The 109,760-nt window shown below is 70.0% G+C and carries 116 protein-coding genes, 3 tRNA genes and 2 pseudogenes (2 of these 121 only partly in view); 79 read left to right on the forward strand and 42 right to left on the reverse strand.

Translation table 11 applies throughout. The features are described from left to right. The 3 genes from cofC to ABQ271_RS03005 all read left to right on the forward strand — a co-directional run. Positions 1-344 carry the 3' portion of a 2-phospho-L-lactate guanylyltransferase gene (gene cofC / locus ABQ271_RS02995; RefSeq protein WP_349310060.1) on the forward strand. It extends 256 nt beyond the left edge of the window, so the window shows 344 of its 600 coding nt (coding positions 257-600); the start codon falls outside the window, past its left edge; it ends in the stop codon at positions 342-344. A 4-nt stretch (positions 345-348) separates the two neighbouring features. Beyond that, on the forward strand, positions 349-1,179 hold the full coding sequence (locus ABQ271_RS03000; RefSeq protein WP_349310061.1) for an aldo/keto reductase: 831 nt from the start codon (positions 349-351) through the stop codon (positions 1,177-1,179). 76 nt (positions 1,180-1,255) lie between these two features. After that, the gene (locus tag ABQ271_RS03005) at positions 1,256-1,834 is read left to right on the forward strand and encodes a hypothetical protein (RefSeq protein ID WP_349310062.1); all 579 of its coding nucleotides are present in this window, start codon (positions 1,256-1,258) and stop codon (positions 1,832-1,834) included. 40 nt (positions 1,835-1,874) lie between these two features. Here ABQ271_RS03005 and ABQ271_RS03010 read toward each other — a convergent pair whose 3' ends face one another. The 3 genes from ABQ271_RS03010 to ABQ271_RS03020 all read right to left on the reverse strand — a co-directional run bounded on the left by ABQ271_RS03010 (position 1,875) and on the right by ABQ271_RS03020 (position 4,969). Continuing rightward, entirely contained in the window at positions 1,875-3,044 is a 1,170-nt protein-coding gene (locus tag ABQ271_RS03010; protein WP_349310063.1) for an RtcB family protein, read from the reverse strand. 320 nt (positions 3,045-3,364) lie between these two features. Beyond that, positions 3,365-4,159 (reverse strand): aspartyl protease family protein, encoded by a 795-nt coding sequence (locus ABQ271_RS03015; RefSeq protein WP_349310064.1) that lies wholly within the window; start codon positions 4,157-4,159, stop codon positions 3,365-3,367. 21 nt (positions 4,160-4,180) lie between these two features. Beyond that, a complete protein-coding gene (locus ABQ271_RS03020; protein ID WP_349310065.1) occupies positions 4,181-4,969 on the reverse strand; it encodes a siderophore-interacting protein in 789 nt (262 codons plus the stop codon). A 108-nt stretch (positions 4,970-5,077) separates the two neighbouring features. On the opposite strand from ABQ271_RS03020, the gene ABQ271_RS03025 reads away from it, so the two are divergent. The 8 genes and pseudogenes from ABQ271_RS03025 to ABQ271_RS03060 all read left to right on the forward strand — a co-directional run bounded on the left by ABQ271_RS03025 (position 5,078) and on the right by ABQ271_RS03060 (position 9,744). Next, the gene (locus ABQ271_RS03025) at positions 5,078-6,061 is read left to right on the forward strand and encodes an ABC transporter substrate-binding protein (protein WP_349310066.1); all 984 of its coding nucleotides are present in this window, start codon (positions 5,078-5,080) and stop codon (positions 6,059-6,061) included. Continuing rightward, positions 6,061-7,053 carry an iron chelate uptake ABC transporter family permease subunit gene (locus tag ABQ271_RS03030; protein WP_349310067.1) on the forward strand — a complete coding sequence of 331 codons (993 nt, stop codon included), beginning with the start codon at positions 6,061-6,063 and terminating at the stop codon, positions 7,051-7,053. Before ABQ271_RS03025 ends, ABQ271_RS03030 begins: the two co-directional genes overlap by 1 nt. Further along, positions 7,046-8,059 carry an iron chelate uptake ABC transporter family permease subunit gene (locus ABQ271_RS03035; RefSeq protein ID WP_349310068.1) on the forward strand — a complete coding sequence of 338 codons (1,014 nt, stop codon included), beginning with the start codon at positions 7,046-7,048 and terminating at the stop codon, positions 8,057-8,059. The genes ABQ271_RS03030 and ABQ271_RS03035 overlap by 8 nt, the downstream gene beginning before the upstream one ends. Next, positions 8,056-8,811 carry an ATP-binding cassette domain-containing protein gene (locus ABQ271_RS03040; protein WP_349310069.1) on the forward strand — a complete coding sequence of 252 codons (756 nt, stop codon included), beginning with the start codon at positions 8,056-8,058 and terminating at the stop codon, positions 8,809-8,811. Before ABQ271_RS03035 ends, ABQ271_RS03040 begins: the two co-directional genes overlap by 4 nt. Positions 8,812-8,855: 44 nt before the next feature. Continuing rightward, a pseudogene (locus tag ABQ271_RS03045) lies at positions 8,856-9,002 on the forward strand (glyoxalase); the annotation flags it as partial. A 10-nt stretch (positions 9,003-9,012) separates the two neighbouring features. Then, complete coding sequence (locus ABQ271_RS03050) at positions 9,013-9,390, forward strand: hypothetical protein (RefSeq protein ID WP_349310070.1); 378 nt, start codon at positions 9,013-9,015, stop codon at positions 9,388-9,390. 58 nt (positions 9,391-9,448) lie between these two features. Continuing rightward, positions 9,449-9,604, forward strand: coding sequence for a hypothetical protein (locus tag ABQ271_RS03055; protein ID WP_349310071.1), 156 nt, complete (start codon positions 9,449-9,451; stop codon positions 9,602-9,604). 8 nt (positions 9,605-9,612) lie between these two features. After that, on the forward strand, positions 9,613-9,744 hold the full coding sequence (locus ABQ271_RS03060) for a hypothetical protein (protein ID WP_349310072.1): 132 nt from the start codon (positions 9,613-9,615) through the stop codon (positions 9,742-9,744). A gap of 36 nt (positions 9,745-9,780) precedes the next feature. Here the strand turns inward: ABQ271_RS03060 and ABQ271_RS03065 are convergent, their stop codons facing one another. Continuing rightward, the gene (locus ABQ271_RS03065; protein ID WP_349310073.1) at positions 9,781-9,996 is read right to left on the reverse strand and encodes a hypothetical protein; all 216 of its coding nucleotides are present in this window, start codon (positions 9,994-9,996) and stop codon (positions 9,781-9,783) included. 52 nt (positions 9,997-10,048) lie between these two features. On the opposite strand from ABQ271_RS03065, the gene ABQ271_RS03070 reads away from it, so the two are divergent. After that, positions 10,049-10,876, forward strand: coding sequence for an alpha/beta fold hydrolase (locus ABQ271_RS03070; protein ID WP_349310074.1), 828 nt, complete (start codon positions 10,049-10,051; stop codon positions 10,874-10,876). Between the two features lies 1 nt (position 10,877). On the opposite strand, the gene ABQ271_RS03075 is transcribed toward ABQ271_RS03070, so the two are convergent. Continuing rightward, positions 10,878-11,813: a DNA-3-methyladenine glycosylase 2 family protein gene (locus ABQ271_RS03075; RefSeq protein ID WP_349310933.1), complete on the reverse strand. Its 936-nt coding sequence runs from the start codon at positions 11,811-11,813 to the stop codon at positions 10,878-10,880. 61 nt (positions 11,814-11,874) lie between these two features. Beyond that, the gene (locus ABQ271_RS03080; RefSeq protein WP_349310075.1) at positions 11,875-12,594 is read right to left on the reverse strand and encodes a winged helix-turn-helix domain-containing protein; all 720 of its coding nucleotides are present in this window, start codon (positions 12,592-12,594) and stop codon (positions 11,875-11,877) included. Positions 12,595-13,018: 424 nt separating this feature from the next. On the opposite strand from ABQ271_RS03080, the gene ABQ271_RS03085 reads away from it, so the two are divergent. Next, positions 13,019-13,318 carry a GNAT family N-acetyltransferase gene (locus ABQ271_RS03085; protein ID WP_349310076.1) on the forward strand — a complete coding sequence of 100 codons (300 nt, stop codon included), beginning with the start codon at positions 13,019-13,021 and terminating at the stop codon, positions 13,316-13,318. Between the two features lie 4 nt (positions 13,319-13,322). Here the strand turns inward: ABQ271_RS03085 and ABQ271_RS03090 are convergent, their stop codons facing one another. Continuing rightward, on the reverse strand, positions 13,323-13,655 hold the full coding sequence (locus ABQ271_RS03090; RefSeq protein ID WP_349310077.1) for a hypothetical protein: 333 nt from the start codon (positions 13,653-13,655) through the stop codon (positions 13,323-13,325). Between the two features lie 122 nt (positions 13,656-13,777). Here ABQ271_RS03090 and ABQ271_RS03095 point away from each other — a divergent pair, with 122 nt between their 5' ends. The 5 genes from ABQ271_RS03095 to ABQ271_RS03115 are packed head-to-tail and all read left to right on the forward strand — an operon-like array spanning position 13,778 to position 19,878. Further along, positions 13,778-13,963: a hypothetical protein gene (locus tag ABQ271_RS03095; protein WP_349310078.1), complete on the forward strand. Its 186-nt coding sequence runs from the start codon at positions 13,778-13,780 to the stop codon at positions 13,961-13,963. A gap of 46 nt (positions 13,964-14,009) precedes the next feature. After that, the gene (locus ABQ271_RS03100; RefSeq protein ID WP_349310079.1) at positions 14,010-15,491 is read left to right on the forward strand and encodes an MFS transporter; all 1,482 of its coding nucleotides are present in this window, start codon (positions 14,010-14,012) and stop codon (positions 15,489-15,491) included. 55 nt (positions 15,492-15,546) lie between these two features. Next, positions 15,547-16,695 carry an exonuclease SbcCD subunit D gene (locus ABQ271_RS03105; RefSeq protein WP_349310080.1) on the forward strand — a complete coding sequence of 383 codons (1,149 nt, stop codon included), beginning with the start codon at positions 15,547-15,549 and terminating at the stop codon, positions 16,693-16,695. Next, positions 16,692-19,694, forward strand: a complete 3,003-nt coding sequence (locus ABQ271_RS03110; protein ID WP_349310081.1) for an SMC family ATPase — start codon at positions 16,692-16,694, stop codon at positions 19,692-19,694. Before ABQ271_RS03105 ends, ABQ271_RS03110 begins: the two co-directional genes overlap by 4 nt. Positions 19,695-19,698: 4 nt before the next feature. Continuing rightward, positions 19,699-19,878: a hypothetical protein gene (locus tag ABQ271_RS03115; protein WP_018186829.1), complete on the forward strand. Its 180-nt coding sequence runs from the start codon at positions 19,699-19,701 to the stop codon at positions 19,876-19,878. A gap of 15 nt (positions 19,879-19,893) precedes the next feature. Here the strand turns inward: ABQ271_RS03115 and ABQ271_RS03120 are convergent, their stop codons facing one another. Further along, a complete protein-coding gene (locus ABQ271_RS03120; RefSeq protein WP_018186830.1) occupies positions 19,894-20,451 on the reverse strand; it encodes a nucleosidase in 558 nt (185 codons plus the stop codon). A 22-nt stretch (positions 20,452-20,473) separates the two neighbouring features. Beyond that, positions 20,474-22,540, reverse strand: a complete 2,067-nt coding sequence (locus ABQ271_RS03125) for an NAD(+) synthase (protein ID WP_349310082.1) — start codon at positions 22,538-22,540, stop codon at positions 20,474-20,476. 56 nt (positions 22,541-22,596) lie between these two features. Here ABQ271_RS03125 and ABQ271_RS03130 point away from each other — a divergent pair, with 56 nt between their 5' ends. Then, on the forward strand, positions 22,597-23,496 hold the full coding sequence (locus tag ABQ271_RS03130) for a hypothetical protein (RefSeq protein WP_349310083.1): 900 nt from the start codon (positions 22,597-22,599) through the stop codon (positions 23,494-23,496). Positions 23,497-23,518: 22 nt separating this feature from the next. Next, positions 23,519-27,040 carry a TM0106 family RecB-like putative nuclease gene (locus ABQ271_RS03135; RefSeq protein WP_349310084.1) on the forward strand — a complete coding sequence of 1,174 codons (3,522 nt, stop codon included), beginning with the start codon at positions 23,519-23,521 and terminating at the stop codon, positions 27,038-27,040. Here the strand turns inward: ABQ271_RS03135 and upp are convergent. After that, positions 27,025-27,657, reverse strand: a complete 633-nt coding sequence (gene upp / locus ABQ271_RS03140; RefSeq protein WP_349310085.1) for a uracil phosphoribosyltransferase — start codon at positions 27,655-27,657, stop codon at positions 27,025-27,027. The genes ABQ271_RS03135 and upp overlap by 16 nt on opposite strands. A gap of 67 nt (positions 27,658-27,724) precedes the next feature. On the opposite strand from upp, the gene tadA reads away from it, so the two are divergent. Beyond that, the gene (gene tadA / locus ABQ271_RS03145; RefSeq protein ID WP_349310934.1) at positions 27,725-28,153 is read left to right on the forward strand and encodes a tRNA adenosine(34) deaminase TadA; all 429 of its coding nucleotides are present in this window, start codon (positions 27,725-27,727) and stop codon (positions 28,151-28,153) included. Between the two features lie 9 nt (positions 28,154-28,162). Here tadA and ABQ271_RS03150 read toward each other — a convergent pair whose 3' ends face one another. Beyond that, complete coding sequence (locus tag ABQ271_RS03150) at positions 28,163-29,275, reverse strand: alpha/beta hydrolase (protein WP_349310086.1); 1,113 nt, start codon at positions 29,273-29,275, stop codon at positions 28,163-28,165. Positions 29,276-29,336: 61 nt separating this feature from the next. On the opposite strand from ABQ271_RS03150, the gene proC reads away from it, so the two are divergent. Beyond that, on the forward strand, positions 29,337-30,170 hold the full coding sequence (gene proC, locus ABQ271_RS03155) for a pyrroline-5-carboxylate reductase (protein WP_349310087.1): 834 nt from the start codon (positions 29,337-29,339) through the stop codon (positions 30,168-30,170). Between the two features lie 6 nt (positions 30,171-30,176). Here the strand turns inward: proC and ABQ271_RS03160 are convergent, their stop codons facing one another. Next, positions 30,177-31,439, reverse strand: coding sequence for an MFS transporter (locus tag ABQ271_RS03160; protein WP_349310088.1), 1,263 nt, complete (start codon positions 31,437-31,439; stop codon positions 30,177-30,179). 65 nt (positions 31,440-31,504) lie between these two features. Here ABQ271_RS03160 and ABQ271_RS03165 point away from each other — a divergent pair, with 65 nt between their 5' ends. Next, entirely contained in the window at positions 31,505-32,008 is a 504-nt protein-coding gene (locus ABQ271_RS03165; protein ID WP_349310089.1) for a MarR family transcriptional regulator, read from the forward strand. A 15-nt stretch (positions 32,009-32,023) separates the two neighbouring features. On the opposite strand, the gene ABQ271_RS03170 is transcribed toward ABQ271_RS03165, so the two are convergent. After that, complete coding sequence (locus ABQ271_RS03170; RefSeq protein ID WP_349310090.1) at positions 32,024-32,695, reverse strand: TrkA family potassium uptake protein; 672 nt, start codon at positions 32,693-32,695, stop codon at positions 32,024-32,026. After that, a complete protein-coding gene (locus ABQ271_RS03175) occupies positions 32,688-34,130 on the reverse strand; it encodes a potassium transporter TrkG (RefSeq protein WP_349310091.1) in 1,443 nt (480 codons plus the stop codon). Before ABQ271_RS03175 ends, ABQ271_RS03170 begins: the two co-directional genes overlap by 8 nt. Positions 34,131-34,198: 68 nt before the next feature. On the opposite strand from ABQ271_RS03175, the gene ABQ271_RS03180 reads away from it, so the two are divergent. The 5 genes from ABQ271_RS03180 (at position 34,199) to ABQ271_RS03200 (ending at position 35,724) form a co-directional block, all read left to right on the forward strand. Further along, positions 34,199-34,600: a metalloregulator ArsR/SmtB family transcription factor gene (locus tag ABQ271_RS03180; RefSeq protein WP_349310092.1), complete on the forward strand. Its 402-nt coding sequence runs from the start codon at positions 34,199-34,201 to the stop codon at positions 34,598-34,600. A gap of 100 nt (positions 34,601-34,700) precedes the next feature. Continuing rightward, positions 34,701-34,892, forward strand: a complete 192-nt coding sequence (locus ABQ271_RS03185; RefSeq protein ID WP_018186843.1) for a helix-turn-helix domain-containing protein — start codon at positions 34,701-34,703, stop codon at positions 34,890-34,892. An 82-nt stretch (positions 34,893-34,974) separates the two neighbouring features. Beyond that, positions 34,975-35,073, forward strand: coding sequence for a 30S ribosomal protein bS22 (locus tag ABQ271_RS03190; RefSeq protein WP_003792170.1), 99 nt, complete (start codon positions 34,975-34,977; stop codon positions 35,071-35,073). A 97-nt stretch (positions 35,074-35,170) separates the two neighbouring features. Beyond that, positions 35,171-35,428, forward strand: coding sequence for a glutaredoxin family protein (locus tag ABQ271_RS03195; RefSeq protein ID WP_349310093.1), 258 nt, complete (start codon positions 35,171-35,173; stop codon positions 35,426-35,428). After that, positions 35,425-35,724, forward strand: coding sequence for a Dabb family protein (locus ABQ271_RS03200; protein ID WP_349310094.1), 300 nt, complete (start codon positions 35,425-35,427; stop codon positions 35,722-35,724). Before ABQ271_RS03195 ends, ABQ271_RS03200 begins: the two co-directional genes overlap by 4 nt. A gap of 9 nt (positions 35,725-35,733) precedes the next feature. On the opposite strand, the gene ABQ271_RS03205 is transcribed toward ABQ271_RS03200, so the two are convergent. From ABQ271_RS03205 to aspS, 6 genes are all read right to left on the reverse strand, one after another. Continuing rightward, positions 35,734-36,849: an ABC transporter ATP-binding protein gene (locus ABQ271_RS03205; protein ID WP_349310095.1), complete on the reverse strand. Its 1,116-nt coding sequence runs from the start codon at positions 36,847-36,849 to the stop codon at positions 35,734-35,736. Further along, the gene (locus ABQ271_RS03210; RefSeq protein ID WP_349310096.1) at positions 36,846-37,649 is read right to left on the reverse strand and encodes an ABC transporter permease subunit; all 804 of its coding nucleotides are present in this window, start codon (positions 37,647-37,649) and stop codon (positions 36,846-36,848) included. The genes ABQ271_RS03205 and ABQ271_RS03210 overlap by 4 nt, the downstream gene beginning before the upstream one ends. After that, the gene (locus tag ABQ271_RS03215; protein ID WP_349310097.1) at positions 37,646-38,488 is read right to left on the reverse strand and encodes an ABC transporter permease; all 843 of its coding nucleotides are present in this window, start codon (positions 38,486-38,488) and stop codon (positions 37,646-37,648) included. Before ABQ271_RS03215 ends, ABQ271_RS03210 begins: the two co-directional genes overlap by 4 nt. Positions 38,489-38,547: 59 nt before the next feature. Next, positions 38,548-39,681 (reverse strand): ABC transporter substrate-binding protein, encoded by a 1,134-nt coding sequence (locus ABQ271_RS03220; protein ID WP_349310098.1) that lies wholly within the window; start codon positions 39,679-39,681, stop codon positions 38,548-38,550. A 114-nt stretch (positions 39,682-39,795) separates the two neighbouring features. Then, entirely contained in the window at positions 39,796-40,968 is a 1,173-nt protein-coding gene (locus ABQ271_RS03225) for a mechanosensitive ion channel family protein (protein WP_349310099.1), read from the reverse strand. Positions 40,969-40,981: 13 nt separating this feature from the next. Next, positions 40,982-42,322 (reverse strand): aspartate--tRNA(Asn) ligase, encoded by a 1,341-nt coding sequence (aspS, locus tag ABQ271_RS03230; protein ID WP_349310100.1) that lies wholly within the window; start codon positions 42,320-42,322, stop codon positions 40,982-40,984. A gap of 109 nt (positions 42,323-42,431) precedes the next feature. Between aspS and ABQ271_RS03235 the strand changes: the two genes are divergently transcribed. Genes ABQ271_RS03235 through ABQ271_RS03265 form a run of 7 tightly spaced genes read left to right on the forward strand, consistent with a single transcriptional unit; the run spans position 42,432 to position 48,845 of the window. After that, positions 42,432-43,115 carry a DedA family protein gene (locus ABQ271_RS03235; protein WP_349310101.1) on the forward strand — a complete coding sequence of 228 codons (684 nt, stop codon included), beginning with the start codon at positions 42,432-42,434 and terminating at the stop codon, positions 43,113-43,115. A 58-nt stretch (positions 43,116-43,173) separates the two neighbouring features. After that, positions 43,174-43,803: a histidine phosphatase family protein gene (locus ABQ271_RS03240; protein WP_349310102.1), complete on the forward strand. Its 630-nt coding sequence runs from the start codon at positions 43,174-43,176 to the stop codon at positions 43,801-43,803. After that, positions 43,800-44,399, forward strand: a complete 600-nt coding sequence (locus ABQ271_RS03245) for a TlpA disulfide reductase family protein (protein ID WP_349310103.1) — start codon at positions 43,800-43,802, stop codon at positions 44,397-44,399. The genes ABQ271_RS03240 and ABQ271_RS03245 overlap by 4 nt, the downstream gene beginning before the upstream one ends. Further along, positions 44,396-45,193 carry a cytochrome c biogenesis protein CcdA gene (locus ABQ271_RS03250; RefSeq protein WP_349310104.1) on the forward strand — a complete coding sequence of 266 codons (798 nt, stop codon included), beginning with the start codon at positions 44,396-44,398 and terminating at the stop codon, positions 45,191-45,193. Before ABQ271_RS03245 ends, ABQ271_RS03250 begins: the two co-directional genes overlap by 4 nt. Before the next feature lie 7 nt (positions 45,194-45,200). After that, the gene (locus ABQ271_RS03255) at positions 45,201-46,922 is read left to right on the forward strand and encodes a cytochrome c biogenesis protein ResB (RefSeq protein ID WP_349310105.1); all 1,722 of its coding nucleotides are present in this window, start codon (positions 45,201-45,203) and stop codon (positions 46,920-46,922) included. A gap of 29 nt (positions 46,923-46,951) precedes the next feature. After that, positions 46,952-47,971, forward strand: coding sequence for a c-type cytochrome biogenesis protein CcsB (gene ccsB / locus ABQ271_RS03260; protein ID WP_349310106.1), 1,020 nt, complete (start codon positions 46,952-46,954; stop codon positions 47,969-47,971). Between the two features lie 4 nt (positions 47,972-47,975). Then, a complete protein-coding gene (locus ABQ271_RS03265) occupies positions 47,976-48,845 on the forward strand; it encodes a metal-dependent hydrolase (protein WP_349310107.1) in 870 nt (289 codons plus the stop codon). A 56-nt stretch (positions 48,846-48,901) separates the two neighbouring features. Here ABQ271_RS03265 and ABQ271_RS03270 read toward each other — a convergent pair whose 3' ends face one another. Both ABQ271_RS03270 and ABQ271_RS03275 read right to left on the reverse strand, forming a co-directional pair. Then, entirely contained in the window at positions 48,902-51,205 is a 2,304-nt protein-coding gene (locus ABQ271_RS03270; RefSeq protein WP_349310108.1) for a YhgE/Pip domain-containing protein, read from the reverse strand. Further along, the gene (locus ABQ271_RS03275; RefSeq protein ID WP_349310109.1) at positions 51,202-54,069 is read right to left on the reverse strand and encodes an MMPL family transporter; all 2,868 of its coding nucleotides are present in this window, start codon (positions 54,067-54,069) and stop codon (positions 51,202-51,204) included. Before ABQ271_RS03275 ends, ABQ271_RS03270 begins: the two co-directional genes overlap by 4 nt. 107 nt (positions 54,070-54,176) lie before the next feature. Between ABQ271_RS03275 and ABQ271_RS03280 the strand changes: the two genes are divergently transcribed. After that, positions 54,177-54,773 (forward strand): helix-turn-helix domain-containing protein, encoded by a 597-nt coding sequence (locus tag ABQ271_RS03280; protein ID WP_349310110.1) that lies wholly within the window; start codon positions 54,177-54,179, stop codon positions 54,771-54,773. A 3-nt stretch (positions 54,774-54,776) separates the two neighbouring features. Here ABQ271_RS03280 and ABQ271_RS03285 read toward each other — a convergent pair whose 3' ends face one another. Beyond that, entirely contained in the window at positions 54,777-55,766 is a 990-nt protein-coding gene (locus tag ABQ271_RS03285; protein ID WP_349310111.1) for an o-succinylbenzoate synthase, read from the reverse strand. A 24-nt stretch (positions 55,767-55,790) separates the two neighbouring features. Continuing rightward, entirely contained in the window at positions 55,791-56,603 is an 813-nt protein-coding gene (locus ABQ271_RS03290) for a DUF1206 domain-containing protein (protein ID WP_349310112.1), read from the reverse strand. A gap of 76 nt (positions 56,604-56,679) precedes the next feature. On the opposite strand from ABQ271_RS03290, the gene ABQ271_RS03295 reads away from it, so the two are divergent. The 4 genes from ABQ271_RS03295 to ABQ271_RS03310 all read left to right on the forward strand — a co-directional run bounded on the left by ABQ271_RS03295 (position 56,680) and on the right by ABQ271_RS03310 (position 60,325). Continuing rightward, the gene (locus ABQ271_RS03295) at positions 56,680-57,690 is read left to right on the forward strand and encodes a LacI family DNA-binding transcriptional regulator (protein WP_349310113.1); all 1,011 of its coding nucleotides are present in this window, start codon (positions 56,680-56,682) and stop codon (positions 57,688-57,690) included. A 73-nt stretch (positions 57,691-57,763) separates the two neighbouring features. Continuing rightward, positions 57,764-59,275 carry an alpha-N-arabinofuranosidase gene (locus ABQ271_RS03300; RefSeq protein WP_349310114.1) on the forward strand — a complete coding sequence of 504 codons (1,512 nt, stop codon included), beginning with the start codon at positions 57,764-57,766 and terminating at the stop codon, positions 59,273-59,275. 76 nt (positions 59,276-59,351) lie between these two features. Continuing rightward, complete coding sequence (locus ABQ271_RS03305; RefSeq protein WP_349310115.1) at positions 59,352-59,783, forward strand: hypothetical protein; 432 nt, start codon at positions 59,352-59,354, stop codon at positions 59,781-59,783. Continuing rightward, a complete protein-coding gene (locus tag ABQ271_RS03310; protein ID WP_349310116.1) occupies positions 59,738-60,325 on the forward strand; it encodes a hypothetical protein in 588 nt (195 codons plus the stop codon). The genes ABQ271_RS03305 and ABQ271_RS03310 overlap by 46 nt, the downstream gene beginning before the upstream one ends. A gap of 56 nt (positions 60,326-60,381) precedes the next feature. Here the strand turns inward: ABQ271_RS03310 and ABQ271_RS03315 are convergent, their stop codons facing one another. Then, entirely contained in the window at positions 60,382-61,701 is a 1,320-nt protein-coding gene (locus tag ABQ271_RS03315) for a DUF222 domain-containing protein (RefSeq protein ID WP_349310117.1), read from the reverse strand. Between the two features lie 82 nt (positions 61,702-61,783). Between ABQ271_RS03315 and ABQ271_RS03320 the strand changes: the two genes are divergently transcribed. After that, positions 61,784-62,038 carry a hypothetical protein gene (locus tag ABQ271_RS03320; RefSeq protein ID WP_036310177.1) on the forward strand — a complete coding sequence of 85 codons (255 nt, stop codon included), beginning with the start codon at positions 61,784-61,786 and terminating at the stop codon, positions 62,036-62,038. A 2-nt stretch (positions 62,039-62,040) separates the two neighbouring features. On the opposite strand, the gene ABQ271_RS03325 is transcribed toward ABQ271_RS03320, so the two are convergent. Next, positions 62,041-62,934: a zinc-ribbon domain-containing protein gene (locus ABQ271_RS03325; RefSeq protein WP_349310118.1), complete on the reverse strand. Its 894-nt coding sequence runs from the start codon at positions 62,932-62,934 to the stop codon at positions 62,041-62,043. 68 nt (positions 62,935-63,002) lie between these two features. Here ABQ271_RS03325 and ABQ271_RS03330 point away from each other — a divergent pair, with 68 nt between their 5' ends. Beyond that, positions 63,003-63,761: a hypothetical protein gene (locus tag ABQ271_RS03330; RefSeq protein WP_349310119.1), complete on the forward strand. Its 759-nt coding sequence runs from the start codon at positions 63,003-63,005 to the stop codon at positions 63,759-63,761. A gap of 20 nt (positions 63,762-63,781) precedes the next feature. Here ABQ271_RS03330 and ABQ271_RS03335 read toward each other — a convergent pair whose 3' ends face one another. Further along, positions 63,782-64,195 carry a glucose-6-phosphate dehydrogenase gene (locus tag ABQ271_RS03335; protein WP_349310120.1) on the reverse strand — a complete coding sequence of 138 codons (414 nt, stop codon included), beginning with the start codon at positions 64,193-64,195 and terminating at the stop codon, positions 63,782-63,784. Between the two features lie 126 nt (positions 64,196-64,321). Here ABQ271_RS03335 and ABQ271_RS03340 point away from each other — a divergent pair, with 126 nt between their 5' ends. Genes ABQ271_RS03340 through ABQ271_RS03350 form a run of 3 tightly spaced genes read left to right on the forward strand, consistent with a single transcriptional unit; the run spans position 64,322 to position 67,401 of the window. Then, entirely contained in the window at positions 64,322-65,224 is a 903-nt protein-coding gene (locus ABQ271_RS03340) for a 1,4-dihydroxy-2-naphthoyl-CoA synthase (RefSeq protein ID WP_349310121.1), read from the forward strand. Between the two features lie 9 nt (positions 65,225-65,233). Then, on the forward strand, positions 65,234-66,409 hold the full coding sequence (locus ABQ271_RS03345; RefSeq protein ID WP_349310122.1) for an AMP-binding protein: 1,176 nt from the start codon (positions 65,234-65,236) through the stop codon (positions 66,407-66,409). Positions 66,410-66,420: 11 nt separating this feature from the next. Further along, complete coding sequence (locus ABQ271_RS03350) at positions 66,421-67,401, forward strand: 1,4-dihydroxy-2-naphthoate polyprenyltransferase (RefSeq protein ID WP_349310123.1); 981 nt, start codon at positions 66,421-66,423, stop codon at positions 67,399-67,401. Positions 67,402-67,404: 3 nt separating this feature from the next. Here the strand turns inward: ABQ271_RS03350 and ABQ271_RS03355 are convergent, their stop codons facing one another. Then, a complete protein-coding gene (locus ABQ271_RS03355) occupies positions 67,405-67,728 on the reverse strand; it encodes a DUF4229 domain-containing protein (RefSeq protein WP_349310124.1) in 324 nt (107 codons plus the stop codon). A gap of 77 nt (positions 67,729-67,805) precedes the next feature. Here ABQ271_RS03355 and ABQ271_RS03360 point away from each other — a divergent pair, with 77 nt between their 5' ends. Genes ABQ271_RS03360 through ABQ271_RS03370 form a run of 3 tightly spaced genes read left to right on the forward strand, consistent with a single transcriptional unit; the run spans position 67,806 to position 70,898 of the window. Then, positions 67,806-68,201: a PLDc N-terminal domain-containing protein gene (locus ABQ271_RS03360; RefSeq protein ID WP_349310125.1), complete on the forward strand. Its 396-nt coding sequence runs from the start codon at positions 67,806-67,808 to the stop codon at positions 68,199-68,201. A 1-nt stretch (position 68,202) separates the two neighbouring features. Then, positions 68,203-69,987 carry a 2-succinyl-5-enolpyruvyl-6-hydroxy-3-cyclohexene-1-carboxylic-acid synthase gene (gene menD, locus ABQ271_RS03365; protein WP_349310126.1) on the forward strand — a complete coding sequence of 595 codons (1,785 nt, stop codon included), beginning with the start codon at positions 68,203-68,205 and terminating at the stop codon, positions 69,985-69,987. Between the two features lie 56 nt (positions 69,988-70,043). Beyond that, a complete protein-coding gene (locus ABQ271_RS03370) occupies positions 70,044-70,898 on the forward strand; it encodes a polyphosphate kinase 2 family protein (RefSeq protein WP_349310127.1) in 855 nt (284 codons plus the stop codon). A 55-nt stretch (positions 70,899-70,953) separates the two neighbouring features. Here ABQ271_RS03370 and ABQ271_RS03375 read toward each other — a convergent pair whose 3' ends face one another. Together ABQ271_RS03375 and ABQ271_RS03380 are read right to left on the reverse strand one after the other, a co-directional pair. Continuing rightward, positions 70,954-72,279: a DUF222 domain-containing protein gene (locus tag ABQ271_RS03375; RefSeq protein WP_349310128.1), complete on the reverse strand. Its 1,326-nt coding sequence runs from the start codon at positions 72,277-72,279 to the stop codon at positions 70,954-70,956. Between the two features lie 71 nt (positions 72,280-72,350). Further along, on the reverse strand, positions 72,351-73,115 hold the full coding sequence (locus tag ABQ271_RS03380; RefSeq protein WP_349310129.1) for an alpha/beta hydrolase: 765 nt from the start codon (positions 73,113-73,115) through the stop codon (positions 72,351-72,353). Positions 73,116-73,217: 102 nt separating this feature from the next. Between ABQ271_RS03380 and ABQ271_RS03385 the strand changes: the two genes are divergently transcribed. Both ABQ271_RS03385 and ABQ271_RS03390 read left to right on the forward strand, forming a co-directional pair. Next, complete coding sequence (locus tag ABQ271_RS03385; protein ID WP_349310130.1) at positions 73,218-74,165, forward strand: alpha/beta hydrolase; 948 nt, start codon at positions 73,218-73,220, stop codon at positions 74,163-74,165. 63 nt (positions 74,166-74,228) lie between these two features. Then, on the forward strand, positions 74,229-74,522 hold the full coding sequence (locus ABQ271_RS03390; RefSeq protein ID WP_349310131.1) for a hypothetical protein: 294 nt from the start codon (positions 74,229-74,231) through the stop codon (positions 74,520-74,522). Positions 74,523-74,592: 70 nt separating this feature from the next. Here ABQ271_RS03390 and ABQ271_RS03395 read toward each other — a convergent pair. Beyond that, positions 74,593-75,909, reverse strand: a pseudogene (locus tag ABQ271_RS03395) (DUF222 domain-containing protein). Positions 75,910-76,043: 134 nt separating this feature from the next. Here ABQ271_RS03395 and ABQ271_RS03400 point away from each other — a divergent pair. From ABQ271_RS03400 to ABQ271_RS03425, 6 genes are all read left to right on the forward strand, one after another. Next, complete coding sequence (locus tag ABQ271_RS03400) at positions 76,044-76,211, forward strand: hypothetical protein (RefSeq protein WP_349310132.1); 168 nt, start codon at positions 76,044-76,046, stop codon at positions 76,209-76,211. A 13-nt stretch (positions 76,212-76,224) separates the two neighbouring features. Beyond that, complete coding sequence (locus ABQ271_RS03405; RefSeq protein WP_349310133.1) at positions 76,225-76,515, forward strand: DUF1905 domain-containing protein; 291 nt, start codon at positions 76,225-76,227, stop codon at positions 76,513-76,515. Between the two features lie 80 nt (positions 76,516-76,595). Continuing rightward, entirely contained in the window at positions 76,596-77,384 is a 789-nt protein-coding gene (locus tag ABQ271_RS03410) for an alpha/beta fold hydrolase (protein WP_349310134.1), read from the forward strand. Continuing rightward, on the forward strand, positions 77,381-78,067 hold the full coding sequence (locus ABQ271_RS03415) for an alpha/beta hydrolase (RefSeq protein ID WP_349310135.1): 687 nt from the start codon (positions 77,381-77,383) through the stop codon (positions 78,065-78,067). The genes ABQ271_RS03410 and ABQ271_RS03415 overlap by 4 nt, the downstream gene beginning before the upstream one ends. Before the next feature lie 101 nt (positions 78,068-78,168). Further along, positions 78,169-79,044 (forward strand): DUF1266 domain-containing protein, encoded by an 876-nt coding sequence (locus ABQ271_RS03420; protein ID WP_349310136.1) that lies wholly within the window; start codon positions 78,169-78,171, stop codon positions 79,042-79,044. Further along, positions 79,032-80,078 carry a hypothetical protein gene (locus ABQ271_RS03425; protein ID WP_349310137.1) on the forward strand — a complete coding sequence of 349 codons (1,047 nt, stop codon included), beginning with the start codon at positions 79,032-79,034 and terminating at the stop codon, positions 80,076-80,078. Before ABQ271_RS03420 ends, ABQ271_RS03425 begins: the two co-directional genes overlap by 13 nt. A 49-nt stretch (positions 80,079-80,127) precedes the next feature. On the opposite strand, the gene ABQ271_RS03430 is transcribed toward ABQ271_RS03425, so the two are convergent. Beyond that, positions 80,128-81,021, reverse strand: coding sequence for an EamA family transporter (locus ABQ271_RS03430; RefSeq protein ID WP_349310138.1), 894 nt, complete (start codon positions 81,019-81,021; stop codon positions 80,128-80,130). 41 nt (positions 81,022-81,062) lie between these two features. Between ABQ271_RS03430 and ABQ271_RS03435 the strand changes: the two genes are divergently transcribed. Beyond that, complete coding sequence (locus tag ABQ271_RS03435) at positions 81,063-81,542, forward strand: MarR family transcriptional regulator (RefSeq protein WP_349310139.1); 480 nt, start codon at positions 81,063-81,065, stop codon at positions 81,540-81,542. Between the two features lie 27 nt (positions 81,543-81,569). Here the strand turns inward: ABQ271_RS03435 and ABQ271_RS03440 are convergent, their stop codons facing one another. Beyond that, positions 81,570-82,820: an isochorismate synthase gene (locus ABQ271_RS03440; protein WP_349310140.1), complete on the reverse strand. Its 1,251-nt coding sequence runs from the start codon at positions 82,818-82,820 to the stop codon at positions 81,570-81,572. Between the two features lie 77 nt (positions 82,821-82,897). On the opposite strand from ABQ271_RS03440, the gene ABQ271_RS03445 reads away from it, so the two are divergent. From ABQ271_RS03445 to ABQ271_RS03460, 4 genes are all read left to right on the forward strand, one after another. Continuing rightward, positions 82,898-83,644 carry a demethylmenaquinone methyltransferase gene (locus ABQ271_RS03445; RefSeq protein WP_349310141.1) on the forward strand — a complete coding sequence of 249 codons (747 nt, stop codon included), beginning with the start codon at positions 82,898-82,900 and terminating at the stop codon, positions 83,642-83,644. A 23-nt stretch (positions 83,645-83,667) separates the two neighbouring features. Next, positions 83,668-84,729 (forward strand): polyprenyl synthetase family protein, encoded by a 1,062-nt coding sequence (locus tag ABQ271_RS03450; protein WP_349310142.1) that lies wholly within the window; start codon positions 83,668-83,670, stop codon positions 84,727-84,729. A gap of 62 nt (positions 84,730-84,791) precedes the next feature. Next, positions 84,792-86,165, forward strand: coding sequence for an FAD-dependent oxidoreductase (locus ABQ271_RS03455; RefSeq protein ID WP_349310143.1), 1,374 nt, complete (start codon positions 84,792-84,794; stop codon positions 86,163-86,165). Positions 86,166-86,172: 7 nt separating this feature from the next. Beyond that, positions 86,173-87,198: an alpha/beta hydrolase gene (locus tag ABQ271_RS03460; protein ID WP_349310144.1), complete on the forward strand. Its 1,026-nt coding sequence runs from the start codon at positions 86,173-86,175 to the stop codon at positions 87,196-87,198. On the opposite strand, the gene ABQ271_RS03465 is transcribed toward ABQ271_RS03460, so the two are convergent. Together ABQ271_RS03465 and ABQ271_RS03470 are read right to left on the reverse strand one after the other, a co-directional pair. Beyond that, positions 87,140-88,354 (reverse strand): multidrug effflux MFS transporter, encoded by a 1,215-nt coding sequence (locus tag ABQ271_RS03465; protein WP_349310145.1) that lies wholly within the window; start codon positions 88,352-88,354, stop codon positions 87,140-87,142. The two genes, ABQ271_RS03460 and ABQ271_RS03465, sit on opposite strands and share 59 nt — an antisense overlap. After that, positions 88,351-88,950: a TetR/AcrR family transcriptional regulator gene (locus ABQ271_RS03470; protein WP_349310146.1), complete on the reverse strand. Its 600-nt coding sequence runs from the start codon at positions 88,948-88,950 to the stop codon at positions 88,351-88,353. The genes ABQ271_RS03465 and ABQ271_RS03470 overlap by 4 nt, the downstream gene beginning before the upstream one ends. A gap of 110 nt (positions 88,951-89,060) precedes the next feature. Here ABQ271_RS03470 and ABQ271_RS03475 point away from each other — a divergent pair, with 110 nt between their 5' ends. Together ABQ271_RS03475 and ABQ271_RS03480 are read left to right on the forward strand one after the other, a co-directional pair. Continuing rightward, the gene (locus ABQ271_RS03475; RefSeq protein ID WP_349310147.1) at positions 89,061-89,885 is read left to right on the forward strand and encodes a sugar phosphate isomerase/epimerase; all 825 of its coding nucleotides are present in this window, start codon (positions 89,061-89,063) and stop codon (positions 89,883-89,885) included. Further along, entirely contained in the window at positions 89,882-91,009 is a 1,128-nt protein-coding gene (locus tag ABQ271_RS03480) for a Gfo/Idh/MocA family oxidoreductase (protein ID WP_349310148.1), read from the forward strand. Before ABQ271_RS03475 ends, ABQ271_RS03480 begins: the two co-directional genes overlap by 4 nt. Positions 91,010-91,068: 59 nt before the next feature. Here the strand turns inward: ABQ271_RS03480 and ABQ271_RS03485 are convergent, their stop codons facing one another. The 3 genes from ABQ271_RS03485 to ABQ271_RS03495 form a co-directional block, all read right to left on the reverse strand. Then, complete coding sequence (locus ABQ271_RS03485) at positions 91,069-91,518, reverse strand: BLUF domain-containing protein (RefSeq protein WP_036310117.1); 450 nt, start codon at positions 91,516-91,518, stop codon at positions 91,069-91,071. Then, on the reverse strand, positions 91,515-91,766 hold the full coding sequence (locus tag ABQ271_RS03490; protein WP_018186898.1) for a hypothetical protein: 252 nt from the start codon (positions 91,764-91,766) through the stop codon (positions 91,515-91,517). The genes ABQ271_RS03485 and ABQ271_RS03490 overlap by 4 nt, the downstream gene beginning before the upstream one ends. Before the next feature lie 97 nt (positions 91,767-91,863). Continuing rightward, on the reverse strand, positions 91,864-92,355 hold the full coding sequence (locus tag ABQ271_RS03495) for a YajQ family cyclic di-GMP-binding protein (protein WP_036310114.1): 492 nt from the start codon (positions 92,353-92,355) through the stop codon (positions 91,864-91,866). A 64-nt stretch (positions 92,356-92,419) separates the two neighbouring features. On the opposite strand from ABQ271_RS03495, the gene ABQ271_RS03500 reads away from it, so the two are divergent. The 5 genes from ABQ271_RS03500 (at position 92,420) to ABQ271_RS03520 (ending at position 95,469) form a co-directional block, all read left to right on the forward strand. Next, positions 92,420-93,262 (forward strand): LysM peptidoglycan-binding domain-containing protein, encoded by an 843-nt coding sequence (locus ABQ271_RS03500; protein WP_349310149.1) that lies wholly within the window; start codon positions 92,420-92,422, stop codon positions 93,260-93,262. A gap of 50 nt (positions 93,263-93,312) precedes the next feature. Further along, positions 93,313-93,627 carry a hypothetical protein gene (locus ABQ271_RS03505; protein WP_036310109.1) on the forward strand — a complete coding sequence of 105 codons (315 nt, stop codon included), beginning with the start codon at positions 93,313-93,315 and terminating at the stop codon, positions 93,625-93,627. A 43-nt stretch (positions 93,628-93,670) separates the two neighbouring features. Then, complete coding sequence (locus tag ABQ271_RS03510; protein ID WP_036310106.1) at positions 93,671-94,159, forward strand: FBP domain-containing protein; 489 nt, start codon at positions 93,671-93,673, stop codon at positions 94,157-94,159. A gap of 87 nt (positions 94,160-94,246) precedes the next feature. Next, positions 94,247-94,331, forward strand: a tRNA-Tyr gene (locus tag ABQ271_RS03515). A gap of 154 nt (positions 94,332-94,485) precedes the next feature. Continuing rightward, entirely contained in the window at positions 94,486-95,469 is a 984-nt protein-coding gene (locus tag ABQ271_RS03520) for a hypothetical protein (RefSeq protein ID WP_349310150.1), read from the forward strand. A 3-nt stretch (positions 95,470-95,472) separates the two neighbouring features. Here ABQ271_RS03520 and ABQ271_RS03525 read toward each other — a convergent pair whose 3' ends face one another. Beyond that, positions 95,473-97,047 (reverse strand): NAD(P)/FAD-dependent oxidoreductase, encoded by a 1,575-nt coding sequence (locus ABQ271_RS03525; RefSeq protein WP_349310151.1) that lies wholly within the window; start codon positions 97,045-97,047, stop codon positions 95,473-95,475. Positions 97,048-97,078: 31 nt separating this feature from the next. On the opposite strand from ABQ271_RS03525, the gene ABQ271_RS03530 reads away from it, so the two are divergent. From ABQ271_RS03530 to ABQ271_RS03560, 7 genes are all read left to right on the forward strand, one after another. Beyond that, complete coding sequence (locus ABQ271_RS03530; protein ID WP_349310152.1) at positions 97,079-97,867, forward strand: inositol monophosphatase family protein; 789 nt, start codon at positions 97,079-97,081, stop codon at positions 97,865-97,867. A 249-nt stretch (positions 97,868-98,116) separates the two neighbouring features. Next, positions 98,117-99,367 carry a M23 family metallopeptidase gene (locus ABQ271_RS03535; RefSeq protein ID WP_349310153.1) on the forward strand — a complete coding sequence of 417 codons (1,251 nt, stop codon included), beginning with the start codon at positions 98,117-98,119 and terminating at the stop codon, positions 99,365-99,367. 64 nt (positions 99,368-99,431) lie between these two features. After that, a tRNA-Thr gene (locus ABQ271_RS03540) sits at positions 99,432-99,503 on the forward strand. 24 nt (positions 99,504-99,527) lie between these two features. Continuing rightward, a tRNA-Met gene (locus ABQ271_RS03545) sits at positions 99,528-99,601 on the forward strand. Between the two features lie 114 nt (positions 99,602-99,715). After that, the gene (locus ABQ271_RS03550) at positions 99,716-100,192 is read left to right on the forward strand and encodes a hypothetical protein (RefSeq protein WP_349310154.1); all 477 of its coding nucleotides are present in this window, start codon (positions 99,716-99,718) and stop codon (positions 100,190-100,192) included. Positions 100,193-100,258: 66 nt separating this feature from the next. After that, positions 100,259-100,753, forward strand: coding sequence for a metallophosphoesterase (locus ABQ271_RS03555; RefSeq protein ID WP_349310155.1), 495 nt, complete (start codon positions 100,259-100,261; stop codon positions 100,751-100,753). A gap of 67 nt (positions 100,754-100,820) precedes the next feature. Then, the gene (locus tag ABQ271_RS03560) at positions 100,821-102,428 is read left to right on the forward strand and encodes a DHA2 family efflux MFS transporter permease subunit (RefSeq protein ID WP_349310156.1); all 1,608 of its coding nucleotides are present in this window, start codon (positions 100,821-100,823) and stop codon (positions 102,426-102,428) included. 180 nt (positions 102,429-102,608) lie between these two features. Here ABQ271_RS03560 and ABQ271_RS03565 read toward each other — a convergent pair whose 3' ends face one another. Further along, positions 102,609-103,334 carry a DUF559 domain-containing protein gene (locus ABQ271_RS03565; protein WP_349310157.1) on the reverse strand — a complete coding sequence of 242 codons (726 nt, stop codon included), beginning with the start codon at positions 103,332-103,334 and terminating at the stop codon, positions 102,609-102,611. Between the two features lie 532 nt (positions 103,335-103,866). Between ABQ271_RS03565 and ABQ271_RS03570 the strand changes: the two genes are divergently transcribed. Further along, the gene (locus ABQ271_RS03570; protein WP_349310158.1) at positions 103,867-105,162 is read left to right on the forward strand and encodes a M18 family aminopeptidase; all 1,296 of its coding nucleotides are present in this window, start codon (positions 103,867-103,869) and stop codon (positions 105,160-105,162) included. A 78-nt stretch (positions 105,163-105,240) separates the two neighbouring features. Here the strand turns inward: ABQ271_RS03570 and ABQ271_RS03575 are convergent, their stop codons facing one another. Then, on the reverse strand, positions 105,241-106,260 hold the full coding sequence (locus ABQ271_RS03575) for a hypothetical protein (protein WP_349310159.1): 1,020 nt from the start codon (positions 106,258-106,260) through the stop codon (positions 105,241-105,243). 246 nt (positions 106,261-106,506) lie between these two features. Between ABQ271_RS03575 and ABQ271_RS03580 the strand changes: the two genes are divergently transcribed. The 3 genes from ABQ271_RS03580 to ABQ271_RS03590 all read left to right on the forward strand — a co-directional run bounded on the left by ABQ271_RS03580 (position 106,507) and on the right by ABQ271_RS03590 (position 109,487). Continuing rightward, positions 106,507-107,115, forward strand: a complete 609-nt coding sequence (locus tag ABQ271_RS03580) for a PadR family transcriptional regulator (protein ID WP_349310160.1) — start codon at positions 106,507-106,509, stop codon at positions 107,113-107,115. Between the two features lie 5 nt (positions 107,116-107,120). Continuing rightward, positions 107,121-108,848 carry an AarF/UbiB family protein gene (locus ABQ271_RS03585; protein WP_349310161.1) on the forward strand — a complete coding sequence of 576 codons (1,728 nt, stop codon included), beginning with the start codon at positions 107,121-107,123 and terminating at the stop codon, positions 108,846-108,848. Between the two features lie 81 nt (positions 108,849-108,929). Then, positions 108,930-109,487, forward strand: a complete 558-nt coding sequence (locus ABQ271_RS03590; RefSeq protein WP_349310162.1) for an NYN domain-containing protein — start codon at positions 108,930-108,932, stop codon at positions 109,485-109,487. Between the two features lie 6 nt (positions 109,488-109,493). Here ABQ271_RS03590 and ABQ271_RS03595 read toward each other — a convergent pair whose 3' ends face one another. Then, on the reverse strand, positions 109,494-109,760 hold the final stretch of the coding sequence (locus tag ABQ271_RS03595) for a beta-propeller fold lactonase family protein (RefSeq protein WP_349310163.1). Its footprint extends 768 nt past the window's final position; 267 of the gene's 1,035 nt are visible here — the last part of the coding sequence; its start codon lies off the right edge, out of view — the gene reads right to left on this strand; the stop codon is at positions 109,494-109,496.

A 109,760-nucleotide genomic window follows, 5' to 3' on the forward strand; every position in this document is an offset into this window, starting at 1 on the left:
CGGCATCCGCTCGGGTGGGTCTGCGGCGTCAGCGCGCGGCTGTTCCCGCCGACCTCGCCGCGCTCGCTCCGGCGGAGCTGTCGGCTGCGTTGGCGATGGCCGCGAGCGTGTCCCGGGCGGTGATCCCGGATGCCGCCGGCACCGGCTCGACCCTCGTCACTGCTCGGGCGGGTGTGCCGTGGGCGTCGTCGTACGGCCCGGACTCCTTCGCCCGGCACGTCGCCCTCGGGTGTCGGCCCCTGCCGGTGCGGGCCACCTCGGGCCTGCGTTGGGACCTCGACACCCCCGACGACCTGGCCGACCTGTTGCCGCGGGCGGGCGAGCGCCTTCGGGGCGTAGCGTGAGGGCATGGTCACGATTCCCACGGTCTCCCTGAACGACGGCACCGCCTTCCCGGAGCTCGGTCTCGGTACGTATAACCTGCGCGGCGAGGACGGTGTCGCGTCGATCGTCGCCGCCGTCGAGGGCGGTTACCGACTGCTCGACTCCGCGGTGAACTACGAGAACGAGCGCGAGGTCGGCGAGGCCGTTCGGCAGAGCGGCATCCGAGATGAGCTGATCGTCACGACGAAGGTGCCCGGTCGCGACCACGGCTACGACGAGACCCGCCGGAGCGCCGAGGGTTCGCTCGAGCGCCTCGGCCTCGACCGCATCGATCTGTACCTCATCCACTGGCCGAACCCCAGCGTCGACAAGTACGTCGACACGTATCGCGCGATGGTCGACCTGCAGAAGGAGGGGCGCGTCGGATCGGTCGGCGTCTCGAACTTCACCGAGCCGATGCTCGCCCGGATCATCGAGGCGACCGGTGTCGTCCCGGCGGTCAACCAGGTCGAGCTGCACCCGTACTTCCCGCAGGCGCACCTGCGGGCGTTCCACGCATCCCAGGGCATCCGCACCGAGAGCTGGAGCCCGCTCGCGCGGCGTTCGGAGCTGCTGAGCGAGCAGGTCGTGTCCGACGCCGCCGCGGCGCACGGCGTCACGCCGACGCAGGTCGTGCTCCGCTGGCACGTGCAGCTGGGCACCACGCCGATCCCCAAGTCCGCCGACCCCGCCCGTCAGGCCGAGAACGCCGACGTGTTCGGGTTCTCGCTGACGGACGACGAGGTCGCTGCGATCTCCGCCCTCGAGCGCGGACGGCTCTGGGACGGCGACCCCGACACGCACGAGGAGATGTAAGTTTCGGCGCCGAGGCAGAAGGCAGGATTCCAGCGCTGTGGTAACGACGGCAAGAACAAATGATTGCCGCGGCCACATGAAGCGTGGCGTCGTTGTGATGTGCGGCGTGATGTTGGCGGCGCTCGCCGGATGCACGGAGGGGAAGGTGGTCCCTGAGGAATCTCAGCCGATGAGAGTCGGCGTCGAGGACGCGTCCGACGTCACGGAGCCGGATTGGGTGACTGGCGTCTCCTGGTGGACGAAGGGTGAGCCGAGAACCGTGTTCGGGGTGGACGTGTGCATGGTGGACGGTGTGAGCGCGAAAATCATCGCGGTCGAGCCGGTTAAAAAGGTGGGAAGCGTCATCGGTCTCCCGCCGCTGGTGCTCTCCGCCCCGTCGTCGGAAGGGGCGATAATCTCCGCAACTGGATACCCGCCTCCACTCTCAGGCGACGTGACGCTGGTGGATGCCGAAGGCGCTGCGTTCACCTACGCCTGCGGCTCCCTCGGAGCTGTGCAACAGATCGTCATCGGGTTCGAGGCGACCGGACCCGAGGGTGGGGGGTGGAAGGGAGTCAACATCCGCTACTCAGCGGGCGGAACGACCCACGAGCTGGTGGTGCCCCTGAACGCGTTGATGTGCGGTACGGAAACCGAACCGTGCGAACCGTCGTAGCGCTCCTCGCTCAGGTATTGGATGCCGCACCCGCCCGGGGCTAGTCGCCCTTCACGTTCACGAGCTGGCGCAGCGTGTGCCGGATCTCGACGAGGTCGCCGGCATCGGCCATGACCCGGTCGATCGGCTTATAGGCCTGCGGGATCTCGTCGATGAACGCGTCCGTGTCCCGGAACTCGATGCCCGCCATCGCCTCCCGCAGCTGCTCGTGCGTGAAGGTGCGCCGCGCCGCGGACCGCGAGTACTCGCGCCCTGCACCGTGAGGGGAGGAGTTGAGCGAGACCGGGTTGCCGAGTCCGGAGACAACGTACGAGGCCGTGCCCATCGATCCCGGGATGAGGCCGGGTCGCCCCTTGTCCGCCTGGATCGCACCCTTCCTCGACACCCATACCTCCTTGCCGAAGTGCTTCTCGCGCTCGGTGAAGTTGTGGTGGCAGTTGATCCGCTCCTGCTCGACGACGTCCTCACCCATCACTTCCGACAGCTGCCGGGCGACCCGGTCCATCATCTCCTCCCGGTTCAGGAGGGCGAAGTGCTGGGCCCACCGCAGCTCCCGGATGTAGGTCCAGAACTCGTCGGTGCCCTCCACGAGGTAGGCGAGGTCCCGGTCGGGCAGGTCGATCCACCACTGCGTCGCCAGCCGCTGCGCGACGGCGATGTGATGCGTGGCGATCTTGTTGCCGACACCCCGTGAACCCGAGTGCAGGAACATCCACACCGCATCCGTCTCGTCGACCGATATCTCGATGAAGTGGTTGCCCGAGCCGAGCGAACCGAGCTGAAGCCGCCAATGGCCCGCGTAGGACGCCGGGTCGAACCCGGTCTTCGCCGCGAGCTCCTCCAGCTCGGCGACGCGCGGTTCGGCGGTCGCGACGATCTTCCGGTTGGCGTGGCCCGCCGACAACGGGACCGCCCGCTCGATCTGCTGTCGCAGTGCCGTCAGGTCATGCTCGACGAGCTGCGTCTTCGTGAACTGCGTCCGGACAGCGATCATGCCGCATCCGATGTCGACGCCGACGGCAGCCGGCATGATGGCGCCCAGCGTCGGGATGACCGATCCGACGGTCGCCCCCTTGCCGAGGTGCGCATCCGGCATGAGCGCCAGGTGCGGGTAGATGAACGGCATCCGTGACGAGGTGCGAGCCTGTTCGACGGTCTTCTCATCGATGATGCTCGCCCAGGACATCAGCCTGTTCGAGAGCTTCTCCATGGTTCCTTTCCTTCGTGGAGGGCCCGGGAGCCCTTCGTGCGGAGAGGAACACACGAAAAGACGCCCCGGACCTGTGCGGTGCGGGGCGACGGACGGTGATGGCGTCAGACGGCGCGCGCCGGAGGGTGCGGCTGGTAGCGGAACGGGACCTGGGTCCTATTCCGCTGGAGCAGATCACGCCGTTGCGTGGTCATGGCATCCTCCGGGGTATCGCCGTGCCGGTCGGCACAGCCCTGCAACGGTAGCCGCCCGGGCGTGTCGCGTCAACGAAGCCCGAGCGGCGGGCCTCCGGCTGGGGCAGGGTGGCGGCATGAGCGGGGTCAGGCGAGGTAGCCCCACCAGCCGTCTCGGAGGTGGATCGCCCAGCTCGCGTGGCGGAGCACGGGCATCCCGAGGATGAGCTCGAACGGCGGGTCATCCTCACGTGCGAGACCGGCGAGATCGGCGACTGCCGCGACCGATGGCGCGAACCTTCGTCCCCCGATACTCATGTCGGGCAGGACGACGAGCGGGGTCTTGTTCGTGACGCCGGACGAGTCGGTACCGCTCGCCTCGCCCGCGGCGGCGAAGCGCTCGGGATGCCGCGAGACGACACCGCGGTCGACGACCGAGATGCTCGCCCCCGAATCCCAGATCGCCGGCCACGTCCCGCCCGCCCACGCGACGTCGACGTAGGGATGCGCGCGGGAGGACTGCACGAGGGATCGCTCCTCGTCGACGGGGGAGTCGTCGTCGAGCACGAGTCGCGCCTCGTCGAAACGGAAATCGAGTCGGTGGTGGCGGAGGACATCGAGCCCCAGGATTGGCGGCGCGTCCGGGTGCGCCTCCACGTCGAAGACCGCCGGTTTGACGACCAGGTCGCCGATCCGAAGCGTCCGCGCCGCGACGCGCTCGATCGACCCGTTCCGCGAGAACACCCCGCCGCCTCCGCCGTGACGCGGCGCGAGCCGTTCCAGCGCGTCGGTCAGCGCGCCCCTCGGTAGGCCGCTGCGTGCGCCCCCCGTGTCGACGATGAGCGGATGCGGATGCCCGTCGATCTCCGCATTCACCCGCACCAGGATCGCGTCGGCGAGGTCGGGGTCCTCGTCGAGGTCGAGCGCGAGGTCGATGGGCACACGCTCACCCTAGGGCCGTGGTCAGTGGGGTGCGTGGTACTCGGCCTCGCCGCTCTTCCAGTAGCCCTTCACGACGACCTGATCGGATGCCAGGGCCCACCGCTCGAGCAGCAGGCGCCGACCGGACTTCACGATGCCCTGCTCGGCCGCGACGAACCCGAACACGTCGCCGTCCGGGCGTTCCGATGCGGGGAGACCGTCCAGCGCCTCGGCCAGGACGGTACCGGGAAACGCAGCGCCGCGGTGCACGAACGAGACACCGACACCCGGAGGAGTGACGACGGGCAGCTCGTGCGCGGCATCCGTCACCTCGATCAGGATGCGGCCGACCGCCGCGTCGTCCATGAGTCCGGCGAACCGCCGGATCGCCGGCACGGCGGTCTCGTCGCCCGCGAGGAACCATCCGTCGGGGCGTCCGGTGACCACCATTGACCCGCGCGGTCCGCCGACGCCGATCATCGAGCCCAGGGGAGCGGATGCCGCCCAGGGAGCGGCGACGCCCTGGTCACCGTGGACGGCGAACTCGACGTCGAGCCAGCCCGCCTCGGCGTCCCAGGCCAGCGGGGTGTACTCGCGGCTGGGTGCCTGTCGCATCGCGTCGAGGTCGTCGACCCCGTCGCCGGGGAAGAACAGGCGCATGTGGTCGTCGCTGCCGAGCGAGGTGAAGCCGCGCAGGTCGTCGCCCTCGAGCCGCACCCGCACGTACGTCGGGGTCTCCCAGGTGCGGGCCGCGAGCACAGCGCGGCGGAAGCGGAGGTCGAGCGGCTGGCGTTCCAGCCGGAAGGAGGGGGCGGATTTGACGAAGCTCACACAGGTAAGGCTAACCTAATTAAGCCGAGGATCCCCCGGCATCCCCTTCCGAACGGACGCGCCAGCGCGCTCATACGCGCCTGCGCCTCCGACGACAGGAGCAGTCACATGCGCAGCATCCGCCCCCTGACCGCGACCCCGCTGGTCGCTCTCGCGGTCCTCACCCTCGCCGGATGCGCCGGCGCGGCGCCCGACGTCGAGCCGGCGGCCGAGGCCGAGACGACGACGGTCACCGTCGAGGACAACCACGGCGAGCAGACCGTCACCTCGCCGCCGCAGCGCGTCGTCGCGACCGACAACCGCACCATCTCGATGCTCGACTCCTGGGGTGTGCCGGTCGTCGGCGCACCGCTCGACATCTTCCCCGACGGCCTCTCGTTCAAGGACGACCCCGAGGTCGCGAACCTCGGCAACCACAACGAGCCCGACCTCGAGGCCGTCGTCGCCGCCGACCCCGACCTGATCGTCAACGGGCAGCGCTTCTCGGGCTACTACGGCGACTTCGAGACGCTCGTGCCCGACGCCACGATCGTCGAGCTCGACCCGCGCGAGGGCGAGCCGCTCGACCAGGAGCTCATCCGCCAGGTGACGGGTCTCGGCGAGATCTTCGGCAAGCAGGACGAAGCCGCCGCCCTCGTCGCCGACTTCGAGGAGTCCATCGAACGCGTGAAGGCCGCGTACGACGACAGCGAGACCGTCATGGGAGTCATCACCTCCGGCGGCGAGATCAACTACGCGGCTCCCACCACCGGCCGCACCCTCGGCCCGGTGTACGACATCCTCGGGCTGACCCCGGCGCTGGAGTCCGACGGGTCCACCGACCACCAGGGCGACGACATCTCGGTCGAGGCGGTCGCTTCGTCCAATCCGGACTGGATCCTCGTGATGGACCGGGATGCCGCGGTCAGCGTCAACACCGACGAGGCCTACACGCCGGCGAACGACCTCATCGCCGAGTCGGAGGCGCTGCAGAACGTGACCGCCGTCGAGGAGGGCAACATCGTCTACATGCCGCAGGGCACCTACCTCAACGAGGGCATCGAGACGTACACCCAGTTCTTCAGCGACCTGGCTGACGCGCTCGAGAGCTGATGACCGCTGTCGTCCAGGCGCCTGCCGGGAGCCGCCGCTCCCGCGGGCGCCTGTTCACCTGGCCCCTCGTCGTCGGCGTCGCCGTCGTCGGGGGGCTGGTGGTGCTCTCCCTCTTCGTCGGCGTCTACGACGTTGTCGGGCAGCCGGACGGCGCGGAGATGTTCGCGATCACCCGCATCCCGCGCACCGTCGGGCTCGTCCTCGCCGGAGCCGCGCTCGCGATGTGCGGCCTCGTCATGCAGCTGCTGACGCAGAACCGTTTCGTCGAGCCCACGACCACCGGCACCACCGAATGGGCGGGGCTCGGACTGCTGCTGGTGATGCTCCTCGTGCCCGATGCCCCGCTCATCGTCCGCATGATCGGCGCGGTCGGGATGGCGTTCGTGGGAACCATGCTGTTCTTCCTGTTCCTGCGACGGGTGATGCTGACCTCGTCGATCATCGTGCCGATCGTCGGGATGATGCTGGGCGCCGTCGTGGGCGCCGTATCGACGTTCATCGCCCTGTCGACGAACATGCTCCAGAGCATGGCGATCTGGTTCACCGGGTCGTTCACCTCGGTGCTCCGCGGCCAGTACGAGCCGCTCTGGATCGTGCTCGTCGTCGTGATCGCCGTCTTCCTCGTCGCCGACCGCTTCACCATCGCCGGCCTCGGGCAGGACGTCGCCACGAACGTCGGGCTGAACTACGAGCGCGTGGTCCTCGTCGGCACGGTGCTCATCGCCCTCGCCGCCGGCGTCGTGACGGTCGTGGTCGGCAACCTGCCGTTCCTCGGCCTCATCGTCCCGAACGTGGTCTCCCTCATCCGCGGCGACGACCTGCGGTCGAACCTGCCGTGGGTCGCGCTCGGCGGCATCGCCCTCATCACCGTGTGCGACATCCTCGCCCGCGTCGTCAACGCGCCGTTCGATGTGCCGGTCTCGCTCATCCTCGCCATGGTCGGCGCGGTCGTGTTCATCGCCCTCCTGTTGCGGCAGCGACGTCGTGGCTGACACGGTCGCGCTGTCGGGCGCCTTCCCGACGGCGCTGCGTGCGCGCCGGTACGCGGTGACCGTCGCGGTGCTCGGTGTCGTCGCGGTGGCGGTGGCGGCCGGCATCCTGCTCTGGGACAACCCGGCCCCCGTCGGCAGTGACGGCTTCTGGCGCATCGCCCAGCTGCGCGTGACGAGCGTCATCGTCATCGCGATCGTCGCTGTGTGCCAGGGCATCGCCACGATCACCTTCCAGACCGTCACCGGCAACCGCATCGTGACGCCGTCGATCATGGGCTTCGAGTCGCTCTACACCGCCATCTCGACGGCGGCGATCTTCTTCTTCGGCGCGGCCGGCGCCCTGCTCGTGCAAGGGCCCGGGCCGTACCTGCTGCAGGTCCTCGCGATGCTCGCTTTCTCGGGCGCCCTCTATGGATGGCTGTTGTCGGGCCGCTACGCGAACGTGCAGATCATGCTGCTGGTGGGCATCATCCTCGGAGGTGCGCTGGCCGCGTTCTCGACTTTCCTGCAGCGGATGCTGACGCCCACCGAGTTCGACCTGCTCACCGCCCGGCTCATCGGCAGTGTGGCGAACGCGGACGGCACCTACCTGCCGATCGCGATCCCGCTCGTGGTGGTCGCGGCCGGGTTGCTGATCGCGGCATCCGGCCGGCTCAACGTGCTGGGCCTCGGGCGCGAGGTCGCGTTGAGCCTCGGGTCGTCGCAGCGGCGCGACACGATCCTCGCGCTGCTGCTGGTGTCGGTCCTGATGGCGGTGTCGACCTCGCTGATCGGGCCGATGACGTTCTTCGGGTTCCTCGTCGCGATGCTGACCTACCAGTTCGCCGACACCTTCGATCACCGGCGCATGTTCGCGCTGTCGGCGCTCGTCGGGTTCGTCGTGCTGGGCGGTGCGTACGTCGTGCTGAAGCACGTGTTCTACGCCGCGGGTTCGGTGGGCATCATCGTCGAGATCGTCGGCGGCACCCTCTTCCTCGTTCACCTCCTCCGAAAGGGACGCCTGTGATCTCGCTCACCGCCGTCGAGAAGCGCTACAGCACCGAGGTCGCGATCGGACCGGTGACGCTCGACCTGCCCGCGGGCGGGATCACCGCGCTCATCGGGCCGAACGGCGCCGGCAAGTCGACGCTCCTCACGATGATCGGGCGTCTGCTGACCGCCGACGCGGGATCGATCTCGGTCGGCGGTCACGACGTCACCGCGACAAGGTCCCGCGAGCTCGCGAAGGTCGTCGCGATCCTCCGCCAGGAGAACCACTTCGTCACCCGGCTGACCGTGCGGCAGCTCGTGGGATTCGGCCGCTACCCGCACTCGCAGGGCCGGCTCACGGGGGAGGACGAGCGGATCATCGACCGCTCGATCGACTTCCTCGACCTGCGCGGGCTCGAGGGCCGGTATCTCGACGAGCTCTCGGGCGGGCAGCGCCAGCGGGCCTACGTCGCGATGGTGCTCGCCCAGGACACCGAGTACGTGCTGCTCGACGAGCCGCTCAACAACCTCGACATCCAGCACGCCGTGCAGATGATGCGCCACCTCCATCGCGCCGCCACCGAATTGGGTCGGACGATCGTCGTGGTCCTGCACGACATCAACTTCGCGGGGCACTACGCCGACCGGGTGTGCGCCATGAAGGACGGTCGGGTCGCGGCCTTCGGGACCCCCGAAGAGATCATTCGCACCGACGTTCTCACCGAGATCTTCGACACCCCCGTCGACGTCGTCGACGGGCCCCGCGGACGCCTGGCGGTGTATTACTGACCCTCGGTGCGGGGCCGCGCGACGCGTCCTCCAGTGCGCGTCGTGTAGACGACATCATGGCGCGTGCTGAACCACACGGGTGGCGACCGCTGTATCAGGACCGCTATCCGCATGCCGGAGGCTCGGAGCACTACGCAGGCTGGCTCGAGAACTCTGCCGGCTTCACAGCAGAAGTGGTGGCCGACCAGTAAGTTGGGCGCCATGAGTCGAGCGACCTGGACGGTGTGGGTGATGGCCATCGGTCTGAGTGGCGCTGGTCTCGCCCTCCTGGCGAGTCTGGGGCTGCTGCCGCCGTTGTTCGCTTTCGTGAGCATCTCCGTCATCCCGCTCCTGACGCTCGCCGCCGCGTTCGTCGGTGCGATGTCCACCGGCGCTGTCGTGCAGGGCTTCCTCGTGACGCTCGTCGCCGTCACCGCACCCGTCATCGACGCCACGAGCATGTCGCTCGCCGCCGGCAACTTCGACGATGCTTCCGGGTACGGCATCGCGACGGGGATCGCGATCACGATCAGCGGCGGGGTGGCGTTCGCGTTCACCCTGCACCGCGACCGCGGGGCGGCCGCGGCAGCGCACGCCTGAGCCCACCGTCATCCGTACTCGCGCCCGGCCGGGTGCGGAGGTATGGCATCCTGGCGTCATGGGCGGACTCCTGGGCTGGCACCTCCTCATCTTGCTCGCGGTGCTCGCGCTCGTCGCGCTCGTCGTCTTCGCGCTCTTCTGGGTCGTGAGGCTCGGCGCCCGGCGCGGCGCCGCCGACGCTCTGCATCGAGACCGGCCGGACGCGGGAGCCTGAGGACGGATATGGATCCGCTCACCGGCGCCGTTCTCGCCGTGACACTCCTCGCGGTGTGGTCCTACGTCACCTATTTCGCTGTCCGCCGCGGTGTGCGCGACGGCTTCCGCGATCGCGACCGGGCGACGGACCGCGAGTGACAGACGCCGCCCCGTGAGCCTCAGCTCATCGGGGGGTCAGAGCTCTGCGCCGTCGTCGTCGCGGTCGTAAATGCCCTGGTTCCGGCCTCGGCGCGACTCGTAGGCGATGAGCCAGCCGATCGAGATGGCGGCGGCGAGGACGAGTCCGATCCACACGTTCTGCAGGACGAGTCCGAACAGGATGCCGCCGGCGAACAGCAGCACGGTGCCCAGCACCCAGAATCCGCGTCCCCGCTGCCGTTGCTGCGCCATGCGATCAGCCTAGGTCTCGCGCGCGGGCCCGAGTCGCGTTAGCGTGGCGCGGATGAGGCTCGAGCACCCCGATCTGCAGGATCATGTCGTCCACGCCAGCGTGGCCCACCCGGGAGCGGAGCGACCCGTTCTGCTGTGGCATCACGGCTCGCCGCAGACCGGTGCCATCCTCCCGCCGGTCGCCGAGGCGGCCGCCGCCGCGGGACTCGACGTGGTCTCGGTCGCCCGACCCGCCTACGGCGGCGCGCCCCGGCACCTCGGCCGCACCGTCCGCGACGTCGCGGACGGTCTCGTCCCCGTGCTGGAGGCGCTCGACCTCCGGGACGTCATCTCGGTCGGCGCTTCCGGCGGCGGTCCCCACGCGCTCGGCGTCGCCGCGGTGTCCGACCGTGTCTCGGGGGTCGTGACGCTCGCCGGTATCGCCCCCTTCGACCCCGACGATCCGACCTGGTTCGCGGGGATGGCCGACCCCGGGGGTCTCCAGGCCGCGGCGAAGGGCGTCGAGGCTCGAACCGCGCACCTCGAGGTCGAGGAGTTCGACCCGTCGAGCTTCGTCGACGCGGACTACCGTGCGCTCGAGTCCACCTGGGCCTCGCTCGGGGCGGACGTCGCGGCATCCGCCGAGTGGGGGTCGGACGGCCTCGTCGACGATGACCTCGCCTTCACCCGGCCGTGGGGCTTCGCGCTCTCCGACATCGCGGTGCCCGTGATCGTCGTGCAGGGCGGCCTCGACCGGGTGATCCCGCCGGCCCACGGGACGGCGCTCGCCGACGGCCTTCCGCACGTTCTCTTGCAGCGGGTGCCGGATGCCGGTCACATCGCCGTGCTCGACCACCTCGCCGAGGCGCTCGCCGCGCTCGCACACCTGCGGGCCGGCTGACTCAGCGCGCGCGGTGATCCTCGGGCGCCAGCCGCGGCCCCCGTCGGGGCTCGACGACCCCGCTCGCCCCGATGAGGCGGATGACGCGCTGCCGCTGGCCTTTCCACGGCTCGAGGAGTTCCCGCATCCCGTCGTCGTCGACGCGTGAGCCGGTCAGCGCGTAGCCGACCTGGTGGGCCACGTGATAATCGCCGAAGCTCACGGCGTCCGCGTCGCCGAAGGCGCGGATGCGGGTCTCGGCGCTCGTCCAGATCCCCACGCCCGGCAGGCTCGTGAACACGCGGTCGCGATCGTCCCCGGTCGGCGCGGCGAGAGCGGCCCGCTCGATCGACGGACGGCGCCGCGCGGCGTCGACGATCGTGCGCGACTGCGGCGGCTCGAGTCCGGCCCGATGCCATGACCAGCTCGGGATCATCCGCCAGTCGGCGGGCGGCGCGTACATCGGTCGAGGAGTCGGCCCGGGCGCAGCCTCGCCGTAGTGCGTCAGGATCCATCGCCACGCCCCGAACGCCTGCAGCCCCGTGACCTTCTGCTCGAAGACGCTGCTGACGAGCGCGTCGAAGACGAGGTCGGTCGCCCCGATCCGCAGGTCGGGCCGCCGGTGGTGGGTCGCCGCGATGAGCGGATGCCGAGACGCATCGAAGTCGCCGGGGTCGTCGTCCGCGCCGCACAGCCGCGGCAGCTGGTCGAGTGTCCACGCGGCACCCGGTCCCCAGGCGGCCGCCCGGACCGTTCGCAGACCCGGGCGGATCGCGATCGTCGCGAGCCCCTCGGGAGTACGGGTCGCCCGCCAGATGACGCCGTCCGCCGTGGTCTGCGACGGGTCGTGCGCTCCGCGCTGCTGATACCGGATCGCGCCCGCCACGTCGGTGGGAACGGCCGGGCGGTACTCCGCCTCGAGCGGCGTCAGGTGCGAGGACGGCGACGGATGCGGCATACGTTCGCGCAGTCCCGACCTCATGCCGACACCCTACGTCCGGGCGCCGACAGCGGCCTGATCAGAAACGGTCGGGCGAGGGGGTGCCGTGGCCGTAGCGGATCACGACGTCGGCGTGCCGGTCGAAGCGGTAGCCGATGCCGCGCACCGTGCGGACGATGTCCTCGTAGCGGCCGAGCTTGGAGCGCAGCCGGCGGACGTGGACGTCGATCGTCCGCTCGCCGGGAGCGTCGTCGCCGTCGGTGTGGCTCCACAGCGACGAGACGAGCTCGGTGCGCTCGATGGTGCGGCCCTCGCGGAGGACGAGGTACTGCAGGAGTTCGAACTCCTTGAACGTGAGTGCGGCGCTCTCGCCGTCGATGTGTACGCGGCGGCGAGAGATGTCGATCGTGACGCCACCGGGGACGTGCTCGTCGAGCGGTTCCTCGGGCTTGGTGCGGGCGACGGCGGCCGGCTCGTGAAGGGCCAGGCGGACGACGTCCACGTCGCGACCGCCGGCGCCGACGGGAGCGAGGGCGACGGTCGCGTGGGTCTCGGCGGACGGGGCGAGCTCCGCGATGGTGCGGCGGAGGGCGTCGACGATGACGGAGAGGCTGACGCCGTCGGCGGCGGCTTTCAGCTCGTCGAGGCCGACGTAGAGGGCGAAGCCCCGGGGAGCGGTGCCGGCGGGCAGACCCGAGGCGGCAGGCCGGGGTGCTGCGGGCTGAGCTGCGGCGATGTCTTCGACGGCGCGGAGGTGACGGGGGGCGGCGGGTGCGGAGAGGAGTGCGGAGGTCGACATGGCGATGTCCTTCAGAGGGGGAACCCGGGGTGCGGCGGCGGGTTCGGGAGTGTTGCGCGGATGGCCTCACTTAGGCCGATGTGCGAGACGCCCGGCATCCGCGTTGTGGGCGGAAGTTCCGGAGCCTCGGGGGTCGGACTCGCCGTGTTCAGAAACGGCGGCGCGACCCGGCGGGGATCACCGTGTCAGCGACACATTCGGCAACACATGACAGCACGCTGCGGCATCATGATGCCGGCAGTTCCGTTCGCCTCCCGGGCGGACAGAGTGCGTGCGAAGTCAGTCATGTGGCCGATTATGACGAACCGCGTCGTGATGTGTCAAACCGCCCCGGCGTGGCGCGGTCTGCATGACGGAATGTGACAGATTGCTCAATCCGCGGCCCAGCGTCCCCGCTCGCGAGAGACCGGCGTAGCGTGAACGCATGAGCGACCTGATCTTCACCGACGAGAAGGATGCCGCGCGTTACACATTGCAGCGCGGCAAGGACCTCGTCAGCGTCCTCGATTACAACGACGACGGCCGGACTGTCGCCCTGACGCGGGCGTACACGATCCCGACCTTCCGCGGATCGGGCTATGCGGGCGAGCTCGTGAAGCGGGCCGTGTCCGACCTCGAGCGCCGCGGTGACCGTCGCGTCATCCCGGTCTGCTGGTACGTCGCCGACTGGTTCGAAGCGAACCCGGGGCACGAGTCGCTGCTGCAGGAGCGTCGAACGGCCTGACTGCTCAGGATTCACCGGGACGGGGATCGCGGATCCGCCAGCCCAGCTTCTCCAGTGCGCCCTTCAGCCGATCGGCAGCCGCGCGTGCGACTTCCGTCGACTCGTCGGAGCAGACGTCGATCGCGAGCGGCGGCGGATCGGCGAACTTGGGGATCTGCACCTCCGCCCACGCGCCGGGGGAGAGGCTCACGCGAGGGTAGGCGGTGCGGGCATGCTCGACGATCCCGTCGCAGGCGAAGGCGATCGTCTCCAGGGCATCGGGTTTCGTGATCGGGAGATCCACGACGAGGGTGACCACGAAGGGCCCACCCGCGGTGTCACGGCCGTGTCCCGACATCCGGTCCCCTTTCGATCTTTCTGTCGCCCTCGTTCGTAGTCTGCCCGTTCGGAGCGGTCAAGCCCGTGTCCGACGTTCGACGCGACGCGCACACTGGCAGGCATCGATCAGAGGAGAGTGCCATGGAGCGCGAGGTCCCGACCACGAACGAACAGAAGGAAGCGCAGGACGAGGCCGACCGCGGTCGCGGTGAAGGGGCGCCTGCGCCCGAGCCGGCGTCGGATGCCTTCGTCGAGAGCGCGGAGATCCAGGCGGGCCTCGACCCCGACGTCCTCACCGACGAGCAGGCGGATCGCCGGGCCGACTGAGGTCTCTCGCCCTCGGATGCCGCACGGCCGGTAGCGTGGGACGGTCATGACATCACCGGTAACCGCCAGCATCCCCCTGTCCTCTTCGCAGCGCTGGCGAGCCTTCTGGGTGTGCGTCTCGGTCGCGGCGTTCACGATCCTCGACCTCAGCAAGATCAACGTCGGTCTGCCGGCGATCGAAGCATCGCTGGGGGCGACCTCGACGCAGCTGCAGCTCGTGGTGTCGGGGTACATCCTGACGTTCGGCCTCTGCCTCGTGCCGTTCGGTCGCCTCGGCGATCAGCGTTCGCGCAAGACGCTCTTCGTCATCGGCCTCAGCCTGTTCACCCTCACGAGCGCCCTCTGCGCGCTCGCTCCGACGGTCGAGGTGCTGCTCGCGGCACGCCTCGTGCAGGGCATCGCCGCCGGCATCCAGATGCCCCAGGTCATGGGCACGATCCAGCAGCTGTTCACGGGCAAGGAGCGCGGACGCGCCTTCGGCCTGTTCGGGGCGACGATCGGCATCGCGACGGCGTTCGGTCCCACTCTCGGTGGACTCATGATCGCGATCGGCGGCGAGACGGACGGCTGGCGCGGGATCTTCTGGTTCAACGTGCCGCTGTGTCTGCTGGTCCTGGCCGGAGTCATCTGGCTGCTGCCGCAGACGCGAAAAGCGAGTGGGCGTCCCCTCCAGCTCGACCCCGTCGGCATCGTGCTGTTCGCGCTCATGATCATGTCGCTCATGTGGCCGTTCCTGTTCACCACCGGGTCGCCCGACGACGACCCGAACCGCTGGTGGCTGCTCATCGTGTTCGTCCTGTTCGCGGCGGCGTTCTTCTGGTGGGAGAAGCGGTACGCGGCATCCGGTCGCCAACCCCTCATCCCGTTCCGGATGTTCCGGATCCCCTCGTTCCGCAACGGGACGTTCGTCGTGGTGGCGTACTTCACCGCGATCCCGCCGATGTTCCTGCTGGGGACGTTGTTCCTGCAGGTCGGCGTCGGCCTCGAGCCGGTGTTCGCGGGCATGGTCTCGATCGGCTTCGCCGTCGCGAGCGCTGTGACGTCGTACTACGGCGGGCTCCTCGTCGCCCGGTTCGGCCGGCAGCTCGTGACGATCGGACTCGCGACAGTGCTCGTCAGCGTCGTGGCCCTGACCATCGTCGCGTACACGATGCCTCCCGAGACGGTCGCCTACGGCATGGCCGCGGCACTCCTGGTCGCGGGTGCCGGCGGCGGGTTCGTCGTGTCGCCGAACCAGACCCTCACCCTCTCCGAGATCGCCGTCCGCGAAGGCGGGCTCGCGGGCTCGGTCGGTCAGCTCGGTCAGCGCGTCGGCACCGCCGTGGGCACGGCGATCGGACTGTCGCTGTTCTACGCGACCATCTACCGCGAATCGGATGCCGGACTCGAGTCGCTCGCGATCTTCCACGACGCGTACGCGTACGGGATGATCGCGGTGGGTGTCTTCCTCGCCCTCGCAACGCTCGTCTCCGTCGTCGATCTGGTCGCCACGCGCCGCCGCGGAGTCACCTCGCCGATCTCGGAGTGACCCCGCCCCGGCACGCCTGGACGGCGATGTCGGAGCCTCGATCTAGCGTGTGAGCATGCGCATCCTGCACACCTCCGACTGGCACATCGGGCGGACCTTCCACGGTCACTCCACGCTCGATGCCCTTCGCGGCGTGCTCGACGAGCTCACTGCCCAGGTCCGCGCGAATGACGTCGACGTGGTGATCGTCGCAGGCGACGTCTTCGACTCCGCGACGCCCGCCGCCGCCTGCTACACGCTCCTCTCCGACACGCTCCGCGGTATCGCCGCCACCGGCGCGCGGGTCGTCGTCACGAGCGGCAACCACGACTCCGCCGCGCGGCTGGGTTTTCAGGCAGGGCTGCTGCGTGACGGCATCCACGTCCTGACCGATCCGGATGCCGTGGGTACCCCGCTCACGATCGACGACGCTCACGGGCCGGTCCACTTCTACGGCATCCCGTACCTCGAGCCGGCGCTCTTGCGGCACAAGTGGGAGGGCGTGCGCACGCAGGCCGCCGTCCTCGGCCGCGCGATGGACCTCGTCCGGGACGACCTGGCCGTCCGCGGCGGTCGCTCCGTCGCGATCGCGCACTGCTTCGCCGCGGGCGTCGAGCCGACGCCTCAGCTCGAGCGCGACATCCAGCAGGGCGGTCTCGATGTCGTGCCGCTGTCGACCTTCGACGGTGTCGACTACATGGCGCTCGGGCACATCCACGGGCGGCAGCGTCTGTCCGAGAGTGTCCGCTACGCCGGCGCCCCTCTGCACTACAGCTTCGGCGAGGGCGACAAGCCCCGCGGCTCCTGGCTCATCGACCTGGATGCCGACGGCCTCGCCGGCGTCGAGTGGCTCGACCTGCCGGTTCCCCGTCGCCTCGTGACGCTCCGCGGTCCGTTCGCCGAGATCCTGGCCGACGAGGCGCTCGCCGAGCATGCGGAGGCCTGGGTGTGCGTCGAGTACACCGACGATCTGCCCGAGGCCGACCCGCTCCGTCGGCTGCAGCAGCGGTTCCCCTTCTGCGCGAAGGTCGTGCATGCGCCTGCCAAGGTCCGCACCGGCGACACGGCGACCTACGTCGACCGCGTCCGCGCGGCACGCTCCGACCGCGAGTTGGTCGAGGCCTTCCTCGAGCACGTGCGCGAAGGGCAGGGGGCGACCGAGCGTGAGGCCGGCCTCATCGACGAAGTGCTCGACGAGCGCGTGCGCCAGGAGGCGATGGCGTGAAGCTGCACCGCCTCGAACTCACCGGGTTCGGGCCGTTCCGCGAGCGTCAGGTCGTCGACTTCGACGCGTTCGACGACGACGGTCTCTTCCTGATCTCGGGGCGCACGGGCGCCGGCAAATCCAGCATCCTGGACGGCGTCAGCTTCGCCCTCTACGGCTCGGTACCGCGCTACGAGGGCGGCGACCGGCGTCTCCGCAGCGACCACAGCTTCCTCACCGACCCGACCGAGGTGCGCCTCGAGTTCACGGTCGGGGGCACCCGCTGGCGCGTGACGCGCGCGCCCGAATACGAGCGGCCCGCCAAACGCGGCGGCGGTCTGACCCTCGAACCGGCGCGCGCCGAGCTCGAGGAGTGGGTGGACGACCGGTGGGTCGGACGTGCCGCAAAGCAGCGCGAGGTCGGGATCGCCCTCGACGAGGTGCTCGGGCTCAGCGCGCAGCAGTTCCAGCAGGTCATCCTGCTCGCGCAGAACAAGTTCTCCCGGTTCCTGCTCGCGGCCAACGCTGAACGCCAGCAGCTGCTTCGCACCCTCTTCGGGACCAAGCGCTTCGAGGCGTACAAAGACGCTCTCGACGAGCGACGGCGCGACGCGCAGAAGCGGCTCGACGAGACCGGTGCCCGGGTGCGCACACTCCTCGAGGTCGCCGAGCGCGAGGTCGCGGCCCACGACCTCCACGGGACCGATAAGGGCGACGCGCACCTCGAATCCGACGTCCTCGGACGTAAGGACGCCGTCGAGCGCGCACTCGCCCGAGCCGAGTACCGGGTCGACGCCCGCGGTAACGAACGAGCGGTCGCGACGTCCCGGGCCGAGGCGGCGGCCGCCGAGCATCGGCGGCTCGTCCAGATCGCGGAGCGTCTTGCCGACCTTGAGAAGGCGCGCACGGATCTCGCCGCGCGCGAGTCCGAGTCCGCCGAGATCGACGCCCTCCGGGGGCGCCTCGACCGCGCACGCGCTGCGGAAGCGCTGCGCGCTCCCGTCGAGAACGCGACGCGTGCGGCGGGAGTGTTGGCCGCGGCGCAGACGGATCGTCGTGCCGCAGAGGACGCCTGGAACGCCGCGGGCGGTTCGCCGGACGACGACCTCGCCGCGACGGTCGACGATCTCACGAGCCGCATCGCCCGCGCCCAGGCTGCCGCCGAAGCGGAGCGGGATGCCGCGGCCCTCGGCGACGCGCAGCAGCGTCGCCGCGACGAGCTGGCCGGCTTCGATGAGGCACTCCGCGACCTGGATGCCGTGCTCTCGGCCGTTCCCGAGCGCAGGCAGCGCGCGGCGAAACAGCTCGCAGAAGCTCGCGCCATCGCGGGGCGGCACGATGACCTCGCCGCCTCGCGCATCGATCTCGCCGCGCGACTCGACGCCGCCCGGTCGCTCGAGCGACTGACTCCCCGCGCGGCCGACGCCGACGCCGCGTACGTCGACGCCAACGCGGCCTCCGCCGCGGCATCAGCTCGCGTCGGAGAATTGCTCCGCCGCCGCTTGCGCGGGTACGCGGGCGAGCTCGCGGCATCCCTCGTCGACGGTGAACCGTGCGCGGTCTGCGGCTCGACGGCGCACCCCCGTCCGGCCGTGCACGACAGCGAACCGGTCACCGACGACGACCTCGCGGCCGCCGAGAAGGCGCGGGACGACGCCGCAGCGGCGGAGAAGGATGCCGCGACGGCGGCCGCCGCAGCGCGAGAAGCCGTCACGACGGCCGCGGCCACGGCAGGCGGTCATGGGGCCGACGACCTGGCTGCCGCCCTGGCCGACCTCGACGACGAGCTCGCGGCCGCTGCGGCGGCGCGTTCGCGCGTCGACGAACTGACGCGCGACGCCGAGCAGATCGACGCGCTCGAGGCCGACGCCGTCCGCGAAACAGCTGCTCTTCGAGAGCGCGCGGGCGCTCTGCGCGAAGAGCTCGCGACGGTCGAGGGCACGCTCCAGACCGCGCGGCGAGCGGTCGAGGCGGCGCGCGGCGATCACGAGAGCGTCGCCGCGCGCATCGCCGCCGATGAGGAGCTCCGCCGTCTCGCTGCGCGTCTGCTCGAAGCCCGTCGTGACGAGCAGACCCGTCGAGAGGCGGCGGACGCCGCAGCGGGCGACCGCGACGCGCGCATCGCCGACACGGTGTTCGAGACCCTCGACGACGTCGTCGCGGCGTTGCTGCCGGCCGACGAGACGAGCCGACTCGCGCATCGGGTCGAGGAGCATGCCGCCGCCCTCACCGCCGCGCGGGCGCGCGCTCTCGAGCTCGAACTCGAGACCGTCGACGCGCACCTCGAGCCCGAAGCCCTGGCCGCCGCGGCACGCGCAGCGGCCGAGGCGGACGAGGCCCGCTCCGCCGCGATCACCGCCGAGGCCGACTCCGTCAACGTCGCGACGGGCCTGCGCGACCTGGTCGAGCGCATCGACGCCGCCGCGGGCGCCGTTGCGAGCCAGGCCGAGGATGCCGCCGCGATCACGCGTCTCGCCGACACCGTCGCGGGCAGGGCTCCCAACACGATGAAGATGGACCTCGAGACCTTCGTCCTCGCGGCCGAGCTCGAGGAGATCGTCGCCGCCGCGAACCTGCGTCTGGCCGAGATGTCGTCGGGCCGGTACACCCTGCGTCACTCCGATGCGAAGCAGGCTCGGGGCGCGGCATCCGGTCTGTCCATCGAGGTCCTCGACGCGCACACGGGACGGCTCCGCTCGCCGCAGTCGCTCTCGGGCGGCGAGACCTTCCTGGCCTCGCTCGCGCTCGCCCTGGGACTCGCCGAAGTGGTCACGTCGCGTGCCGGCGGCATCCGGCTCGACACGCTGTTCATCGACGAGGGCTTCGGCTCGCTCGACCCCGAGACACTCGAGCTCGCGATGCGGACGCTCGACGAGCTGCGTGCCGGCGGCCGTATCGTGGGCGTCATCAGCCACGTCGAGGCGATGAAGGAGCAGATCCCCGCCCAGCTCGTCGTCGAGGCGACCCCCGAAGGCCCCAGCATCGTCCGGCAGGACGTCGTGGCGCAGCCCTTAGGCTGAAGGCATGAGAAAAGGCACGATCTGGACCATCCTCGGCGTCGTCGTCGCGGTGATCATCGCGTGGATCGTCGTCGACATCGCACTCAAGGCGATCTTCCTCGTCGGCAAGCTCCTGCTCGTCGCCGTCGTGGCACTGATCGTCTTCTTCGTGCTGCGTTCGCTGTTCAGCCGCCGGGACGCCTGAGCCCTCTCGCGGACGTCAGACGCCGTACAGCTCGCTGATGCGCTCGCGCAGCTGACCGCTGCAGATCGCGACGGCGTCACGCCAGTCGGTGATCGCATCGTCCTGCGCGCTGTCAGAGACCGCCTTCAGGATGCGGATCGGCACACCGAACTGCTGGGCCACCCAGATGTAGGCGTATGCCTCCATGTCGACGAGTGTTCCGCCGAGGGCGCGGATCGCCTCGACCGTGTCGGCGTCGTCGACGAAGTGGTCGCCCGTCGCGATCGTCGTCCCCTCGCGGCCGGCGATCGACACCGTCGGCGGCAGCGAGACGTGCTGACCTGCGACACCGTCGACGTCCGACACGTCGTGCTGCAGGGCGGTGGTCACCTCGTGCACACCCACCGTCTCGGCATCCACCGATCCGGCGGTGCCGACGACCACGATCTCGTCGTAGCTCGCGCGGTCCAGCGCTCGCGTCAGGGCGTACGTGGCCTGCAGCTTGCCGGGCCCGGTGACGAGCCGGTCGAAGCCGGGGAGCTCCTCGGGGAAGGCGACGAGTTCGGAATCCAGAGCGGCGACGAGGAGCTTCACCGAACCATCATCCCACCGTGGATCAGGACGCTTCGCCGGGGAAGGCCGCATCGAGCTCCGCGAGCCACGCCGTCGCGTTGCCGTCGGACGGTGCCCGCCAGTCGCCGCGCGGCGAGAGTGAGCCGGCGGGCGACACCTTCGGCGCGTTCGGGACGGCGCTGCGTTTGAACTGCGCGAACCCGAAGTAGCGCTTCAGGAAGACCTGCATCCACCGCACGATGGTCGCGCGGTCGTAGGCGAACCGCTCGTCGGCGGGGAAGCCCGGAGGCCACGCTCCGGTCTCCGCGTCCGACCAGGCGTGCTCGGCGAGGAAGACGATCTTCGACGGGCGGAAGCCGTAGCGGAGCACGTGGAAGAGCGTGAAGTCGTGCAGGGCGTACGGCCCGATCGTGCTCTCGGTCGACTGGACTTTGCCGTCCTGACCGGCCGGTACGAGCTCGGGGCTGATCTCGGTGTCGAGGACGGCCTGGAGCACCTCCTTCGCACGGTCGGTCAGAGTCGCGCCCGACTCGTCGCTGTGCGCAATCACCCAGCGGATGAGGTGCTGGATGAGCGTCTTTGGCACGCCCGCGTTGACGCCGTAGTGGGCCATGTGGTCGCCGACGCCGTAGGTCGCCCAGCCGAGGGCGAGCTCCGACAGGTCCGACGTGCCGATGACCACGCCGCCGCGCTGGTTGGCGAGGCGGAACAGGAAGTCGGTGCGGGCGCCGGCCTGCACGTTCTCGAACGTCACGTCGTAGACGGGCTCGCCCTTCGCGAACGGATGCCCGAGCCCGGCCAGCAGCTCCGTCGCCATCGGACGGATGTCGACCGTCTCGATCGTCGCGCCGATCGCCTCGGCGAGGGCGATCGCGTTCGACTTCGTGTGCTCGCCGGTCGCGAAGCCCGGCATCGTGAAGGCCAGGATGTCGCTGCGCGGGCGCCCCATGCGGTCCATGGCGCGCGCGACGACGAGGAGGGCGTGCGTCGAGTCGAGCCCGCCCGAGACGCCGATCACGGGCTTCGGCTGCCCGATCGCGCGGAGGCGCTGCTCGAGACCTGACACCTGGATGTTGAAGGCCTCGTAACAGTCGAGGTCGAGGCGGGCGGGGTCGTCCGGCACGAAGGGGAAGCGGTCGAGCGGGCGGCGGAGCCCCGAGACGGATGCCGCGGGCCCGACCGTGAAGAGGATGCGATTCGACCAGGTGGATTCGCTGCGGGCGTTGTCCTCGAAGGTGCCCTGACGCAGGCGGTCCTGACGGAGGCGATCGAGGTCGATGTCGGCGATCGCGTGCCGCGGTCCGTCGGGGAAGCGCTCGGTCTCGGCGAGGAGCGTGCCGTTCTCGTAGATCAGCGTCTGCCCGTCCCACGAGACGTCGTTCGTCGACTCGCCCTGGCCGGCGGCGGCGTACACGTAGGCGGCGAGGCAGCGGAAGGACTGCGACTGCGCGAGGACGCGACGGTCCTCGGCGCGGGCGATCGTGATCGGGCTGCCCGAGAGGTTCAGGAGGACGGTCGCGCCGGCGAGGGCCGCGTGCGAGGACGGCGGCACCGGCACCCAGAAGTCCTCGCAGATCTCGGCGTGGACGACGAGTCCGGGGACGTCGGTCGCCTCGAAGAGCAGGTCGGTGCCGACCGGCACCTCGTCGCCCGCAAGCGTCACGGTGTCGGGCGCGCCGTCGCCGCGCGCGTACCAGCGGGACTCGTAGAACTCGCGGTAGGTGGGCAGGTGGGACTTGGGCGCGACGCCGAGCACGCGCCCGCGGTGGATGACGACGGCGCAGTTGTAGAGCCGGTTCTGGATGCGCAGCGGTGCGCCGACGACGAGGAGGGGGGACAGGTCGACGGATGCCGCGACGAGCGCCTCGATGGCCGTGAGGACGGCGTCGAGCACGACGTCCTGCATGACGAGGTCCTCGATCGCGTACCCCGAGAGGCAGAGTTCGGGGAAGACGGCGACGGCCACACCCTCGTCGTGGCAGGCGCGGGCGCTGGTCAGGACCGCCTCGGCGTTGGTCGCCGGATCGGCGATCGCGACCGGCACCGTGCACGCGGCGACGCGCGCGAAACCGTGCCGGTAGGGGTTCTCGAACGGGAGGTCCTGGGTCACGGCTCCAGTCTGTCAGGTGCCCGCCCGCGTGCGGCAGCCTGTGCTTTCATCGTCAGGTGCCCACCCGTGCCGTCGGATACCCGCCGCTCCCGCCGCCGTATCCGCTCCCGAAGGACTGGCGGGTCGGCACGCCCACCCGCATCCGTCCGTGGACGGTCGTGATCTACAGCCTGGTCGTGCTCGGGAGCGGTGCGGCGCTCGCGTTCGCGGTGCTCGGCGGGAACGTCGGTGCCGCGACGTGGTGGGTGCTCGTCTTCGCGGGCGCGACGCTCGGGTTCGGCGTCCACTTCGAGCGCGCCGGCGGTGAACGGGGCATGCCGGAACTCCTCAACGCCGTCGCCCTGACGCGAGCGGAGAAGCGCCCTCCCGACTCGTGGGTGCACTTCTTCCGCGAGCGCGGTGCCGGGTCGTGGGTGAGCGCGTGGTTCACCGTGGCGGGCGTCGTGTCGACCGCGGCGTTCGTCTGGGCGATCGTCCGGTCCGTGACGACGGATGCCGCCCTCGCCCTCATCTGGCTCATCCCGCTGCTCCTGGGGGCTCTCGTGGTCCTCCTGGCGGGCAGCATCGCGATCGTCTCGACGTGGCGCGCGGCATCCTTCGGTCGGCTGCCTATCGGCGTCGGGATCGGACCGTCGGGCGTGACCCGCTACTACCTCGACGACACGGACGACATCGACTGGGCCCGCATCGCGCGCGTCGCCCCGACGGTGTCGGCCGTCGACGAGACGACGGGGGACTTCACCCCGTCCGTCGAACTCCGAGCCGCCGATGACGAGGTCCTGCTCGACCTGAACATCAGCGGCTTCCGCGCCCACGCGTGGCTCATCTACGCCTCCATCCGGTTCTGGGCGGAGCATCCCGAGATGCGCCACGAGCTCGGGACGACGTTCGCGCAGCAGCGCATGGACGGGTGGCGTCGCGGCATGCTCGGGAAGAGTGTCGGCGACCGCGGATAGTGTCGATTCCCGAGAGGGGATCATGCGATACATCGAAGACGACGGCCGGATCGTCTGGAGCGCGAGCGACCTGAAAGCCGCGGCCGAGTGCGAATTCGCCTGGCTGCGGGCGATCGACGCGAAGCTCGGCCGGATCGCGGCGGTCGACGATCCGGAGGACCTCACCCTCGAACGCGCGGGCCGCCTCGGCACCCAGCACGAGCGGCGGGTGTATGAGGCGTACCGCGACGCGCATCCGGGTGCGGTCGTCGAGATCCCCGAAACGCGATCGTCGGATGCCGCGGGCCTCGCCGCCGCGGTCGCCGCCACCGACGCGGCTCTGGCCGACCCCGATGTCCACGTGGTCTACCAGGCGGCGTTCGCCACCGACGAGTTCGTCGGATTCGCCGACTTCCTCGTCCGGGGCGACGACGGCCGCTGGATCGTGCAGGACACCAAGCTCGCCCGTCACGCGCGGGTCACGGCTCTCATGCAGCTCGCGGCATACGTCGATCAGCTCGACCGTCTCGGCGTCGCGCGTTCCGACGAGGTCCAGCTGCTCCTCGGCGACGGCACCGTGTCGACGCACGCCGTCCGCGACCTGCTGCCGGTCTTCTCACTGCGACGCGAGCGCCTCCGCGCGCTCATCGGCGACCGGGACCTCGCCGCCGGTGCGGCAGGCGAGCCCATCCCGTGGGGCGATGACCGCGGCGAGCTCCGGGTCGTCGCGTGCGGGCGGTGCGCGACGTGCGATCTCGAGGTCGTCTCCTACCGTGACCTGCTGCTGGTCGCCGGCATGCGTCCCGTCCAACGCGACCGCCTCCGCGCGGCGGGAATCACGACGATCGACGACCTCGCGGCATCCCGCGACGCTCCTCCTCGGATGTCGTGGGACACGTTCTCGGGGCTCCGGACCCAGGCGCGCCTGCAGCTCGAGAGCCCCGCCGGCGGCGTCGACGACACCCCCGCCGGGACGGGGCCCGCGATCCCGACGTTCGACGTCGTCTTCCCCAAGGCCCTGGGGGCACTGCCGCGACCCGACCACGGCGACCTGTTCTTCGACTTCGAGGGCGACCCGCTCTATACCGAGGGCGCGGCCGTGCAGTGGGGGATCGATTACCTGTTCGGCTGGGTCGACGAGACCGAGCAGTACTCCGCGCTGTGGGCCCACTCGTTCGCCGACGAGAAGCGCGCGCTCGAGGACTTCCTCGAGTTCGTCGCCGTCCGCCGCCGCGCCCACCCGGGCCTGCACATCTACCACTACGCGCCGTACGAGCCGACGCACCTGCTCGCCATGGCGGCACGGCACGGCGTAGGCGAAGCGGCCGTCGATCGGCTGCTCCGCGACGGAGTGTTCGTCGACCTCTACCCGATCGTCCGGCGTGCCCTGCGCGTCGGCTCGCGGTCGTACTCCATCAAGAAGCTCGAACCGCTCTACATGGGCGACGAGGTGCGCACGAGCGACGTGCAGCGCGGGGACGACTCGATCGTCCGCTACGTCGAGGCTCGCGGATTGCAGGATGCCGGCGATGACGAGGCCGCGCGTATGATCCTCGACGACCTCGCCGATTACAACCGCTACGACTGCGTGTCGACGCGTCGGCTGCGCGACTGGCTCGTGGAGCGGGCCCGCGAGGCGAACCTCGTGCCCTCGCGGGAGCCCGACGCCGGCGAAGCCGTCTATGAGCCCTCGCCGCGCGCGGATGCGCTCGCCCGGTTCGCCGCCGACGCCGAGGACGAATCGGTCGCGCAGGCGCTCCGACTCGGGGCGGCGGCGATCGACTACTACCCGCGCGAGGCCAAGACCTTCTGGGCGACGCATTTCCTCCGCCTCCGCGAGCCGGTGTCGGTCTGGGAGGACACCCGCGACGTCGTGGTCGTCGATCGCGACCGCTGCCGGGTGCTCACCGACTGGCACCGCCCGGAAGGCCTGACCGCCGTCCGCCGTGTCGTCGAGATCCGGGGCGAGTTCGCCCCCGGCACGCGGGTGACCGTGGGGCAGAGCCCGTACGCCGTCTACGAGCTGCCGGCGCCGTTCCCCATCGAGACGAGCCCGCGGTGGATCCACGCGGCGCGGTCCATCACCGTCGTCGACGTCCTCGACGACGGCGTCGTGATCGAGGAGAACGCCTATCAGGGGTTCACCTGGCAGGAGCTGCCCGTCGCGCTCACGCCGCCCGCGCCACCGCGAGCAGGCAGCCAGCAAGCCGCCGTCGACGAATGGGCCGACGCCGTGCTGGCCGCGGCGCCGGCACTGCCGACCGATCCCGCGACCGACCTGCTGCTCCGCCGCCCGCCGCGCCGTGAGACCCCGTTGCCGCGCACCGGCGACGACGTCGCCGACATCTCCGCGGCGCTCGCTGAGGCGACCGACGGCTACCTCGCCGTGCAGGGCCCTCCGGGGACGGGCAAGACCTACGTCGGGTCGCACGTCGTGGCGCGCCTCGTTCGCGAGCGCGGCTTCCGCGTCGGCGTCGTCGCGCAGTCGCACAACGTGGTGGAGCACATGCTCGACCGGATCGTCGAGGCGGGGGTGGATGCCGCGCAGGTCGCCAAGGCGCCCAAGGGGCCCGCCACCGGGCAGGAACGCTTCACCGTCATCGCCAAGAACCAGCTCGCCGCCTACATCGACTCCCAGCCCGCGGGGTTCGTCGTGGGCGGCACAGCATGGGACCTCACCCACACCGGACGGGTCGGGCGCCGCTCGCTCGATCTGCTCGTCATCGACGAGGCGGGTCAGTTCTCGCTCGCCTCGACCATCGCGGTCTCGGCCGCCGCGAAGCGGCTGCTGCTGCTCGGCGACCCGCAGCAGCTGCCTCAGGTCAGCCAGGGCACCCACCCCGAGCCCGTCGACACGTCGGCACTCGCGTGGGTGATGGACGACCATGCAGTCATCCCGGCAGATCGCGGCTACTTCCTCGCCCGCACGCGACGGATGCGGCCGGAGGTCGCCGAACCCGTCTCGCAGCTCGCCTACGAGGGCCGGCTCGAGGCCCACCCCGACACGGCGCTCCGGCGGCTCGAGGGCGTGCCCGCCGGTGTGATCCCCGTGCCGATCGCCCACACGCGCAACGCGACCCAGTCGCCGGAGGAGGCGGAGGAGGTCGTCCGGATCGTCCGCGACCTCAGCGGCACCCCCTGGTCCGACGGCGACGCCACCCGTCCCCTCGCGCCCGAGGATGTCATCGTCGTCACGCCCTACAACGCGCAGCAGGTGCTCGTCGAAGAGGCGCTCGTCGCGGCGGGGTTCCCCGGCGTGCGCGTCGGGACGGTGGACCGGTTCCAGGGGCAGGAGGCGGCCGTCGTCGTCGTCTCGCTCGCGGCGTCGTCGGGTCGCGATGCGCCGCGCGGGCTCGAGTTCCTGCTGCTGCAGAACCGCATCAACGTCGCCGTCTCGCGTGCGATGCACACGGCCTATGTCGTCTACAGCACGGGCTTGCTCGACGACCTGCCGCGCACGCCCGACGGGGTCGCGCGTCTCAGCGCGTTCGCCCGGCTGGTCGGGACGGCATCAGCCGAGGGGGCGGTGCCGCCTCGGACCGTGCCGTCTCAGACCGTGCCGTAGAGGCGGTCGCCCGCGTCGCCGAGACCCGGGACGATGTACCCCTTCTCGTTGAGGCGCTCGTCGAGCGCCCCGAGGACGAGGGTGACATCGCGGTCGCCGACCTGCTTCTCGATCGCCGCGACACCCTCGGGGGCTGCGAGGATGCAGACCGCCGTGACGTCCTGCGCGCCGCGCGCGAAGAGGAAGTCGATCGCCGCGCCGAGCGAACCGCCGGTGGCGAGCATCGGGTCGAGTACGAAGCACTGACGGTCGCTCAGATCGTCGGGAAGGCGCTCGGCGTACGTGTACGGCTCGAAGGTCTCCTCGTTTCGCGCCATACCGAGGAAGCCGACCTCGGCGGTCGGCAGCAGGGTCGTCATGCCCTGCAGCATGCCGAGTCCGGCGCGCAGGATCGGGACGACCAGCGGCCGCGGCTCGCTGATCTTCAGGCCCGTCGTCCGGGTGACCGGGGTGTCGATCTCGATCTCCTCGACGCGGACGCCGCGAGTCGCCTCGTAGGCGAGGAGCGTGATGAGCTCCTCCGTCAACTGGCGGAAGACCGGCGATGTCGTGCGCTTGTCGCGCAGCACCGTGAGCTTGTGGGTGATGAGGGGGTGGTCGGCGACATGCACACGCATGAGCCCAGGGTACCGGGGCTACGCTGACCTCGTGAGCCTGCCCGTCCCCGCCGCCGACGATGCGGCGATGACACGGGCCCTGGAGCTCGCCGCCGACGCTCCCGCCCACGACGACGTCCCCGTCGGTGCCGTCGTGACCAGGGGCGGCCAGGTCGTCGGCGAAGGGCGCAATCTGCGTGAGCGCGACGGTGATCCGCTCGCGCACGCGGAGATCGTGGCGCTTCGGGCCGCGGCATCCGCTCTCGGGTCCTGGAACCTCGAGGACTGCACCCTCGTGGTCACGCTCGAGCCCTGCGTCATGTGCGCCGGCGCGATCCTGCAGACCCGCGTCGGGCGCGTCGTGTTCGGTGCATGGGACGAGAAGGCGGGCGCGGCCGGCTCCGTCCACGACCTGCTCCGCGACCGACGGATGCCGCACCGCGCCGAGGTCCTCGGCGGGGTCCGCGCGGCGGAGTCGGCGGCGCTGCTGCGTGACTTCTTCGGCCAGAAGCGCTGAGCGCCCGCGTCAGTCCGACGAGCTGAGGATGATCGCCTCGGTCGGCGGGGCGGGGGATGCCGGTGAGCCGATGTACCCGGTCAGTTCGAGCAGCGCCCGGCGGAAGACGGCGGGCCGCTCCAGATGAGGCGTGTGGCCGACGCCGGGGAGCGCGAGTTCCGTGGCGGTGCCCCCGGCATCCGTGTACCGACGCAGCACCTCGCGGGTCTGCGACACCATCGGCTGGGCGGGGGCGATGTCGGCGCCCGGCCAGTCCGGCAGGATGCCGAGAGCGCCCAAATGGTTGGGGTCGGAGAACGAGGTGTCGGAGACGAGCGGGTCGAGGACGCCCCGCACCCACAGGATCGGGGGCTTCTCGGCGAGGTCGACGATCGTGGAGACGTCGAAGTTCGACGGCGCGAGTGCGTTCAGGACGCCGAACCGGCCGGGTGCGTATCCGGGCCAGTGCGGGCTCGTGACCGCGTCGCCGGGGTAGTTCCCGGTCGCGGTGGAGGTCGAGAGCATCGCCTCGACCCACAGGTCCTCGTGCTCGGTCTCGAAGCCCTCGGCGACGAACGAGGCCCGGAACACGCTCCGGGGCGACGTGGGCGACTCGGCGTCGGACTCGCGCGCCGTCAGTCGCCTCACGAACTCCGCATTCGCCATGCCTCCGCCGCAACCGGCGTCGTCGTCGGTCAGCCGCGTGCCGTCGAGCCGTGTCCCGCCGACGCCGTAGGGGGAGACGGGGGATTCCAGCAGGATCGTCCGCACCGGGTGATCGAGGGCGAACTGCAGGGCGGCGGCTCCGCCGAGGTCCCAGCCGACGAGGTGCGGGGCCTCGATGTCCATGAGTGCGAGCGTCGCCGCGACGTCGTCGCTCAGATCGCGGATGCCGCGGCTCGCGTCGACGGGCATGTGTTCCGTCCCGCCGAACCCGCGGAGGTCGACGGCCACGACGCGGAACTCCGCGGGGAGATCCTGCATGAGCTCCTGCCAGGCGAGTGCGGACGAGAGCGATCCGTGGAGCAGGACCACGGTGCGATCGGGCGCGGCTGCGGCGTCGTCGCCGGCGCGTTCGAGAACGTTGACGCTCAGGCGGTCCGTGTCGATGATGCGGGACGTGATTCCGTCGAGGAGTGCCATGAGCCGATGATAGGCCGGGGTCCTCCGTTCGCGCCGAGGAGCTGGATGACAGGATGGACTCATGACGCACCACCTTCCGCCCGTTGCCATCCTCGGAGCAGGTTCGATGGGAGGTGCGATCGCTCAGGGCATCGCGCGGTCCGACCGGGCGACGTCCGTCACGGTCACCAACCGCACCGCAGCGAAGGCCCGCGAACTCGACGGACTCGACACGGTCACGAGCGTCGCGCTCGCGGATGTCCCGTCTGCGAACACGGATGCCGCGGCATCCGCCGACATCGTCCTCGTCGGGGTCAAGCCGGGGATGGTGCCCGACCTTCTGCGCGAGATCGCCGGGTCCCTCCGGCCCGGGACGATCGTCGTGAGTCTGGCGGCAGGAGTGACGATCGAGACCTTCGAGGCCATCGTGGGGCCCGACATTCCGGTCATCCGTTCCATGCCGAACACGCCCGCCGTCGTCGGCAAGGCGGTCACCGGGCTCGCCGGCGGTTCGTCGGCGTCCGCTGAGGACCTCTCACTCGTGCGGCGCCTGTTCGAGACGTGCGGTGTGGTCATCGAGGTGCCCGAGGCGCAGATCGATGCGCTGTCGACGATCTCGGGGTCCGGTCCGGCTTACGTCTTCCTGCTGATCGAGGCGCTCACCGAGGCTGCGCGCGGGAAGGGGTTCGACGAAGCTGACGCCCGCCTCATGGCGGAGCAGACCTTCATCGGCGCAACGGCGCTCCTGGCGGCGACCGGTGAAGACCCGGCCGAGCTCCGCCGCCGCGTGACGAGCCCCAAGGGCACGACCGAGCGTGCCATCGGGATCCTGCAGACGGGCAACCTCGACGGCCTGTTCTCGCAGGCGACGGATGCCGCCCTGGCCCGCGCCCGTGAGCTGGCGACCGGCGTCTGATCCTGCTCAGGCCTCGCCGAGGGTGAGGTCCTCGGCGGTCGTCCGCTCGCTGAGCACCGCCTTGTGGTCGGCTCGGCCCACGACGCGTCGCACTCCGAACAGGATCGCTGCGCCGACCGCGGCCGACACCGCAGCGGCCGCATAGGGGGCGCCGACGCCGTAGACCGCGAGGGCGGTGCCGACGGGTGCGCCGATGGCGCCGCCGAAGAAGCGGAATCCGGAGTAGGCCGAGCTCGCGACGGCACGCGGAAGGGTCGTCGCCTCCATCGCCGCTTCGGTGAGGATCGTGTTGACCGCGCCGATCTCGACGCCCAGGAGCACCACGCAGACGACGAGCAGAGGACGTGACCCCGCGCTGAGCGAGGCGGCGACATGGGTCGCGGCGAACGCGACGAGGAACCAGAACAGGACCCAGACGACCGAGTACCGCTTCGTGAGTCGCGGGGCGATGAGCACGCCCGCGATCGCGAGGCCGATGCCGAACCCCATCATGACCAGCCCGATCCCGACCGCCGGCAGCTCGAGGGCGTAGGGCGTGTAGGACAGGGTGACGAAGAAGCCGGCGTTGTAGAGGAACGCGACGACGCTGATCGCGAGCAGCCCCCGGTCGGCGAAGGCGCGGAAGGGCGCGCCGATCGAGCTGCGCTGAGCGGCGCGCCCCGGGTCGCGGACGAGGGTGAGGAGGGCGACGACGCCCACGGCGAGAAGGGATGCGGTTCCCCAGAACGCCGCGAACCAGCCGATCTCGCCGAGCAGGCCACCCACGAGCGGGCCGACGGCCAGCCCGATGCCGAGTGCGGCCTCGTAGAAGATGACCGCGTGCTCGCTGCGCCCGCCGGATGCCGAGACGATCGAGGCGAGCGCGGTCGAGAGGAACAGTGCATTGCCGAGTCCCCAGACGGCGCGGCACGCGATCAGGATGCCGATGGTCGGCGACAGGGCGCAGCCGACGGCGGCGACGGCGATCACGGAGAGTCCCAGGATCATGACCGCGCGCGTCCCGATGCGCGTCGACAACCAGCTGGTGAAGAACATCGCCGACGCGGTGACGGCGAGATAGCTCGTGAACAGGAACGACGTCTCGACGGGAGCGGCGTGCAGCGTGGCGGCGACCGTGGGGAGGATCGGGCCGACGAGTCCGATCCCCATGAACGCGATCATCGACGCGAAGGCGATGGCCCACACGGCGGGCGGCTGTGCGAGCAGGCGCGGAGCGGCGGTCTCGGGGGCGGGGGCTGTCGAGCTGGTTCCGGTGTCGAGGGCGGTCATTCCTCCGATTGTACACTGATGATTTACTAGTGAACTAATTAGGTCCGCCCGGCTAGAGTGGGTCCGTGACCGAGCGCGCCGACCTGATCGACCGCATCCGCGCCGCCTGGGCGTCGACGATGCCCGAGATCGACACGTCGCCCATCGACATCTGGGGCCGGCTGAACCGCACGAGCACCCTCGCCACGGCCCAGATCGAGCGTCTGCTCACCGACAGCGGCGTGTCGCGGTCCGAGTTCGATGTGCTCTGCGCCCTGGCCCGCACCGACCGGCCGCTGCGGGCGAGCGAGGTCACTGCCGAGACGATGCTCAGCGGCGCGGCCACGACGAAGCTCACGAGCAGGCTGGAGTCCGCGGGGCTCCTCCGCCGAGAACGCTCCGACCGCGACGGCCGTGCCGTACAGCTGTCGTTGACGGATGCCGGTCGTGCCCTCGTCGAGCGGGAGATCCCTCGCGCTCTCGCGCACGACGCACGCCTGCTCGACGGGTTCAGCGACGATGAGCAGCAGATGCTCGCCGGTCTGCTCGCCCGCCTGCTTGCGAACGCGCAGCGGGAGGCCTCAGCCTGATCAGCGGAGGCGGAATCAGCGGTCGAGTGACGCGAACCGCTCGATGTCGGAGTTCGTCCCCGACACGATGATGAGGTCGTGGTTGGTGACGACGGTGGTCGCCTCCGCATAGCGGAACGGCTTGCCGGGGCTCTTCACGCCGACGACCGTGACGTTGTACTTCGAGCGGACGCCCGACTCGTTGAGACCGACACCGCGGATGAAGCGCGGCGGGTACATCTTGGCGAGGACGAAGTCGTCGTCGAAGCGGATGAAGTCGAGCATGCGACCGCTGACGAGGTGCGCGACGCGCTCGCCGGCTTCGCGCTCGGGATAGATGACGTGGTTGGCGCCGACGCGGGCGAGGATCTTGCCGTGCGACTGCGAGACCGCCTTCGCCCAGATCTGCGGAACCTTCAAGTCGACGAGGTTGGCCGTGATGAGCACGGATGCCTCGATGGACGATCCGACGGCGACGACGGCGACCTGGAAGTCCTGTGCGCCGATCTGCTTCAAGGCCTCGATGTTGCGGGCGTCGGCCTGCACGGCGTGCGTGACGCGCTCGGACCACTTCTGGACGAGGTCGAGGCTGTCGTCGATCGCGAGGACGTCTCGGTCGAGTCGATCGAGCTCGCCCGCGCACGCGGCGCCGAAGCGACCGAGTCCGATGACGAGGACGGGCGAATCGCTGCGCAAATGCTCAACCAACGATGGGCCTTTCCACGGGCAGCGCGTAGTGCTGCGTTCGGCTGGTCGCGGCCACCGCCGCGGCGAGTGTCACTGTACCAACGCGGCCCATGAACATCGTGACGGCCATGACGAACACGGCGGGGTCGGGCAGATCCTGCGTGAGTCCGGTCGACAGGCCAACGGTTGCGAAGCCCGACACGACATCGAACAGGACCTCGTCGAGAGGGGCGCGGGTCAGGTGCGCGATCGTGATCGTCGACATCGCCACGATCGTGGCGCCCCACGCGACGACCGACAGGGCGACGCGCTGCACGTCGCTCGGGATGCGGCGGCCGAACACCGAGACGCTCGGACGGCCCTTCGCCTCGGACCACACCGCGAGGGCGAGGACGGCCAGGGTCGTCACTTTGATGCCGCCCGCCGTCGACGCCGATCCGCCACCGACGAACATGAGCATCGAGCCCACGACGAGCGAGGACTCGTGCATCTCGCCGATGTCGATGATCGAGAACCCGCCCGAGCGTGTCATCGCCGAGAGGAACAGGGCCTGGAACGTGGTGTCCCAGGCATCCAGCGTTCCGAAGGTCTTGGGGTTGCCGTACTCGAGGACGACGAAGGAGACCGCCCCCACGAAGAAGAGGACGACCGTCGTGATGAGCGTGAGCTTGACGTGCAGCGACCAGCGGCGCACGTGCCAGTGGTGCTTCCACAGGGCGTAGATGACCGGGAATCCGATCGAACCGAGGAAGACGCCCGCCATGAGGATGCTGAGGAGCAGGTAGTTCTGCGCGAACGGCGCGAGCCCTTCGGCGTTCGGCGCGAAGCCCGTGTTCGTGAAGGCCATCGCCGCGTAGTACGGCGCTTCCCACAGGGCGGTGAGCGGGTCCACCCCGCTGGCGAGGAGCGTCGGGTACAGCAGGACGGCGAGGGCGGCTTCGATGACGAGTGTCGACAGGGCGACGGTGGCCAGCAGCTGACCGACTTCGCCGAGACGGACGGCCTGTCCCTCGTTGACGGGGCCGCCGTGGGCGCGCATCGGGTTGCTGTCGCCGGCGGCGAGCAGCTTCGCGCGGAGGCCCAGGCGCTTCGAGATGACGAGGCCGAGGATCGAGGCGAGGGTCAGGACGCCCAGCGCACCGACGTTGACGCCGATGAAGACGACGACGTGCCCGAGAGGCGACCAGTGCGTGGCCATGTCGACCGTGGCGAGGCCCGTCACGCAGATCGTCGAGACCGCGGTGAAGAGCGCGTCGGGGAGTGGTGTCACGCGCCCGTCCGACGCCATGATCGGCAACGAGAACAGTGCCGTGAAGAGCAGGATGAGCGCCGAGAAGATGAGAACGGCGAACCGGGAAGGCGATGCGGTGGCGAGATCGCGCATCGCGGAGAATGCGCGTCGATGCCACGCCGGTCCGCGCCGTCGGGCGCGCTCGTCGACGGCTAGGCCCGTCATCCGCGCCCCCTCCTGATTCGGAACGTTGTCATGGTACTCCCGCGCGCGGGGCGGGCTAACCTAATGCCATGGCGGACATCTTCGACGTGATCGCCGACGGCACCCGTCGGGACATCCTCCAGCTTCTCCGTGAACGCGGGGCCTCCGGCGACAACGGGACGAGCGTCTCGCAGATCGTCACCGAGCTCGGCGTGAGCCAGCCGACCGTGTCGAAGCATCTGAAGGTACTGCGAGAGGCATCCCTCGTCTCCGTCCGAGAAGACGGCCAGCACCGGTACTACAGCCTGTCGCCCGAGCCGCTCGACGTGATCGACGATTGGCTGTTCCCGTTCTTCGCCGTCGACGATGAGATCGCCGCCCCTCCGAGCCTGACCGACGGCGCAGCCCACGCCGCCGATGTCGTCGGTCGGGCAGCGGCCTCCGCGAAGCACGCCGTCACGAGCGTGTTCAACAAACTGCCCGGCCGCTGAGTCCCTGTCGGCCACACGAGTCACACAGGTTTACACGCGTCCCAGAGAACCCCTAATGTGGAGGGACTCGCGGGGGATGACAAATTCAAAGGGGACACACATGTCGGACATCTCGGATGTGCGCTTTCTCACGGTCGCAGAGGTCGCAGACCTCATGCGCGTCTCGAAGATGACCGTCTACCGCCTCGTTCACTCCGGTGAACTCCCCGCGGTTCGCTTCGGTCGCAGCTACCGAGTCCCCGAAACCGCGGTCACGGCAGCCTTGCAACGTCCCATCGCCGACGTCGGCTAGACTGATCCGAGGCATTTTTACCGTTCTGCCGATCCCGGACACCGACATCGGGCGTCCAGACCCCTACTTAGTGAGGTTTACCGTGGGTTCAGTCATCAAGAAGCGCCGCAAGCGCATGGCGAAGAAGAAGCACCGCAAGCTGCTTCGCAAGACTCGCCACCAGCGCCGCAACAAGAAGTAAGCGGCATCGCACACCAAGCGCCCCCGACCGGCTCGCCGGTCGTCGGGGCGCTTCGTGTTGCGTCCGAGAGGCGCATTCCCGAGGGAGAATGGATGCCGTGACCGCACTCACTCTCATCTCCAAGCCGGACTGCCACCTCTGCGACGTCGCGCGCGAGATCGTCGACACCGTCGTGGCGGAGCTGCCCGAGAGCCAGGTGGACGTCGAGGAACTGTCGATCGCCGACGATCCCGCCCTCTACGCGACGTGGTGGGAGAAGATCCCGGTGGTGCTCATCGACGGCGAGCTGCATGCGCACTGGCGGCTCTCCGCCGAGCGCCTGCGGACCGCCCTCAGCGAGAAGGCACCGGCGTGATCCGTCACGTGGTGATCTGGAAGATGGCCGCGGACGACGCTGAGACGCGCGCGGCCCACGCCGCCGAGGTCGCACGCCTCCTGGACAGCCTCGTGGGTGTCGTGCCGGCCATCCGCTCGCTCAGCGTCGGCGTGAACGTCGCCGTTCCCGACACCAACGCCGACGTCGCGGTCGTCATCGATCTGGACGACCTCGACGCGTTGGAGGCCTATCAGACGCATCCGGCCCATCAGCAGGTCGTCGGCTACATCCGCAGCGTCACCGGCGGTCGGATGGCGGTCGACTTCACGCTCTGACGCGCGCCGTCACCGCGCGGCTGCGCGTGCCGTCGCGACGACCGGCACAGGCGCGACGGCGATGTGCACCCGCTCACCGAAGTCGAGTCGCTCCGCCGCGGCGTGCTGCAGCCGCACGAGCGAGCCGTCGTCGGTGCGGACGAGGGAGCGACGGATGCTGCCGAGGAAGGTGCTCTCCTCGACCACCGCCCCGATGCCCGTTCCGGCGCCGACCAGGCGGACGTGCTCCGGCCGGAGCAGAACATCGACCTCGCCGTCCGGCACGGGGGCCTGGACGGGCATGGACGTGCCCCATACCGTGACGGTCCCGCCGACGGCGACGCCGGGGACCGAGCTCGAGAGGCCGATGAAGGCGGCCACGCGCGGGGTCGCCGGGCGGAGGTAGAGCTCTTCGGGGGAACCGATCTGTTCGATCCGACCGGCATCCATGACGGCGATCCGGTCCGAGACGGCGAGGGCTTCCTCCTGGTCGTGGGTGACGAAGACGGTCGTCGTCCCCAAGCGCAGCTGGATGCGGCGGATCTCATCGCGGAGCTGCACGCGGACCTTCGCGTCGAGCGCCGACAGCGGCTCGTCGAGCAGCAGGACCCGTGGCTCGGTGACGAGCGCTCGGGCGAGCGCGACGCGCTGCTGCTGGCCGCCCGACAGTTGGTGCGGATAGCGGTCCGCGAGGTGGTCGAGGCCGACCAGCTCGAGCGCTTCCCCCGAGCGGCGACGGGCGGCTCGGGCATCCACTCGTCGGCGTCGCAGGCCGAACGCGACGTTGTCGACTACGCGAAGGTGGGGGAAGAGCGAGTAGGCCTGGAAGACCATGCCGATGTCGCGCTTGTTCGTCGGCGTGCGCGAGACATCCGTGCCGCCGAACGTCACGGTGCCCGCAGTCGCGTCCTCGAGTCCGGACAGGACCCGGAGCGCGGTCGTCTTGCCGCATCCCGACGGTCCGAGGAGAGAGACGAATTCGCCCGGTGCGATGTCGAGGTCGACGCCGTGCAGCACCCGCGTGGTGCCGTAGTCCTTGACGATGCCGCGGAGCTCGACGCGGGTGCCGTCGCCCGCCGCGGCGAGGAGGTGGTTGTCGGCGGTTCGGGGGAGCGCTCGGGCGTCGGGGGTCGCATCGATGGTCATGGGGTCTTCCTTCCGGCGCCGACGCGTCCCGCGCGGCCGATGATGAGCAGGAGCACGAAGGCGAAGGCGAGGGCCAGCAGCGTGAAGATCGCGGAGGCCCAGGCATCCTGTTTGTTGATGAGGACGAGTCCCGTCTGCAGCACCTGACGGTTCAGGAGCGACGCGATCGTGAATTCGCCGAGAACGACGGCGACGGTGATGAGGGATGCCGCCAGCAGCCCTTGCCGCAGGTTCGGCGCGATGACGCGCAGCAGCACGGTCGGCCAGCTCGCCCCGAGGGTGCGCGCCGCCTCGGCGAGCGTTCGCAGATCGACCGCGTCGATGGATGCCTGAATCGACCGGTAGGCGAAGGGGAGCACGACGATGCCGTAGGCGAAGGCGAGGGTCCACGCCCCGGTGCCGAGGGTTCGCCCGATCGTGAGGTAGATCGGAGCGAGCCCGACGACGAGGACGATGGCGGGGATCGTGATGGGCAGGAGCGCGAGGAACTCGAACGCCCGCCGCATCCCGGGAAAGCGCAGCGCGACGAGCACCATCGTCGGGGCGAGGACGACGAGCACGATGGCGACCGTCACGACCGCGAGGATCAGCGAGTTGACGAGGCCCGTCCACACCGGCCGGTACGCGGCCGCGCGTGCGGGGTCGAACAGCGCCGCCCAGCGGTCGAGCGTGAGGCCGCCGTCGGCGGCGGTCAGGGTGAACAGCAGGGTCGCCGCGAACGGGACCGCGAAGACCGCGCCGACGAGGATGCCGATGACCCACCGCGTCGTGCGGGAGGGCGCGAGCGGTGAGCGGCTCATGCCTGCCACCTCGAGGCGCGGCGCTGCACGAGGCTGTAGACGATCATCGCCGCCGCGACGACGAGCACCATGCCGAGGGCGAGGGAGCCCGCGAGGTTCTCACGCCCCAGCACGGTCTCGCTCGTGAGCGCCGTACGGATCTGCAGGGGCACGATCGAGGAGCCCTGGCTCGCGAGCGCGGCCGCCGTCGCGTAGGACGAGAACGCGTTCGTGAACAGCAGCAGGAAGCTCGCGAGGAACGACGGCGCGAGCACGGGGAGCCCGACGTGGGCCCAGAAGCCCACTCGCGTACCGCCGAGCGTCAGGTGCGCCTCGGCCCACTGCGGGCGGAGGGCGGCGAGGGCCGGCATGAACGTGATCACCATGAGCGGCACCTGGAAGATGATGTAGGCCGGGATGAGGCCGGGCAGAGCGTAGATCCACGCGCCGTCGGCGAAGATGTCGATGCCCGCCACGTCGGACAGCAGGCGGGTGATGACTCCCTGCGTGCCGAGGGTCGCGACCATGACGAAGGCGAGCATGACGCCGCCGAACTGGGCGAGGACGCCGGATGCGGCATCCACCGACGCGCGGACCACTCCGGTCTCGGGGAGCCCCAGCATCGCGAAGCAGACGAGAGCACCGATGAGGGCGCCGATCGCCGCGGTGAGCAGCGACACCCACGTGGAGTTCCAGAACGTGGCCGTGATCACCGGGTCGACGAGCGCCGTGACGTTGTCCCACGTGAAGGCGCCGGAGCCATCCTGGAAGCCCGTGACGATGGCGAGGATCGTCGGCAGGAGGAGGAACAGCGCGAGATAGGCGAGGAACGGCACGAGGCCGAGCCAGGCCCACCCCATGCGCCGCGAGCGGGCGAGCGGGGGGCCCGTGACCGGACCCCCCGCAGGTGCGACGGTGGTCACTGGACCGCGGCCGCCCATTCCTTGCCCAGCAGCGTGCCGGCCTTCGTCGACTGGTCCTCGGTCGGAACGACCGTGTCGGCGGGCGCCTTCGGTAGCTTGGCGGCGAGGTCGGCGTCGATCGTGCCGGCCTTCGTCATCGCCTCCATGCGGACGGGACGTGCGCCGCCCTTCAGCCAGAGGTTCTGCACCTCGTCGCTGTAGAGGAACTCCTGCCACAGACGTGCGGCGGCAGGATGCGGGGCGTCGGCGTTGATGGCCTGGTTGTAGTAGCCCGCGTATCCGACGCCGTCGAAGACGACCGTCTTCCACGTGGGGACGTCGGCGGAGTGCGCGGCGTTGAGGTAGTCCCAGTCGAAGACGACCGGCGTCTCACCGCTCGCGACGGTCGCGCTCGTGACGTCGAGCTTCAGCATGTTGCCGGCCTTGTCGAGCTTCGAGAAGAAGTCGATGCCCGGCTGGAAGTCGTCGAGCTTCCCACCCGACTGCACCGTCGCCAGGCCCACGGCTGCGAAGGCGGCGCCGGCCTGCGTCGGGTCGCCGTTGATGGCGACCGAGCCGCGGTACTTCTCACCGAGCAGGTCGGTCAGCTGCGTGGGGGCGTCGAACTTGGCCGAGTCGTAGCCGACCGACATGTACCCGCCGTAGTCGCCGACGAAGAGCCCCGTCGGCTCCTTGAGCTCGGCGGGGATGTCGTCCCACGTCTGCACCTTGTAGGGGGCGAAGCGGTCGGTGTTCTGCAGGGCCACGGTCAGGCCGAGGTCGAACACGTCGGGAGCGGTGTCGAGGCCCTCGTTCGTCTTGGCCGCGGTGATCTCTTCCGCGCTCGAGAAGTCGGGCGACTGCTCGTTGATGGCGATCTCGGGGTAGCGCTTGGCGAACAGGTCGAGGATCTCGCCGTAGTTCGCCCAGTCGCGGGGGAGGGCGATGACGTTCAGGGCGCCCTCGGCCTTCGCGGCCTCCTCGAGCTTCGCGAAGCCGCCGGCGTCGGTGACGTCCTTCGCGGTGGCGGCGGGGGACTTCTCGCCGGAGGCGTTCTCTGCGCCGGTGGCACCGGCACAGCCGGCCAGAGACAGTGCGGCGATCGTCGTGATGGCGAGTACGGCGGCTCGCCGCCGGGACATGCGGGACATGCGTTTCCTCTCGGGTGTTCCGGTGTGCGCGGGCTCGCGACACCGGGGGGGACGAGGGGAAGCTACGTCCGGCCGATGACCCGGAGGGTCCCGGCTCGTGAACGAGCGGTGACGTTACGTCGACGTCTCCGGGTCGTCCTCGCGCAGGATCGGAATCGCATTCGTGAAGGTGCTCGCGCGCCGCTCGGCCTCGGCGCTGCCGGTGAACAGGCCGTCGTTCGTCGGCGTGGGGTCGGTACGGGTGCGCGCGCCGGGAGCCGCGGCATCCGTCATCAGGACGCGCTGCACGGGGAGCGCCTGCGGCATCGACTCCTGCACCCACGAGACCATGGCCTCGCGGACGAGGCAGCGGAGGTCGAACAGCGTCGGGGCGTCCTTCGCGGTGACGAGGATGCGGATGCGCACGTAGCCGGCGATGGCATCGGTCACCTGCAGGACCGCCGTCCGGCCGTCCCAGAGATCTGTCCGCTCGACCACGCGGTGCAGTTCGGCGCGCATGAGGGTGGGCGAGACGTTCCAGTCGAGATCCATCTCGACGGCGCCGAGGAGTTCCGAGCCACGACGCGTCCAGTTCTCGAACGGGGTGGTCGTGAAGTAGGTGCAGGGGAGCACGAGACGCCGATCGTCCCAGAGGTCGAGGACGACGTAGCTCAGGGTGATCTCGCCGACCCTGCCCCACTCGCCCTCGGCGACGACGACGTCGTCGACCCGCAGCGCGTCGCTGAACACGATCTGGAGCCCCGCGAACACGTTCGCGAGCACGGACTGGGCGGCAAGGCCTGCGACGACCGACGCGATGCCCGCCGATGCGAGCACGCTCGCCCCGATGGCGCGCACCGAGTCGAAGGTCAACAGCACCGCACCGATCCCGATGACGATGATGATCGCGATCGCGAGGCGGCGGACGACGAGGGTCTGCGTCCGGATGCGGCGGGCCACCCGGTTGTCGGGTACGTCGATGCGGTAGCGGCCGAGCGCAACGTCGGTCGCGACGACCACGAGCGAGGCGAGCAGCCACGCGCTCGCCGCGATGATCAGGATCGTGAGGATCTGACCGAGGATGCCGCGCCACGTCTCATCGGGGAAGGCCACCCGGACGGCGACCCAGAACGCCACCGCCAGCAGCAGCATCCGGAACGGCGCGCGCGACTGCCGGCTGAGCACGCTCGCCCACCGGCGGCGACGGGCGATGACCGCCAACGCGATCGTCGCGACGACGGCGATGACGACCGCCGCCGCGATGCCGATGAGCGCCGCGATCCCGAAGTCGATCCAGCGATCCCACATGGGCGTGTCCCGGTTACGGGGCCAGGCGGGTCGGGCCGCGGAAGAGGTAGGTGACCTCGCGGATCGACTCCTGGCCGAGCAGCAGCATGAGCACGCGCGCGAGGCCCATGCCGAAGCCGCCGTGCGGCGGGGCGCCGAAGCGGAAGAAGTCGAGGTAGAAGTCGAGGTGCTCGGGGTCGAGGCCCTTCTCCTTCGCCTGCTCGATCAGGACGTCGACCCGGTGCTCGCGCTGCGCGCCGGTCGTGATCTCGACGCCGCCCATCAGCAGGTCGTACGACTTCGTCAGCCCGGTCTCCTCGTCGCGCATGTGGTAGAAAGCGCGGATCGCGGGGTGGTAATCGGTGATGAAGACGAACTGGTGACCGTAGGTCTCCTGCACGTGGGCCGCGATCTGACGCTCGCCCTCGGGGTCGAGGTCCCCGTCGGTGCGGGGGATCTCGTAGCCGCGGGCCGCGACGATCTCGCGCGCCTCGGCGAGCGGGATCCGCGGGAAGGGCAGCTCGGGGACGACCACGTCGATGTCGAAGAGCGCCTTGATCTCGTCGCCGTGCTTGTCGGCGACGGCGCGGATCGCGGTCTGCAGGAGCTCTTCCTGCATCTTCGCGACGTCCTCGTGCGAGTCGATCCAGCTGATCTCGGCGTCGATCGAGGTGAACTCGGTCGCGTGGCGCGACGTGAAGGAGGGGTCGGCGCGGAAGGCGGGGGCGATCTCGAAGATCTTGCCGAAGCCGGCGACCTGAGCCATCTGCTTGAAGAACTGCGGGCTCTGCGCGAGGTACGCCGTCTTGTCCTCGAAGTACGGAACCTCGAAGAGCTCGGCGTTCGACTCCGACGGCGAGGCCATGAGCTTCGGGGAGTGGACCTCGATGTAGTCGCGCTCCACCCAGTAGCTGCGCATCGCGTGCTCGAGAGTGGTCTGGACGCGGAAGACGAGGTTGTTGCGACGCTGGCGCAGGTCGATGAAGCGCCAGTCCATGCGCTTGTCGAGGCCGGAGTCCGCGGCGATCGGCGTCTCGGGCAGGGCCGCGGCGGCGATGTCGAGGGCGGCGAGTTTGATCTCGACGCCGCCGAGCTTGACGCGCTCGTCGTGCTTGAGCTCGCCGGTCGCGGTCAGGAAGGTGCCGGTCGACAGGTTCGAGATGAGATCCGTGAGCGCCAGGGCGGCGGCATCCTGCTCACTGCCGTCCTCGGCGGGACGCGTCGCGGGGTTCACCAGCTGCACCGCGCCGGTCTCGTCGCGCAGGATGACGAACTGCACCTTCTTCTGATCGCGGACGGTCTCGACCCATCCGGAGATCGTGACGGGACCGTCTTCACGGGACTGCAATTTCTCGACAAGGGTGCGTTCGCTCACGGGGGGAGAGTCTACGCGGCACCCAGGTGGCGCCGATCCTCGCGACTTAGGCTGGGTGGCCCAGGGGGCCCGGCCGGGCATCCGATCACCGAGCGCGAAAGAGCACCCGATGACCGCAGCGAACGCCGCCTCTTCTTCCGGGGACGGATCCTGGCTCTCCGCGATCGCGGACTGGGTCGTCTCTCTGATGGACCTCATCGGTCCCCCCGGCGCCGCGGTCGCCGTCGGGCTCGACAATCTCTTCCCGCCCATCCCAAGCGAGGTCATCCTCCCGCTCGCAGGGCTCGCTGCGTCGCGCGGATCGTTCACCCTCGCCGAGGCGATCGGGTGGACGACGTTCGGGTCGGTCTTCGGCGCGTACATCCTCTACGTGCTCGGGCGCGTGCTCGGTGCGGACCGCCTCACTCGCGTCGCCGAGAAGATCCCCCTCATGAAGGGCGAGGACGTCACGAAGACCGTCGCGTGGTTCGAACGCCACGGTGCGGTGGCCGTGTTCTTCGGGCGCATGGTCCCGCTGTTCCGGAGTCTCATCTCGATCCCGGCGGGAGTCTCGAAGATGCCCTGGTGGAAGTTCGGTCTCCTGACGACGGCCGGAAGTCTCCTCTGGAACTCGATCTTCGTGCTCGCGGGGTTCTTCCTCGGGGAGAACTGGCACATCGTCGAGGAATACGCCGGCGTGTTCCAGAACATCGTCATCGTCGTGGTCGTCGCCCTCGTGGCGTGGTTCCTCGTCGTCCGCATCCGATCCGCCGTCCGGAGCCGCCGCGAGTCGACAGAGGATGCCGCCGACTGAAGCCGCTCGCGGCCCGCGCTCAGGTCCCCCATAGAACCCCCTCACGTAGACTGAAGGGGTGCCCGCTGCCCGCCTCCATCTCGTGCGCCACGGGGAAGTCCATAACCCCGAGCGCGTGCTCTACGGACGCTTGCCGGGCTTCCACCTCAGCGACGACGGCCGCGGCATGGCCCGCGCCGCCGCCGAGCACCTGAAGGCAGAGGGCCGCCCGGTCCGGTCCCTGGTCTCCTCACCGCTCGAGCGTGCCCGCGAGTCCGCGGCGCCGATCGCGGAGCTGTTCGGGCTGACTCCGGTGATCGATGCCCGTGTGCTCGAGCCGACGAACGTCTTCGAGGGAAAGCGGATGCGGAGCGCACTCCGAAACCCGCTGAGCTGGTGGCACCTGCGGACCCCCGCTCTGCCGAGCTGGGGCGAGGCCTACCTCGAGGTCGTCGAACGCATGCAGGCCGCGATGCGGGACGCCTGGAACCGCACGCCGTCCGGCGACGCCGTCATCGTCTCCCACCAACTGCCCATCTGGATCACGCACCTGTCGGTCGCGGGCCTGCCGCTGCGTCACGATCCCCGCCGCCGTCGGTGCGAACTGTCGAGCGTGACGAGCTTCGAGCTCGACGGTGACGTGTGGCGCGAGGTCGAGTACGCAGAGCCCGCCGCCACCGCAGGTGCCGTGGATGTGGGGGCGGTATGACGCGCCGCATCCTCGCCGCTCTGGCAGCCGCCGCGCTGGTCGTCGGACTGTCCGCCTGCTCGAGCGAGAACGACAACCTCTCGGATCTGTATCGCGAGGGCAACACGCAGGGCTTCATCTCGAGCGATGGTCGTGTCGAGACGATCCCGGCGGAAAAGCGCGGTGAGGCGCTGACGTTCACGGGAACGAGCACCGACGGATCCGACATCTCGAGCAAGGACTTCGCGGGCGACGTCCTCGTCCTCAACTTCTGGTACGCCGCCTGCGGCCCGTGCCGAGCGGAAGCGCCAGTGCTCGAGCAGACCTTCCAGGACACGAAGGATGACGGCGCGCACTTCCTCGGCGTCAACATCTACGACGGGCCCGATCAGGCGGCCTCGTTCGACGAGACGTACAAGATCACCTACCCGTCGATCCTCGCCCGCGGCGACGTCGACCTGAAGCTCGCGTTCGCGGATTGGACGTCGCTCCAGGCCGCTCCGACGACGCTCGTCGTGGACCGCAAGGGCCGGGTCGCGGCGCGCCTCTTCGGTCAGCTGCCGGATGCCACGACTCTCCGCGAGCTCGTCGACGACGCCCTTGCGGAGAAGGGATGAACCCCGGCTCGATCGTGGCCGACGGATCGCTGTGGTTCGCGATTCCGATCGCCGCTCTCGCCGGACTCGTCTCGTTCCTCTCCCCGTGCGTCCTTCCGCTCGTCCCCGGCTACCTCGGCTTCCTCGGCGGCGCGATGACCCCGCGCGAGCCGCGGACACGGTCGACGGATGCCGCCGCCGGAGCGGTGGCCACCCGCGTCCGGACCGAGGCGCCGCCTCGCGGCCGCCTGCTCGTCGGCGTCGCGCTGTTCATCGCCGGGTTCACTGTCGTCTTCCTCGCGATGGGCATCTTCGCGGGCACGCTCGGTCGCGTCTTCATCGAGTACCAGGACCTGATCACCCGCATCCTCGGTCTCGTCGTGATCGTGATGGGCCTGATCTTCATCGGGGTCTTCGGGTTCGCGCAGAAGATCTACCGGCCCCAGCTGACGCAGAACCTCGGCATCGTGGGTGCGCCGCTCCTCGGCCTCGCCATGGGGATCGGCTGGGCGCCGTGCATCGGCCCCACTCTCGCGACGATCCTGAGCATGGCGTACAGCCAGGCCGATCCGCTGCGTGCGGGGACGCTCGCGGTGGCGTACTCGCTCGGCCTCGGCATCCCGTTCGTCCTGCTCGCGCTCGGTGCCGGATGGGCGACGCGCTCGGTCGCCTTCGTACGGCGCCACATCCGCATCGTCAACATCGTCGGCGGCGTCCTGCTGGTCGCGCTGGGCGTACTGATGGTGACCGGTGCGTGGGCCGCTCTCATGTCAGAGTTCCAGGGGGTGGTGGCCGGTGTCCCGACGTTCCTCTGAGGATTCCGTGCGCGAGACGGTCGACGGTCCCCTCCGGCCGACCGACCACCTCGATCAGACGGGTCAGGGCGACCCGGCGGGCGAGGACGGCGGTCCTGTCTTCTCGGGCGGACAGCCCGTGCTCGGCGTCGTCGGGTGGCTCCGCTGGGGGTGGCGCCAGCTCACGAGCATGCGCACCGCGCTCGTCCTGCTGCTGTTGCTCGCCATCGCCGCGATCCCCGGTTCGCTCGTCCCGCAGCGCAGCGCCGACCCGAACGGCGTCACGCAGTGGCGTGTCACCAACCCCGACCTGTACCCCACGTTCGAGACGCTCCAGCTCTTCGACGTGTACTCGTCGGTGTGGTTCTCGGCGATCTACATCCTGCTCTTCATCTCGCTCATCGGGTGCGTCCTGCCGCGCACCAAGCATCACTGGAAGGCCCTCCGCGCACGCCCGCCGCGGACGCCCGCGCGCCTGTCCCGGCTGACCGACCACCTCGAGGCGACGGTCGCCGTCCCGACGGGGGAGGATGCCGCCGGGCACGCCGGGCACGCCGTCGATCTCGCCGAGGCGCAGCTGCGCTCCGCTCGTTACCGCGTCGAGCGCTACGACCGGAACGGCGTCGCCTCGGTCTCGGCCGAACGCGGCTACCTCCGCGAGACGGGCAACCTGATCTTCCACGGCGCGCTCGTCGGCGTGCTGATCTCGGTCGGCATCGGCGGTGGGTTCACCTACACCGGGCAGACGGTCATCACCGAGGGCGACGGGTTCGTGAACTCCCTCGGCCTCGGCTACACCTCGTTCAACCCCGGTCGCTTCGTCGACACCGAGGCGCTGACCCCGTACTCGATCAGCCTCGACCGCTTCGATGTGACCTACGCGCCGCCGCCGTCGGGGCAGGCGGGCAACTTCGAGGCGCATGTCACGACCCGCTTCCCCGGGCAGAAGGCCGAGGACCAGGTCATCGAGGTCAACCATCCGATCACGATGGCCGGCGACCGCGTCTACCTGATGGGCAACGGCTACGCGCCGACCATCACGGTGCGAAACCGCGCCGGCGACGTCGTGTTCAGCGAGTCGGTGCCGTTCCTGCCGCAGAGCCCCACGATGACCTCGCAGGGCGTCGTCAAGGTTCCCGACACGGGCGGCAAGCAGCTCGGGCTGGTCGGCTTCTTCTACCCGACCGTCGCGAAGCTTCCGAGCGGCGCGCTCACGTCGGCCTACGGGGACCTCGTCGATCCCCGCCTGACGTTCTTCGTCTACGAGGGCGACCTCGGCATCAACAACGGCGCCGCGCGATCGGTGTACGCCCTCGACACCGACGGCATGACCGAGATCGCCGGCCGCAACGCCGACACCCCCTCGCTCGAACTCTCGCCGGGGCAGACCGTCGACCTCCCGGGCGGACGCGGCACCGTCACGTTCGAGGACGAGACGCAGAGCGGCGCGCCGGAATCCGTGAAGCGCTACGTCTCTCTCTCGATCCACAACGACTCGAGCGCCCCCTGGGTCCTGTTCTTCGCGATCCTCTCCCTCCTCGGCCTCTTCACGGCGCTGTTCGTGCCGCGTCGGCGCATGTGGGTGAAGGCGACGCCCGACGGCGACGAGGTGCGGATCGAATACGCGGGTCTCGCCCGCGGCGAGGATCCCGCGATCGGAGTCGCGGTGGCCGACCTCGCACGGCGTCACGGCGAGGCGATGGGTGACCGATCGGCATCCACCCCCGTCGCTCCCGCGAACGTAAACTGATTTCACCCACTTCTTACGAAGGACCCTTCATGTCGTTCGATGACATCTCCGTGCTGCTGCTGTGGACCGCGATCGCGATCTACACGCTCGGCTTCCTCGCGTTCACCGTTGATCTCGCGCGGCGCTCCGAGCTGGCGATCGCGGCACAGGACGCGAAGGCGCGCACCCTCGTCGCCGCGGGCGGTGGCGGCCAATCGATCGACGACATCCGCGCCGAGGAGGCCGCCGCGAAGATCGCGCTCGAAGCGGCGCCGTCGAAGCGTGGACGCTACCTGTTCGCCCGCCTCGGGGTCGTCCTGACGACGATCGGGTTCCTCTTCCACGTGGGAGCGGACGTGACCCGCGGTATCGCGGCCGGCCGGGTGCCGTGGTCGAACAACTACGAGTTCGCTCTGACGGGCACGCTGCTCGTGGTGATGGTGTTCCTCACCGTCCTCGTGAAGTACGACCTGCGCTTCCTCGGCGCGTTCATCAACGGCCTCATCGTCATCCTCCTCGGCGGCGCCGCGCTGGCGTACTACGTCGAGGTCGTCCCGCTCTCCGACCCCCTGAAGAGCGTCTGGCTCGTCATCCATGTCTTCGTCGCGTCCCTCGCATCGGCCTTCTTCGCGCTCGCCTTCGCCCTGTCGGTCGTCCAGCTCTTGCAGTCCCGACGCGAGCGCAACGCTCTCGCCGCAGTGGGGACGGATGCCGCGCCGCGCACGCGCCTGCCTTTCCTCCGCACGCTGCCGAGCGCAGAGGTGCTCGAGTCCCTCGCGTACCGGTTCGCGATCATCGGCTTCGTCCTCTGGACCTTCACCCTCATCGCCGGCGCGATCTGGGCCAACGACGCGTGGGGCCGGTACTGGGGCTTCGACACGAAGGAAGTTTGGACGTTCGTCATCTGGGTCGTCTACGCGGGATACATCCACGCGCGTGCGACGCGCGGCTGGCGCGGAACCCGGTCGGCGTGGCTGTCGATCGTCGGCTTCACCGCGGTGATCTTCAACTTCACGATCGTCAACCAGTTCTTCCAGGGCCTGCACTCCTACAGCGGCCTGCCCAGCTGAGCCCGTGGCGCACATCCCCGCCACGGTCGTGACCTACCCCGACGGGGAGGTCACCGGCACGGCCACCGTCGTGCACACCGTTCCCCTCGCGGACGGTCGGATCGGCGTCATCGTCGACCGCACGCCGTTCCACCCCGTCGACACCGCGTGGCCCGACCAGCCCGCGGACGTCGGCTTCTTCCGCACCGCCGACGGCGACCTCACGGTCGTCGACACCCGCACCGGCGGTGTCCACGAGGGTGACCTCTTCGTGGGAGACGACCTCCCTGTCCGCATGGGGACCGAAGGCTGGACGTTCGTGGTCGTCCACATCGTCGACGGGTCCGCCCCGGCCGTGGGCGAGAGGGTCGAAGCGTACGTCGACGCGGGCCTCCGGGCGGCGCTGTCGGCCGGTCACACGGCGTGCCACCTCGCGTCCCTCGCGCTCGATGCGGCTCTCGCGGATGCCTGGACGAAGGTCGTCCCCACGGATGCCGCCGGTCACCCCGCGTTCGACATGCTCGCGATCCAGACGTCCCTCATCACCGAGTACGGCTCGACCGACGTGTACCGCGTCGGCAAGTCGTTGCGGAAGAAGGGCTTCGACCCGACTGCCCTCGCGGACCTGGGTGAGGTCGAGGAGCGTGCGAACACGACGCTGGCCGAGTGGTCGGGTACGACCGGAGCCATCGGCATCCACCGAGACGATCAGACTCTGGCGGGCCGGCGCTCCTGGCGCTGCGACCTTCCCGGGGGGCGCGTGGAGCTGCCCTGCGGCGGCACGCACCTCACCTCGCTCGCCGACATCGCAGAGATCACGATCGCCCTGGAATCGAGCGAGGTGCCCGGCGGCATCGAACTCGCCATGACGACGTCGATCCGCCTCACCCGCTGAGCCGCGCGCGGGTCGCGGCGGCTCAGCGAGGCGGCTCACGCCTGGCTGTGCCAGTGTCAGGCCGGCTGTGCCAGTACTGCGCGGGCCGAGGTCGACCGGTGCCGCATGACGGCCAGGATGCCGGCGCCGGCGGCCAGGACCGTCCAGAGCACGAGGCCGACGGCAGCGGTCGCGCCACCCCCGGCATCCGTCAGTGCGGCCAGCATCGCGGTGTAGGCGGGAGCCGTGGGAAGCAGGCCCGCGACGTCGAGGAGCGTGCCCGGCACCGTCGAGACGATCCCGGTCGCCAGGGCCATGACGCCCACGAGCGCGGCGACCCAGCGTCCGATTCCGCCGAACAGGGCGACCAGGGCGTGGTTGACGGCTGCGAAGGCGACTCCGGCCAGCACGCACATCCCGGCGAAGGCCCACCAGGCGGCCATGTCGTAACCGGCAGCGAGCTGGACGATGATCGCGACCAGGACGCCCTGGAGTGCGCCGATGAGCGCTCCCGGAGCGAGGGCTCGGAGCGCCAGAGCGGCGGACGACCGACGCGACGCGAGTGCCGTTCGCGGGACCGCCCGGAGAACGACGAACGACGCGAGTCCGCCGAACCAGAGCGCGAGGGTGGCGAGCAGCGGCACCGCAGACGCCCCGAACAGCGACGATCCGCCGCCGTCGGCGACGACCGGCTTCGCGACGATCGCGGCAAGGTCTGCGGCCTGCGTCTTCGTGTAGCTCGGCACACCGTCGACGGCCTTGTCGAGGCCGGTCGCGAGGTCGCCGGTGCCGTCGGCGATCTTGTCGACGCCGGTGGAGAGATCGCCTGCACCGGTCGCCAGGGCGCCCACGCCGTCGGCGAGCTGGTCGGTACCGTCTGCAGCGCTGCCCGCGCCCGAGGCGAGGGCCTGTGCTCCCGTCGAGAGCTGACCGGCGCCCGAGGACAGCTGGTCGGCACCGCCGGCGAGCTGGTCGGCGCCGCCCGCGAGCTTCCGCACGCCGGTGGCGGCCTGGCCCGCGCCGTCGGCGAGGCCCGCCGCGCCGGTCGACAGGGCGCCGGCGCCGTCAGCGAGCTTGTCCGCGCCGTCGGCGAGCTGATCCATGCCGCCGGCGAGCTTCTGCGCGGCGGCGGCGGAGGTGCTCAGGCCCTGGCTCAGGTTCGGACCGAAGTTCGCGAGAGCGTCCAGGTCCTTCGCGAGCTGCTCCGAATCGCTCACGGTGTTCTGCAGCTGAGGGAGTGCCTTGGTCGCCTGAGCCGAGGCATCCGTCAACTGATCGCAGAGCTCGGCGCCCGCCTGCGCGGGGACGCACGCCTCTGCGGCGGCCGAGAGCGCATCGACGACGGCCGTGACGGCCTGACTGTTCTGCTCGCCGTTCGCGGTGAGGGCCTTGAGGCCGTCGACGAGCTCGGACGGGACAGCGGGGATCGCGGCGGTCTGCTCCGCGGCCTTCGTGAGGCCGTCGGCGAGCTGCTGCGTGCCGTCGGCGATCGGTCGGGCGCCCGCCGACCATTCGTCGAGGCCGTTCGAGGTGGCGGCCGCACCGCCGGCGAGCTTGTCGGCGCCGCCCGCGAGGGTGTCGATGCCGTCGGCTGCGGCGCCGGCGCCGTCGGCGAGGCGGTGCGCGCCGGTGGCGAGGCCGGATGCGCCGGTCGCGATTCCGCCGGCTCCCGTCGCGATGCCGTCCGCGCCCGTCTGGAGCTTGCGGATGCCGTCGGCCAGCGAGTATCCGCCTTCCGAGGCGGTCGACGCGCCGTCGGCGAGCTTCGCGGCGCCGTCGGCGGCACCGTTCGCCCCGTCCGCGAGCTGCGTCGCACCGTCGGCGGCCTTGCCCAGCTGCTCGTTGAGGGTGGTGAAGCCGAGGAACACGTTCTCGAGGTAGCCCGTCGTGAGCCGCTCACCGAGGACGGATGCCGCGGTCGACGTCACCTGCGAGGTGATGGCGTCGTCGACGATGCGGGCATCGGGCGACGAGGTCAGTTCGATCGTGGCGCGCTCGGGGGTCCCGCCGGGGGCCGTCGAGGTCGCGGCCGCGGAGAAGTTCTTCGGGATGGTGACGATCGCGTCGTACGTCCCGTCTTCGAGGCCCTCCTTCGCGTCGGCGGTGTTGGAGATCGTCCAGGTGAGGTTGCTGTCGAGCTGGTCGGATCCTTCGACGAGACCCGACGTCAGCAAACGGCCGAGCGGCGTGGTCTGACCGTTCACCTCGACCGGCTTGTCGTTGTTGACGATCGCCGTGTTCAGTGCGTCGAGTCGTTCGGTCGGGTTGTAGAGGGCCGCGACGAGGACGCCGCCGATGACGGCGGGAAGCAACAGCACGCCGAGGATCGTGAGCCACGAGATGGGGCGCCGGGTCTGCGCGCGTTCGATGGAGAGAGTCATGAGGGGATCACCTGGGTGGGGGCGTCGGTTTCGAGGGGGGAGGGTGCGGAGACGCGCAGGGTGTCGGGCTTCGGTCGGTACGCATCCGCGAGGATGCTGCGGGCCGCCTCGACGTCGCGGGCGGAGGCCACGATCGTCAGCTCGCCGCCCTTGGCGGCGACGGTGTTCGACGCATCGCGGAGGAGGGCAGCGGCCTGATCACGGTCGGCCCCCGTGAGGGAGTCGAGGCCGACGATCACGACGAACCGGGTGCGGCCCGCGAGGGCGCGCCGCAGGTCGGCCAGGGGAGTCTCGGCGCCGGAGAGCTCGGCAACCGACACGTGCGCACGGACCCACGCGGCGCGACCGGGCAGCAGGTGCCCCGACACGCGCAGAAGGCCGGAGGTCGGCGCGATGCGCCCCGCGACCGTGAGCAGGAACGCCCGGGAGGCATGCGGGTCCGCCGCGGTCACGAGCAGCGTGCCGCCGTCGTCCAGGCGGACGCTCGCACCCGAGAACACGAGGATGTCGGCGTCGGCGGATTCGGCGCGCACCTCGAGGTCGTCCGCCGCGAGCGCACCGGTCCAGCCGGGCTCCGGCCACTGAGCGTGCGCACGTTCGTGCTCGACCGCCTCGCCCTCGATGTCGACCTTGGGAAGCATGCGCTCGAGCCAGCGCGGCATCCACCATGCCTTGTCGCCCAGCAGGGCCATCACCGCCGGGGTCAGCGTCATACGCACGAGGAAGGCGTCGACGGCGATGCCGACGGCGAGGCCCAGCGCGATCGGTTTGATCGAACTGTCGCCTTCGGGGACGAACGCCGCGAACACCGCGAACATGATGACGGCGGCCGCGACGACGACGCGCGCCGACGCGGTGAAACCGCTGCGGACGGCGGCGACGGCGGTCTCACGGTTCGCCCGTCCACCGCGTGCGCGGACAGCGTGGACGAAGTCTTCGCGCATCCGCGAGACGAGGAAGACCTCGTAGTCCATCGCGAGGCCGAACAGCACGCCCATGAGGATGATCGGCATGAAGCTGATCACGGGACCTGTGCGCGTCACGTGGAGGAGGTCGGCGAGCCAGCCCCACTCGAACACGGCGGCGACGGCGCCGAAGGCGGCGAGGATCGACAGCAGGTAGCCGAGCGTCGCCTTCAGCGGCACCCAGATCGAGCGGAAGACGACCATCAGGAGGATGAAGGAGAGTCCGACGACGAAGATGCCGAAGGGGAGGAGGGCCGCCCCCAAGCGGTCGGAGACGTCGATGCCGACGGCCGTGAAGCCGGTCACCTTCAGGTCGACACCGTACTTGTCCTGCCACTCGTCGTGGTGCGAACGCAGCTCGCGGACGAGGTCGGCGGTCGCCGGGTCGTCGGGGGCCGTGGTCGGGACGATCTGAATGAGACCTGTGTCAGCGGTCTCGTTCGGGGTGGCGAGAGCGACGCGCTTGACGCCGGGGATCGCCTCGACCTCCTTCTTGAGGTCGTCCATGAGGCCGAGCGGGTCGGTCGACGTGACGATGGTCCCGGTCATGACCAGCGGGCCGTTCGATCCTGCGCCGAAGTACTCCGCGTTCAGGTCGTAGGCCTGGCGTGCCTGGCTCGACGGCGGCTGCACACCGGCGTTGGGGAGGGCCAGGTGCAGGCTCCCCGACGGGATCGCCATGATTCCGAGGCCCACGACGACAGCGACCGTCGCGATGATCGGATGCCGCGTGACGAGCATCACCCAGCGGTTGGGGCGCGCGGGCGCCACCGAGGCCGCGGGCGCGGCTGCCGGAGCGTCGTTCGCTGCGCTGACAGTTTCGGCATCCGACTTCCGGCGGCGCGTGGAGACGCCGCGCTGCAGCATCCGTCCGCCCCAGCCGACGACCCGGCCCTTCGCGAAACCGAGGAGGGCGGGCGTGAGGCTCAGGGCGACCGCCACGGCCACCGCCACGGCGACGGCTGCGGCGATGCCCATGGTGGAGAGGAACGGGATGCCGGCGATGCTGAGGCCGACGAGGGCGATCATCACGGTGACGCCGGCGAACACCACGGCGGAACCGGCCGTGCCGACGGCGCCGGCGGCGGATTCCTCGGGGTCCATGCCCGCGCGGACCTGATCCTGATGTCGCGACACGATGAACAGGGCGTAATCGATCCCGACGGCGAGTCCGAGCATGACTGCGAGCATCGGGGTCGTCGAGGAGATGGTCGTCACGGCGGTCGCGAGGAAGATGAGCGCGATCGCGAGGGCGACGCCGATGAGGGCGCTGACCAGGGGGAACCACGCGACCGTGAACGATCGGAACGTCACGATGAGGACGAACAGCGCGATCAGGACTCCGACGACCTCGACGATCGACAGCGCGGGCACCGACGAGGCGAACAGGTCGCCGCCGAGGGCGGACTGGGCGCCCTGGGGGAGTGCGTCGTGGAAATCGGCGGCGGCCTTCTTGACCGCGTCCACCGTGGCGGGGGAGACCTCGGTCGACGAGCCATCGAACTGCATTTGGATGAGCCCGGCCCGATCGTCGTCCGAGACGAGACCGGTGACCATCTTGTCGAAGGGCGACGTCGCCGAGGTGACGCCGTCGATGTCGCCGAGGCGCGTCACGAGATCGTCGATCTCGCCGCGGAGCGGCTGGTCCTTCACCGAGTCGCCGTCGGGCGCGACCACGATCAGCTGCGCGCTCGCGCCGCTCGCCTGCGGGAACGTGCGGTTCAGCAGCTCGAGACCCTGCTGGGCCTCGGTCCCCGGGATGGCGAAGGCGTTGTCCGTGCCCTTCATGAAGAGGGCGACGCCGCCTCCGATGAGTCCGAGCAGCAGGATCCACGCGATGAGCACGCGCCACGAGTGGCGGTAGGCCCATCGGCCGAGGGTGAAGAGGATGGTGGACACAGGCGCTCCTGGATCAGAGTCGGACGGATTCGATACAGCGCTGTATCCGATACACATGTGTATCGTAGACCCGCACGTAGGTCGCGAGCCTGAAGGGTGGGTGTGAGATGGCGCGAAGCCGTGAGAACACGAGGGCTCGACTGCTCGAGGCAGCGCACGAGGTGTTCGCGGAAGTCGGGCTCGACGCGGCATCCGTCGAGACCATCTGCGAACGTGCCGGTTTCACCCGCGGCGCGTTCTACTCGAACTTCGAATCGAAGGACGAACTCTTCCTCGCCCTCATCCGGCAGCTCTCCGAGGACAAGCTCGACGAGGTGTCGGTGCGTGTCAAGAAGCTCTCGGGGGGAAGCGACGCGATCGATCTCGTCCGCCAGATCGCCAGCATGTCGCTCGCAGAGCGGATGGAGCCGCAGCTGCTCAGCGAGGTGCGGACGCAGGCCCTGCGCGACCCGCGACTGGCGGAAGCGTTCCTGGCGTGGCGTGCGCAGATGCTGGGGCGCATCGTGACGATCATCCGCGACGTGAGCGAACTGCACGCCCTCCCGCTCCGGATGCCGGTGGCCGACGCGGCTGCCCTGCTTCTGGACGTGTCGGAGCAGTGCAGCGTGCAGGCAGCTCTCGAGCGACTCTCGGAGCGGCAGGCGAACCGCGCCATGCAGTCACGGCTGGAGCAGCTCGTACCGCTCCTCGTCGGCTCCGCCTGATCCTCAGCCGCCCGCCGAGAGGACGGCGTGGCAGCGCTCGAGGCGCGCGAGCCACCATTCCCGCCGCTCCACGGACGCCGCGTGCGCGTCGAGGAGGGCGCTGTCGGGCGTGACCCGACCGACCGGGAGCTCCCCGTTCCGGGGGCGCAGCGGATTCCGGGTGACATCGGCGGCGAGGAGGGATGCGGTCCCCAGCCCGCAGTCGAAGTCGAGCTCGGGAAGGGATGCCGCCAGCGCGACACCCATCGCGAGACCCACCGACGTGTCGAGCGCGCTCGAGACGACCGCGGGGAGGCCCGCTTCTGCGACGACCGACAGAGCCCGCCGCACCCCACCCAGCGGCTGAGCTTTGATCACGAGCAGATCGGCCGCTCCCGCGCGGGCGACGGCGACGGGGTCGTCGGCCTTCCGGACGCTCTCGTCCGCCGCGATCGGGATGTCCATGTAGCGGATGCGGCCGCGCAGCTCCGCGAGCTCCGGCACCGTCGCGCAGGGCTGCTCGACGTACTCGAGATCGAACTCTGCGAGGGCGTGGATCGCGTGCTCGGCCTCATCGAGGTTCCATCCGCCGTTGGCGTCGACGCGGAGGCGGCCCTCGGGGCCCATCGCCTCGCGGACCGCGCGCACGCGCGCCACGTCATCGGCGAGCACCTGACCGGGTTCGGCGACCTTGATCTTGGCGGTCCGGCATCCGTCGAAGCGGGCGAGGATATCGGCGACGGATGCCGCGGCCACAGCCGGCACCGTCGCGTTCACCGGGATCGCGTCGCGGAGGGCCCGTGGGGTCGGCTGCCAGCCGTACTCGATCGCCGCCGCCAGCCAGGTGGCCGACTCGACGTCGCCGTACTCGGCGAACGGCGAGAACTCGGTCCACCCCTCGGGGCCTTCGAGCAGCATCGCCTCGCGGACGTCGATGCCGCGGAAGCGGGTGTGAAGGGGGAGCGACACCACGCGCGCCGTTGCGCGGAGGTCGGCGAGCGGTGGCAGGTGCATGACCCCATCCTGGCCCGCCACGGGTCAGAGGCGGGTGTACCGGGCGCGGAAGAAGGCGTAGACGCCGTAGGCGATCCAGCCCACGCCGATCAGGACGAGCAGGATCTTGCCGGCGGGGAGCTCGGCGAACGACCGCAGCGCACCGTCGAGTCCGGTCGACTTCTCGGGGTCGTTCGTCGCCGCTCCTACGAGAAAGAGCACTCCGACGCCGGCGAACGCGATGCCGCGGGCGACGTAGCCGACGGTGCCGAGGATGCGGACTCCCCGACCGGCCGTGCCCGACGGCATGCTCAGGTCGCGCTCGAAGCGGTGCGTCACGCCCTTGAACACCAGGTACGCGGCGATGCCGATCACGACGAGTCCGATCGCGACCACGACGAAGACGCCTCCGGAAGTGGAGAGGAGATCCGCCGTCAGGGAGCTGGTCGACCCCGACGAACTCGTGGAGCCGCCCGCGGCGAACGTTCCCGCGCTGAACGCGATGACGAGGTAGACGACCCCTTTCGCGCCGTTCTTGACGATGTGCACGGTGCGGTCTTTGCCCGAGGAGGCGCTGCGATCGAGGAACGCGCTCAGGAGGTGCCACAGACCCAGCGCGGCGAGTCCGATCGTCGCGGCCCACAGCAGGAAAACGCCCCCGGGAGCAGCCGCGAGCTGAGCCAGGGCGCCCGATTGGTCGGCCTGCTCACCGCCGGATGCGCCGAGGGCGAGGGAGATCGCGATGACACCGACGACGATGTGCACCACGCCGCTCGCGGCGAAGCCCGCTCGCGCGAGCACCTGCACGGCTCTGCTGTTTTTGGCGCCGTGCGCCGCGCTCTTGGCTGAGGAGGTCATCGCGCCAGCGTAGTGACGCGGGCGTCTGTCCGCGGGGGGCTTGCGCGGGCGGTACAGTGACGCGCGGGAGGGGCGGATGACACCCACACTGCACGACGTCGCGCGGCTGGCCGGCGTCTCGATCAAGACCGTGTCGAACGTCATCAACGGTCACCCGCACGTGCGGCAGGCCACCCGCGAGAACGTGGAGCGTGCCGTTGCCGAGCTCGGCTACATGCCGAACCTGACCGCGCGGAACCTGCGGAGCGGCCGGACCGGCGCGATCGCGCTCGCCGTGCCGGATCTCGCGCTCAGCTACTTCGCCGAGTTGGCAGGCATGGTCATCGCACACGCCGAGGAGCGCGGCGTCGTCGTCTTGGTCGAGCAGACCGGCGGCGAGCCCGGCCGGGAGCGCGAGTTGCTGCGGAGCCCTCGGCTCGGGCTGACGGACGGCCTGATCCTCAGCCCCCTAGGACTCGACGCAGCCGACCTGGCTGCGCGTCCGGCGGCGTACCCGACCGTGCTTCTCGGTGAGCGGGTGTTCGACGTGCCGCTCGATCACGTCACGATGCGGAACGCCGAGGCTGCCGATGCGGCGACCGCGCACCTGTTGGCGGCCGGGCGTCGGCGCATCGCCGTCCTGGGTGCGCACGACGGCGACGCCGAGGGCGCTGCGGGGTTGCGCTTGCAGGGGCATCGGGCGGCTCTCGACGCGGCGGGCGTCGCATTCGATCCCGAGCTGGTCGTGGCCACGCGGTTCTGGGATCGCTCCGGCGGCGCCGACGCGGTGCGTGATCTCGTGGCCCGCGCGGTGCGATTCGACGCCGTGTTCGGGCTCAACGACACGCTCGCGCTCGGTGCGATCCGTGCGTTGCAGGAGGCGGGGCTGCGCGTGCCGCACGATGTCGCCGTGATCGGCTTCGACGATCTGGATGAGGCGCAGTACTCGATCCCGTCGCTGACCACGATCGACCCCGGGCGGCGCTGGATCGCGCAGACCGCGGTGGACACGCTCCTGCGTCGGGTCGTCGGCGAGGCAGGCGAGCCCGCAGCGGTGCTGTCGGGCGAGTTCGCCCTGCGGGTGCGGGAGTCGGCGCCCGCCGGCTGACGGGCCTTGACGGGGCAGCATCCACGTCGTCATCATGATTTACAACGTTTACCATTCTCGACAAGGACGCCTCATGACCTCCGCACGACTCACCGTCGACGTTGCATCTCCCATCGGGGAGGTCCGTCGCAAGATCTTCGGCGGTTTCGTCGAGCACCTCGGCCGCCACATCTACGACGGCATCCACGAGCCCAGCCACGAGACGGCGGATGCCGAGGGTTTCCGCACCGACGTCATCGACCTCGTCAAGGAGCTCGGAGTCGACACGATCCGCTACCCCGGCGGCAACTTCGTGTCGGGCTTCCGCTGGGAGGACTCGGTCGGCCCCGTCGCGGAGCGGCCGCGGCGGCTCGATCTGGCCTGGCACTCGACCGAGACGAACGAGGTCGGCCTGCACGAGTTCTCGTCGTGGCTCGAGAAGGTCGGGAGCGACCTGATGATGGCCGTGAACCTCGGCACACGGGGCACGCTCGAGGCGATCGATCTGCTCGAGTACTGCAACATCCGCTCGGGCACGACTCTCAGCGATCAGCGCGTTGAGAACGGCGCGACGAAGCCGTTCGACATCCGCATGTGGTGCCTCGGCAACGAGATGGACGGCCCGTGGCAGCTCGGCCACCGGTCGGCGGAGGACTACGGCAAGCTCGCCTCGCGGACGGCGAAGGGGATGCGGCAGCTCGACCCGTCGATCCAGCTCGTCGTGTGCGGCTCGTCGGGTGCGACGATGCCGACGTTCGGCGAGTGGGAGCGCGTGGTCCTCACGCACACGTACGAGGACGTCGACCTGATCTCGTGCCATGCGTACTACGAGGAGAAGGACGGCGACATCGACAGCTTCCTCGCCTCGGCCGTCGACATGGACCGCTTCATCGAGACGGTCGTCGCGACCGCCGACCACGTGGGTGCGGTGCAGCGGTCGTCGAAGAAGATCGACATCTCGTTCGACGAGTGGAACGTCTGGTACCTGTCTCGGTGGGAGAACGTCGAGAAGATCGACGGCATCGACAACTGGCCGGTGGCTCCGCGGCTGCTCGAGGACGTGTATTCGGTGGTGGATGCCGTGGTCTTCGGCAGCCTCATGATCTCGCTACTCAAGCACGCCGACCGGGTCGCCAGTGCGTCGCTTGCGCAGCTCGTCAACGTGATCGCGCCGATCATGACGGAGCCGGGTGGGCCGGCGTGGCGGCAGACGACGTTCTTCCCGTTCTCGCTGACGTCGCGCCTCGCGCAGGGGACCGCGCTGCGGGTGCTGATCGACGCGCCGTCGTACGAGACGGCGGTTTTCGGCGAGGTTCCGCTCGTCGACGCCGTCGCGACGCGCGACGACGAGACCGGGCAGAGCTCAGTGTTCCTCGTGAACCGCAGCCGCACCGAGTCGATCGAGGTGACGGTCGACGTGTCGGGCCTGGGCGTTTCGTCGATCACCGAGACGCACACGCTGTCGGATGACGACGTCTACGCGAAGAACACGCTGGCCGATCGTGAGCGGGTGGCGTCGCGGGCGAACGAGTCTGCGCGCGTCGAGAACGGCACGCTGACGATCACGCTGCCGCCGGTGTCGTGGACGGCGGTCGCCCTCAGCTGACGCCCCGCAGGAGGCATCCGATCGTCCTGGCGAGACGGATGCCTCTGGTGCGACACTCTCGGATGAGGGGGTCGGCATGAAGCGTGCGCTGGTCGTGGGGGGATTCGGAGTGATGGCGGTGGCAGGCATCGCGGGGTGCGCCGCGGGTGCCGCGGCGAGGGTCGATTCGGTGACATGCGTGTCCTGGGCGGCATTCGAATCCGAGGAGTCTCGTATCGAGGCGGCCGATCTCGTGGTCGATGTCGATGCCGTCCAGCCCGATGGCACGAGCGACGTGTACGGGTACGCGGCGAATGCGTATCGTCTCTCGGGGGTGTCGATGATCAAGGGCGACCTGACGGACATCCGCGATCTGCGCGTGGCTTCGACTGCGGACAACTGCGCGTCGCCGGCCTATGCGAACGGGGACCCGATGCTGCAGAAGGGCCCGCTCCGCCTGTACCTGAGTTTCGACAGCGGGCAATGGATCACCCTCTCGCCCTTCGACGGCGTGCGGCCCGCGTCGTGAGGTTCGTCTTCCACCAGCGCGTCCCGCTCGTGGGTGAGCTGCTCGTCCCGGCATCCGATCTCGCGGAGATCGACCCTGACGGGTATGCGCGGGCGATGGCGAAGTACGACGACACCCCGGAGCGGCAGCGTCTCAGAAACACGGCGATCCCGGGCACGGGCCGCACGTGGACCGAGGTCGTCTTTTTGAGCCCGGTGCATCCGCATGCGATCTGGCGGGCCTGGCGCAAGGTGCGCGGCAAGGATCTCCCGCGTGTGGAGTTCTGGGCGATCCCCGCGGCGGACCTGCCGGTGGGAACGGTGGCTCTCGACCGCAGCGTGTCTGCCGTCGGTGACCCGATCGATGCGTCGGAGGTTGCGCCCTTCGACGCGGCGTCGTTCACGACGGCGATCGAGGTACCCGCGGCGAACCGGGTGTGGCTCGAGGAGATGGCGCGTCGCGGGGTGAGCGGAGCCTGGTTCCACGGCATCCCGCATGTTCTGGCGCCAGGCGCGGTTCCGCTCGGGAATGCGCGCGTGATCGGCTGGGAAGAGCCGGTTTGACGACGCTCCTCACCCCCCGCGTATCCCCACACCAGATGGTCACCTCGCCGGCCGATCTAGAACGGCGGCGGCGGGGTTGGATCCGGCCTGAAGTACGGTCCGCGTCTCGGCGGTGGCATGGCCACGTCCGGATCCGGCGGCGGATCGAGGTGTGAGATGAAGCGCGCCGCGGGAGCCGGTCGGTCAGTGTATGTGCGGCCGGTCGGGCTCGTCCAGCGCAGCACTCCTGCCTGCGTCTGGATGACACTCCACGCGGACGCGTGCTTCAGAACGTGATGGCGTCGGCAGAGATGCGCCAGATTGTCGGGTCGCGTGGCACCGCCGTGCGCCGCATCGACGGTGTGGTCGATGTCGGAGCGCCACACCGGGAGGCGGCATCCGACGAATCGGCAGTGCTCGTCCCGCGCGCGAAGGAAGCGGCGCAGCTGCTCGGACGGCCGGTAGCGGTCGACGGCGAGGACGGCGCCTTGGACCGGGTGCGTCATGACGCGATCCCAACCCGAGGCCGCGCCCGCCAGGCGCAGAGCGTCATCGAGGGGAACCGGCCCGTAACCGGCGAGCACGCAGGGCTCGGTCGAACCTGCGACGGCCGTCATGACGGGAACCGTCACCTGGACGTGGCCTGTGATGCCGGCCAGACCGTCCCCATGAGCGACGGGATCTGCGCCGAGGAGAAGATCGGTCAAGACGTCGGCGCGCAGTTCGTCGAGTGAGCGCGAATCGGCTGCGGCGTCACCACCCGCATCCCGCACGGCACGCGCCATCGCCCCCAGACGATCGACGATCCCGTGCGCCTCGACCGCTGGCAGATCCGCGATCAGCCGCGCCATGCCGTCTGCGCTGTTAGCCACGATCACGCGCCGCGCAACTCTCGCGCGGGCATGGCGGTCGGCGAGCGACTCAGGATGCGCGCGCTCGGCGAGGGCGACGGCGATCGGCCGCAACCGCGTGGCCGTCGTCTCTTTCGCCTGTGCGAGCACGCGCCGCTCGAACCACGCTCGCGCGTCGTCGTCGAACAGCCCGGCGGATGCGTCGACGATCACCGAAACGTGCCGCCGGTCGATCGCCCCCTCCTGCCACGCCGCGAGGGTTGCCGGCAGAAGCGTGGACAGGGATGCCGCGGCATCCATTCGCGCCTGCACTGTGCGATCGCCGATGCGGGTCGCTGCGCCCAGCTGCGCGGCCAGATCGCGCGCGGCGAGGTCGGATCCGTGCGAGGTGGTTCCTTGCGCGTCGAGGGACCTCACCCAGGCGTGCGCCTCGGCGAGGAGAGCGACCTCAGCGGCCTCTGCCACGGCAATCCGGCGCCTGGCCTCGAGGGCTCGCTCAACGAACCGTTCCGCCCTGCGGAGGTCGTCGATCGCGGATCCTGACATGTCTCGATCATGGCACCGACCTCAGACATTGATTCGAAACTGCGTCTCGATTGTGGAGAACAAATGTTCTAGCCTGAGTGTCATGGAAGCCCGGGCATTCGAACACGATCTGACGCTGTGGTTCGTCGACGACGTGCCTGCGCGCATGTTCTTCGGTGGTCGCCGGTGGAGCGTGACCGACACCCCCACTCGCCTCGGGCCAGCGACGTGGCCGTCGCCACCCGAGCCGGTTGCACACGCCTGGCGGTTCCAGGCGACCGACCGATCCGGTGTCTCGTTCGTCTTCGACGTCTACGACGACGGTGACCACTGGCATGTCCACCGTGCGTACTCCTGAGCTCACCGAAGGTACGCATCCACCATGAGCTCTCCGCGGATGCCGCGCAGCGCGTCGACGATCGTGGGAACGGTCCGCGATCCGGCTGACCGCACCACCACGTCGTTCGGTCCCCGCGCCTCGAGCCCGCCCGTTCGCACTCGCACCACCTCCCACCCGGCTGCGCGCAGCAGGGAGTCCTTCCGCCGATCGGATGCCTCTCGCTTGCCCACGTGCTCGAGTCCGTGGCGGCCGGGGGTGTCGTACTCCACGGCCACGCGTAGTTCGGGCAGCAGGATGTCGGGCCACACTTCGCGGTGTCTGAAGAACGGTCGCCCGACGCGGACCGCCGTCATCCCTTCGGTGAAGAGGAGCGCGGCGGTGAGGTCTGCGCGCAGGCGCGCTTCCGCGGCGGATGCGGGCCGCGGAGCGCACTCGCTCGTGAACGGCGCCCCGATCGAGACGTCCGGCGTCTTGTCGCAGATCGTCGCGGTCGCACGCTTTTTCACGGGTGCTGGGCCCGGCGCCACCGGCATCCGCACCGCCTTCGCCCGCTCCACCGCAGTGAGCACCGCCTTCGCGTCGAGGCGCTCGACGACCTTCACGGGCCGCGGCGCCGCGAGGGCGGAGCACTCCGGGCACCACGCCGACCGTCGCCGCACGCGGCCCGGCCGCTCCCGCTGCTCTGTCGGTGTCGCGGCGAATCGGTGGCCCGCCGAACACTCCCAGCACAGCAGCACGTCGGCGGCCGGGGGGATCTGCGACAGGACGATGCCCTCGTTGAGGTCGGGGTGGTACTGCCGGATCAGTTCGGGGTACGCAGCCCATGCCGACCGATAGGTGCCGACGGCGTACGGGACGTCGGTGCCGCGCGAGAACTGACGCCGCTCCCACCACCACCGCACCGGTTCCGTCACGGTGCCGACGGTAGAGGCGGGTTCGGACACGTGCAGGTGTCGACGTGGCGACCCGCCATACTGTCGGGGTGAGTCTGCTCCGGAGCCTTCCCGTCGTGCTCGTTCTTGCCGTCGTGCTGACCGGGTGCGTGTCTACGAACGACCTCGAGCCTGAAAAGCTGCCGTCGCCACTTCAGAGCACCACACCCATCGAGCCGCGAGGTGAGTTCGCATCGTGTGCGGATGAGGTCGAGGTGGACACGCCTCTGGTGAATTCCCTGCAGGGGATGCCGGGGATCGACGAGGTCGTCGAGTCGGCGTCACGTGCGAAGAGGTACGAACGCAGCGAACGGGCCTGCGTGCCGGCGGGGACGCAGCCCGGGTATCCGGCGGAGCCGTGCGCGGCCGCGATCGGCGACAACGCTGCCTACACCGCTCCGCTCGACTACATGTTCGCGGCTGGAGCGGCGGATCAGACATCCCTGCAACTCAGTGCCCAGACCGCGGCGGGGGCCGAGTTCGCGTACGCTGCGTCGATGTGGCGGTTCGCCTCGGCGTCAGAGGCCGCGGTGGCGCCGCTCATCGACCTGGTCTCGTCATGCGACGGTGTCATGGAGTCCACGAGCGATGATGCACATCGCTTCGACTTGTTTGACGGCGATGAGCCCCACCTGCGCCTCGTCGTCGCCGAAACCGACGTTCTCCTCTATCGCAGCGTTCAAGTCGCCGACGGGTCCGGCAGCGACGGCGTGCCGTCGACGGCGTCCGGGCTTCTTCCCGCCGCGGCGGTCGACCACCTCGAGAAGTGGTGGCTCGCCAACGCGACGAAGGTTCCGCGCGAGCCCTGATTTCCTAGGCTGAGCCCCGCTCAGACGACCTGCCGTCCGCACATCCCGCAGACGCCCGCGGCGGAGACCTCGACGAAGCAGTCCGGGCACATCGCCCGCACCACGTCGAGCGAGGGACCGGGGCGCCGCGGTGCGACGGTCCGCTCGGGGCGGGCCTTCGGTGCTGCGCCGCGAGCGCGGCCGGGGCTTGCGACCGAGGGCGCGGGAGGCGGCGGTGTCTTCGGGCTGTGCTCGGCGCAGTAGTAGCGCACGAAGCCGGCATGGTTGTTCGGATGCCGGTGCTTGACGGCCCACAGTTCGGTCCGTTCCAGCGGCTCACTGCCCGCGGGGCAGCTCACGCATCGCGTCGGCTCTCCGGGCACGGCCTCGGCGGCGAGGACCGGTACCTCGAACGGAAGAGCGTCCCGCCAGTCGGATGATCTCGTGATCTTCATGCGGGGGTCCCTCCGCGGCGCTCGTTTCGGGGTGAGAGCCGCCCTACAAGCTTCGCACGCCGGCGGCCCGTTCGGGTGCCCGCGGCGGCGGGAGCACCGGCTGCACCCCGCGCGTAGGCTGGCCGGGTGACCGTCTCCGAGCTCTTCGACCCGTCGGAGTGGACCGAGGCGCCCGGCGCCGCGGCCTACACCGACATCACCGCGCACGTCTCGAACGATGGGCGGATCGCCCGCATCGCGTTCGATCGCCCCGAGGTGCGGAACGCCTTCCGCCCGCACACGGTCGACGAGCTGTACCGGGCTCTCGACATCGCGCGCCAGGACCCGAAGATCGGGGTCGTCCTGCTGACCGGCAACGGTCCGAGCGCGAAGGACGGTGGCTGGGCCTTCTGCTCGGGCGGCGATCAGCGCATCCGCGGGCGCGACGGCTACAAGTACTCGGACGACGAGACGGCGGTCCACGATCCGGCTCGCGCGGGGCGCCTCCACATCCTCGAAGTGCAGCGCCTCATCCGGTTCATGCCGAAGGTCGTCATCGCGGTCATCCCCGGCTGGGCGGCCGGCGGCGGGCACTCGCTGCACATCGTCTGCGACCTCTCGATCGCGAGCGCCGAGCACGGCAAGTTCAAGCAGACCGACGCGGACGTCGGCTCGTTCGACGCCGGATACGGCTCGGCGTACATGGCTCGCCAGGTCGGTCAGAAGGTCGCCCGCGAGGTGTTCTTCCTCGCCGAGGAGTACTCCGCGCAGCGGGCGTACGAGATGGGCGCCGTCAATCGCGTCGTCCCGCACGCAGACCTCGAGCGCGAGGCGATCTCGATGGCGCGGACGATCCTCGGCAAGTCGCCGACAGCGATCCGCATGTTGAAGTTCGCGTTCAACGCGGTGGATGACGGGATGGTGGGCCAGCAGGTCTTCGCCGGCGAGGCGACTCGTCTCGCTTACGGCACCGACGAGGCCGTCGAGGGGCGCGACGCGTTCCTCGAGAAGCGCGACCCGGACTGGGCGCCGTACCCATACCACTTCTGAGACTCGCGCATGCGACTCAGCCGACTCGATTCCGCCGACCCGCGTGACGTCCTCCGGGCGCTCCGCGGCGCCGCCCTCGGCGCAGGCCCGGCGGTCGCCCTCGGCGCCCCAGACGGCCTTCCCGACGAGGTCACCGCGGGAACCGCGGTCGTCGTCACGACGAGCGGTTCGACCGGCTACCCGAAGTCCGTCGCCCTCAGCCGCTCGGCGCTGACCTCGTCGGCTCTCGCCACCGCGAGCCGGATCGGCAGCGGGTCGTGGCTCCTCGCCCTCCCCGCGACCTACGTCGCCGGAGTGCAGGTGATGGTCCGGGCACTCGTCGCCGGTCGCGACCCTGCGATCCTGACCGGGTCGTTCACGCCGCAGACGTTCACCGCCGCGGCCTCGGCGATGGCCGCCAGCGAGGGCGGACACCGCATCCCGACCTACACGTCCCTCGTCCCCGCGCAGGTGCAGACCCTCGTCGAGGCGGGGGAGACGGATGCCGCCGTCGCCCGCGCGTTCGCGTCGTTCGAGGCCGTGCTGGTCGGCGGTCAGGCGCTCCCGGCCGCGCTCGCCGACCGGGCCGCCGCGCTCGGCGCCCGCATCGTCCGGACCTACGGATCGACCGAGACGAGCGGCGGATGCGTCTACGACGGCCGCCCGCTCGACGGCGTCACGCTGCGCATCGAGGACGGCGAGGTCCAGCTCGGCGGCCCGACCCTCGCCGACGGCTACCTCGGCGATCCCGCCCGCACGGCCGAGGCCTTCGTTCGCGACACGGACGGCGCCCGGTGGTACCGCACCGGCGACCTCGGCTCGTTCGACGACGGGATGCTGCGCGTCACCGGCCGCCGCGACAACGTCATCGTGTCGGGCGGCGTCAACGTCTCGCTCGATCGTGTCGAACGGGCGGTGCGTGCGGTCGTCGGACTCACCGGTGCAGTCGTCGTGCCGACCACGGATGAGCGGTGGGGCGCGGCATCCGTCGTCGTCCTGTCGCGCCGCGCGCTCGCCGGACGCAGCGAGACGGACCTGCTGGCCGAGCTGCGGCTCGCCGTGAAGAACCAGATCGGTGCGCCCGCGCGCCCGCGCGAGCTGCTCGTTCTCGAAGAGGTACCGCTGACCGCGAGCGGCAAGCCCGACCGCGCGCTCCTGCGGGGGCTCCTGACGGACGAGGACGGGCGGGCCCCGCGCGGGGAATAGGATCACTGCTCGTGGCAGCATCCCGGAAGACCCCCCGCAAGCCCGCTCCGAAGCGCACCGCGCCGCGCGGCAACCCGGCGAAGGCACGCGTCTCGGCGGCGCCGTCGAAGCCCGCTCCCGTCACGGCGCGCGACTGGATCGGTGCAGCCCGGCTTCGCACCCTGCCGCTCGCGATCAGCCCCATCCTCGTCGGCACGGGCGCCGCGATCGCGGTCGGCGGCGGTTTCCACTGGGTGCTCGCGCTGTGCTGCCTCGTGGTCGCCGTCTCGCTGCAGATCGCCGTCAACTTCGCCAACGACTACAGCGACGGCATCCGCGGCACCGACGATCACCGAGTCGGCCCCACCCGTCTGACCGCGTCGGGACGCGTCACCCCGCGCGCCGTGCTGGTCGCCGCGCTTGTCTTCTTCGCGATCGCGGCGATCGTCGGCATCGCCGTGGTCATCCGCACGCAGCATTGGTGGATGCTGGCGGTGGGCGCCGTGTGCATCGTCGCCGCCTGGTTCTACACCGGCGGAAAGCGGCCCTACGGCTACATCGGTCTCGGCGAGCTCTTCGTCTTCATCTTCTTCGGACCGGTCGCCACGATCGGGACGACGTTCGTGCAGGTCGGCTCGGTCCCGCAGGAATCGTGGATCCCCTCGATCGCCGTCGGCGCCTTGGCGTGCGGTGTGCTGATCACCAACAACCTCCGCGACATCGACCAGGATCGCGTCGCCGGCAAACGCACCTTGACGGTCCTCGTCGGCAAGCGCGTCTCGCAGGTGCTGTTCACCGTGTTCATGCTGGTGCCGTTCGCGACCGTGTTCGTTCTCGCGCCGTTCTATCCGGTCGTGTGGCTGTCGCTGCTGGTGCTGCTGGTGACCCTGTCCGCGACGCTGATCGTCTGGACCTACCGCACGCCGCGCGAACTGATCGTCGCGCTGCAGCTCAGCTCGGTGGCCTCACTCGCCTGGAGCGGGTTCGTCCTCTGGGCGTACGTCGCCGCCTGACGCTCAGTGAGCGGTGTCGTCGGATGCCGGCTGCCCGGGCGTCGTGGCCGCGGCATCCGTGTCGCTCTCATCGCGGAACGCGTCCTCGACCGCTTCGTCGCTGTCGTTGCGGCGGCGCGCGGCGCGGCGCTCGGCGATACCCATCGACACGTCGTCGAGGGGGCGGCGGAGGAACAGCATCGACAGGCTGAGTCCGATGAGCGCCGCGAAGATCGCAGCGAGCCAGTACTGGTCGCGCAGGACGGGGAAGAGCATCATGATCCCGAACGGGACGAAGAAGGCGAGCAGCCGCAGCAGCGCATAGACGAAGGCTGACCGGGCACGCATACCCGCCATTCTACGGCCGCCAGCCTGAGCGGCCGCCGCGCCGCCTCGGGCAGGACGAGCGCGCCTAGGATGGAGGAATGGCGCGCTTCTACCTCGTTCTGGCGCTGCTGCTGACCGCGTTCTGGGTCTACAGCATCGCCGACTGCGCGCTCCAGCCCCCGACCCGGCACCGCGGCGTCAGCAAACCGATCTGGTTGCTCATCGTCGTCCTCCTGCCGGTCGTCGGTGCCGTTCTCTGGTTCGTCATCGGTCGCGCACGGGCGTCGTCCACGCGCGTCGTGCTGAGGGCTCCCGACGACGACCCCGACTTCCTCGGTCGCATCGGCACCTCGAGCGATCAGGACGAGCGGATCCGCCGTCTCGAAGAGGAGCTCGCCGCGCTCGACTCCGAAGCCCCCGACCCGCGAGACCTCCCTGCGGACCCGCCGGCAGAGGACGACAGCGACGAGCAGTCGCGCGGCTCGCACTCCTGACATGACGATCGACGGACCCGGCCGAGCGCCTGCGACGGATGCTGCGGCCGCGCTCCTCGCCCGACTCGTCGAGCGGGGGCTGCGGCACATCGTCCTCTCTCCCGGGTCGCGCTCGCAGGCTCTCGCCCTGGTCGCCGCCGAGTTCGAGGCTCGCGGTCTTGTCCGACTGCACGTCCGCATCGACGAGCGCGTGGCGGGATTCACCGCCCTCGGGATCGGTCGCGAAGACCGGATGCCCGCGGCCGTCGTGTGCACGTCGGGCACCGCGGTCGCGAATCTCCTCCCCGCCGTCCTCGAGGCGCACCACTCAGGTGTGCCGCTCCTTCTCCTGACGGCGGACCGTCCGCCGGAGCTCCGCGGCATCGGCGCGAATCAGGCGACGCGTCAGCCCGGGATGTTCTCCGGCTTCGTCCGTCACGAAGCCGACCTCCCCGTCGCCGAGGCGCTCGCCGACGCGGTCGACGCGGATGAGGTCGCCCCGATCCGTGCCGCCGCCGATGAGGGGTGGGATGCCGCGATCGGCGCCGGGTCGCGCGTCGCCGGGCCCGTGCACCTCAACGTCCCCTTCCGCGAGCCGCTCGCCGGGGAGCTGCCCGCCTGGCTGCCGTCGGCCGCCGCTGTCGTCGCGGCATCCGACTCCACGGTGGTCGATCCCGAGCCGGTCGAGGCGGAATGGGGCGCTCACTATCAGGGGGGCGGCGGTGTCGGCGCCGCGCTCGAGGTCATCGAGGCGGAGCCGATCGTTCTCGAGGCCGGCCCGCGGACGGTGGTCGTCGCCGGTGCGGACGCGGGAGCGGATGCGGAGCAGCTGGCGCACGAGGGCGGCTTCCCGCTCATCGCGGAGATCGTCAGCGGCTCCCGTTTCGGACGCCACCTGGTGCACGGCTATCGTCGGCTTCTGTCCGACCCGGAACTCGGCGGCCGCATCGAGCGGGTCGTCGTCTTCGGGCACCCGACCCTCAGTCGCGAGGTCACGCGCCTGCTCAGCCGGAGCGACGTCGAGGTTCTGGCCGTCCGCGGGCCGGGCGAGCAGCTGAACCTGAATGGCACGACGGTCGCCGTCGACGGGGTGACCGCGCCGCACGGCGGAGACCGCGACTGGCTCGGGGCGTGGATGCGCGCGTCACGCGATCAGGTCGTCGACCTCAGCCCGGCGGCACCCGACGCCGATGCGCTGTCGTCTGCCGTCCCCGCTGAGCGGCTCGGTGCGATCTCCGCTGAACTCGGTGCGATTCGTGCTCCCGTCGATCGGGCAGGTCTCGTCGACGCGCTCTGGCGTGCGAGCTGGCCGCACGATCGGCTGCTGTTCGGGTCGTCGCGGCTGGTGCGGGTGGCCGACGAACTGCTGGGCGGCAAGAAGGTGCCGGTGCACGCCAACCGCGGGCTCGCCGGAATCGACGGCACCATCGCGACCGGTCTGGGAATCGCCGCGGCGTCGCAAGTCGGCACGGCCCCGGGAGTGACCCGGGTCCTGCTCGGCGACCTCGCGTTCCTGCACGATGTCGGCGCGCTGCTGCACTCGGCGGTCGAGCCCGAACCGCGCATCCAGGTCGTCGTCGGCAATGATGGCGGCGGCACGATCTTCGACGGGCTCGAGGTGGCCGGCGTCGCGGGATCGAACGCGTTCGACCGGGTGCAGTACACGCCGCAGACGGCGCGGATCGAGGAACTCGCCCGGGCCTACGGGTGGGAGTATCAGCGCATCACGACGCGCGGTGCGCTCGATCAGGCGCTGACCTCCCCCGCCGGTGGCCGCCAGATCATCGAAGTTCCGCTGACGCGATAGCAGCGGCATCCGCAAGACCATCGCGCGGACGTTCGCGGCACGGCAGGATGAGCCGCATGACTGACGCTCACTGGACCGGTTCGCCGTCGACGCTGCTGCAGGTCGGGCCGGGATTCCGCCTCGCCGATGTGGACCCGGCATCCACCCCTGGATACGACGGCGGTAAGAAGGCCGGCCAGGCGGAGCTCGCCCGGGCGGCGGAGCAGTTCGATCAGCTGCAGGAACGGCTCTACGCGCAGAGTCGGACGCAGCCTGACTCGCCGTCGGTCCTCCTCGTGCTGCAGGCGATGGACTCCGCGGGCAAGGGCGGGATCGTCCGGCACGTGATCGGCGCGACCGACCCGCAGGGCGTGCACCTGAAAGCGTTCAAGAAGCCGACGCCCGATGAGCTGGCGCACGACTTCCTGTGGCGCATCGAGAAGGAGGTGCCGGATGCCGGGTACATCGGCGTCTTCGATCGGTCGCACTACGAGGACGTCCTGATCGGGCGGGTGCGCCAGCTCGCCCCCGCGGACGAGATCGAGCGACGCTATGGCGCGATCGTCGACTTCGAGCAGCGTCTGACGGAGCGGGGCGTGCACATCGTGAAGGTCATGCTGCACATCTCGGGCGACGAGCAGAAGGCGCGGCTGAGCGAACGTCTCGACCGGCCCGACAAGCACTGGAAGTACAACCCCGGCGACGTCGACGAGCGTGAGCTGTGGCCGGCGTACATGGACGCGTACCAGGCGCTGTTCGAGCGCACGTCGACCGGTCAGGCGCCCTGGTTCGTCGTGCCTGCGAACCACAAGTGGTATGCCCGGCTGGCGGTGCAGGCGTTGCTTCTCGACGTGCTCACGCGCATCGATCCGCAGTGGCCGGTCGCCGATTTCGACGTCGAGGCCGAGAAGGCGCGGCTCGCGGCGACCTGATCTTCACCGGAACGGCAGGGCATCCACAGGGGCGACGAGCTCGTCCGGATGCTGCTCAGAACGGCGCGGGGTCTCCGGGTTGTGGCGGTGCGGCAGGGGTGAACGCGACGGCCGGGGTCGGTGCGTCTTCGCGGTAGGTCCTGCCGAGGGGTGAAGTCCATTCAAGAACGCCACCCTTCAGTTGTCGCACTCGCCAGGCGGTGAACTGCTTCATCGAATGATGCCTCTGGCACAGGTGCGCGATGTTGGAGAGTTCTGTCTGCCCGCCGAGGGCGTGATCGTGGGTGTGGTCGACCTCGCAGCGGATGGCGGCGACGCGGCATCCGGGGAACCGGCAGTGCTGATCCCGGGCTTGCAAGAACCGACGCATCCCGGAGGGGACGCGGTACGAGTCGGTTGCGATGGTCACGCCGGTGGTGGGGTCGTGGAACAGCCGCTCCCAGACGCCGGTGTCTCCCGCGAGTGTCCGTGCCGATGCCGGGTCGATGGGGGAGCGGCCACCGAGGTCGCACGGCCCATCCTCTGCACCGGTCAGCGTCGCTGCAGGGAGGAGCACCTGCACCCGCGCCCGTATCGCGCCGAGCGGCCCTGCGGTGGTGTCGCGGGTGTCGTCGAGCGCTGGGGTTCCCGCAAGGAGCAGGTCGGCGAACACGTCTGCTCGCACCTGGTCGGTCGTGCGCGCATCGGTCGCGACGACGTTCGTGTCGTCGCCCGCCGCACGCTCGTCCCGCGTGTCGACGATCGCCCGAGCCTGCTGCGTCAGCCGATCGTGGATCCCCTCGGCGATCACCGTGGGGAGCGTCGCGACAAGATCGCTCATCCCGTCCCGCCCGGGAACCAGCCTCACGCAACGTCCGGCTGCGGCTTCTTCGTGTCGTTCCGCGAACGAGCGCGGATGCATCCGGTGCGCGAGGATCTCCAGCTCGCCCCGCACCCGGTTCGGGGTGTCCTGCTCGCACCGTTCGATCGCGATCGCCTCGAACTCGCCCCACATCTCGGCCGGCAGTGTCGTCCCGGCGTCGACGATTGCCCGCACATGCTCCCGGACGATCCGCCCCGACTCCCACGCCGCCACCGCGGCGGGGAACCCTTCGATGATCGTGCGGGCCTCGCCGATCCGGCGTTGCACGGTCCGATCCGTCGTGCGCAGGACGCCGCCGACCTCGGCCGCGATCGACCGGAGCGCCATGTCGTGGAGGCGCACCTTGGCGTTCCTCGGCGCGGCCTGCTCTTCCGCCAGGCGACCGGCCGCAGCCAGTACGCGCAGCTGCTCGATCTGCGCCTGGGTGATCCGGCGCTCGATGCTCCCGACGTCCGCGACGATGCCCGCCAAGGTTGCGAGATAGTTCTCGCCACCGGGGGTTTCCATCGCTTCCGTCATGCCTTCACTCTTGCACCAACCTCCGACATCGCCGTGGGGTCGGGCCCCGCGGTGAACGCAGCCCGGCGGTGTCAGTTCAGATGCGCGCGGAGCGCTCGGACGACGGCATCCGGTCGTTCCACCGGGACGAAGTGCCCGCACGAGGGAACGGTCTGGAGCTGCACGTCCGTGAAGTGTTCGAAAAGCTTGTCGGCCCACTCGAGCGGGAACAGCGGGTCGCTGTCGGGCCACAGCATCGTCGTCGGAACCGTGATCGGTTCGGCGTCGGCCGCGTAGCCGCGGTTCGCGACGTACCACTGCAGGCTCGCGGCGAACGCTCCCGGCCGCGCGTAGGCCGCGACGATCTCGTCGAGGTGCGGGGGAGGAGCGGCATCCGCTCGCCATTCGCGCCAGAGGTAGGAGAGGTACGCGCGGACGGCGCGCTCGTCGCCGTCGATGAGCTCCGCGGCGATCGGTTCGCGGTGGAAGTGCTGGTACCAGAACACCGAGGCGAGGGCGGGGGATGCCGCTCGGTCGCCGATCCCGGGGTAGGCGGGCGTCAGCACGGCGCCGTCGAACCGGCCGGGGTCCGTGCGAAGGGCCGCCTGCGCGATGCGACTGCCGATGTCGTACCCGGCGATGATCACGCCGTCGCTGATGCCCGCAGCGTCAAGGCTTGCGAGCACGCGGTCCGCATGCGACTGGGCGGCGGATGCCGCGACCGCCGGAACTCCGTCGAAACCGGCGCCCATTCCTCGCAGGTCCGGGACGATCACGCGCACGTCCGGGAGGCCGGCCACGACGGCGTCGTAATCGGAGGGGAGTCCGGGCCAGCCGTGCAGGAGGACCACCGTCATGCCTCGAGGCTAGCGGCGTGACCCGGAAACGGTGACACATGTCACGGCAGGTGGTGACGTCTGAGACTGCCGCTTGCGGAGCGCGGCTGGTCGACTGAAGGAGTGAAGAAGTCCGTCAAGAAGGCCCTCGTGATCACCCTCGTCGTGGTGCTCGGAATCCCCGCGTTCGGCCTGATGGCTACTGCCGGTGTGAACGCCGTCGCGACGAGCGTCGAAGCCTCGGAGATCAGGTCCTACGGCCAGAAGGTCCGAGTCGGGGACCGCGATCTCAACGTCGTCATCAGCGGCGATCACGCGGCCACCGTGGTGCTGCTGCCGGGTCTCGGGACGGCCGCACCGGGGCTCGACTTCGCGCCGCTCATCGACGAACTGGACGACACCTACCGCGTGATCGCGGTCGAACCGTTCGGAACCGGGCTGAGCGACCAGACCGACGTGCCGCGGACCACGGCCAACATCGTCGCGGAGGTCCACGAGGCGCTGGCTCAGCTCGGCGTCACCCGGTACGCGCTCGCCGCCCACTCGATCTCGGGTCTGTACGCGCTGGCGTACGTCGAGGCCCACCGTGACGAGGTGACGGCCTTCGTCGGCATCGACAGCAGCGTTCCCGCTCAGCCGGGCGGCGAGGAGCCGATCCCCACCGACGGGATCGCGACGCTGAATGACCTGGGCATCACGCGTGCCATCCGGGCGGTCTCGCCTGATCCCTACGCCGGGACGCCGTTCGACGCCGAGACGAAGCGGCAGATGGGGTTGCTCGCGACGAGAAACGCCGCTGCGCCGACGATGATCGACGAAACGGCGCACAAGGCGGAGAATTTCCGGGATGCCGCGGGGCGAACGTTCCCCGCGGATCTGCCCGTGCTGCTCTTCGTGCGCGTTGACGGCACCGACGTCGTGGGCTGGGTCGGCCTGCACCGTGAGCAGGCCGCGTCGGTGACCCACGGCATCCTGGTCGAGATGCACGGCGACCATTACCTGCATTACGCGAACGCGCCACAGATCGCTCGTGACATGCGCGCGTTCTTCGCGGAGGTTCACGGACGCTGACGTGCTCGACTGGCTAGTGTGTGGCGGGGGACCGTGCCACGCCGTGGCCGGAGAAGGGCTGACATGTTCTCGCAGCGCCGCACGCTCATCGCGTGGATCGTCGTGCTGGGGCTCGTCGCCCTGGTCCTGGTCTTCGTGCTGATGGCCGCCGCAGCAACCGCGGCCGTGCTCGTGGACCAGGTCCCCGGAGGCGATGCGGGTCTCGCCACGACATCGGCGCTCGATGGCGCCTACCGCACCATGACGTGGTCGTTCGTGGCGCTCCTCGCGGTCACCGCAGTCGGTGTGAGCGTGCCTCTCGTCGCACGGCGTCGCGGTGAGCAGCGCGCGCAGGGGGCGACTCGACTATCCCGCTGACGGCGCTAACGTCTGGCCGTTACGGCACGCGCTGCTGCGATGTCGCGCGCGGCTGGGTGAGCGCGCTCGCTCAGAAGGGTGCGGTGTCTCCGGTGTGTGGGTTGGCAGGGGTGAAAGCGACGGCCGGTGTGGGTGCGTCTTCGCGATAGATCCTGCCGAGGGGTGAGGTCCACTCGAGGACGCCACCCTTCAGTTGTCGGACCCGCCAGGCGGTGAATTGCTTCATCGAGTGATGCCGTTGGCAGAGGTGAGCGAGGTTGCTCAGTTCGGTGAGCCCGCCGAGGGTGTGATCGTGGGTGTGGTCGACTTCGCAGCGGATGGCTGCGACGCGGCATCCGGGGAACCGGCAGTGCTGGTCCCGGGCCTGCAGGAACCGGCGCATCCCGGCGGGAACACGGTACGAATCGGTCGCGACCGTGACTCCGGTGGTCGGGTCGTGGAAGAGGCGTTCCCAGATTCGGGTGTTGCCGGCGAGTGTTCGCGCGGCGGCGGGGTCGATGGGGGAGCGGCCCGCGAGGTCGCACGGGCCGTCGTCGTCACCGGTCAGCGTCGCTGCGGGTACGAGGACTTGCACGCGGGCGCGGATCGCGCCGAGGGGACCTGCGGACGTGTCGCGGGTGTCGTCCAGAGCGGGTGTGCCGGCAAGCAGGAGGTCGGCAAACACGTCGGCCCGCACCTGATCGGTCGTCCGCGTATCCGAGGCGATGACCTCCTACCCCGCCGCACGCTCTGCTCGAGTGTCGACGATCGCGCGAGCTTGCCGCGTGAGCCGATCGTGAATCCCTTCCGCGATCACCGTCGGCAGTGTCGCGACCAGATCGCTCATCCCATCCCGCCCTGGAACAAGCCGCACGCACCGGCCTGCGGCTGCTTCTCCGTGGCGTTCCGCGAACGACCTTGGGTGCATCCGGTGGGCGAGGGTTTCGAGCTCACCCCGCACGCGGTTCGGCGTATCCCGCTCGCACCGTTCGATCGCGACCGATTCGAACTCGGCCCACATCTCCTGAGGCAGCACCCCGGCCGCGTCGACGATCGCAGTCACGTGCCCGCGGACGATCCGCCCCGACTCCCACGCGTCAACCGCGGCAGGGAACCCTTCGATGATCGTCCGCGCTTCACCGATACGCCGTTGCACCGTGCGATCGGTGGTCCGCAGAACCCCGCCGACCTCGGCCGCGATCGAGCGCAATGCCATGTCGTGCAGTCGGACTTTCGCGTTGGTCGAGACGGCCTGTGCCGCTGCGAGACGTCCGGCCGCGGCGAGCACGCGCAGCTCGGCGATCTGCGCCGCAGCGACCTGGCGCGCGACGTCCGAGACATCCGCGACTATGCCCGCCAGAGCGGCGAGATAGCTCTCGCCACCGGGGGTTTCCGTCGCTTCCGTCATGCCTCCACTCTCGCACCAACCTCCGACATCGACTCGAGCCGGTCGGGGCGGGTGGGAGTGCACACCCGGGCGACGGAACCTCCTGCCTCCGTCCATTCCTCGCGGTACCCGACGGCGTCCCTTAGGTTGAAGGAATGATCAAGGCCTACATCGCGCTCCTGCTCGTCTGCGGGCTGGCCATGGCAGTCTTCGGCATACTGGCGCCGCTGGGCGGCGGGCTGATCGTCGCCGCCGTCGGAACCGCGGGAATTGCGGCGGGGCTCACGCTCATCGGCGTGGAACTCCGCTCTCCCAGTCGCTGACCCGAGAGAGCTCATGCCCTCCGAGCCCGTTGCGCTCGCCCACACCTTTACCGCCCCGATCGGGGTGGAGGTGAACGGTGAGACTTGGGCCTGCGTCGAGATGCCGGGTTCGGCGGATTTCTTCGGAACCGGCCGGTCCGTCCGGGTGGACCTGACCGTCGACGATGTCGAGATGCCGAACGTCGGGCTCATGGTGACGGGTACGGGCGGTCACATGGTCTCGCTGAACGCCGCGATCCGACGCAAGCTCGGGAAGGACATCGGAGACACGGTCACCGTTCACCTGACCCGCCGCCTCAGGTAGGTCAACCCCCGGAGCCTGGGCGGATGTGGCAGTTAGCGTGAAGCCTCCCGGCTCTGGCTGGGCAGGGCGAGAGGGGACGCGTGAGACGACCACACGAGGCGACCGTCGATGAGGTGACGGTCGACGGACGGGTCTTCCGCGTCGTGCGCTCTCGGGCTTCTGATGCGACGCGCACTTTCCTCCTCGTGCACGGGATCGGAATGTCGCATCGCTATCTGGGCCGTTTGCACACCGCATTCGCACGCACGGATTCGGTCGTATCGATTGATCTGCCCGGGTTCGGAGGGACGCCGAAGCCCGGCGCAGACCTCGACGTCTCCGCCATGGCCGCGGCGATCGCGGGACTGCTCGACCACCTCAGCCTGCAAGACGCCGTCGCCGTCGGCCACTCGATGGGCGGCCAATGGGTGGTCGAACTCGCCCTGCAGCGGCCGGACCTGGTCTCGCACGTCGTCGCGATCGGACCGGTCGCCGACGACCATCACCGGACGGCGTTCGCCCAAGCTCGAGCCCTGGCGCTGGACGTGTTCGGCGAGTCGCCGCGCGCGAACTGGCTCGTGCTGACCGACTACCTGCGATGCGGCATCCGCTGGTACCTCAGGCAATTGCCGCACATGCTCGCTTATCCCCTCGAAGACCGGGTGCGCCTGCTGACGAGGCCCTTGCTGGTCGTCCGGGGTGCACGCGACCCGATCGCGGGCCTGCCCTGGTGTCGGCGACTGGCTGACGCTGCTCCGGATGCCGCCATCGTCGAGGTTCCCGGTAGTTGGCACGTCGTGCAGGACAGGGGGCACCGGGCGGTCGTCGGCGCGGTCGAGTCGTTCCTCGCCGCACGGATCCCGCCTGGCCCGAGAACGGCGAGCCGATGATCGCTCTCGCTCGCAACGCGCTCTGGTGGGCTCGGGACTATCTCTACGCGGCGGTGTGGCAGATCCGGGCGGCACTGAACCGCACCGACCCGCGCACCTTCTCCGACGGGGATCGCGCGCCCATCGTCATCCTTCCGGGCGTCTACGAGACCTGGCAGTTCATGTTCCCGCTCATCACCGCGATGCATGGCCGCGGGCATCCCGTTCACGTCGTCCAGGTGCTGCACCGCAACCGTCGACCGGTCGACGAAGCCGCTGCCCGCGTCATCGACTACCTCCAGGCGAACGATCTCCGTGGCTGCGTACTCCTTGCGCACAGCAAGGGCGGACTCGTCGGCAAGCGCGCGATGGCGCTCGATGCGGAGGCGGGGCGGATCGCTCGGATGCTGGCTGTCGCCACGCCGTTCGGCGGCTCGAGGTACGGGCGCCTCATGGTGCTTCCGTCGCTGCGCATCTTCTCGCCGCGGAGTGCCACGATCCTCGCTCTCGCCAAGGAGCCCGACCTCAACGCGCGCATCGTGTCGGTGTACGGGCGATTCGATCCGCACATCCCCGAGGGCAGCGAGCTGAACGGGGCCGCGAAGAACGTGCGACTCGACAACGGTGGGCACTTCCGCGTCCTCGCCGATCCTCGCGTCGTCGGCGAACTCATCGCACTGTCGGAGTCCGGCGCGACGCGCTGAGCCTCCCGCGTAACGACGCGTGCGCTCACGGGAAACACGCCGTTTCGTCGGGTGCATTAACCTGCCAGGGCCAGATCAACCGTTCCACGGATAGGGATCCCATGCCACGCGCCGCCGAGGTCGACTTCAACAATGTCTTCTCCATCGTTCCGTGGCTGGTCGGTCAGTGGTGGTTCTGGGCCGTGGTGGGCGTCGTCGTGCTGCTGTGCCTCATCGGATGGCTGCTGCCCGGCGCCAAGGCGAAACCTTCGGCGGATCATCCGACCGACGGCCCCGACGCCAACGAGATCGCGCTCGGATTCCTGCAGATACACAACCTCCCCTCCGGCCCGTGGAACGACCCGACAGCGTCGGGACTGACCGACCGGGAGAAGCGCACACTCATCGACCAGTGGGGTGTTCCCACCCGCGACGAGTGGCTGGCGGCCATCCAGCGACTTGTCGTCGATCGCCGCCGTCGCGACGTCTGGGTGAGCTACCTCGCCATTCGCGCCGATCTCGCATCGACGACCGGGCGCGCGCCGAAGAAGAAGGAATGGGTGCAGGCCGCTGTGGAGGCAGGCGCCGACAAGCGACCGGCGGCGACCTTCGTCGATGCCATCGAGACCCTCGAACGGCAGGTCAAGAAGGCGGCCGGCAGGAACACCATCCCCGCGGAGACCTTCGTCACGACCCTCGACGGGTACGCCGTCGGGCAGTCGGTCGCTCTTGCCACCTGGGGTGTCGCGCTCGGCTACGCCGACGTCACCGAAGTGCGCGGACTGATCCACGAGATCAACCTCGCAGCGCGTCCCGCTTTCCGCTCGTGGCCGGACTTCGGGCTCAGCTACGCAGTGGGTCGCGTCATGCACTGGAGCGACGGCTCCCTGAACGACAAGACGTTCGACAAGTTCGGGGAATCCACGGCTTCCGATCTCGGCGTCGCCCTGTCGGAGAAGCGCCAGGGCCCGTGGGCCACGCTTCCGTGGAACCTGTAGGAGTCGACCTCGAGCCGCTGCGGCACACCCGACGACTCGGCGACGTCCTCCAGTACGAGCGGCTCGCCGGGATCCCCTGGTACCGGCGCTTCCTCATGGTCCTGCTCTGGCTCCTCCTGCTGGCCCTCGGGGTCGCGGCAGGAATCCTCCTTCTCGCGAACGCGGGTGCCGCGGACGTGGCGCAGGTGCTCGGACTCATCGCGGGGGCATACGGGATCCTCGGTGCCGCGTCGTTCGTCTGGTTCGCGGTCGACCTCGCGCGACGAGCAACGCTCGCGTCGTTCGCGTGGGCGAACGGGTGGGCCTACGCCGACACGCTCGAACACACGCGCCGGCCGGGATCCGCATTCACCCGGGTTCTGCGAGGTCGCGAGAGGGCGGTCATCGTCAGCAGTGACCCCCGCCTGCCGTTCGAGCTGGGGCGGCACTACTCGGTCGCTCGCAGTCGCGAGGAGGCAGCCACCCGGCAATGGCCGTTCAGCTTCATCGAACTGCCCTTGCCCACGGCCGTGCCCAACATCTTCCTCCGCAACCGGCGCCGCAGCGTCGTCCCCTCGCTCGGGTTCGGACGCGCGAACGCGAAGCTCGATCTCGAGGGGGATTTCGCGAGCCGTTTCACTTTGTTGGTGCCGCGAGGCTACGAACGGGACGCGCTCTACATCTTCACGCCCGACCTCATGCACCGGGTGATGGAGCTCGGTGGGGGAGCCGAGATCGAGCTCAGCGGCGACCGTCTCTACGTCTACCTCCCGCACAGCACTCGCTTCGATCGCCCGGCGACCATGCAGGCGGCCCTCGTCCTGGCGGAGGAGTTCCACCGGCGCTTCGCCGCCCGCACGACGAACTACCGCGACGACCGTCGTGGGACGCTGGCAACGGGTGGCGGGGCGGTCTCGCTGCGGGGCCAGAAGCTCGCCGGGAACGGCGTCCCCCTCATCGCCGTGGCGGCGGGAGCGGCGATGGTGTTGCTCTCCGGCGCTGCCGTGGCTTTCGCGCTGTTCGGGGCCCCGCTCTTCGCTCACGGGATCGGGTGATCGCGGCCCTCATCGATCTCGGACCGCAGCGCATCGCGTTCTGCGACGGTCATCGGCGCGAGCGGGTAGCGGCTGACGTCCTCGCGGAACTCGTACCCGTCGCGATGACCGCCAGGACGGACAAGAACACCAGCGCGACACCGCCGGCCTGGGTCAGCGTCAGGGACTCGTGAGCGACAAGCCCTCCGATGGCGAGTGCCACGACCGGGCTGAGGAGGCCGAGGAACGCCGGTATGCGGGTGGGGAGTTGCGCGATGCCGCGGAACCACAGGACGTAGGCCAGGGCTGTGCCGATGAGGGTCAGGTACGCGTAGCCGGCAACGTTCGTCAGCGTGAACGCCTCTGACGGCAGCGGTTCGAAGGCGGCGGTGAGGGCTGCCAGGATGACGCCGCCCGCGATGAGTTGCCATGCCGTCACCACGAGCGGCGGGAGATCGCTGGACCACTTCTTGGTCAAGACGACGCCGAGCGCCATCGACACGGCCCCGAGGATCGCGGCGGCGATGCCGATCGCATCGAGCCCGCCGGCCGATCGCAGCACGATGAGGGCCACGCCGACGACTCCTCCGATGCCCGCGGCGACGACCTTGCCGGTCAGCCGTTCGGAGAGCAGCAGAGACGCCAGCACCGCGACGAGCAGGGGTTGGATGCCGCCCACCACCGCCGCGACGCCACCGGGCAGACGGTCCGCAGCGATGAACAGGAACGCGAAGAACCCGGCGATGTTGAGCCCGCCGAGCACCGCAGACCTCCACCACCAGGAACCCCGCGGCATCCGTCGCCCGATCGCGAGGAGCACGAGACCCGCGGGGAGCGCCCGCACCGTCGCCGTGAGAAGCGGGTGCCCCGGGACCAGGAAGGTGGTGGACGTGATGTAGGTCGTTCCCCAAAGGACGGGCGCGACCGCAGTGAGGGCGATGACGAAACGGATATTGCTAAGCACTTAGCTAATGTAGCTCACCGCTTAGCGATATGGTCCTGGGTATGGATCACGTGGATCGCATCCTCGCGCAGTGGCGCGCCGCACGCCCCGGCCTCGACGTGAGTCCGATGGCCGTCATCGGGCGGCTCGGGCGGGCTGCCGCGGTCGTCGACGCCCGCCTGGCCACGACCTTCGCCGCGCACGGCATCGACGCGGGGACGTTCGACGTCCTCGCGACGCTGGCGCGACAGGGGGAGCCCTCCCGGATCACCCCCGCTGAACTCGCGGCCGACGCGATGATCACGACGAGTGCCGTGGCGCAGCGGCTCAATCGTTTGGACCGGCAGGGACTCATCATTCGCGAACCGAACCCCGACGACGGCCGAGGCAAGTTCGTCCGTCTGACCGACGCGGGCCGCGCCCTGCTCGACGCCGTCCTGCCCGATCACCTCGCCACCGAGGAGGAAGTGCTCGCCTCGCTGACGTCGGCGGAGCGTGAGACGCTCGCCCGGTTGCTGTCGAAGCTGGTCGCGCCCGAGTGACCGAGTGACCGAGTGAGCGGGCCGCCGTCAGGCGAGGGCGTCGACGATCGGCCGGAACTTCACGCGCGTTTCGAGCATCTCGGTCTCGGGGTCGCTTCCCGCGACGATGCCCGCCCCGGCATGCGCGATGAGCGGGATGTCGCTCCCGGCATCCGTGTGCACGTCGAACTGCGCGCAGCGCAGCGCGATGGCCCACTCGCCGTCGCCGTTCGCGTCGATCCAGCCGACCGGTCCGGCGTAGCGTCCGCGATCGAACGGCTCGACGCGCCGGATCACCTCGAGCGCGGCCTGCGTCGGCGTACCGGCGACGGCCGCGGTCGGGTGCAGCACCTCGACGAGGTCGAGCGACGACGCCCGGCCCGAGAGCGTGCCCTCGACATCCGTCGCGAGATGCCACACATTCGGCAGCTTCAGCATGAACGGCTCGGGCTCGGCGACCAACGCCGACGTGTGCGCGCGCAACGAGGTGAGCACGCTCTGCACGGCGTACCGGTGCTCGTCGAGGTCCTTCGCGCTCGTCGCGAGGGCGAGGGATGCCGCGGTGTCGGCGTCGGCGTCGGCGCCGCGCGCGGCGGTCCCCGCCAGCACCCGCGCCGTGACGGTGCCGCCCGACACGGTGACGAGGGTCTCGGGGCTCGCCCCAATCAGACCGTCGACCGCGAAGGTCCACGTGTCGGGGTAGGCCGAGGTGAGCGCGCGCACGAGCCGGCGGAGGTCCGACCCTGCGGGCACCGACCCGACCAGATCGCGGGCGAGGACGACCTTGGCGACCTCGCCCGACGCGATCGCGTCGAGGCCGGCGCGCACCTCGCCCTGGTACCCGTCCGGGGTGCAGGCCCCGGGGCCGACCGTCGCCGACCAGTGCGGACCGAAGGAGATGGATGCCGGTTCGGGCCGTTCGTCCTCACCGTCGACGAAGACGTGGGTCACCCACGTCGTGTCGCCGCGGCGGCCGATGATCATGCGGGGCACCGTCAAGGAAGCGCTCGCCGAGCTGTTCGCCGGGTCGAAGGGGAGGGCGCCGAAGGCGATGAGGCCGGACCCCGGCATCCGTACCTTGTCGTCGATCTCCGCGGCGGCGGAGACGTCGCGCCACCACTTCGCCGCGGATGCGCCGGCGGGCAGTTCGGCCGCGCGGCCCACGCCGATGAAGAGGTCGCCGCGACGCGACCAGACCATCGGGTCGTCGGGTGACGCGTAGGAGAGGGGTTCGTCGAGCGCCTCGATCCGGCGGGTGACGGCGTGCAGTCGGGGGGCGCCGAGCGCGGTCGAAGTCACTCCTTCAGCCTAATCCGGTGGCGGGCGACCCGGCCCGCGGTCAGCCCGCCCGCATCCCGCCGGATTAGGCTCGACACGTGACCGAACAGCCCTCCCGCACCCCGTCCACCCGCGCGGACCTCGGCAAGGACCCTGCGCGCGTCAGCGGGATGTTCGACGAGGTCGCGGCGGCCTACGACCGCACCAACACGGTGCTGAGCCTCGGCAACGACAAGCTGTGGCGTGTGGCGACGACGCGCGCTGTGGCGCCGCGGCGCGGGCAGCGGATCCTCGACCTCGCCGCCGGCACCGGCGCGAGCTCGGTCTCGCTCGCGGCCTCCGGTGCCGACGTGGTGGCCGGCGACTTCTCGGCGGGGATGATCGCGGAGGGCAAGCGTCGGCACGGCGGCATCCCGAACCTGTCGTTCGTCGAAGCCGATGCGACTGCCCTGCCGTTCGCCGACGAGGAGTTCGACACCGTCACGATCTCGTTCGGCCTCCGCAACGTCAACGACCCCGAGAAGGCGCTCCGCGAGATGCTCCGCGTCACCAAGCCCGGCGGAACGCTCGTCATCTGCGAGTTCTCGCACCCGCCGGCAGCTCTCATGCGAGGCCTCTACCGCTTCTACAACGACCGCGTCCTCCCGGTCGTCGCCCGCGCGTTCAGCTCCAACGCGGCCGCCTACGACTACCTCAACGAATCGATCCGCGACTGGCCCGACCAGCGCACCCTCGCCGGTCGCATGCGCGAGGCGGGGTGGGAGAAGGTCGCGTGGCGCGACCTCACCTTCGGGATCGTCGCGCTCCATCGGGCCCGCAAGCCCGAGGGGTCGGACCAGGCGTAGGACGCGACGGGTACGCTGGAGCCATGACCCCCCGCCCCGGTACTCCGGGCTCGCAGATTGCGAGCCGACTCGGCGTCACCGAACGCATTTTCGTGGGCCCGCGCATGCGCAAGCTCCTCACCACGGTGGAAGAAGGCCTCGACCTCGTCGAGGCGCGTCTGGCCGGTGAGTTGAAGGTCGGCGACTCGCTCGCCGACGTCACGTCGCGCTACCTCTACGAAGCCGGCGGAAAGCGGATGCGGCCGATGCTGGCGATCCTGACCGCGCAGCTCGGCTCCGGGGTCACCGACGACGTCCTCGCCGGTGCGACCGCGCTCGAGATGACCCACCTCGGCTCGCTCTACCACGACGACGTCATGGACGAGGCTGACCGCCGTCGCGGCGTCCCGAGCGCCCACGCCGTGTGGGGCAACAACGTCGCCATCCTCACCGGAGATCTGCTCTTCTCCCGCGCGAGCCAGCTCATGGCCCAGGTGGGCGAGCGCGCCATCCGTCTGCAGGCCGACACCTTCGAACGCCTCGTCCTCGGTCAGATGCACGAGACCGTCGGGGCGCAGCCGGGCGATGACCCCGTCGAGTTCTACCTCCAGGTCCTGAGCGACAAGACCGGCTCGCTGATTGCGGCCGCGGCTGAGACGGGTGTCGTCTTCTCCGACGCCTCCGACGAGTACGCGGCACCCGTGCGCGAGTTCGGCGAGCGGATCGGCGTCGCCTTCCAGCTGCTCGACGACGTCATCGATCTGTCGGCCGATCCCGCGGAAACGGGCAAGGTTCCCGGCACGGATCTGCGTGCGGGCGTGCCGACGATGCCGTACCTCCTCCTCGGACGGGCGACCGATCCGGCGTCGCGGGCGCTCAAAGTCACGATCGACGAGGGTGTCGCCCGCATCTCGGACGGCGCGGACCCCGCCACCCTCGACGAGCCGCTCGCGCAGCTGCGCGTGCACCCGGCGACCGAGGCGACCCGCCAGCTCGCCCACGAATGGTCCGACCGCGCCGTGGCGGCGCTCGCACCGCTTCCCGACGGACTCGTGCGCGAGGCGCTGACTCGCTTCGCTCAGGTCGTCGTCGACCGCTCCAGCTGATCACCCGGCGGACACGCCGCTTCTTCGTCACGCCCGCGCGCGGGCTCTCGGAAAGGACACCCATGACCAAGCTTCGGCTGGCCATCGTCGGCGCAGGACCCGCCGGCATCTACGCAGCGGACATCCTCCTCAAGGCAGAGCGCAAGTTCGACGTCTCGATCGACCTGTTCGATCACCTGCCCGCGCCCTACGGACTCGTCCGCTACGGCGTCGCGCCCGACCACCCGCGCATCAAGGGCATCATCAACGCCCTCCGCGACGTGCTCGACCGCGGCGACATCCGCATCTTCGGCAACGTCCGCTTCGGCACTGATGTCACCCTCGCCGACCTCAAGAAGCACTACAACGCCGTCATCTTCGCGACCGGTGCGATCAAGGATGCCGACCTCGACATCCCCGGCATCGACGCGGAGGGCTCCTACGGGGCCGCCGACTTCGTGAGCTGGTACGACGGTCACCCCGACTTCCCGCGCGAGTGGCCGCTGGATGCGGCATCCGTCGCCGTTCTCGGCAATGGCAACGTCGCGCTCGACGTCGCCCGCGTGCTCGCCAAGCACGCCGACGACCTGCTCTCGACCGAGATCCCCGCGAACGTCTACGAGGGTCTCAAGGAGTCGCCCGTCACCGACGTGCACGTCTTCGGCCGCCGCGGTCCCGCGCAGGTGAAGTTCACGCCTCTCGAGCTCCGCGAGCTCGGCGAGCTGCGCGACGTCGACATGGTCGTCTACGACGAGGACTTCGACTACGACGAGGCATCCAAGGCAGCGATCGCGTCGAACAAGCAGGTCATGGTCATCGACCGCGTGCTGCAGTCGTGGCGCACGCGTCCCAGCGTCAACAACGCCGGCGGCGAGGCGAGCCGTCGCCTGCACCTCCACTTCTGGGCGCGTCCCGTGGAGATCAAGAAGGATGCCGACGGCCGCGTCGCCGCGATCGTCACCGAGCGCACACGTCCCGACGGCGCCGGCGGCGTCGAGGGCACCGGCGAGCTCCGCGAGATCGCCATCGGGCAGGTCTACCGCGCGGTCGGGTACTTCGGTTCGCCGCTGCCCGACGTCCCGTTCGACAAGCGTCACGGTGTCATCCCGAACCACGAGGGCCAGGTCGTCGAGAAGGGCTCGAACGAGCGGGTTCCCGGCGTCTACGCGACGGGCTGGATCAAGCGCGGGCCGGTCGGTCTCATCGGGCACACGAAGTCCGACGCGATGGAGACGATCCGTCACCTCATCAACGACCAGGCGTCGTGGTGGACCCCGGAGGACTCGTCCGACGACGCGATCATCTCGCTGCTCGCCGAGCGGCAGGTGGCGTGGACCGATCTTGACGGATGGCACCGCCTCGACGAACACGAGGTCGCCCTGGGTGCGCCGCACGAGCGCGAGCGCGTCAAGGTCGTCGACCGTGACGAGATGGTGCGGGTCTCGCGAGGCGAGTGAGGTCACGGTGAGCGGCGGGTGGGAGCCGGACGTCCTGGGGCGTCCATTCGAACAGCTCACCCTGCCGCTCGGCAGTGACAACGAGGGCGAAGTCGTCGCGACGCTCGTCCGGCTCGATCCGCCGAAGCTCGCGGGATTGACCGGGCCGCTGCGCGACGTCGACGTCCTCTACCTCCACGGCTGGTCGGACTACTTCTTCCAGGTCGAGCTCGCCCGGTTCTGGGCGTCGCTCGGGGCGCGGTTCCACGCGCTCGACCTCCGGAAATACGGGCGGAGCCTCCGCCCCGGTCAGACGCCCGGTTTCGTCGCGTCGCTCGAGACCTACGATGCCGACATCGCTGCGGCGCTCGAGGCGATCGGTCATTCCCTCGAGGGGAAGCCCTCGCACCGGCGGCTCGTGATGATGGCGCATTCGACCGGAGGTCTCACCGCGACGCTGTGGGCATCGCGTCATCCCGGTCGCCTCGCGGCCCTCGTCCTCAACAGTCCCTGGCTCGAACTCCAGCTGGGCACGCTCGGTCGACAGGCGCTGTCACCGCTCGTGCAGATGCGGGCGCGCGTCGATCCCATGGGCGCGCACCCGGTCGTGGACCTCGGCTTCTACACGCGTGCGCAGACCGAGGTGGGGGCACTCCCGGTGCGCGGATACCGCCGGGACTGGCGCCCCGAGCGGGGGTTCCCGACGCATCCCGCCTGGCTGGCCGCGGTGGTCGACGCGCACCGTCGGGTGTCGGCTGGCGTGGATGTGGGGTGCCCGACTCTCGTGATGCTGTCGACGAAGTCGACCAATCCGTTCGCCTGGAATGCCGAGATGACGGGGAGCGATTCCGTTCTCGTCGTCGACGACATCGCGCGCGCAGCCATCCGCATCGGTCGCGATGTCACGCTCGCGCGCATCGAGGGCGGCATCCACGACATCTTCCTCTCGCGGCCCGCCCCGCGGGAGCGCGCGTACCGCAGGCTCGAGCGATGGCTCACTCAGGGCGCTCTCGCGCGCTCGCGCGGCGTGAGGCGAGGCCGAGCGTCAGGCTGACCAGGGCGCCGAGGAGCATGATGCAGGCCATCGGCAGTGCGGTCTCCTCACCCCAGAGCCCGACGATCGGGGTGACGATGGCGCCGGCCGCGAACTGGCAGGCGCCCATCAACGCCGCCCCGGCACCGCGGTTACTCGTCGTGGCGCGCGCGAGCCCGAGCGCGCTCGCGTTCCCGAACGTGAGTCCCGCTGCTGCCATGGTGGTGAACGCGCAACCGAGGAAGAGTGGGATCGACAGGATGCCGGTGGCCGCCGACACGGTCATGACCACCGCCGATGTCGCGCTGAGGACAGCGCCGACCACCAGCATCCGCTCGGGTCCGATCCGGGGCGCGTAGGTGGCGTTGATGAGGTTCGTGACCAGCAGGGCTGCCCCGCCGCCGGCGAAACCGAGTCCGTAGAGCAAGGGCGACATCCCCAGGATGACTTGCCCGACGAAGGGGGATGCCGCGACGTACGCGAACAGGCCGGCGAACCCGGTCGCGTAGGCGCCGGTGTAGCCGAGGTAGATCGGGTCCTTCATGAAGTGCGCGAACGAGGACCGCATGGCCCCGAGGCCGCCGGTGTGCCGGTGCTCGCGGGGGAGCGACTCGGGAACGGCGAGCCAGGCGAGCACCAGCATCAGCACGGCGATGGCGGCGATGGCGGCGAGGGCCGTGAGGACGCCCCGCCAGCCCGAGAACGAGGCGACGAGACCACCGATCGGGGGAGCGACGAGCGGCCCGAGACCGCCCACGGTCGCGATCAGACTGAGTGCACGGACTGCGGTGCGGCCGGTGCTGAGGTCCACGGCGATCGCTCGCGCGACGACGACGCCCGCGGCCCCCGACAGTCCCTGCAGGAGTCGCAGGCCGATGAAGACCTCGATGTTCGGCGAGGCGATCAGGGCGACGCTCGCCAGTGCGAAAACGCTCGTCGACAGCAGCAGGACGCGCCGGCGACCCCACATGTCCGACAGGGGGCCGAGCAGGAGCTGCCCGGCGCCGAGTCCGATGAGGAACGCGGTGAGCGTGAGCTGGACGGTCGCGGGCGGCGCCTCGAGTTCCCTCGCGATCTGCGGCAGTGACGCGAGGTACATGTCGATGGCGAACGGGCCGACGGCCGACAGGAAGCCGAGGATGACCACGAGCCCGCTGGTCAGGCGAGGGGAGGTCATGCCGGTGGGCGCAGCAGCGCGCCGAGCGTGCGCAGCGTCGACTCGAGTCCCACGGCCGGATCGAGCAGCCATTGGATCTGCAGACCGTCGGATGCCGCGATGAGGAGGGCGGCGAGGTGTTCCGCCGGAACGTCGTCGCGCACCGCGCCCTCGCTCTGCTGCTGCCGGAGGCTCTCCGTCATCGTTTCGCGCAGCCCGTCGAAGCGCGCCATGAAGAAGTCGCGCCCGACGCCTTCCTCGCTCTCGAGCGAGGCCGCCAGGAGCGTGGAGTAGAGGGTGACGAGTCCGGGGATCCCGACGTTGCGTTTGGCCGCATGGACCATCGTGTCGATGCCGGGTCGGAGCTCCGGCGGGTCTTCGTGCAGCTGCTCGGCGTGGGCGTAGACGGCGACGAGGAGCTGTTCGCGGGAGTCGAAGTAGTGGAGGAGCGCTGCGTGGGAGACGCCGATCGACTCGGCGATCTTGCGAAGGGAGGTGCCGCTGGCGCCGCGCTCGCGGAAGACCTCGATGGCGCGATCGAGGATCTCCTGACGCCGGGCGACGCCCTTGGGGCGCGATCCGCGGCGACCGATCACCGCGTCCTCATCTGAGCCCATGGGGACAGAGTAGGGCGCGGAAACTGTAACCTCCAACCGGAGGTTAATTCTGATATCGTCGTGGCCACGCCGCCCCGCGGCATCCGACAACGACGTACGAAGGATGGCCCATGGCTCTGCCACTTGCCTCAGTCCAGCTCTACACACTCGCCAAAGAGTTCAGCGAGGACATGTCCGGATCGCTCGACAAGCTGGCCGCACTGGGCCTGCGCAACGTGGAGGCGTTCGACTTCGTGCGGCGCCCCGACGAGATCCGCGCGGCCCTCGACGCCAGCGGTCTCGCCTCGCCGACCGGACACGCACCGCTGCTGTCCGACGAGCTGTGGACGCCGGACGGTTCGATCCCCACCCCCGCCCCCGAGGTCGTCTTCGAGGCAGCGGCGAAGATCGGGATGACGACGGTCATCGACCCGTTCGTCCCCGCCGAGCGCTGGTTCACCGAAGAGGGCGTCGCCGACATCGCCGAGCGCCTCAACCGGCTCGTCGAGACCGCGGCCGGTTTCGGCATGACGGTTGGCTACCACAACCACGCGCAGGAGTTCGTGAAGAGCTTCGACGGGCAGACCGCCTACGAGCGCTTCCTCGAGCTCACCGACGACCGCGTCGAGATCGAACTCGACCTGTTCTGGGCGCTCACCGGCGGACAAGACGTGCCTGCTCTCGTCGAGAAGCTCGGCGACCGTCTCGTCGCCGTGCACGTGAAGGACGGCATCGCGCCGGCATCCAACCCGTGGGCACCCGGAGCCGACTCGTTCGGCTCCGACTCGCTCGAGCAGCTGCGCGCCGGCACCGGTGACGTTCCGCTCGCCGCGTCGCTGCAGGCCGGCACGGGCATCAAGTACGCCGTGATCGAGTACGACAAGGCGCCCGGCGACGTGTTCGAGGACATCGCCGCGTCGTACGCCTTCCTGAAGGACGGCGGGTTCATCGCATGACCGGGCCCGTCGGAGTCGGCATCGTCGGTGCCGGTGTCATCAGCCAGACCTACCTCGAGAACCTGACGTCGTTTCCCGACGTCAAGGTCGTCGCCATCGGCGACATGATCCCCGAGCGCGCGAAAGCGAAGGCCGAAGAGCACGGCGTCCCGTCGTGGGGAACGCTCGAGGACGTCCTCAGCAACCCCGACGTCGAGCTCGTGGTGAACCTCACGATCCCCGAGTCGCACATCGCGGTCTCCTCGCAGGCGGTCGCCGCCGGCAAGCACGTGTGGACCGAGAAGCCGCTGGGCCTCGACCGCGAGGGCGCTCGTCAGCTGCTGAAGGATGCGGATGCCGCCGGTGTCCGCGTCGGCTCGGCTCCCGACACGATCCTCGGTCCGGGCTTCCAGTCCGCGAAGCGCGCCATCGCCGAGGGCGTCATCGGCACGCCCCTGTTCGTGCAGACGGCGTTCCAGACGCAGGGGCCCGACCTGTGGCATCCCGAGCCGGCATTCCTGTTCGCGAAGGGTGCGGGGCCGCTCCTCGACATGGGGCCGTACTACTTCTCGGCCCTCGTGAGCCTCCTCGGTCCGATCGCCGGCGTCGCCGCGCGCGGCTCGCGATTCCGCACGGAGCGTCACATCCATACCGGTCCCCGTGCCGGTGAGACCTTCCCCGTCGAGGTGCCCTCGTCGGTGCAGGTGCTGTCGACGTTCGAGGGCGGCCAGCACGGCACGCACCTGCTGAGCTTCGACTCCGCACTCGAGCGTCACGGCGTCGTGGAGATCCACGGCACCGAGGGTTCGATCGTGCTGCCCGACCCCAACCGGTTCGACGGCCCCACCCGTTACGTGAAGCCGCTGGGCGTCTTCCGCGACGGCATGAAGACCGAGCAGGAGTGGATCGACGTCGAGCAGCAGGGCACGGTCGTCGGCCGTGGCCTCGGTGTGCTCGACATGGTTCGCGCCATCGCTGACGGTCGCCCGCACGTCGCGACCGGCGAGCTCGGCTTCCACGTCCTCGACGTGCTGCTCTCGGCGCAGGACTCGGCCGAGACAGGTCAGTACCTCGAGATCGACAGCACGGTCGCGCCGGTCCCGCCGGTGCCGGTCGATTTCGACCCGTTCGCCAGCACGCTCTGACGCGCTGACACGACGACGGCCCGGGCCCCTTTCGTGGGGGCCCGGGCCGTCGTTGTCGCTCAGGCGGTGAGCCCCGAGCGCACGCGGAACCAGAGGCTCAGCTCGCGCGCAGCGCGGAGGGTCGCCGACGGGTCGCCATGGCCTTCGAGGTCGTCGAACGTATCCCGGAAACCTTCGGGTGCGTCGCCGTGGGAGGTCGTGATCGCCTCATAGCCCATCGTCCATTCCGCGAAGTGGCGCTCGTCGATGAACTCGTCGATCAGTACCCGCAGACGGTCGTGGCGCGGGTCGCGTTCGATCTTCCCCATCGTTTCGCGGACGGCCTGCTCGGGGCCCTCGAGGATCTGGATGAAGCGGCCGTTTCGATACAGCAGCATCCCGGTCACGTCGCGTTCCGCATTGGACGCGCGGCACTGTTCCAGCAACTCGCGGAGCGCGTCATCGTCCATCGGCTCGGTCGCCGTGCTCGAGTAGACGACGGAGAAAACCGTCTCGTCGGTGGCTGTCATCGGTTCTCCCGGATCGTGAGGATGCCGGGGGTCTCCGGAGTCTGGGGGGCCGCCGACAACACACGCATCGCACTGACGAGGTCCGCGAACGTCCCGACGGCGGCGGAGCGCATGTCGAAGGCAGTGTACCGGCCGTCCCGGCGCCGCTCGATGTAGCCGAGGAAGTTGCCGTTGCGGCTGCCGACATGGAAGCCGTCCTCGACGCGCGACCACACGGTCCCGGGGGCGTGACGTTGACTCTGGGGCACGGGGGATCCTCACTTACGGTGGCGCTTCCGCCACGCTAAGTGAGGGGTCGGACGCCCCGCGCGGGCTTGACAACCCCAGCGGGGTGCTGCCCCAATGTCAGCGGTAGTTGATGAACTGCAGGTCGACGTCGAGGTCGGCGGCCTTCAGCATCCGCTGCACTTCCTGCAGGTCGTCGCGGGACTTCGACTGCACGCGCAACTCATCGCCCTGAATCTGGGACTTGACCGACTTGGGGCCCTCGTCGCGGATCAGCTTGCTGACCTTCTTCGCGTCCTCCGAAGAGATGCCCTCTTTCAGGGTCGTGACGATGCGGTACTCCTTGCCGGACGCCACCGGGTCGGCCGAGTCGAGACTCTTGAGCGAGATGCCCCGCTTGATCACCTTCGACTGGAACACGTCGAGCACGGCCTTCGCCCGCTCTTCGCTGTTCGCCTTGATGAGAACCGAATCCCCGCTCCACTCGATCGAGGCGCCGGTGCCCTTGAAGTCGTACCGCTGCTCGACCTCTTTGCGAGCCTGGTTGAGGGCGTTCTCTGCCTCTTGACGATCGATCTTGCTGACGATGTCGAATGAACTGTCGCTGGCCATGGGTTCGAGGTTACCGTCGCAACATCGTTGCGCGCCCGTAACTCGCGACCGATAGCGTCGGGGTGTGGAGCGGCGAGAAAAAGTCCTGGTCGGAATCGCCGTGGGGGCCGTCGTCGGATTGCTTGCCCTTGCGGCGCCGGCAATCATCGGCATGATCCCGACCGACGAGGTCGTCGCCGAAGCGCCGCCGTCGTCCGCCGCTCCGGAGCCGATCGCATCGACCCCGCCACCGCGCCCGACACTCGAACCGACGCAGCCCGCTCCGGTCGAAACCACCCCCGCGCCGCCCGAGAGCAAGTGCGACGGCGTTCCCGTGGGCAAGGACCGAGGATCGATCTCACCGGGAGCGGAGGGGGTCGTCGAGCGCTCGAACGCGAAGGGGCTGTCCACCGTGTACCGGGTCGTGTCGAACGATTCCTACTGGGCGATCATCGAGCGGTTCTGTCTCGACAGCGACGAGTTCAACGCCGCGAACAACTTCGCCGGGGCAGACGACATCTACGAGGGCGACTTCCTCGCGATCCTCCCCGAGGGGCAGTCGACCGCCGCCGCGCTCAACGAGGCGAAGAAGGGTGGCTACCGCACCCACCAGGACTGCGACGGCATCGCCCGAATCTCTCTGGGGAAGCCGAACGCGGAGGGTCGGATCCCCGTGAGCACGACCGGCACGGTCGTCGACAGCGGCACGGGCGAGTACGCCGAAGGCCCGGTGGAGAAGGTCGATGGGAAGCCCACCTATTACACCGTGCAGCCCGGCGACACGTACCGCGGCATCGGTGACCGATTCTGCATCGACGCCATCACGGTGCAAGCGTTCAACGAAGCGGGGGGACCGGAGCGCGTCCTGCAGCCGGGAGACCGCGTGCAGCTGCGGCCAACGAGCCGAACGATCGAGTCCAAGGGGTGACTCCCGCGCGCCCTGGGGCTGAATGCGTCGCGCGCACCTAACCTGACGGGGTGAGCACGCCCGCACCTCCCCATCTCGCTCAGCGTGCGTGGGGCATCGCCGCCGTCGTCATCGTCGTCCTCTCGGTCTTGCCGACGCTCCTCGTGCTGATCCTCGTGGCGACCGTCGACGAGCAGTACGCATGGCTGCTCATCGTGACCTTCGCGGTGCTCGTCGCGGGCGGATCCGCCGCGATGCTCGCCGGCCTCGTCGGGGTGGTGTTCGCCGCCATCCGCCGTCGCGGCTTCCTCTGGCCCGTGATCGGCACGGTCCTCGGTATCGGGCTGGTCGCCGTCGCGTCGCTCATCCTGGCGATCGGCGGGTGACGTCGGCGGAGCCGCGGCATCCGTCGGTTCGTAGACTGGGTTGATGCGGCCGCTGACAGAAGATGAGTTGCGCAAAGCGCTGGTCAACGCCACGAGGGACGAGCGGGAACGTCTCGAACTGCCCCACGACTTCCCGATCCTCGAATGGGATCACCTCGACTTCCTCGCCTGGCGCGACCCCACGACGCGCAGCCGCGGCTACGTGATCGCCGAGCTCGCGGGCGAGCCCACGGGCATCGTGCTGCGCGCGTCGAGCGGCTCATCGCAGGGCAGCTCCGCCATGTGCAACATCTGCCACACGTTGCAGCCCGGCAACCAGGTCGCAATGTTCACCGCACGAAGGACAGGGGATGCCGGTGACCGCGGCGACAGCGTCGGCACCTACGTGTGCGCTGATCTGACCTGTCACGACAACGTGCGGATCGCCGGCCCCCTGGCGCCGAGCGAGGTCCGCGCGAGCGTCGATCGACGCATCGACGGCACGCGACACCGGCTGGAATCCTTCGTCGAACGGGTGGCCACCGCCGCCTGAGGCCTCGGTTTTCGTCACGCCGTTCGGGAGGGTAAGATAGGTGATCGCGCCTCCGGTCGACTGCACAAGCCGGTCGGGTGCGCACCTGGCGAGTTACCCAAGCGGCCAAAGGGATCTGACTGTAAATCAGACTGCATTGCATTCGGGGGTTCGAATCCCTCACTCGCCACCACCACGACAAAGAGCTGCGGAGATCTCCGCAGCTCTTTCTTGTTTCTCCCCGCCGCGACTTCCGCAACCCCTTGGAGATCTCTGTGCTCAGCGAGGCGGTCTGACAGGATGGGACGCGAGGGCGGGGGGAGGCCTCCGCCGAAGGGATGCCGAAAATGAGCGAACCGACTACCGCCCCAAGTGGCAACAAGATCTTCCGAGCCGCCATCTGGGTCGCGATCGGTGCGCTGATCGCCGCGGCGATCGTGTGCGTCGTCTGGGTGCTCATCGGTGACTCGAACGGCATCGTGGGCCGCGCGTTCCTGACGATCCTGCTCCTCGCCGCCTTCGCGGGAGTCTCGATCCTCGAGGCATCCCTCGCCGATCGCCGCCCGGCGTGGTTCGCGCTGGCCAGCATCGTCTCGTGGGTCATCGCGCTGATCGTCGGCGTCTTCATGGTGTGGATGCCGGAAGAGGTCGGTCAGTACGGTGTCGGCGCGGAGCGCTTCTTCAAGTACATCGTCATCCTGCTCGTCCTGCAGGGGGCGCTGCTCCACATCCGTCTCTACGCGAAGTCCTTCGCGCGTCACCAGACGACGTTCACGAGCGTCGTCGCATACGTGACGATGGGCCTCGTCGTCATCCTCGCGTTCCTGCTGATCATCCCGCTCCTGCTGAGCGAGTTCATCGAGTTCCGCGACATCTACTGGAAGGTCGTCGTGTCGGTGACGATCCTCGCGGCCGTCGGGACCGCTCTCGTTCCCCTCGTCAACGCGCTGTTCGCTCCGAAGAAGGAGCGCCCGCAGGCCGCCGCCTACGGTGCACAGGGCTATGGTGCGCAGGCTTACGGCGCTTCCCCCCAGACCGACCCCGCTGCCGCTCTGTCGGCCGCTGTCCAGGCCTGGCCGACGTACGCCGACGGACGCACTCCACTTCCGGTCATGCCCGACGGCAGCCCCGACTGGAACGCGTACTACACGGGCCAGCCGACCTACCCGCAGCAGCCCTACGGAGCCACGTCGCCCGAGGCGCCGCCGGCGCCTGACGCGGGTCCTGTCGATGCACCCGCACCGCCGGTCCCGGACGCCGCCGTGCCGCCGGTGCCCCCGGTTCCTCCCCTCCCGGGTACGCCCGACGTTCCGCCGCCGCCGCGCTACTGACCGTCAGCCGGTCCGGCCCGAAAGGATCTCCCATGCCGCCATCGCGGCGTTGTGGCCACCGATCCCGCTGACCGCTCCGCCCCGGCGTGCGCTCGATCCGCACAGCAGCACACCCTCGACACCGCTCGAGACTCCCCACCGTTCGGCGGGCGTCTCGAGCGGTTCGTCGTTGGTCGCCCAGGGCCAGGCCAGGTCGCCGTGGAAGATGTCGCCGCCGACCATGCCGAGGTCGCGTTCGAGGTCACCGGTCGTGCGCGCCTCGACGCAAGGCGACCCGTCCGGGGCACGGTAGAGGACATCGGCGATCGGCTCGGCGAGCACCGAATCCAGCGATCGTTCCGCGGCCGCCCACAGCGCGGCGCGATCCGCGGTGCCGTCGGCCACCAGGCGGTGCGGCACCTGCAGGCCGAACAGAGTCAGAGTCTGCGCTCCCGACGCCCGCAGCTCCGGACCCAGGATCGACGGGTCCGTCAGCGAGTGGCAGTAGATCTCCGCGGGCAGTGGATCCGGGATGCCGCCGGCCACTGCGCGGTAATACGCGGCATCCACCTGCGACAGCGTCTCGTTGATGTGGAACGTGCCCGCGAAGGCCGCCCGCGGGTCGACCTCCGTGTCGCGGAGGCGCGGCAGTCGAGCGAGCAGCATGTTGACCTTGATCTGCGCCCCCTCCGGCGGCGGCGCGTTCGTGCCGGCCGCGCCGCCGGCTCGCAGGAGGCGGTCGAGCACCGCTGCGCCGACCCCGCTCATCACCACGCGGGCGCCGAGCCGTTCGCCCCCGGCGATCTCGACCTCGCCGTCGGGCGAGACGGAGACGACCTCCGTATCGGTGCGGATCTCGGCGCCGGCGGCGCGCGCCGCCCGCTCGAGCTCGCCGCTGACCGCGCCCATCCCGCCGACGGGGACGTCCCAGTCCCCGGTTCCGCCGCCGATCACGTGGTAGAGGAAGCAGCGGTTCTGGCGCAGCGACGCATCGTCCGACCGGGCGAATGTCCCGATGAGCCCGTCGGTGAAGGCGATGCCGCGCGCCACGTCCGTGTCGAAGGAGTCGCGCATCAACGCTCCGAGCGGCTGCCGGGTCACGGCATCCCATAGTGCGTCGTCGCCGATCGACGCGCGGACGTCCGCCTCTCGCCGCAGCGGCGCCGTCACGGTCGGGAAGAGCGTCGCACCGACCGGCGCGAGTCGTTCGTAGAACTCGGCGAACCGTGCCGCCTCGCGTCCGTCGCCCGTCGCGTGGGCGAAGCTCGCGGCGGTGGCCGCGGCATCCGCGTTGTCGATCAGGATGCCGCGGTCCGGGGCATCCGGCATCGGCGTGTACGACGAGTAGCGGCGGCGTTCGAGGCGGATGCGGAGGCCGAGGTCATCGATCACGGTGCGGGGGAGCAGGCTGACGAGGTAGGAGTAGCGCGACAGTCGGGCGTCGACACCCGGCCACGGCCGCTCCGAGACGGCGGCGCCACCGACGTGCCCCTGGCGTTCGAGCACCGTGACGGTGCGTCCCGCACGGGCGAGGTAGGCGGCGGCGACGAGGGCGTTGTGCCCGCCGCCCACGATGACGACGTCGCGGATCGCGCTCATGGTGCTCAACCTAGCGGCGTACCGTGGAGGGATGGATGCCGCCGCGCTCGCCGACCTCGCTCTCGACATCGCCCGGGAAGCCGGCGCGCTCGCGCTCCGACGCCGGCAGGAGGGCGTGTCGATCGCGGCGACGAAGTCCGTGATCGCCGACATCGTCACCGAAGCCGACCGCGAGGTCGAAGAGCTCATCCGCGCGCGGCTGGCCGCCGAACGCCCCGGCGACGGGTTCCTCGGCGAGGAGTCGGGCGCCGAGCGCGGGACCGCCGACGTGACCTGGGTCGTCGACCCGATCGATGGCACGGTGAACTACGCCTATGGGATGCCGCACTACGCCGTCAGCATCGCGGCGGTCACCGGCGAACCCACGCCCCCGACGTGGACCGCTCTCGCCGGTGTGGTCCACAACCCGGCGGTCGGCGAGACGTTCCACGCGATCCGCGGCGGCGGCGCCTGGCTGGGAGAGCACCGCCTGGCCGTCTCGGGTGTCGGCGCGGCGGGTGGGCTCGTCGCCACGGGGTTCGGGTACGACCCGAAGCACCACGAAGAGGACCTCGCTCGCGTCGCGGCGGTCATGCCGATGCTCCGCGATCTGCGCCGCGCGGGGGCGGCGTCGCTCGACCTCGCCTACGTGGCCGCGGGGCGTCTCGACGGCTACTTCGAGCGCGGCCTGCACCCGTGGGACCACGCGGCCGGCGCGCTGCTCGTGACCGAAGCGGGCGGCATGATCACGGGGTCGCCCGACGGGTTCCCGGGGCGGGACATGACCATCGCGGCCGGCCCGGAGCTGTTCGCGCGGCTGACCGCGACGATCGGGTTGTGAACGGACATCCCATTCCCAGTCCCGGTCGTGTAGCGTGTTTATCTGATCGTTACTTTCGCTGCCCGAGCGAAGGTGTCTGTCCATGAAGCCCGCGGCCCCGCCGCCTCTATCCGAGAGCCCGCACGTTTGACTTTCGAGACCTCCCCGACTGACGCGCCCGCATCGCGTCGCGATCGGCGACCCATCGCGTCCGGCCCCGCGCCGTTGACGCGCGCGGAGCTCCGTCGCCGAGCCGCAGACGCCGCCACCGTGAGTGACGCCGAGGTCGTCGCCGCGCAGGCCGTTGCCGCCATGGGTGAGGTCATCGCGATGGTCCAGGCTGCCGAGGAGCCCGCGCTGCGTCGTCGCCGCTCCCGCGCCACCGCATCGGTCGAGGCTCACGCCACCGAGACGCCGGCATCCGACGCTGCTCCCGCCTCGATCGCAGAGTCCGTCGTCTCCGAGGCGGCCGCAGCCGCTCTTCCGCTCCGCCGCCGGGCACGCGCACCCCGCCCCGCGGCTTCCGTCACGCCGGTTCCCGCTGCCGCTCCGGTTCGCGAGTTCCTCGGTGAGACGATCGTCCTTCCCGCCGCGGGGTCCACGCACTCCGCGGCTGACGAGAACGTCCCGACCATCGACGAGTTCGAGCTCGCGGCCAAGGCCTTCTCGTTCACCGGCGAGACCCCGATCCAGGTGGCTCGTGCGGCTGCCGACGCGGAGGAGCGGGCGAAGCCGACGACGCGGGTGCGCATGGCCGACCAGCCGCCTCGCCCCCGGCGGGGTCGGATCGTGTTCAAGCGGCTTGCCGCGGCATCCTTCTCGGTCAGCGTGGTCGGTGTCGTCGGTCTTCTCGCCATCGGGACGACCACCCCCGTCGCTGCTGTCGGCGCATTCGGTCAGCAGGTGCGCGGCGACATAACGCTCGCGAGCACCGCGACGGACGCCGACGCTCCCGAGATCCAGGCGTACGTCGCCGGTTCGACGGTCGCATCGGGAGATCTGGCCCGTTCCGACGAGTACGACATCGAGTCCATGGCCGATGTCGCCGCGGACTCCGGTGTGACGAAGTTCGCCGGCACCTGGGTGAACGACGCCACCGCCGAGGTGCAGTGGCCGTTCCCCGTGGGTGTGCCGATCTCGGCTCAGTTCGGGTCGAGGTCGTACATGTCGAAGTTCTCGCGCCCTCACCACGGCACGGACTTCACCCCGGGCGCCGGCGCGGAAGTTCACGCCGTCGCCGGAGGGACCGTCCGCATCGCCACCGAGGCCGGTGGTGACTACGGCGTGACCGTCGTCCTCGACCACATCATCGACGGCAAGCTCGTCTCGACTCGTTACGGCCACATGCAGTACGGCTCGCTCCGCGTCTCGCCCGGTGAGACGGTCAAGGCCGGCGACGTCATCGGTCGCGTCGGCAGCACGGGCAAGTCGACCGGCGCTCACCTGCACCTCGAGGTGCTGCTGGGCGGCACGACTCGGATCGATCCGCTCCCGTGGCTGAAGGAGCACACCCAGGGCTGACCTGGTTACAGGAGGATGCCGCGACTCTGGTATCCTCTTCTAGTTGCCCGCATGCGGGCAGCACGCCCCGATAGCTCAGTGGTAGAGCACTTCCATGGTAAGGAAGGGGTCGTCAGTTCAATCCTGACTCGGGGCTCGCAGCATCCTTCAGATGCGCCACGGCGGGGTAGCTCAGCTGGTCAGAGCGCACGACTCATAATCGTGAGGTCGCGGGTTCAAGCCCCGCTCCCGCTACGCAAAACCCCTGGGCTCCACCCCGGGGGTTTTGTCTTTTTCGGCCCCGGATCAGTCCCTCGAAACAGGCCGAGTGCAGCCAACGGTGTAGCCGATGACGCCATACGGGCACCGATGCGCAGACGTGCGCAGGCCGATAGGCTCGCCGGCATTGAACAGCGCGACTCGAAGGAGCGCCACCATGAACGGGATCAACGGACTGCCGTGATGACCCCGACGCGTGAGCCGGAGGCTGCCGTGAGCCGACCAGATAAGTCCGGCGGGGCTTTCGAGGGAGGCTGGCTCACCTGGACACTTCTCATCGGTCAGATCTTCCTTGCGGTCGCAGCGGTGGCGCTGACTCCCCTCCAGGGGCTCCGAAGCGCCGTGTGCGACGAGCAGTGTGACTTCGCGACTGCGGAAGCTGCACTGGAGGGAGTCTCCATCGCAGCCTTCTCGATCCTGGCGCTGACTCTCGTGCTTCTTTATGTGCGGCGGCACCGGTGGTCGACGAGCTGGCCGATTCCTGCAACGGGCATAATCCTCACAGTGATCGCCATGATCGTGTCGAACCAGATCTTCATGGCGGCTCTGCCACCGCTGCCAGCGTGATCAGTAGGCCCTTCGCACCTCGGCCATCACGTATCCAGGTTCGCCCGACTGAGCTACCCTTCCGCGGTGACGACCCGACTGCTGCTGATCTCCGACACCCACATCCCCGGCCGCGCTCGCCGACTGCCTGACGCGGTGCTGCGCGAAGCGGATGCCGCAGATGTCATCGTCCACGCGGGGGACTGGGTCGCGGCATCCGTTCTCGACGAGCTCCGCGAGCACGGGGACGTGCTCGGCGTGTACGGCAACAACGACGGCGACGATCTGCGCGCCGTGCTGCCGGAGGTCGCCCGCCGAGAGGTCGAGGGGGTCCGCATTTCGGTCGTCCACGAGACCGGGCAGAAACTCCGACGCGAGGAACGGATGGATGCCGCGTTCCCCGACACGGATCTCCTCGTCTTCGGTCACAGCCACATCCCGTGGGACACGACGACGCCGGGCGGGATGCGGCTGCTCAACCCCGGGTCCCCGACGGACCGTCGGCGTCAACCCGATCACACCCTGATGACACTCGAAGTGGCGGACGGCGGCATCCGTTCCGTCGAAATCCACACTCTCTGACGGGTTGCACCGCGTCGCCGGAGGAGTACTATCGCTGTCGGATTGCTAGAAAAGCGAGGTAAATCTCATGGCGAAAGACTCCCGACGCTGGCTCGGTCTCGTCTTCATCAGCGTTGCCGTATCGCTCATCATCGTCGACTCGACGATCGTGAACGTCGCGGTGCCCTCGATCGTCGAGGAGCTGAAGATCAGCTCCACCGAGGTCCAGTGGGTGCAGGAGGTCTACACGCTCGTCTTCGCCTCGCTGCTGCTGCTCTTCGGTGCTTTCGCCGACCGCTTCGGCAGGCGACGGATCATGCTCCTCGGTGTCTCGATCTTCGCGGCATCGTCGGTGCTGGCGAGCTTCGCTCCGACCGGTGAGCTGCTGATCCTTGCGCGCTTCGTGCAGGGGATCGGCGGCGCGATGATCCTCCCGACGACCCTCTCGCTCATCAACTCGACCTTCCGCGGTCGTGAGCGCGGCATCGCGTTCGCGGTGTGGGGATCGACCATCGGCGGCATGGCGGCCGTCGGGCCGCTGCTCGGCGGCTGGCTCACGACGGCCTTCTCGTGGCGCTGGGCCTTCGGCATCAACATCCCGCTCGGCATCATCATCGTGATCGGCGTGTTGCTCACGGTCGCCGAGTCCCGGGAGTCCCGCCGACGGTCGATCGACGGCGTCGGTGCGCTGCTGTCGATCGTGCTCTTCGGGTCCCTCGTGTTCGGCCTCATCGAAGGCCGCACGTTCGGCTGGTGGACGGCGGAGGACGGGCTCACGATCGCCGGCTGGACCTGGCCCCTGTCGATCTCCCCGATCCCGTTCGCCTTCGCTGTCACCCTCGTCGCGCTGGTCCTCTTCATCTGGTGGGGGCTCCGCCGTGCGAGGCTGGGCAAAGACCCGCTCATCGAGTTCTCGCTCCTCGGCATCTCATCGTTCCGCAACGGCAACATCGCGGCCCTGGTGGTCTCGCTCGGCGAGTTCGGCCTCATCCTCGCGCTGCCGCTCTGGCTGCAGTTCGTCCTCGGATTCGATGCCCTGCAGGTCGGCTTCCTCCTCCTCGCTCTCGCCGGAGGGTCGTTCGTCGCGAGCGGGGCGGCGGGTGCGTTCAGCGGCAAGGTTCCGGCAGTGGTCGTCGTGCGCGTCGGCATCCTCGCCGAGATCATCGGCATCGCGTGGGCGGGTGTCATCATCGGACCGGATGCCGCTTGGGGTTGGCTCATTCCTGCGCTCGCCATCTACGGCTTCGGTGTCGGACTCGCGACGGCGCAGCTCACGGGCGTCATCTTGCAGGACGTCCCGGTCGAGAAGTCGGGTCAGGGCTCCGGCATCCAATCCACGTCGCGCCAGGTCGGTTCGGCGCTCGGCGTCGCGATCCTCGGCACGGTACTGTTCACGACCACGGGAGGCGTGCTCGCATCATCCCTCGACGATGCCGGCATCCCCGCGGCGTCGGCAGACAAGGTCGTGTCCGCGGTCGTCGATTCGGCGGGCGCCGCGATTGCGGGACTCGAGGCGGACCCCGCAAACGCGCACATAGCGGATGCCGCCCGCACCGCGTTCTCCGACGGCACCCGGGCCTCGGCGCTGACCGCAGCCGGATTCCTCGTCATCGGTCTGGGGGCGACCTTCGCCCTCGGCTCCGGTAAGCGCCGCGACGAGGATGCGCGGCCCGAGGAGCGAGTCGCCGAGTCGTAGCCCTCCTCGAGTCGTCGCGCTCCTCGAGCGACTCCGGCGGGCCGTCGTCCCCCGGTTCCCCTGTCGCAACACGCCGTGCGGCGCCGCCATTCGTGACGGGGGAGCGAGGTGCCCGGGCCGCCACCGCCATTCCCCTGTCGCGACTCGCCGTGCGGCGCTGCCATTCGTGACAGGGGAGCGTCAACGAGCTCGCAGCGCGGCCGCGACCTTGTTCGCTGCGCGCTCTGTCCGCCCGAACAGGTCGGCTTTCGTGATGCGCACGACTGCCCAGCCGGCGGAGCGGAGCGCGTCGTACCGATCTATGTCGTAGGCCCATTGCTGGGCGTCGAGGAGGTGATGCTCGCCCTCGTACTCGACGGCGACGCGCGACTCGGGGTACACGAGATCCGCTGTCGCGACCACGCGTCCGTCGATGATGACCGGATGGTTGAGCTCCGGCTCGGGCAGACCCGCGTCGAGCAGTGCCAGCCGAAGATGGCTCTCGGGGCGCGACGCGGAGCCCATCCTGAGAAGGGGGAGAGCGTCGCGAAGCGAGCGGATGCCGACACGTCGGCCCGTGTCGAGGACCTCCGCGAGCTCGTCGATGGTGGCAAGCGGATGCCGCACACGCCACGTCCGGATGATCGCATCGCCTGCGGCGACGAGATCGCGCTCCGATCGGAGGACCGAGCCGAGAGCCGCCCACGTCGACGCAGGGTCCGTCGTCCGGAGGCCGGTGCGGGGTTCGACGGTGACGGTCGTGCTTCCCGCCGTGACCTCATGCCCGCGGACGCCTCTCGACCGGGGCAGGCGAAGGGGGCCTGTGACGCAGACGTGCAGACGCGGGTCTTCCAGCACGCTCAGGGGGAGGGGAATGTCCCAGAGAATCGCAGCGGTCACATGGCTGAAGGCCTCGTGGGGCAGCATCCTCTGGGCATACTGTCGCGCGCGGCGGATGTGAGCCGACTCAGCGGCTCCGCGCGGCTGCCCGTGTCGATCGTGGTCGTCGCCATCGCTGACTCCTCTCCGTTCCCGAATACCGTGGAACGGTCGAATCAGGTCGCCTCGGCGAAGCCGGCTGACCGAGGCGACCGCAGCGCGGGCGGAGGCGACGGAGAACCGGTCGCCGAGCGTGAGGGGGAGGGGCATCATGCGTCGAGAATGCGTCCCGATCCCGGTGGTCGGGCCCGTTCGCCGGCGCACAGGGGGCAGACGCCGTCGAGGCGCGCCTGGGGAGGAGCCGCTCGCCTGTCGCGAAGTGCAGAGGGCCGCGGCGTGTTGCGACAGGGGAGGGATGGAGGGGGCTGCGGCGGGAGCGGTGGCCGCTCTCGCCTGTCGCGAAGTGCAGAGGGCCGCGGCGTGTTGCGACAGGGGAGGGATGCCGCCACGGGGTTGCGCCGGACCTGGCCGAACTACGATCGGAGGGTCCCGCCCGGCATCCTTCTCTGGAGGTACACCCATGTCCACGCCCGTGACCGGCTCGTCAGCACTCGACCACGCCGCCGACCTCGCCGACTTCGTCGCCGCCTCACCGTCGAGCTACCACGCCGCCGCCGAGGTCGCCCGCCGCCTCCGGGGTGCGGGGTTCCGCGAGCTCGACGAGCGTGAGGCGTGGCCCGCGCAGCCCGGCGGGCGGTTCTTCGTCGTGCGCGACGGAGCTGTCCTCGCGTGGGTCGTCCCGAACGGGGCGGATGCCGCGACCGGCGTCCATGTCTTCGGCGCACACAGCGACTCCCCCGCCCTGAAGCTCAAGCCGCGTCCCACGACGGGGAGCCTCGGCTGGTTGCAGGCCGGCGTCGAGGTGTACGGCGGACCCCTTCTGAACTCGTGGCTCGACCGGGAACTCCGCCTCGCCGGGAGGCTCGTCCTCGACGACGGTTCGAGCGTCCTCGCCGCGACGGGAGCCCTGTTGCGCCTGCCGCAGCTCGCGATCCACCTCGACCGCGAGGTCAACGACGGCCTCGCCCTCGACAAGCAGCGCCAGACCCAGCCGGTCTGGGGCCTGGGCGACGCGGATTCGGCCGATCTCCTCGGCGAGCTCGCGGCAGAAGCCGGTGTCGACGCGTCCCGCATCCGCGGCTACGACGTGGTGACGGCGGACGCCGCTCGGGGAGCCGTCTTCGGCAAGGGCGACGTCTTCTTCGCCTCGGGGCGCCTGGACGACCTCGCCTCCGTCCATGCCGGCGTCGTCGCCCTCGAGCGCGCGGCAGACGGCTTCGACGCCGAGCGCATCGCGATGCTCGCCGTCTTCGATCACGAGGAGGTCGGCTCGGCGACCCGATCCGGTGCGGCCGGTCCGTTCCTCGCCGACGTCCTCGAACGCATCCAGTTGTCGCTCGGCGCGGACCGCGAGCAGCACCTGCGCTCGCTCGCCGACTCGTGGTGCGTCTCGAGCGACGTGGGTCACGCCGTGCACCCGAACTACGCCGAGAAGCACGACCCCGTCGTCCAACCGCGCCTCGGGTCCGGCCCCATCCTCAAGATCAACGCGAATCAGCGCTACGCGACGGATGGCGCGGGTGCTGCCGCCTGGCACGGCTGGTGTGAGGCGGCCGGCGTCGGTTCGCAGGAGTTCGTGTCGAACAACGCCGTCCCCTGTGGGTCGACGATCGGTCCGATCACGGCAACGCGACTCGGGATCGCCACGGTCGACGTCGGCATCCCGATCCTGTCGATGCATTCTGCGCGCGAACTCGCCGGCGTGAGCGACCTGTACGACCTGTCCCGCGTCGCGGAGGCGTTCCTCACCGCCTGAGGCCTTCCTTAAACGACGGATGCCGCGGGCCCGCCGACGAGGTGTCGGGGACCCGCGGCAGCCACGGTGAATCGAAGGTCAGTACCAGCCGCTGGACTTCGAGTGGCTCCAGGCGCCGCACGGGCTGCCGTAACGGCCGTCGATGTAGCCGAGGCCCCACGCGATCTGGGTGGCGGGGTTGGTCTTCCAGTCCGATCCGGCGCTGCTCATCTTGCTGCCGGGGAGAGCCTGCGGGATGCCGTAGGCGCCGCTGGAAGAATTGTGCGCCTGGTAGTTCCAGCTGGACTCCTTGTCCCAGAGCGAGACGAGGCAGGAGAACTGGTCGTCGCCCCAGCCGTGGCTACCGAGCATGTTCCGCGCGGTCGACTGCGCGGCTGCGGCGGACGTGCCGCTGCGGGCGACGCCGCTCGAGGGCACGCTGCTCGACGAGGAGCGGGAGGAGCTGGAGGACCGAGACGAGCTCTCCTGCGCCTCTGCGGCGGCAGCTTCCTCGGCGGCCTTCTTCTCGGCTGCGGCCTTTGCGGCGGCCTCGGCCTTGCGCTTCTCCTCGGCCAGGCGCTCCTTCTCCTTCGCGACGGCGGCGTCGAGGCTGCCGCGCAGGGCGCTCGTCTTCTCGCTCACGGCCGCGACCTCGGCTTCGACGGACGCCGTGGCATCGCGGGTGTCGAGGAGCAACGGGAGAGCCGAAACGGTCTCGAGCTCGTCGACGGCCTTCGAGAGGTCATCGGTCGGAACCGTGGTGTCGGTCGTTCCCACGTTGAGCTTCGACGCCGTGATGTCGGCGCTCACGTCCTTGGATGCGGCGACCGCCTTCTCGGCCGCGTCGAGCGTCGACTGGATCTTCGACTCGGGAGCGGAGGTGGCGACGCCTTCGGTGAGCGACTCGGGGAGAGTCTGTGTGAAGGACGCCAGCGCGATCGCGGGAGTCGAGGGTTCCGACTGCGCGATCTGGGGCGCGGGGGCCATGGCGGTCGCGCTCGCAGCGATGACGAACGCGGTGGTCAGCGTCGAGAGGACGACGACCGGGCGGCGCCGGAGTCGGCGCTCTTCGTTACGGATGGATCGGCGGGAGGGGGGCAGAGTCGAGTCAGTAGGCATGCAGAAGTAATGGTTCCGTGTAGCGGGACACGCCCCTTGCGAGGCGAGCGTGACCGTTCGGGCGGGCACGAGTCGCCCACTCTGGCCGATGTACCTGGGCGTTACCCGAACGTTACCTGGATGCCGTTCGCCCGACACCCTCGAGAAAAAGTCCTGATCACGATCCCTGGGAACTTCCTATCGACCGCCCGGGGTCGTTGTGAACGATATATCGTTGTGTATCGGTCACCATCTGAAGGAGACACCATGAACAACTCATTCGGTTCGCAGGGCTTCGGCTCGAGCGGCTTCGGCGCCAGCGGGCGCGGGTTCGGATCAGGGGCGCAGGGCCTCGATCTCGGCAACCTCGGCGCCGGCCTTATGGAGGCGTTCGAACAGTTCCGTACGTCGTTCGACCAGCGGCCGGGTCCGTCCCGGATGAGCCGCGGCGACGTCCGCACAGCGGTTCTCGCGCTCCTTGCGGAGAAGCCCATGCACGGCTACCAGATCATTCAGGAGATCGATTCGCGCAGCGGCGGGTCGTGGAAGCCGAGCGCGGGTTCGGTGTATCCCACCCTGCAGCTTCTGGCCGACGAGGGCCTCATCGTCGCGGAGGAAGCGGGCGGGCGTAAGACCTACTCGCTCACCGACGCCGGCGGCATGGTGGCCGAAGAAGCGGCCGGCTCCGCTCCGTGGGAGACCGCCGCGCCGACCAAGGAGCACCACCGTGCGACCGCACTGCCCAAGGCAGGCGTCGAGCTGGCCCAGGCCGCCGCACAGGTGGCGCGGACCGGCACGCCTGCCCAGGTGGCGGAAGCCGTGGAGATCCTCGACGAGGCTCGCCGCCGCCTCTACGCGCTCCTCGCGCAGGGCTGATCCGCGTGGCAGCACGGCGTCGGGAAGGCGAGAACCTTCCCGACGACCGCGACGCGCGGGCGCGCTACCGACGCATCCTGAGATTCGCGGCGAGAGCGCTCGCCGTCACGTGGTGGTTCGAACTCTTCCTCCCGCGGATCGGTCTCGGCTGGATCGGCGTGCGAGGTCGCTCGGCGCGGATGCAGCGCATCGCGCGCCGCTTCCACGGCCTGGCCATCGACCTCGGCGGTCTCATGATCAAAGTCGGGCAGTTCATGTCGTCGCGCCTCGACGTCCTGCCGCCTGAGATCACGAAGGAACTCGAGGGGTTGCAGGACGAGGTTCCCGCGGTCCCGTTCCCCGAGATCCGGGCGGAGGCAGAGGGCCAACTGGGCGTGAGCCTCGACCGCGCGTTCGCCGTGGTCGAGCCCGCTCCCGTGGCCGCGGCATCCCTCGGTCAGGCGCATCGTGCGAGGCTCGCGCAGGAGGATGCCGCTCTCACCGGCCTCGATGCCGTCATCCTCAAGGTGCAGCGCCCCGGCATCCAGCGCATCGTCGACACCGATCTCGCCGCGCTTCGTCGTGTCGGCCGCTGGCTCAGCCACGTCCGTATCGTGTCGGACCGCGTGGACGCGCCCCAGCTCGTCGAGGAGTTCGCCGAGACGAGCCTCGAGGAGATCGACTACCTCCAGGAAGCCGCGAACAGTGAGCGGTTCGCCGCGAACTTCGCCGGCGACCCCCGCGTCGGCGTCCCCGCGGTCGTCTGGGAGCGGACGTCGCGGCGCACCCTCACTCTCGAGGACGTCACCGCGATCAAGATCACTGATCACGAGGCGCTGCGTGCGGCGGGCATCGACCCCGACGAGGTGGCGCAGGTGTTCGCCTCCGTCATGTTCGACCAGGTGTTCACGCACGGGTTCTTCCACGCCGACCCGCATCCGGGCAACATCTTCGTCACGCCGCTGCCGGGAACGGATGCCGACGGTGCCGCGACCCCGCCGTGGCGGCTCACGTTCATCGACTTCGGGATGATGGGCGAGGTCCCGCCGAACCTCCGGAACGGGCTCCGCCGGCTCATGATCGCCGTCGCCGCGCGAGACGGTGTCGCGCTCGTGCAGAGCATCCGCGACGTCGGCGTGCTGCTGCCGAGCGCCGACACGACCGAGCTCGAGCGCGCGATGACGCAGCTGTTCGCGCGCTTCGGCGGCATGGGCTTCGCGGAGCTGCGCGAAGTCGACCCGCGGGAGTTCCGCGCGTTCGCGATCGAGTTCCAGGACGTCGTCCGCTCGCTGCCGTTCCAGCTGCCGGAGAACTTCCTCCTCATCGTCCGCGCGATGTCGCTGACCTCGGGTGTCTGCAGTGCGCTCGATCCCGCCTTCAATCTGTGGGATGCCGTCGAGCCGTACGCCTCGCGCCTCGTGCGGGAAGAGGGGCGGAACGTCGTGACCGACGTGCTCCGCCGAGCCGTGTCGGGCATCGCCACGGCCTCCCGCCTGCCGGCGCGCGTCGACGACTTCATCACCCGCGTCGAGGACCACCGCATCTCGCTCCCCGACCCGGCTCTCGAGCGTCGCGTCGCCCGCCTCGAGCAACTCGGCCGCCGCACCCTCTCGGGGCTGCTGTTCGCCGCACTCCTCGTCGGCGGAGCGACGCTGCGTCCCGACGACCCGACCCTCGGCGGGGTCCTCATGACCGGTTCGCTCCTGCCGCTCGCGCACGCTCTGCTGGCCGGCGTGTTCGGTCGCCGCTGGTGACGCCGGGATGCGGGGAGCCCGCCGCCTAGGATGATTCCGGCGCACCGGCACAGCACTGACGGCGCGCGCAGAGGAGGCGGCATGGCCGACAATCGCAGGACCTGGATTCTTGTCGACGGCGAGAACATCGACGCGACGCTCGGCGGATCGATCCTCGGGCGGCGTCCGCAGCCCGACGAGCGTCCGCGCTGGGACCGCATCCTCTCCTTCGTCGCCGACCAGTGGAACCAGGAAGCGCGCGGCCTGTTCTTCCTGAACGCCTCGATCAACCTGCCGATGTCGTTCGTCCAGGCCCTCCTGGCTCTCGGGTACCAGCCGGTGCCGCTCTCGGGCGACCCCGACGAGAAGGTCGTCGACCTCGCCATCCAGCGGACGCTGAAGGCGCTGCAGGCCCACGGCGACGATGTCGTGCTCGTCAGTCACGACGGCGACTTCGTCGACGACCTGGGCGTGCTGGCCGACGGCTCCCGTCGCATCGGCGTGCTCGCCTTCGAGGAGTTCCGCAACGCCGGGTTCGCTCAGATCCCCGGCATCCGCTTCTTCGACTTGGAGTACGACGCGAGCGCCTTCGACGCGCAGCTGCCGCGCGTGCGCATCATCCCGATCGAGGAGTTCGACCCGGAGCAGTTCCTGCGCTGAGCGGGATCAGGCGAAGCGCACCCAGTTCGCGCCGCGCCCCGTCTCGTACCGGCCCTGCAGGTGCAGGTCGGTGCCGTCGATCCGGTAGAGCGAGACCGTCGTCGACTGCTCGCCCGCCGCGACCAGCAGCGTGCGGTCGGGGCTGACGGCGAAGCCGCGCGGCTGCGTCTCGGTCACGACGAAGCCGGCGGGCTCGGCGAGTGAGCCGTCCGCGCCGATGGGGAGCGCGGCGAGGGTGCTCGCGGTGCGCTCGGACGCCCAGACGACTCCGTC

Source organism: Microbacterium sp. MM2322 (assembly GCF_964186585.1).
Lineage (GTDB): Bacteria > Actinomycetota > Actinomycetes > Actinomycetales > Microbacteriaceae > Microbacterium.

What these genes read in the sequence shown, in the direction of transcription:
- ABQ271_RS03000 (WP_349310061.1), top strand. Translation starts at nt 349, where the DNA reads ATGGTCACGATTCCCACGGTCTCCCTGAACGACGGCACCGCCTTCCCG.
- ABQ271_RS03005 (WP_349310062.1), top strand. Translation starts at nt 1,256, where the DNA reads ATGAAGCGTGGCGTCGTTGTGATGTGCGGCGTGATGTTGGCGGCGCTC.
- ABQ271_RS03010 (WP_349310063.1), bottom strand. Translation starts at nt 3,044, where the DNA reads ATGGAGAAGCTCTCGAACAGGCTGATGTCCTGGGCGAGCATCATCGAT.
- ABQ271_RS03025 (WP_349310066.1), top strand. Translation starts at nt 5,078, where the DNA reads ATGCGCAGCATCCGCCCCCTGACCGCGACCCCGCTGGTCGCTCTCGCG.
- ABQ271_RS03030 (WP_349310067.1), top strand. Translation starts at nt 6,061, where the DNA reads ATGACCGCTGTCGTCCAGGCGCCTGCCGGGAGCCGCCGCTCCCGCGGG.
- ABQ271_RS03050 (WP_349310070.1), top strand. Translation starts at nt 9,013, where the DNA reads ATGAGTCGAGCGACCTGGACGGTGTGGGTGATGGCCATCGGTCTGAGT.
- ABQ271_RS03055 (WP_349310071.1), top strand. Translation starts at nt 9,449, where the DNA reads ATGGGCGGACTCCTGGGCTGGCACCTCCTCATCTTGCTCGCGGTGCTC.
- ABQ271_RS03060 (WP_349310072.1), top strand. Translation starts at nt 9,613, where the DNA reads ATGGATCCGCTCACCGGCGCCGTTCTCGCCGTGACACTCCTCGCGGTG.
- ABQ271_RS03065 (WP_349310073.1), bottom strand. Translation starts at nt 9,996, where the DNA reads ATGGCGCAGCAACGGCAGCGGGGACGCGGATTCTGGGTGCTGGGCACC.
- ABQ271_RS03070 (WP_349310074.1), top strand. Translation starts at nt 10,049, where the DNA reads ATGAGGCTCGAGCACCCCGATCTGCAGGATCATGTCGTCCACGCCAGC.
- ABQ271_RS03075 (WP_349310933.1), bottom strand. Translation starts at nt 11,813, where the DNA reads ATGCCGCATCCGTCGCCGTCCTCGCACCTGACGCCGCTCGAGGCGGAG.
- ABQ271_RS03080 (WP_349310075.1), bottom strand. Translation starts at nt 12,594, where the DNA reads ATGTCGACCTCCGCACTCCTCTCCGCACCCGCCGCCCCCCGTCACCTC.
- ABQ271_RS03085 (WP_349310076.1), top strand. Translation starts at nt 13,019, where the DNA reads ATGAGCGACCTGATCTTCACCGACGAGAAGGATGCCGCGCGTTACACA.
- ABQ271_RS03090 (WP_349310077.1), bottom strand. Translation starts at nt 13,655, where the DNA reads ATGTCGGGACACGGCCGTGACACCGCGGGTGGGCCCTTCGTGGTCACC.
- ABQ271_RS03095 (WP_349310078.1), top strand. Translation starts at nt 13,778, where the DNA reads ATGGAGCGCGAGGTCCCGACCACGAACGAACAGAAGGAAGCGCAGGAC.
- ABQ271_RS03100 (WP_349310079.1), top strand. Translation starts at nt 14,010, where the DNA reads ATGACATCACCGGTAACCGCCAGCATCCCCCTGTCCTCTTCGCAGCGC.
- ABQ271_RS03105 (WP_349310080.1), top strand. Translation starts at nt 15,547, where the DNA reads ATGCGCATCCTGCACACCTCCGACTGGCACATCGGGCGGACCTTCCAC.
- ABQ271_RS03115 (WP_018186829.1), top strand. Translation starts at nt 19,699, where the DNA reads ATGAGAAAAGGCACGATCTGGACCATCCTCGGCGTCGTCGTCGCGGTG.
- ABQ271_RS03135 (WP_349310084.1), top strand. Translation starts at nt 23,519, where the DNA reads ATGCGATACATCGAAGACGACGGCCGGATCGTCTGGAGCGCGAGCGAC.
- upp (WP_349310085.1), bottom strand. Translation starts at nt 27,657, where the DNA reads ATGCGTGTGCATGTCGCCGACCACCCCCTCATCACCCACAAGCTCACG.
- tadA (WP_349310934.1), top strand. Translation starts at nt 27,725, where the DNA reads ATGACACGGGCCCTGGAGCTCGCCGCCGACGCTCCCGCCCACGACGAC.
- ABQ271_RS03150 (WP_349310086.1), bottom strand. Translation starts at nt 29,275, where the DNA reads ATGGCACTCCTCGACGGAATCACGTCCCGCATCATCGACACGGACCGC.
- proC (WP_349310087.1), top strand. Translation starts at nt 29,337, where the DNA reads ATGACGCACCACCTTCCGCCCGTTGCCATCCTCGGAGCAGGTTCGATG.
- ABQ271_RS03160 (WP_349310088.1), bottom strand. Translation starts at nt 31,439, where the DNA reads ATGACCGCCCTCGACACCGGAACCAGCTCGACAGCCCCCGCCCCCGAG.
- ABQ271_RS03175 (WP_349310091.1), bottom strand. Translation starts at nt 34,130, where the DNA reads ATGACGGGCCTAGCCGTCGACGAGCGCGCCCGACGGCGCGGACCGGCG.
- ABQ271_RS03180 (WP_349310092.1), top strand. Translation starts at nt 34,199, where the DNA reads ATGGCGGACATCTTCGACGTGATCGCCGACGGCACCCGTCGGGACATC.
- ABQ271_RS03185 (WP_018186843.1), top strand. Translation starts at nt 34,701, where the DNA reads ATGTCGGACATCTCGGATGTGCGCTTTCTCACGGTCGCAGAGGTCGCA.
- ABQ271_RS03205 (WP_349310095.1), bottom strand. Translation starts at nt 36,849, where the DNA reads ATGACCATCGATGCGACCCCCGACGCCCGAGCGCTCCCCCGAACCGCC.
- ABQ271_RS03210 (WP_349310096.1), bottom strand. Translation starts at nt 37,649, where the DNA reads ATGAGCCGCTCACCGCTCGCGCCCTCCCGCACGACGCGGTGGGTCATC.
- ABQ271_RS03215 (WP_349310097.1), bottom strand. Translation starts at nt 38,488, where the DNA reads ATGGGGTGGGCCTGGCTCGGCCTCGTGCCGTTCCTCGCCTATCTCGCG.
- ABQ271_RS03220 (WP_349310098.1), bottom strand. Translation starts at nt 39,681, where the DNA reads ATGTCCCGCATGTCCCGGCGGCGAGCCGCCGTACTCGCCATCACGACG.
- ABQ271_RS03225 (WP_349310099.1), bottom strand. Translation starts at nt 40,968, where the DNA reads ATGTGGGATCGCTGGATCGACTTCGGGATCGCGGCGCTCATCGGCATC.
- ABQ271_RS03235 (WP_349310101.1), top strand. Translation starts at nt 42,432, where the DNA reads ATGACCGCAGCGAACGCCGCCTCTTCTTCCGGGGACGGATCCTGGCTC.
- ABQ271_RS03245 (WP_349310103.1), top strand. Translation starts at nt 43,800, where the DNA reads ATGACGCGCCGCATCCTCGCCGCTCTGGCAGCCGCCGCGCTGGTCGTC.
- ABQ271_RS03250 (WP_349310104.1), top strand. Translation starts at nt 44,396, where the DNA reads ATGAACCCCGGCTCGATCGTGGCCGACGGATCGCTGTGGTTCGCGATT.
- ccsB (WP_349310106.1), top strand. Translation starts at nt 46,952, where the DNA reads ATGTCGTTCGATGACATCTCCGTGCTGCTGCTGTGGACCGCGATCGCG.
- ABQ271_RS03270 (WP_349310108.1), bottom strand. Translation starts at nt 51,205, where the DNA reads ATGACTCTCTCCATCGAACGCGCGCAGACCCGGCGCCCCATCTCGTGG.
- ABQ271_RS03280 (WP_349310110.1), top strand. Translation starts at nt 54,177, where the DNA reads ATGGCGCGAAGCCGTGAGAACACGAGGGCTCGACTGCTCGAGGCAGCG.
- ABQ271_RS03285 (WP_349310111.1), bottom strand. Translation starts at nt 55,766, where the DNA reads ATGCACCTGCCACCGCTCGCCGACCTCCGCGCAACGGCGCGCGTGGTG.
- ABQ271_RS03290 (WP_349310112.1), bottom strand. Translation starts at nt 56,603, where the DNA reads ATGACCTCCTCAGCCAAGAGCGCGGCGCACGGCGCCAAAAACAGCAGA.
- ABQ271_RS03295 (WP_349310113.1), top strand. Translation starts at nt 56,680, where the DNA reads ATGACACCCACACTGCACGACGTCGCGCGGCTGGCCGGCGTCTCGATC.
- ABQ271_RS03300 (WP_349310114.1), top strand. Translation starts at nt 57,764, where the DNA reads ATGACCTCCGCACGACTCACCGTCGACGTTGCATCTCCCATCGGGGAG.
- ABQ271_RS03305 (WP_349310115.1), top strand. Translation starts at nt 59,352, where the DNA reads ATGAAGCGTGCGCTGGTCGTGGGGGGATTCGGAGTGATGGCGGTGGCA.
- ABQ271_RS03310 (WP_349310116.1), top strand. Translation starts at nt 59,738, where the DNA reads ATGGATCACCCTCTCGCCCTTCGACGGCGTGCGGCCCGCGTCGTGAGG.
- ABQ271_RS03315 (WP_349310117.1), bottom strand. Translation starts at nt 61,701, where the DNA reads ATGTCAGGATCCGCGATCGACGACCTCCGCAGGGCGGAACGGTTCGTT.
- ABQ271_RS03320 (WP_036310177.1), top strand. Translation starts at nt 61,784, where the DNA reads ATGGAAGCCCGGGCATTCGAACACGATCTGACGCTGTGGTTCGTCGAC.
- ABQ271_RS03335 (WP_349310120.1), bottom strand. Translation starts at nt 64,195, where the DNA reads ATGAAGATCACGAGATCATCCGACTGGCGGGACGCTCTTCCGTTCGAG.
- ABQ271_RS03345 (WP_349310122.1), top strand. Translation starts at nt 65,234, where the DNA reads ATGCGACTCAGCCGACTCGATTCCGCCGACCCGCGTGACGTCCTCCGG.
- ABQ271_RS03355 (WP_349310124.1), bottom strand. Translation starts at nt 67,728, where the DNA reads ATGCGTGCCCGGTCAGCCTTCGTCTATGCGCTGCTGCGGCTGCTCGCC.
- ABQ271_RS03360 (WP_349310125.1), top strand. Translation starts at nt 67,806, where the DNA reads ATGGCGCGCTTCTACCTCGTTCTGGCGCTGCTGCTGACCGCGTTCTGG.
- menD (WP_349310126.1), top strand. Translation starts at nt 68,203, where the DNA reads ATGACGATCGACGGACCCGGCCGAGCGCCTGCGACGGATGCTGCGGCC.
- ABQ271_RS03370 (WP_349310127.1), top strand. Translation starts at nt 70,044, where the DNA reads ATGACTGACGCTCACTGGACCGGTTCGCCGTCGACGCTGCTGCAGGTC.
- ABQ271_RS03375 (WP_349310128.1), bottom strand. Translation starts at nt 72,279, where the DNA reads ATGACGGAAGCGATGGAAACCCCCGGTGGCGAGAACTATCTCGCAACC.
- ABQ271_RS03380 (WP_349310129.1), bottom strand. Translation starts at nt 73,115, where the DNA reads ATGACGGTGGTCCTCCTGCACGGCTGGCCCGGACTCCCCTCCGATTAC.
- ABQ271_RS03390 (WP_349310131.1), top strand. Translation starts at nt 74,229, where the DNA reads ATGTTCTCGCAGCGCCGCACGCTCATCGCGTGGATCGTCGTGCTGGGG.
- ABQ271_RS03400 (WP_349310132.1), top strand. Translation starts at nt 76,044, where the DNA reads ATGATCAAGGCCTACATCGCGCTCCTGCTCGTCTGCGGGCTGGCCATG.
- ABQ271_RS03405 (WP_349310133.1), top strand. Translation starts at nt 76,225, where the DNA reads ATGCCCTCCGAGCCCGTTGCGCTCGCCCACACCTTTACCGCCCCGATC.
- ABQ271_RS03415 (WP_349310135.1), top strand. Translation starts at nt 77,381, where the DNA reads ATGATCGCTCTCGCTCGCAACGCGCTCTGGTGGGCTCGGGACTATCTC.
- ABQ271_RS03420 (WP_349310136.1), top strand. Translation starts at nt 78,169, where the DNA reads ATGCCACGCGCCGCCGAGGTCGACTTCAACAATGTCTTCTCCATCGTT.
- ABQ271_RS03435 (WP_349310139.1), top strand. Translation starts at nt 81,063, where the DNA reads ATGGATCACGTGGATCGCATCCTCGCGCAGTGGCGCGCCGCACGCCCC.
- ABQ271_RS03450 (WP_349310142.1), top strand. Translation starts at nt 83,668, where the DNA reads ATGACCCCCCGCCCCGGTACTCCGGGCTCGCAGATTGCGAGCCGACTC.
- ABQ271_RS03455 (WP_349310143.1), top strand. Translation starts at nt 84,792, where the DNA reads ATGACCAAGCTTCGGCTGGCCATCGTCGGCGCAGGACCCGCCGGCATC.
- ABQ271_RS03465 (WP_349310145.1), bottom strand. Translation starts at nt 88,354, where the DNA reads ATGACCTCCCCTCGCCTGACCAGCGGGCTCGTGGTCATCCTCGGCTTC.
- ABQ271_RS03470 (WP_349310146.1), bottom strand. Translation starts at nt 88,950, where the DNA reads ATGGGCTCAGATGAGGACGCGGTGATCGGTCGCCGCGGATCGCGCCCC.
- ABQ271_RS03475 (WP_349310147.1), top strand. Translation starts at nt 89,061, where the DNA reads ATGGCTCTGCCACTTGCCTCAGTCCAGCTCTACACACTCGCCAAAGAG.
- ABQ271_RS03480 (WP_349310148.1), top strand. Translation starts at nt 89,882, where the DNA reads ATGACCGGGCCCGTCGGAGTCGGCATCGTCGGTGCCGGTGTCATCAGC.
- ABQ271_RS03485 (WP_036310117.1), bottom strand. Translation starts at nt 91,518, where the DNA reads ATGACAGCCACCGACGAGACGGTTTTCTCCGTCGTCTACTCGAGCACG.
- ABQ271_RS03495 (WP_036310114.1), bottom strand. Translation starts at nt 92,355, where the DNA reads ATGGCCAGCGACAGTTCATTCGACATCGTCAGCAAGATCGATCGTCAA.
- ABQ271_RS03510 (WP_036310106.1), top strand. Translation starts at nt 93,671, where the DNA reads ATGCGGCCGCTGACAGAAGATGAGTTGCGCAAAGCGCTGGTCAACGCC.
- ABQ271_RS03520 (WP_349310150.1), top strand. Translation starts at nt 94,486, where the DNA reads ATGAGCGAACCGACTACCGCCCCAAGTGGCAACAAGATCTTCCGAGCC.
- ABQ271_RS03525 (WP_349310151.1), bottom strand. Translation starts at nt 97,047, where the DNA reads ATGAGCGCGATCCGCGACGTCGTCATCGTGGGCGGCGGGCACAACGCC.
- ABQ271_RS03530 (WP_349310152.1), top strand. Translation starts at nt 97,079, where the DNA reads ATGGATGCCGCCGCGCTCGCCGACCTCGCTCTCGACATCGCCCGGGAA.
- ABQ271_RS03550 (WP_349310154.1), top strand. Translation starts at nt 99,716, where the DNA reads ATGCGCAGACGTGCGCAGGCCGATAGGCTCGCCGGCATTGAACAGCGC.
- ABQ271_RS03560 (WP_349310156.1), top strand. Translation starts at nt 100,821, where the DNA reads ATGGCGAAAGACTCCCGACGCTGGCTCGGTCTCGTCTTCATCAGCGTT.
- ABQ271_RS03565 (WP_349310157.1), bottom strand. Translation starts at nt 103,334, where the DNA reads ATGCTGCCCCACGAGGCCTTCAGCCATGTGACCGCTGCGATTCTCTGG.
- ABQ271_RS03570 (WP_349310158.1), top strand. Translation starts at nt 103,867, where the DNA reads ATGTCCACGCCCGTGACCGGCTCGTCAGCACTCGACCACGCCGCCGAC.
- ABQ271_RS03575 (WP_349310159.1), bottom strand. Translation starts at nt 106,260, where the DNA reads ATGCCTACTGACTCGACTCTGCCCCCCTCCCGCCGATCCATCCGTAAC.
- ABQ271_RS03580 (WP_349310160.1), top strand. Translation starts at nt 106,507, where the DNA reads ATGAACAACTCATTCGGTTCGCAGGGCTTCGGCTCGAGCGGCTTCGGC.
- ABQ271_RS03590 (WP_349310162.1), top strand. Translation starts at nt 108,930, where the DNA reads ATGGCCGACAATCGCAGGACCTGGATTCTTGTCGACGGCGAGAACATC.